Origin of the sequence: Sinomonas susongensis (assembly GCF_005877005.1) — a bacterium.
In the GTDB taxonomy this organism is placed as follows: domain Bacteria; phylum Actinomycetota; class Actinomycetes; order Actinomycetales; family Micrococcaceae; genus Sinomonas; species Sinomonas susongensis.
Window position 1 is genome coordinate 110,825 of record NZ_SSNH01000007.1, and the last position, 115,343, is coordinate 226,167.

104 protein-coding genes (2 of these 104 running past the window's edge) are annotated in these 115,343 nt (G+C 69.2%); 77 read left to right on the forward strand and 27 right to left on the reverse strand.

All coding sequences use genetic code 11. From position 1 onward, the window contains the following. The 3 genes from E6A21_RS11025 to E6A21_RS11035 form a co-directional block, all read right to left on the reverse strand. Window positions 1–575: the 5' portion of a hypothetical protein gene (locus tag E6A21_RS11025; protein ID WP_138444200.1), read on the reverse strand. Its footprint begins 133 nt before the window's first position; only the first 575 of its 708 coding nucleotides appear in the window; the start codon lies at window positions 573–575; the stop codon falls past the left edge of the window. An 87-nt stretch (window positions 576–662) separates the two neighbouring features. Further along, a complete protein-coding gene (locus tag E6A21_RS11030; RefSeq protein WP_246036395.1) occupies window positions 663–1,730 on the reverse strand; it encodes a LacI family DNA-binding transcriptional regulator in 1,068 nt (355 codons plus the stop codon). 233 nt (window positions 1,731–1,963) lie between these two features. Further along, the gene (locus tag E6A21_RS11035; RefSeq protein WP_138444202.1) at window positions 1,964–3,067 is read right to left on the reverse strand and encodes a YihY/virulence factor BrkB family protein; all 1,104 of its coding nucleotides are present in this window, start codon (window positions 3,065–3,067) and stop codon (window positions 1,964–1,966) included. A gap of 178 nt (window positions 3,068–3,245) precedes the next feature. Between E6A21_RS11035 and E6A21_RS11040 the strand changes: the two genes are divergently transcribed. The 3 genes from E6A21_RS11040 to E6A21_RS11050 are packed head-to-tail and all read left to right on the forward strand — an operon-like array spanning window position 3,246 to window position 5,289. After that, complete coding sequence (locus tag E6A21_RS11040) at window positions 3,246–4,232, forward strand: hypothetical protein (RefSeq protein ID WP_138444203.1); 987 nt, start codon at window positions 3,246–3,248, stop codon at window positions 4,230–4,232. Continuing rightward, window positions 4,229–4,717: a phage holin family protein gene (locus E6A21_RS11045; RefSeq protein WP_138444204.1), complete on the forward strand. Its 489-nt coding sequence runs from the start codon at window positions 4,229–4,231 to the stop codon at window positions 4,715–4,717. Before E6A21_RS11040 ends, E6A21_RS11045 begins: the two co-directional genes overlap by 4 nt. After that, a complete protein-coding gene (locus E6A21_RS11050; protein WP_138444205.1) occupies window positions 4,714–5,289 on the forward strand; it encodes a DUF3618 domain-containing protein in 576 nt (191 codons plus the stop codon). The genes E6A21_RS11045 and E6A21_RS11050 overlap by 4 nt, the downstream gene beginning before the upstream one ends. Before the next feature lie 96 nt (window positions 5,290–5,385). Here E6A21_RS11050 and E6A21_RS11055 read toward each other — a convergent pair whose 3' ends face one another. Then, window positions 5,386–6,669, reverse strand: a complete 1,284-nt coding sequence (locus E6A21_RS11055; RefSeq protein WP_246036397.1) for an APC family permease — start codon at window positions 6,667–6,669, stop codon at window positions 5,386–5,388. A gap of 109 nt (window positions 6,670–6,778) precedes the next feature. Between E6A21_RS11055 and E6A21_RS11060 the strand changes: the two genes are divergently transcribed. Then, window positions 6,779–7,696 (forward strand): cation diffusion facilitator family transporter, encoded by a 918-nt coding sequence (locus E6A21_RS11060; protein ID WP_425471543.1) that lies wholly within the window; start codon window positions 6,779–6,781, stop codon window positions 7,694–7,696. 8 nt (window positions 7,697–7,704) lie between these two features. Here the strand turns inward: E6A21_RS11060 and E6A21_RS11065 are convergent, their stop codons facing one another. Continuing rightward, window positions 7,705–8,496 carry an IclR family transcriptional regulator gene (locus E6A21_RS11065; RefSeq protein WP_138444206.1) on the reverse strand — a complete coding sequence of 264 codons (792 nt, stop codon included), beginning with the start codon at window positions 8,494–8,496 and terminating at the stop codon, window positions 7,705–7,707. A gap of 72 nt (window positions 8,497–8,568) precedes the next feature. On the opposite strand from E6A21_RS11065, the gene E6A21_RS11070 reads away from it, so the two are divergent. From E6A21_RS11070 to E6A21_RS11095, 6 genes are all read left to right on the forward strand, one after another. Continuing rightward, window positions 8,569–9,582 (forward strand): 2-dehydro-3-deoxygalactonokinase, encoded by a 1,014-nt coding sequence (locus E6A21_RS11070; RefSeq protein WP_212745922.1) that lies wholly within the window; start codon window positions 8,569–8,571, stop codon window positions 9,580–9,582. Continuing rightward, window positions 9,579–10,184, forward strand: coding sequence for a 2-dehydro-3-deoxy-6-phosphogalactonate aldolase (locus tag E6A21_RS11075; protein WP_138444208.1), 606 nt, complete (start codon window positions 9,579–9,581; stop codon window positions 10,182–10,184). The genes E6A21_RS11070 and E6A21_RS11075 overlap by 4 nt, the downstream gene beginning before the upstream one ends. A 26-nt stretch (window positions 10,185–10,210) precedes the next feature. After that, window positions 10,211–11,359: a galactonate dehydratase gene (gene dgoD, locus E6A21_RS11080; RefSeq protein ID WP_138444209.1), complete on the forward strand. Its 1,149-nt coding sequence runs from the start codon at window positions 10,211–10,213 to the stop codon at window positions 11,357–11,359. A gap of 8 nt (window positions 11,360–11,367) precedes the next feature. Beyond that, window positions 11,368–12,093: an SDR family oxidoreductase gene (locus tag E6A21_RS11085; protein ID WP_246036398.1), complete on the forward strand. Its 726-nt coding sequence runs from the start codon at window positions 11,368–11,370 to the stop codon at window positions 12,091–12,093. Between the two features lie 145 nt (window positions 12,094–12,238). Continuing rightward, entirely contained in the window at window positions 12,239–12,433 is a 195-nt protein-coding gene (locus tag E6A21_RS11090; RefSeq protein WP_138444210.1) for a hypothetical protein, read from the forward strand. A 47-nt stretch (window positions 12,434–12,480) separates the two neighbouring features. Continuing rightward, the gene (locus E6A21_RS11095; RefSeq protein WP_138444211.1) at window positions 12,481–13,437 is read left to right on the forward strand and encodes a hypothetical protein; all 957 of its coding nucleotides are present in this window, start codon (window positions 12,481–12,483) and stop codon (window positions 13,435–13,437) included. A gap of 43 nt (window positions 13,438–13,480) precedes the next feature. Here E6A21_RS11095 and E6A21_RS11100 read toward each other — a convergent pair whose 3' ends face one another. Beyond that, entirely contained in the window at window positions 13,481–14,515 is a 1,035-nt protein-coding gene (locus E6A21_RS11100) for an NAD-dependent epimerase/dehydratase family protein (protein ID WP_138444212.1), read from the reverse strand. Window positions 14,516–14,646: 131 nt separating this feature from the next. On the opposite strand from E6A21_RS11100, the gene E6A21_RS11105 reads away from it, so the two are divergent. Genes E6A21_RS11105 through E6A21_RS11115 form a run of 3 tightly spaced genes read left to right on the forward strand, consistent with a single transcriptional unit; the run spans window position 14,647 to window position 16,747 of the window. Next, window positions 14,647–15,189 (forward strand): DedA family protein, encoded by a 543-nt coding sequence (locus E6A21_RS11105; protein ID WP_246036401.1) that lies wholly within the window; start codon window positions 14,647–14,649, stop codon window positions 15,187–15,189. Beyond that, a complete protein-coding gene (locus tag E6A21_RS11110) occupies window positions 15,186–16,004 on the forward strand; it encodes a thioesterase family protein (RefSeq protein ID WP_138444213.1) in 819 nt (272 codons plus the stop codon). Before E6A21_RS11105 ends, E6A21_RS11110 begins: the two co-directional genes overlap by 4 nt. 2 nt (window positions 16,005–16,006) lie before the next feature. Then, window positions 16,007–16,747: a lipoate--protein ligase family protein gene (locus tag E6A21_RS11115; protein ID WP_138444214.1), complete on the forward strand. Its 741-nt coding sequence runs from the start codon at window positions 16,007–16,009 to the stop codon at window positions 16,745–16,747. A 52-nt stretch (window positions 16,748–16,799) separates the two neighbouring features. On the opposite strand, the gene E6A21_RS11120 is transcribed toward E6A21_RS11115, so the two are convergent. From E6A21_RS11120 to E6A21_RS11135, 4 genes are all read right to left on the reverse strand, one after another. Further along, window positions 16,800–17,429, reverse strand: a complete 630-nt coding sequence (locus tag E6A21_RS11120; RefSeq protein WP_138444215.1) for an MBL fold metallo-hydrolase — start codon at window positions 17,427–17,429, stop codon at window positions 16,800–16,802. Further along, window positions 17,429–18,523, reverse strand: a complete 1,095-nt coding sequence (locus E6A21_RS11125) for an S-(hydroxymethyl)mycothiol dehydrogenase (protein ID WP_138444216.1) — start codon at window positions 18,521–18,523, stop codon at window positions 17,429–17,431. Before E6A21_RS11125 ends, E6A21_RS11120 begins: the two co-directional genes overlap by 1 nt. Window positions 18,524–18,623: 100 nt before the next feature. Beyond that, window positions 18,624–18,884, reverse strand: coding sequence for a mycoredoxin (locus E6A21_RS11130; RefSeq protein WP_138444217.1), 261 nt, complete (start codon window positions 18,882–18,884; stop codon window positions 18,624–18,626). Window positions 18,885–18,973: 89 nt separating this feature from the next. Continuing rightward, window positions 18,974–20,074 carry a saccharopine dehydrogenase NADP-binding domain-containing protein gene (locus E6A21_RS11135; RefSeq protein ID WP_138444218.1) on the reverse strand — a complete coding sequence of 367 codons (1,101 nt, stop codon included), beginning with the start codon at window positions 20,072–20,074 and terminating at the stop codon, window positions 18,974–18,976. Between the two features lie 81 nt (window positions 20,075–20,155). Here E6A21_RS11135 and E6A21_RS11140 point away from each other — a divergent pair, with 81 nt between their 5' ends. Together E6A21_RS11140 and E6A21_RS11145 are read left to right on the forward strand one after the other, a co-directional pair. Next, entirely contained in the window at window positions 20,156–20,785 is a 630-nt protein-coding gene (locus E6A21_RS11140) for a TetR/AcrR family transcriptional regulator (protein WP_246036403.1), read from the forward strand. 98 nt (window positions 20,786–20,883) lie between these two features. After that, window positions 20,884–21,993 (forward strand): iron-containing alcohol dehydrogenase, encoded by a 1,110-nt coding sequence (locus E6A21_RS11145; protein WP_138444219.1) that lies wholly within the window; start codon window positions 20,884–20,886, stop codon window positions 21,991–21,993. Between the two features lie 28 nt (window positions 21,994–22,021). On the opposite strand, the gene E6A21_RS11150 is transcribed toward E6A21_RS11145, so the two are convergent. Beyond that, entirely contained in the window at window positions 22,022–22,528 is a 507-nt protein-coding gene (locus E6A21_RS11150; protein ID WP_138444220.1) for a MarR family winged helix-turn-helix transcriptional regulator, read from the reverse strand. Window positions 22,529–22,665: 137 nt separating this feature from the next. On the opposite strand from E6A21_RS11150, the gene E6A21_RS11155 reads away from it, so the two are divergent. The 11 genes from E6A21_RS11155 (at window position 22,666) to E6A21_RS11205 (ending at window position 31,937) form a co-directional block, all read left to right on the forward strand. Next, window positions 22,666–23,682, forward strand: a complete 1,017-nt coding sequence (locus E6A21_RS11155) for a zinc-binding dehydrogenase (protein WP_138444221.1) — start codon at window positions 22,666–22,668, stop codon at window positions 23,680–23,682. Window positions 23,683–23,776: 94 nt separating this feature from the next. Next, window positions 23,777–25,300, forward strand: a complete 1,524-nt coding sequence (locus tag E6A21_RS11160; protein ID WP_138444222.1) for a class I adenylate-forming enzyme family protein — start codon at window positions 23,777–23,779, stop codon at window positions 25,298–25,300. Then, window positions 25,297–26,070 (forward strand): enoyl-CoA hydratase/isomerase family protein, encoded by a 774-nt coding sequence (locus E6A21_RS11165; protein ID WP_138444223.1) that lies wholly within the window; start codon window positions 25,297–25,299, stop codon window positions 26,068–26,070. Before E6A21_RS11160 ends, E6A21_RS11165 begins: the two co-directional genes overlap by 4 nt. After that, the gene (locus E6A21_RS11170) at window positions 26,067–26,837 is read left to right on the forward strand and encodes an SDR family NAD(P)-dependent oxidoreductase (protein WP_138444224.1); all 771 of its coding nucleotides are present in this window, start codon (window positions 26,067–26,069) and stop codon (window positions 26,835–26,837) included. The genes E6A21_RS11165 and E6A21_RS11170 overlap by 4 nt, the downstream gene beginning before the upstream one ends. A gap of 38 nt (window positions 26,838–26,875) precedes the next feature. Then, window positions 26,876–28,063, forward strand: a complete 1,188-nt coding sequence (locus E6A21_RS11175; RefSeq protein ID WP_212745923.1) for an acyl-CoA dehydrogenase family protein — start codon at window positions 26,876–26,878, stop codon at window positions 28,061–28,063. A 36-nt stretch (window positions 28,064–28,099) separates the two neighbouring features. After that, entirely contained in the window at window positions 28,100–28,888 is a 789-nt protein-coding gene (locus tag E6A21_RS11180) for an SDR family NAD(P)-dependent oxidoreductase (RefSeq protein WP_138444226.1), read from the forward strand. Then, window positions 28,885–29,223, forward strand: coding sequence for a Zn-ribbon domain-containing OB-fold protein (locus E6A21_RS11185; protein WP_171041369.1), 339 nt, complete (start codon window positions 28,885–28,887; stop codon window positions 29,221–29,223). The genes E6A21_RS11180 and E6A21_RS11185 overlap by 4 nt, the downstream gene beginning before the upstream one ends. Then, window positions 29,220–30,326 carry a thiolase family protein gene (locus E6A21_RS11190; RefSeq protein WP_138444228.1) on the forward strand — a complete coding sequence of 369 codons (1,107 nt, stop codon included), beginning with the start codon at window positions 29,220–29,222 and terminating at the stop codon, window positions 30,324–30,326. The genes E6A21_RS11185 and E6A21_RS11190 overlap by 4 nt, the downstream gene beginning before the upstream one ends. 149 nt (window positions 30,327–30,475) lie before the next feature. Next, on the forward strand, window positions 30,476–30,826 hold the full coding sequence (locus E6A21_RS11195; protein WP_138444325.1) for an ArsR/SmtB family transcription factor: 351 nt from the start codon (window positions 30,476–30,478) through the stop codon (window positions 30,824–30,826). Continuing rightward, complete coding sequence (locus tag E6A21_RS11200) at window positions 30,823–31,533, forward strand: aquaporin (RefSeq protein WP_138444229.1); 711 nt, start codon at window positions 30,823–30,825, stop codon at window positions 31,531–31,533. The genes E6A21_RS11195 and E6A21_RS11200 overlap by 4 nt, the downstream gene beginning before the upstream one ends. Continuing rightward, window positions 31,530–31,937 (forward strand): arsenate reductase ArsC, encoded by a 408-nt coding sequence (locus tag E6A21_RS11205; RefSeq protein WP_138444230.1) that lies wholly within the window; start codon window positions 31,530–31,532, stop codon window positions 31,935–31,937. The genes E6A21_RS11200 and E6A21_RS11205 overlap by 4 nt, the downstream gene beginning before the upstream one ends. Window positions 31,938–32,158: 221 nt before the next feature. Here the strand turns inward: E6A21_RS11205 and E6A21_RS11210 are convergent, their stop codons facing one another. Continuing rightward, a complete protein-coding gene (locus tag E6A21_RS11210; RefSeq protein ID WP_138444231.1) occupies window positions 32,159–32,626 on the reverse strand; it encodes a hypothetical protein in 468 nt (155 codons plus the stop codon). A 181-nt stretch (window positions 32,627–32,807) separates the two neighbouring features. After that, window positions 32,808–33,524, reverse strand: a complete 717-nt coding sequence (locus E6A21_RS11215) for an SOS response-associated peptidase (RefSeq protein ID WP_138444232.1) — start codon at window positions 33,522–33,524, stop codon at window positions 32,808–32,810. 89 nt (window positions 33,525–33,613) lie between these two features. Between E6A21_RS11215 and E6A21_RS11220 the strand changes: the two genes are divergently transcribed. The 5 genes from E6A21_RS11220 (at window position 33,614) to pdxS (ending at window position 41,525) form a co-directional block, all read left to right on the forward strand. Further along, complete coding sequence (locus tag E6A21_RS11220; protein ID WP_246036404.1) at window positions 33,614–37,042, forward strand: DNA polymerase III subunit alpha; 3,429 nt, start codon at window positions 33,614–33,616, stop codon at window positions 37,040–37,042. 118 nt (window positions 37,043–37,160) lie between these two features. Then, window positions 37,161–39,182, forward strand: a complete 2,022-nt coding sequence (gene thrS / locus E6A21_RS11225; protein ID WP_138444233.1) for a threonine--tRNA ligase — start codon at window positions 37,161–37,163, stop codon at window positions 39,180–39,182. 1 nt (window position 39,183) lies between these two features. Further along, window positions 39,184–39,837 (forward strand): HIT family protein, encoded by a 654-nt coding sequence (locus tag E6A21_RS11230; protein ID WP_138444234.1) that lies wholly within the window; start codon window positions 39,184–39,186, stop codon window positions 39,835–39,837. Continuing rightward, a complete protein-coding gene (gene pgsA / locus E6A21_RS11235; protein ID WP_138444235.1) occupies window positions 39,827–40,447 on the forward strand; it encodes a phosphatidylinositol phosphate synthase in 621 nt (206 codons plus the stop codon). The genes E6A21_RS11230 and pgsA overlap by 11 nt, the downstream gene beginning before the upstream one ends. Window positions 40,448–40,616: 169 nt before the next feature. Next, on the forward strand, window positions 40,617–41,525 hold the full coding sequence (pdxS, locus tag E6A21_RS11240; protein WP_138444236.1) for a pyridoxal 5'-phosphate synthase lyase subunit PdxS: 909 nt from the start codon (window positions 40,617–40,619) through the stop codon (window positions 41,523–41,525). Window positions 41,526–41,651: 126 nt separating this feature from the next. On the opposite strand, the gene E6A21_RS11245 is transcribed toward pdxS, so the two are convergent. Both E6A21_RS11245 and asnB read right to left on the reverse strand, forming a co-directional pair. Beyond that, entirely contained in the window at window positions 41,652–43,664 is a 2,013-nt protein-coding gene (locus E6A21_RS11245; protein ID WP_138444237.1) for a M3 family metallopeptidase, read from the reverse strand. Between the two features lie 65 nt (window positions 43,665–43,729). Further along, a complete protein-coding gene (gene asnB / locus E6A21_RS11250) occupies window positions 43,730–46,420 on the reverse strand; it encodes an asparagine synthase (glutamine-hydrolyzing) (RefSeq protein ID WP_138444238.1) in 2,691 nt (896 codons plus the stop codon). Between the two features lie 227 nt (window positions 46,421–46,647). Here asnB and pdxT point away from each other — a divergent pair, with 227 nt between their 5' ends. From pdxT to E6A21_RS11300, 9 genes are all read left to right on the forward strand, one after another. Next, entirely contained in the window at window positions 46,648–47,289 is a 642-nt protein-coding gene (pdxT, locus tag E6A21_RS11255; protein ID WP_246036415.1) for a pyridoxal 5'-phosphate synthase glutaminase subunit PdxT, read from the forward strand. A 2-nt stretch (window positions 47,290–47,291) separates the two neighbouring features. Next, window positions 47,292–48,047 (forward strand): YebC/PmpR family DNA-binding transcriptional regulator, encoded by a 756-nt coding sequence (locus tag E6A21_RS11260; RefSeq protein WP_138444239.1) that lies wholly within the window; start codon window positions 47,292–47,294, stop codon window positions 48,045–48,047. Window positions 48,048–48,091: 44 nt separating this feature from the next. Further along, a complete protein-coding gene (gene ruvC, locus E6A21_RS11265; RefSeq protein WP_138444328.1) occupies window positions 48,092–48,676 on the forward strand; it encodes a crossover junction endodeoxyribonuclease RuvC in 585 nt (194 codons plus the stop codon). A 128-nt stretch (window positions 48,677–48,804) separates the two neighbouring features. Beyond that, a complete protein-coding gene (ruvA, locus tag E6A21_RS11270; RefSeq protein ID WP_138444240.1) occupies window positions 48,805–49,452 on the forward strand; it encodes a Holliday junction branch migration protein RuvA in 648 nt (215 codons plus the stop codon). Next, window positions 49,445–50,548, forward strand: a complete 1,104-nt coding sequence (ruvB, locus tag E6A21_RS11275) for a Holliday junction branch migration DNA helicase RuvB (protein ID WP_138444241.1) — start codon at window positions 49,445–49,447, stop codon at window positions 50,546–50,548. Before ruvA ends, ruvB begins: the two co-directional genes overlap by 8 nt. 160 nt (window positions 50,549–50,708) lie before the next feature. Further along, window positions 50,709–51,143, forward strand: a complete 435-nt coding sequence (yajC, locus tag E6A21_RS11280; RefSeq protein ID WP_138444329.1) for a preprotein translocase subunit YajC — start codon at window positions 50,709–50,711, stop codon at window positions 51,141–51,143. Window positions 51,144–51,212: 69 nt separating this feature from the next. Then, the gene (gene secD / locus E6A21_RS11285) at window positions 51,213–53,006 is read left to right on the forward strand and encodes a protein translocase subunit SecD (RefSeq protein WP_138444242.1); all 1,794 of its coding nucleotides are present in this window, start codon (window positions 51,213–51,215) and stop codon (window positions 53,004–53,006) included. Beyond that, on the forward strand, window positions 53,006–54,010 hold the full coding sequence (gene secF, locus E6A21_RS11290; protein WP_138444243.1) for a protein translocase subunit SecF: 1,005 nt from the start codon (window positions 53,006–53,008) through the stop codon (window positions 54,008–54,010). Before secD ends, secF begins: the two co-directional genes overlap by 1 nt. A gap of 226 nt (window positions 54,011–54,236) precedes the next feature. Further along, entirely contained in the window at window positions 54,237–56,921 is a 2,685-nt protein-coding gene (locus E6A21_RS11300; RefSeq protein ID WP_425471544.1) for a RelA/SpoT family protein, read from the forward strand. Window positions 56,922–56,941: 20 nt separating this feature from the next. Here E6A21_RS11300 and E6A21_RS11305 read toward each other — a convergent pair whose 3' ends face one another. The 3 genes from E6A21_RS11305 to E6A21_RS11315 form a co-directional block, all read right to left on the reverse strand. Next, entirely contained in the window at window positions 56,942–57,586 is a 645-nt protein-coding gene (locus E6A21_RS11305; protein ID WP_138444245.1) for a type IV toxin-antitoxin system AbiEi family antitoxin, read from the reverse strand. 112 nt (window positions 57,587–57,698) lie between these two features. Next, window positions 57,699–59,111, reverse strand: coding sequence for a DUF349 domain-containing protein (locus tag E6A21_RS11310; protein ID WP_138444246.1), 1,413 nt, complete (start codon window positions 59,109–59,111; stop codon window positions 57,699–57,701). A gap of 53 nt (window positions 59,112–59,164) precedes the next feature. Further along, the gene (locus E6A21_RS11315; protein ID WP_138444331.1) at window positions 59,165–59,935 is read right to left on the reverse strand and encodes a peptidylprolyl isomerase; all 771 of its coding nucleotides are present in this window, start codon (window positions 59,933–59,935) and stop codon (window positions 59,165–59,167) included. A 129-nt stretch (window positions 59,936–60,064) separates the two neighbouring features. On the opposite strand from E6A21_RS11315, the gene hisS reads away from it, so the two are divergent. The 16 genes from hisS to nusB all read left to right on the forward strand — a co-directional run bounded on the left by hisS (window position 60,065) and on the right by nusB (window position 77,246). Further along, complete coding sequence (gene hisS, locus E6A21_RS11320) at window positions 60,065–61,411, forward strand: histidine--tRNA ligase (RefSeq protein WP_138444247.1); 1,347 nt, start codon at window positions 60,065–60,067, stop codon at window positions 61,409–61,411. A 121-nt stretch (window positions 61,412–61,532) separates the two neighbouring features. Continuing rightward, complete coding sequence (gene aspS, locus E6A21_RS11325; RefSeq protein ID WP_138444248.1) at window positions 61,533–63,365, forward strand: aspartate--tRNA ligase; 1,833 nt, start codon at window positions 61,533–61,535, stop codon at window positions 63,363–63,365. A 171-nt stretch (window positions 63,366–63,536) separates the two neighbouring features. Continuing rightward, window positions 63,537–64,877, forward strand: coding sequence for a replication-associated recombination protein A (locus E6A21_RS11330; protein WP_425471546.1), 1,341 nt, complete (start codon window positions 63,537–63,539; stop codon window positions 64,875–64,877). Window positions 64,878–65,066: 189 nt separating this feature from the next. Further along, window positions 65,067–65,690 carry a 30S ribosomal protein S4 gene (rpsD, locus tag E6A21_RS11335; protein WP_138444250.1) on the forward strand — a complete coding sequence of 208 codons (624 nt, stop codon included), beginning with the start codon at window positions 65,067–65,069 and terminating at the stop codon, window positions 65,688–65,690. A 169-nt stretch (window positions 65,691–65,859) separates the two neighbouring features. Next, window positions 65,860–66,240, forward strand: coding sequence for a DUF948 domain-containing protein (locus tag E6A21_RS11340; RefSeq protein ID WP_138444251.1), 381 nt, complete (start codon window positions 65,860–65,862; stop codon window positions 66,238–66,240). Window positions 66,241–66,284: 44 nt separating this feature from the next. Continuing rightward, window positions 66,285–66,497, forward strand: coding sequence for a hypothetical protein (locus tag E6A21_RS11345; RefSeq protein ID WP_138444252.1), 213 nt, complete (start codon window positions 66,285–66,287; stop codon window positions 66,495–66,497). 126 nt (window positions 66,498–66,623) lie between these two features. Further along, window positions 66,624–69,302 (forward strand): alanine--tRNA ligase, encoded by a 2,679-nt coding sequence (gene alaS / locus E6A21_RS11350; protein ID WP_138444253.1) that lies wholly within the window; start codon window positions 66,624–66,626, stop codon window positions 69,300–69,302. Between the two features lie 10 nt (window positions 69,303–69,312). Beyond that, on the forward strand, window positions 69,313–69,873 hold the full coding sequence (gene ruvX, locus E6A21_RS11355) for a Holliday junction resolvase RuvX (protein ID WP_138444254.1): 561 nt from the start codon (window positions 69,313–69,315) through the stop codon (window positions 69,871–69,873). Between the two features lie 86 nt (window positions 69,874–69,959). Beyond that, window positions 69,960–71,864: an endolytic transglycosylase MltG gene (mltG, locus tag E6A21_RS11360; protein ID WP_246036406.1), complete on the forward strand. Its 1,905-nt coding sequence runs from the start codon at window positions 69,960–69,962 to the stop codon at window positions 71,862–71,864. Continuing rightward, window positions 71,861–72,736, forward strand: coding sequence for a shikimate dehydrogenase (locus tag E6A21_RS11365; RefSeq protein ID WP_138444255.1), 876 nt, complete (start codon window positions 71,861–71,863; stop codon window positions 72,734–72,736). Before mltG ends, E6A21_RS11365 begins: the two co-directional genes overlap by 4 nt. Window positions 72,737–72,762: 26 nt before the next feature. Beyond that, entirely contained in the window at window positions 72,763–73,962 is a 1,200-nt protein-coding gene (aroC, locus tag E6A21_RS11370; RefSeq protein WP_138444256.1) for a chorismate synthase, read from the forward strand. Further along, entirely contained in the window at window positions 73,959–74,528 is a 570-nt protein-coding gene (locus E6A21_RS11375; protein WP_138444257.1) for a shikimate kinase, read from the forward strand. The genes aroC and E6A21_RS11375 overlap by 4 nt, the downstream gene beginning before the upstream one ends. Window position 74,529: 1 nt before the next feature. Next, entirely contained in the window at window positions 74,530–75,633 is a 1,104-nt protein-coding gene (gene aroB / locus E6A21_RS11380; RefSeq protein WP_138444333.1) for a 3-dehydroquinate synthase, read from the forward strand. Next, window positions 75,630–76,142: a tetratricopeptide repeat protein gene (locus E6A21_RS11385; RefSeq protein ID WP_138444258.1), complete on the forward strand. Its 513-nt coding sequence runs from the start codon at window positions 75,630–75,632 to the stop codon at window positions 76,140–76,142. The genes aroB and E6A21_RS11385 overlap by 4 nt, the downstream gene beginning before the upstream one ends. A 130-nt stretch (window positions 76,143–76,272) precedes the next feature. Next, window positions 76,273–76,836: an elongation factor P gene (gene efp, locus E6A21_RS11390; RefSeq protein ID WP_138444259.1), complete on the forward strand. Its 564-nt coding sequence runs from the start codon at window positions 76,273–76,275 to the stop codon at window positions 76,834–76,836. Further along, entirely contained in the window at window positions 76,836–77,246 is a 411-nt protein-coding gene (gene nusB, locus E6A21_RS11395) for a transcription antitermination factor NusB (protein WP_138444260.1), read from the forward strand. Before efp ends, nusB begins: the two co-directional genes overlap by 1 nt. Window positions 77,247–77,291: 45 nt before the next feature. Here the strand turns inward: nusB and E6A21_RS11400 are convergent, their stop codons facing one another. Continuing rightward, window positions 77,292–78,476, reverse strand: a complete 1,185-nt coding sequence (locus E6A21_RS11400; RefSeq protein WP_138444261.1) for a PrsW family intramembrane metalloprotease — start codon at window positions 78,474–78,476, stop codon at window positions 77,292–77,294. 122 nt (window positions 78,477–78,598) lie between these two features. Between E6A21_RS11400 and pyrR the strand changes: the two genes are divergently transcribed. The 13 genes from pyrR (at window position 78,599) to E6A21_RS11465 (ending at window position 93,691) form a co-directional block, all read left to right on the forward strand. Continuing rightward, on the forward strand, window positions 78,599–79,252 hold the full coding sequence (gene pyrR, locus E6A21_RS11405; RefSeq protein ID WP_138444262.1) for a bifunctional pyr operon transcriptional regulator/uracil phosphoribosyltransferase PyrR: 654 nt from the start codon (window positions 78,599–78,601) through the stop codon (window positions 79,250–79,252). Next, window positions 79,249–80,220, forward strand: coding sequence for an aspartate carbamoyltransferase catalytic subunit (locus E6A21_RS11410; RefSeq protein ID WP_138444263.1), 972 nt, complete (start codon window positions 79,249–79,251; stop codon window positions 80,218–80,220). Before pyrR ends, E6A21_RS11410 begins: the two co-directional genes overlap by 4 nt. After that, window positions 80,217–81,593: a dihydroorotase gene (locus tag E6A21_RS11415; protein WP_138444264.1), complete on the forward strand. Its 1,377-nt coding sequence runs from the start codon at window positions 80,217–80,219 to the stop codon at window positions 81,591–81,593. Before E6A21_RS11410 ends, E6A21_RS11415 begins: the two co-directional genes overlap by 4 nt. Further along, window positions 81,590–82,123: a PH-like domain-containing protein gene (locus tag E6A21_RS11420; protein ID WP_138444265.1), complete on the forward strand. Its 534-nt coding sequence runs from the start codon at window positions 81,590–81,592 to the stop codon at window positions 82,121–82,123. The genes E6A21_RS11415 and E6A21_RS11420 overlap by 4 nt, the downstream gene beginning before the upstream one ends. 3 nt (window positions 82,124–82,126) lie before the next feature. Continuing rightward, on the forward strand, window positions 82,127–83,350 hold the full coding sequence (carA, locus tag E6A21_RS11425) for a glutamine-hydrolyzing carbamoyl-phosphate synthase small subunit (RefSeq protein ID WP_138444266.1): 1,224 nt from the start codon (window positions 82,127–82,129) through the stop codon (window positions 83,348–83,350). Continuing rightward, a complete protein-coding gene (gene carB / locus E6A21_RS11430; protein WP_138444267.1) occupies window positions 83,350–86,697 on the forward strand; it encodes a carbamoyl-phosphate synthase large subunit in 3,348 nt (1,115 codons plus the stop codon). Before carA ends, carB begins: the two co-directional genes overlap by 1 nt. Before the next feature lie 13 nt (window positions 86,698–86,710). Further along, a complete protein-coding gene (gene pyrF, locus E6A21_RS11435; protein WP_138444334.1) occupies window positions 86,711–87,508 on the forward strand; it encodes an orotidine-5'-phosphate decarboxylase in 798 nt (265 codons plus the stop codon). Window positions 87,509–87,613: 105 nt separating this feature from the next. Continuing rightward, window positions 87,614–87,931, forward strand: a complete 318-nt coding sequence (gene mihF / locus E6A21_RS11440; protein ID WP_138444268.1) for an integration host factor, actinobacterial type — start codon at window positions 87,614–87,616, stop codon at window positions 87,929–87,931. Window positions 87,932–88,117: 186 nt separating this feature from the next. Beyond that, entirely contained in the window at window positions 88,118–88,678 is a 561-nt protein-coding gene (gene gmk / locus E6A21_RS11445; protein ID WP_246036417.1) for a guanylate kinase, read from the forward strand. Window positions 88,679–88,720: 42 nt separating this feature from the next. Beyond that, window positions 88,721–88,993, forward strand: coding sequence for a DNA-directed RNA polymerase subunit omega (gene rpoZ / locus E6A21_RS11450; RefSeq protein ID WP_138444270.1), 273 nt, complete (start codon window positions 88,721–88,723; stop codon window positions 88,991–88,993). Window positions 88,994–89,003: 10 nt separating this feature from the next. Beyond that, a complete protein-coding gene (gene coaBC / locus E6A21_RS11455; protein ID WP_138444271.1) occupies window positions 89,004–90,254 on the forward strand; it encodes a bifunctional phosphopantothenoylcysteine decarboxylase/phosphopantothenate--cysteine ligase CoaBC in 1,251 nt (416 codons plus the stop codon). Window positions 90,255–90,329: 75 nt separating this feature from the next. Further along, window positions 90,330–91,562 (forward strand): methionine adenosyltransferase, encoded by a 1,233-nt coding sequence (metK, locus tag E6A21_RS11460; RefSeq protein WP_138444272.1) that lies wholly within the window; start codon window positions 90,330–90,332, stop codon window positions 91,560–91,562. Beyond that, window positions 91,562–93,691 carry a primosomal protein N' gene (locus tag E6A21_RS11465; protein WP_138444273.1) on the forward strand — a complete coding sequence of 710 codons (2,130 nt, stop codon included), beginning with the start codon at window positions 91,562–91,564 and terminating at the stop codon, window positions 93,689–93,691. The genes metK and E6A21_RS11465 overlap by 1 nt, the downstream gene beginning before the upstream one ends. Here the strand turns inward: E6A21_RS11465 and E6A21_RS11470 are convergent. Genes E6A21_RS11470 through E6A21_RS11485 form a run of 4 tightly spaced genes read right to left on the reverse strand, consistent with a single transcriptional unit; the run spans window position 93,684 to window position 97,613 of the window. Further along, window positions 93,684–94,787 (reverse strand): glycosyltransferase family 4 protein, encoded by a 1,104-nt coding sequence (locus E6A21_RS11470; RefSeq protein ID WP_138444274.1) that lies wholly within the window; start codon window positions 94,785–94,787, stop codon window positions 93,684–93,686. The genes E6A21_RS11465 and E6A21_RS11470 overlap by 8 nt on opposite strands. Next, window positions 94,784–95,731: an alpha/beta fold hydrolase gene (locus E6A21_RS11475; protein WP_138444275.1), complete on the reverse strand. Its 948-nt coding sequence runs from the start codon at window positions 95,729–95,731 to the stop codon at window positions 94,784–94,786. The genes E6A21_RS11470 and E6A21_RS11475 overlap by 4 nt, the downstream gene beginning before the upstream one ends. Further along, complete coding sequence (locus tag E6A21_RS11480) at window positions 95,731–96,564, reverse strand: aldo/keto reductase (RefSeq protein ID WP_138444276.1); 834 nt, start codon at window positions 96,562–96,564, stop codon at window positions 95,731–95,733. Before E6A21_RS11480 ends, E6A21_RS11475 begins: the two co-directional genes overlap by 1 nt. Window positions 96,565–96,599: 35 nt before the next feature. Next, entirely contained in the window at window positions 96,600–97,613 is a 1,014-nt protein-coding gene (locus E6A21_RS11485; protein ID WP_138444277.1) for a sugar-binding transcriptional regulator, read from the reverse strand. 107 nt (window positions 97,614–97,720) lie between these two features. Here E6A21_RS11485 and E6A21_RS11490 point away from each other — a divergent pair, with 107 nt between their 5' ends. The 8 genes from E6A21_RS11490 to E6A21_RS11525 all read left to right on the forward strand — a co-directional run bounded on the left by E6A21_RS11490 (window position 97,721) and on the right by E6A21_RS11525 (window position 110,829). Beyond that, complete coding sequence (locus E6A21_RS11490) at window positions 97,721–99,526, forward strand: glycerol-3-phosphate dehydrogenase/oxidase (protein WP_138444335.1); 1,806 nt, start codon at window positions 97,721–97,723, stop codon at window positions 99,524–99,526. After that, on the forward strand, window positions 99,519–101,093 hold the full coding sequence (gene glpK / locus E6A21_RS11495; protein ID WP_138444278.1) for a glycerol kinase GlpK: 1,575 nt from the start codon (window positions 99,519–99,521) through the stop codon (window positions 101,091–101,093). The genes E6A21_RS11490 and glpK overlap by 8 nt, the downstream gene beginning before the upstream one ends. 169 nt (window positions 101,094–101,262) lie before the next feature. After that, window positions 101,263–103,818 (forward strand): leucine--tRNA ligase, encoded by a 2,556-nt coding sequence (gene leuS, locus E6A21_RS11500; protein ID WP_425471545.1) that lies wholly within the window; start codon window positions 101,263–101,265, stop codon window positions 103,816–103,818. Between the two features lie 34 nt (window positions 103,819–103,852). Beyond that, entirely contained in the window at window positions 103,853–104,860 is a 1,008-nt protein-coding gene (locus tag E6A21_RS11505; RefSeq protein ID WP_138444279.1) for a DegV family protein, read from the forward strand. Window positions 104,861–104,950: 90 nt separating this feature from the next. Then, on the forward strand, window positions 104,951–105,808 hold the full coding sequence (locus tag E6A21_RS11510; protein ID WP_138444280.1) for a ComEA family DNA-binding protein: 858 nt from the start codon (window positions 104,951–104,953) through the stop codon (window positions 105,806–105,808). Between the two features lie 494 nt (window positions 105,809–106,302). Further along, window positions 106,303–107,628 carry a ComEC/Rec2 family competence protein gene (locus E6A21_RS11515; RefSeq protein WP_171041370.1) on the forward strand — a complete coding sequence of 442 codons (1,326 nt, stop codon included), beginning with the start codon at window positions 106,303–106,305 and terminating at the stop codon, window positions 107,626–107,628. A 221-nt stretch (window positions 107,629–107,849) separates the two neighbouring features. Then, window positions 107,850–109,526 carry an amidohydrolase gene (locus tag E6A21_RS11520; protein ID WP_138444282.1) on the forward strand — a complete coding sequence of 559 codons (1,677 nt, stop codon included), beginning with the start codon at window positions 107,850–107,852 and terminating at the stop codon, window positions 109,524–109,526. Window positions 109,527–109,596: 70 nt separating this feature from the next. After that, window positions 109,597–110,829, forward strand: coding sequence for an MFS transporter (locus tag E6A21_RS11525; RefSeq protein ID WP_138444283.1), 1,233 nt, complete (start codon window positions 109,597–109,599; stop codon window positions 110,827–110,829). Window positions 110,830–111,126: 297 nt separating this feature from the next. Here E6A21_RS11525 and E6A21_RS11530 read toward each other — a convergent pair whose 3' ends face one another. The 4 genes in view from E6A21_RS11530 to E6A21_RS11545 are tightly spaced (each overlapping or abutting the next) and all read right to left on the reverse strand, a layout consistent with a single transcriptional unit that may run on beyond the window. After that, on the reverse strand, window positions 111,127–112,269 hold the full coding sequence (locus E6A21_RS11530; RefSeq protein WP_138444284.1) for a CapA family protein: 1,143 nt from the start codon (window positions 112,267–112,269) through the stop codon (window positions 111,127–111,129). Then, window positions 112,266–113,696, reverse strand: coding sequence for an alpha/beta hydrolase domain-containing protein (locus tag E6A21_RS11535; protein ID WP_138444285.1), 1,431 nt, complete (start codon window positions 113,694–113,696; stop codon window positions 112,266–112,268). The genes E6A21_RS11530 and E6A21_RS11535 overlap by 4 nt, the downstream gene beginning before the upstream one ends. Further along, entirely contained in the window at window positions 113,693–114,640 is a 948-nt protein-coding gene (locus tag E6A21_RS11540) for an ATP-binding cassette domain-containing protein (RefSeq protein WP_138444286.1), read from the reverse strand. Before E6A21_RS11540 ends, E6A21_RS11535 begins: the two co-directional genes overlap by 4 nt. Beyond that, window positions 114,637–115,343, reverse strand: the 3' end of a protein-coding gene (locus E6A21_RS11545) for a dipeptide/oligopeptide/nickel ABC transporter permease/ATP-binding protein (protein ID WP_138444287.1). It continues 1,312 nt past the right edge of the window; only the last 707 of its 2,019 coding nucleotides appear in the window; the start codon falls outside the window, past its right edge — the gene reads right to left on this strand; the stop codon is at window positions 114,637–114,639. The genes E6A21_RS11540 and E6A21_RS11545 overlap by 4 nt, the downstream gene beginning before the upstream one ends.

Sequence of the window (115,343 nt, forward strand, 5' to 3'; positions counted from 1 at the left end):
GCCTGGTCGAGGCAGAGCGCCTTTCCCGCGGCCACCGTGGAGAAGGGCGCCGGGAGCGGCGCTTCGACATCCGCCGCCACGCTGCCGAAGAGGACTCCGTATCCAGCCCGGCTGTAGAGGTCGGCGGCGGAGTGCAGCAGGGCAGCTCCCGTTCGGGACGATACGGGCACGGTCATGGCCAGGACTTCGGCAGCGAAGATCAGGCTGAGGCGTTCGAGCTGGCTGTGGCCGTCGAACGTGGAGGGCTGTCGGAATGCCCGTACTGCCGGCGTGACGACGAGGCTCGCTAGGGCTTCGCCGTCGTGCGTGACGGCGACGAGTGCGGTGGAGACCGACGACAGCGCGGTGTTGTAGCCTCTCGCGTGCGCGGCGGCGAGCGCTTCGTGGAACTTCTGCCGCCCCTCGGCGGCCGCCCCCAGAGAGGTTGCGAGGCCGCCTTCCTTGAGAGCCCACGAGAGCTGCGGGGGCAGCCGTCCGAGGAGCTCGGGGTGGCGATCCGCGTCCTGAGGGACGGCGGGGCGGACGCGGACAGGGCATAGGGCGTGGACGGGGGCGGCGGCGGGCGCGGAAGCCATGGGGGTCCTTCGGAGGAGTGGCGGGGGAGAGGCGAGGCCGGAGAGGGGGACTGGGGCGGCGCTGACAGGGAGCGGTTGTGAGGGGGTCTAGGCCGTGGTTCCGCGTACGGGCCGGGAACTCGCCCGCACGACGAGCTGGGGGGTGAGGAGGCTGGGCTCGCCCGGGACGCCGGGGGCGCCGTCGAGCTGGGCGAAGACACTGCCCAGGGCCCAGCCCACCGCCTCGTCGAGCGGCTGGCGCACCGAGCTGAGGCCGAGGGCGGCCGCGGTGGGAGTGTCGTCGAAACCGACGACGGCGCCCTGACCGCCTGCCGCCTGAACGGCGCTGTAAGCGCCGATCGCGAGTGAGTCCGAGGCACAGACGAAGGCCGTCGCTCCGGCGTCGAGGAGCCGACGGGCGGCATTGCTGCCACTCAGGATCCCATCCGGCTGCCAGGAGTCGAGGGACTGGCGCCGGGGGGCATCCGTTCCGGCTCGGGCGAGTGTCTCCGCCCAGCCGCGCCGTCGTTCGTCGCCCGTCTCCGAGCCGTGCGGCCACCCGACGAAGGCTATCTCGCGGTGGCCGAGTTCGAGGAGGTGCCTCGTCGCCTGGGCGGTCCCGGCCGCACCATCGACGTCGATCCAGGCGTGGTTCAGTGAGTGCTGATGGTTCGTGCCGTCGCTCGACCAAGGGCGCCCGAACACGGAGAACGGGATGCCATGTTCGCTGAGCCACCCGTAGCGGACGTCGTCGCGGTGGGTTTCGATGAGGATGAAGGCGTCGACCGTCCGAGCCCGGGTGAGCCTCGAAAACTGCCTGAGCTCCGCCTCGTCCGAATCCGCCGTGTAGAGCATGACCCGGTAGTCCCGACGTTCGGCCTCAGCCGACAGGGCATGGAGGAACGTGTCGAGCACCGCGCCGCCGATTCCGTCTCTGACGCGATCGAGCCTGTAGGCAATCACCCCAGAACGCGCGGTGCGCATCTGCCGTGCCGCGGCGCTGCGGACGTATCCGGTCTCCTCTATGGTGTCGAGGACCTTCTTGAGGGTGGCAGGCTGGAGCCGTTCCGGGTTGTTGAGGGCGTTGGACACCGTCTGCCGCGACACGCCCGCCAGGAGGGCGACGCTGGAGACGGTCGGCCGGGGAACCGCTCCCAAAGGAACTTCTCCGCTCACGGCTGCTCCCGTCCGCCATTGGGCTCCTCTGATCTTGGTCGATCAGAGCGCTCAGCCAATTTGATTGATCAAATGGCCGATGTCTCAATGGTCCGCGGAAGAGAATAATGTGTCAAGAATCACACAGCATCGGAGTTGAGACCGCTGCAGAGCAACCCGCCCTGGCCTCGTATTCCCGGCGCAGTACGCGCCCGGGGGTCGCTGTGGGGGACAGCTCCTCGCCGGACGCGCAATTAATTGTATGGCTGTTCTGCGCGTTCTGTCGCCTCCGGAGCGTCCTTTCCGTGATGGCGGCGCAGCTCGCGACCGTGATGGATATCCTTCTCGGCCTGCTCCTCGCGCTTCTCGGTCTTCTCCGTGGACTTGGGCGGGAGCTGGATCGACTTCTCCGCTGGGATCCCGGCCTGGAGCTCGCGACCGCGCTCGACCTCGGCGTCGAACTCTGCCCCGAAGAGGAGGGACAGATTGAGCAGCCATACCCACAGGAGCATGATGATGACGCCGCCGAGCGTGCCGTACGTCTTGTTGTAGTGGCCGAAGTTGCCCACGTAGAACCCGAACGCGAGTGTGGCGAGGGCGAAGATGACCAGCGCAATGAACGACCCCATGCTCATCCAGCGGAACTTCGGCTGGCGGACGTTCGGCGTGAAGTAGTAGAGCACGGCGATGAGGCCGATCACGAGTGCGACGGCGACAGGCCACTTGACGATGTCCCACACGAGCACCGTCGCCCCGCCGAGACCCACGGCATTCCCCACGGACTCCGCGACCGGCCCGCTGAGCACGAGGATCGCGGCGATCACCGCGGCGATGACGACTGAGAGGAGGGTGACTGCGAGCGTTGTCCCGCGGAGCCTGACGAAGGAACGCCCCTCGCCGATCTCGTAGATCCGGTTCATCGCCCGTCCGAAGGCGCGCACGTACCCGGAGGCCGACCAGACGGCTCCGAGGAGGCCGATGACGAGGGTCAGGCCCGCGGCGGGGTTGTGCACGAGGTCCTCGATGGGCTGGCGGATCGCGTCGGTGGTCGTACCCGGGGCGACGCTCTGGACGATGTTCATCATCCCCGAGACGGTGTTCTCCGCCTGGCCGAAGAGCCCGAGCACCGAGACGATCGCGAGGAGCGCCGGGAACAGGGAGAGCATCCCGTAGTACGTCAGGCCTGCGGCGAGGTCTGTGCACTGGTCGTTCATGAACTCACGGAGGGTCTTGCGGGCGATGTACCTCCAGGACGGCTTCGTCACGTCCTGCGGCCGAGATGGTTTGCGGCTGTCGTCCGGCGAGGGCGCAGCTTCCGCCTTGCCCGCCGTGCTCTCGCGAGTGTCATGTCGGCTCACAGTGGAGTTCCTTCCCCAGGGTGCAATCGGACTGTCCCGAAGGGGACACGCTGACCGTCTTCTGCCCCCAAAAGGGCCGGTCAAACCCTGAAGCGGCAGATGAAGGGAAATGTGTGCGGTCCTCCACGACGGGTATCAGCCGGACACCACCAGCACCGAGTCGAGAGAGGAACCCACGATGGTCGATTTCCCATCGAACGGTCCCGGCGCACCGACGAGCGCCCCGGGAAGCAACACGCCCGCATCGCAGAGCTCCACCACCGAGACCGCGAAGAACGAGGCTCGCGGCGTTGCCCAAGAAGCGGGTGCCTCGGCGAGTGCGGTCGGCCAGACGGCCAAGGACGAAGCAACCAACGTTGCCCGCGAGGCGCAGTTCCAGGCCAAGGACCTCATCCACCAGAGCCGCCAGGAGCTGATGCACCAGGCCTCGGCTCAGCAGGAGCGCGCGGCGCAGGGCCTGAAGTCACTCCACGAGGAGCTCAGCTCGCTCGCGGAGAAGAGCGAGAACCCGGGCGTCGGGACGGACCTGGTCCGTCAGGCTGCCCAACGGGCTGGCGCCTTCGCCGAGTACCTCGGCCAGCGCGACCCCGGCTCGCTCCTCAATGAGGTCAAGTCGTACGCGCGACGGAAGCCCGGCACCTTCCTCGCCATTGCAGCGGGAGCGGGTCTCCTTGCGGGGCGCCTGACCCGCTCTCTCGCGGCTGGCGCATCGAACAACGGAGCCGGCCAGCAAGCGGCCGGCGGTACCTCTCCCGAGGCCTACCCTGCGGGGCACGGCTATGCTGCGGGCGGCACGGGTGCCTACCCGGAGGACGCCGGGCTCCCGGCGACTGGCGGGGTCCCCGCCTACCCGGATGCTGAGCCCTCGATCACGCCCTTGCCGGGCGGCATCGAGCCGGCGGTTCCGGGCTATGAGCCCCGGCCCGACGGATACGGCCAGTCGCCCACGGTGGAGCATTCGTCCTGGGACGAGGGCGCAGTGCAGGAAGGCGCCATCGCCGGCAGCCCCGCGTATGGAGCGCCTCCAGGGGCCCGGCACGCCACCGCGCCCGGGGCTGACCTCGAAGGGAGCGAAGAGCGCAGCCGGCTTCTCGGTGAGGATGCCGACCCCGTGACCGACGAGATCCCGCCGATGCCGCGCGAGGACCGGGGTGGCCTGCGATGAGCCACCCGTACGAAGCCCCTCCGGGCGGCACGCCCGGCTATCCGCCGCCGTCGTCCGCAGCGTCCGGGGCGGTGCCCACCCCACCCGCTGAGGAGAAGGCGGCGAACACGTCCATCGGCGAGCTCCTGAGCGACGTGACCAAGGACCTCTCGACGCTCATGCGCCAAGAGCTCGAGCTCGCCAAGGCCGAGGCGACCCAGTCCGCAAAGCGGGCCGGGCGCGGCGCAGGACTCTACGGGGGTGCCGGCATCGCCGGCCACTTCGTCCTCCTGTTCCTCTCCATCGCCCTGTGGTGGTCGCTCGGGGCCTACGTGATCGGCCTGGGCTGGTCGGCCGTCGTCGTCGCCATCATCTGGGCGATCATCGCGGGTGTCCTCGCGGCACGTGCCAGGAAGGACCTCCAGTCGGTCAAGGGCCTGCCCCGGACCGCCGATTCCATGAAGAAGATTCCCGAAACCCTCAAGCCGAGCGAGGAGCCACGATGAGTGAGAACCCCGACGCAATCCGAGCCGACATCGAGCAGACCCGGCAGCGGTTGGGCTACAACGTCGATGCCGTCGCCGACAAAGTGACCCCGTCCCACATCGCGCACCGTCAGACCGAACGGATCAAGGGCGCCGTGGGCGGCGTGAAGGACCGCATCATGGGCAGCGCCGACGACGCGGCGCAGAGCACGCGCGGCGCGCTCTCCGACGCTGGCGACTCGGTCGACCAGGCCAAGCGCACTGTCGTCCGGAAGGCGCAGGGCAACCCGCTCGCGGCCGGGCTCATTGCGTTCGGCGCCGGTCTCCTGGTCTCCTCGCTCATCCCGCCGAGCCAGAAGGAGCAGGAGCTCGCCCAGACCGTGAAGGAAAAGGCGCAGCCCATGACCGAGCAGCTTTCGAACGTCGCGTCGGAGGCCGCCTCCAACCTGAAGGAGCCTGCCCAGGACGCGCTCCAGTCGGTCAAGGACACGGCCGCCGAAAGCGCCCAGAACGTCAAGCAGGAGGCTCAGGATCAGGGCTCTTCGGTGCAGGACCGCGCCCAGCAGGCGCAGGAGAACCTGCGCCAGAGCTGACGGTCCCGCTCGTGCCGCCGGGCGGTTCCCCCACACGGGGAGCCGCCCGGCGGCGCGTTCGCGAAACCCCTGCCGACCACCCGAAACCCCTGGCAACTACCGGGGGTTTCGGGTGGCGCCCGAGGTTTCGCGGCGCATGTGTTGCCTGATGATCCGGTAGCCGATGCCAACGGCGAGGACGCCGAGGCCCGCAACGATCGAGGGCAGCGGGAGGCACGCGGCAAGGGCGATGCACCCGATCGCCCCGAGGACCTGGAGCGCCTTCGGGTAGCGGCGGTGCCCGGAATCCTGGGTGAAGGCGGAGGCGTTGGCGACGAAGTAGTACAGGAGCACGCCGAACGAGGAGAAGCCGAGGGCGCCCCGCAGATCCGTGGTCACCACGAGGATGCAGACGACGACGGCGAGGACGACTTCCGCCCGGTGCGGCACGTGATAGCGCTCGTGGACGGCGGCGAGCCAGGCGGGCAGGTCCTCGTGCCGGGCCATCGCCAGCGTGGTCCGGCCGATCCCGGCCGTGATCGAGAGGAGCGACCCGAGGGTCGCCGCCGCAGCCCCGATCCGTACGATCGGGGAGGCCCAGAAGGACCCTCCCGCGGTCGCGACGTCGGAGAGCGGTGCGACCGAGGAGGCGAGCCTCTCCGGGCCGATGGTGAGCAGGGTCGTGAGGGCCACCGCCGCATAGACCACGAGGACGATCGCCAGGGCGATCAGGACAGCCCGGGGAATGGTGCGCTGCGGCTCCCTGACCTCCTCGCCCATCGTCGCGATCCGGGCGTACCCGGCGAACGCGAAGAAGAGCAGTGCCGCGGCCTGCAGGATGCCGTACCAGCCGTGGTCGAAAAGGCCCGTGGAGAGGGCCGAGGGCTGCGGGTGCCCCTGGGCAAGGCCGAGGACCACGACGAAGGCAAGCACCACGAGGACGACGCCGGCGAGGACCTTCGTGGCGCCTGCAGTGCGGGTGACGCCCACGTAGTTGACCGCGCCTACGGCGAGCACGGCGAGGACGCCGACAGGCTTCTCCCAGCCGACGGGGGCCGCGTACGCCGCGAACGTGATGGCCATCGCGGCCGCGCTGGCGGTCTTGCCGACCACGAAGCTCCACCCGGCGAAGAACCCGGGCCACTCGCCGAGGCGCTCACGGCCGTAGACATACGTGCCGCCGGATGTCGGGTACTGGGCCGCGAGCTGCGCGGAGGCGGTGGCATTGCAGTAGGCGACGATTGCCGCGAGGGCCAGCCCGACCAGCAGTCCCGCGCCGGCCGCGACGGCAGCTGGGGCGAAGGCCGCGAAGATGCCCGCCCCCATCATGGACCCCAGTCCCACGGCGACGGCGTCGAACGTGCCGAGACGCCGCGCGAGCGCCCCCTGATGGCTTGTCACCGATGCTCCTTACGGTATTGATCCGGTCCTGTACTTTCTAGCAGTCATCGCATGAGCAGTTCCCCTCGGGTACCTTCGAAGACATGAAGGTCCTCGAGGTGTACGCACCGTGAACGATCACTCGCACGCTCACGACGTCGATCCCGTGAAGGACAGGGCACGGCTCCTCACGGTGTTCGCCGTGACGGTCGCCATCATGGTGGCAGAGGTCGTCGGTACCGTGCTCTCGGGTTCCCTCGCGCTGCTCGCGGACGCGGGCCACATGTTCACCGACGCATCCGGCCTGCTGATCGCGCTCATCGCGGCGTCCCTCGCACTCAAGCCGCGCACCCCGGAGCGGACGTGGGGCTACCGGCGGGCCGAGGTTCTGGCCGCGGCACTCCAGGCCGGTCTCCTCCTCATCGTGGGGGCGTTCGTGCTCGTCGAGTCTGTCCGCCGCCTCGTCGAGCCGCCGCAGGTCGGCTCCTCCGCGATGCTCTGGTTCGGCGTCATCGGTCTTGCCGGGAACGCCGTCTCCCTGGCCGTCCTCGCCTCGAGCCGGCACCGCAGCTTCAACCTCAGGGCCGCGTTCCTCGAAGTCCTGAGCGACGCGTTCGGCTCCGTCGCCGTCATTGTCGCTGCCGGTGCCATCGCCCTCACCGGCTGGACCCGCGCGGACGCCGTCGTGTCCCTGCTGATCGGCGCGCTCATCATCCCGCGGACGCTCCGTCTGCTCAAGGACACGACCGACGTGCTCCTCGAATCCACCCCCAAGGGCCTCGACCTCCGAGCAGTGCGGGAGCATATCCTCGCGCTCCCACATGTGCTGGACGTCCACGATCTGCACGCTAGCCTCGTCGGCTCGGGCACCCCGGTCATCACCGGGCACGTCACGCTCGAGGACCGCTGCCTGACCGACGGCCACGCCCAGGACATCCTTGCGGACCTGCAGCGGTGTGTGGCCGAGCACTTCGATCTGGCCGTCGAGCACTCGACCTTCCAGCTCGAGACCGCCGCGCACCGGGAGCGCGAGCACATCCACCACTGACCGACGCATCACCCGCCGTAGCCGAGCGACCGTGAGACCGATCGGGCGGCCTTCTGGACCACCGGGACCAGTCCGCGCATCCGCTGAGCGGGCATGAACGGCTTCGTGGCGGACACGCTGACTGCGGCGACGATGCCGCCGCCGGCATCACGGATCGGCGCGGCCACGCAGCGGATTCCCGGCTCGTTCTCCTCGAGGTCCATCGACGCGCCGTGCCGGGCATACTCCTGCATCCGGCGGACGAAGTCCTCGACGGATCCCGGATCCGCCGGATGCCCGGCCTCACCGAGGTGCTCAGCCTCGTAGAGGCGCTGCCAGTCCGCATCGCGGTCGAGGATGAGCGCCTTGCCGATGCCGGTCCGGGTGAGCGGCATGCGGTGCCCGATCCTCGATCGCATCTCGGCCCCCCGCGTGCCCTCGATCTTGTCCAGGTAGAGGACCTCGCCCCCGTCCACAATGGCCAGGTGGACGGTGTCGTGGACCTTCTCGGCCAGTTCCTCGAGGACAGGGCGGGCGACGACGGGCAGCGGGTTCTGGTGGAGCGCCTGGAACCCGAATTCGATGAGTGTCGGCCCGAGGGCGTAGTCCCGTCCGGCGGCGACCCGGAGATAGCCGTAGCGCTCGAGCAGCTGGACGAGCCGGTGCGCCGTGCTCCGGCCGATGCCGGTGGCTTCCGAGACGCTGCGGAGGTCGGTGGCTCCCCGGGCCACGGCGCGGACGACGTCGAGACCCCGCGCGAGGGTCTGCGTCCCGGGGGGAACCGCCGGTTCGGCTTCTCGGGGGAGCTTCTCCTGAGACATGACAAAGAGCCTACATCCCCATATATGGGACGCAGTTCGACATGCTGGGATGAGACCGGAAGACTTCCAACCGTGAACGACAACCCCCCGCGCCTCATCGGCCTCGACTGGGGCACCACCTCGTGCAGGGCCTACCTCCTCGGCGAGGGAGGAGCCGTGCTCGACCGGCGGCTCGACGGCCGAGGCGTCCTGCCCCTCTCCCGATCCTCGGAAGGCCGCTCCGCCGCCTTCGAGGGCGAGCTCGCCGCACTCTGCGGCGACTGGCTGCGCGCCGCCCCGGGCCTGCCGCTGGTGGCCTGTGGCATGGTCGGCAGCAACCAAGGATGGGCAGAGGCATCGTACCGCCATCTCCCCGTCGATCTGAGTGAGCGCCCTGACTCGCTCACCGAGGTGGCGACGGCGATGGGGACGCTGTTCATCATCCCCGGCCTCTTCAAGGACGGCAGGACCGGCAGCCCGGGCGATCACCCAGACGTGATCCGTGGCGAGGAAACCCAGCTGCTCGGCGCGCTGCCATCCGAGGCCGACCGCGGGGATTCGCCCGCCGTCGTCGTTCTCCCCGGGACCCACACGAAGTGGCTCCGCCTGGACGCCACGCTCGTCTCCGACTTCGTGACGACGATGACAGGAGAGCTCTTCGGCCTGGTCATGGAGCACAGCATCATCGCGCGTCTCGCCGAAGAGCCGTCGGCACCGGACCTTGCCGCATTCGACCGCGGGCTCGACGTCGTCTTCACAGCCGACCACGATTCCGCCCCAGCGGCCCCGGCAGACATCGCGACCTCGCTCTTCTCGGCGCGGACCCTCGTCATGGCGGGGGAGCTGGAGCCCAGCGCCGTCAAGGACTACGTCTCAGGCCTCATGATCGGAGCAGAGGTCGAACAGTTCGCGCGCCGCTGGATAGGGGAGCAGGACACCGTGGGCACGCCGATCACGATCTGCGCGAGCGCCCAGCTGGGCTCGCGGTACGCGCGCGCCCTCGAGCGAGCCGGCATCGCGTCGGCGCTCGCCCCCGAGGACGCCGTCGTCACAGGCCTGTGGCGCACCGCCGTCGCCCTCGGACTCATCGACAAGGAGGCTTCATGACCACCGGACTCATAGCAATCCTCCGGGGGATCACCCCGCCGGAAGCCGAAGAGATCGGCAGGGTCCTCTATGCCGCGGGCTTCCGATACGTAGAGGTTCCCCTCAACTCGCCCGACCCCCTCGAATCCATCAGGCTCATCCGGGCTGCACTGCCCGAAGACTGCCTCGTCGGCGCGGGAACGGTCCTGACCGCGGGGCAGGTCGAGCTCGTGAAGGCGGCCGGGTCCGACATCGTCGTCTCTCCGAACATGGACCCGGACGTCATCCGCGCCACGGTCTCGGCCGGCATGAAGAGCTACCCGGGGGTCGCGACACCGAGCGAAGCCTTCGCGGCCCTGGCCGCAGGCGCGACGGCGCTCAAGCTGTTTCCCGCCGAATCGGTCGGCATCGGGGGAATGCAGGCTTGGCGCCCCGTCCTTCCCCCGGGAACCGAACTCCTGCCCGTCGGCGGCGTCGCGGCCTCCAACGTGGGCGACTGGGTCGCGGCAGGGGCTGCCGGTGCAGGCATCGGCTCGACCCTGTACAAGCCCGGCCGGAGCGCCGAGGACGTCGCTGCACGGGCCGCGGAGCTCATGGCCGCCTGGCGCACGGCGACCCGGTAGCCGCAACCAATCTCACGAGGAGAATCATGAAAGTCACGTCGCTCACGACGTACACCGTTCCCCCGCGCTGGCTGTTCCTCAAGATCGAGACCGACGAGGGCGTGACCGGATGGGGCGAGCCCGTGGTCGAGGGGCGGGCGGCAACGGTCGCGGCCGCCGTCGAGGAACTCGCCGACTACGTCGTGGGCCAGGACCCCCGCAACATCGAAGACCTCTGGACCGTCATGTACAGGGCAGGCTTCTACCGCGGCGGCCCCGTCATGATGAGCGCGATCGCCGGCATCGACCAGGCCCTGTGGGACATCAAGGGCAAGGCACTCGGCGTCCCGGTGCACGAACTGCTCGGCGGGAAGGTCCGCGAGTCCATCCGCACCTACTCCTGGATCGGCGGCGACCGTCCCGCCGACAGCGCCGCCGCGGCGCGGGCCGCCGTCGACCGTGGTTTCACTGCCGTCAAGATGAACGGCACCGAAGAGCTGCAGTACGTGGACACGTGGGACAAGGTCGAGCGCGCCATCGCCAACGTCCAGGCCGTCCGGGAAGCGGTGGGCGACAACATAGGCATCGGGGTGGACTTCCACGGCCGGGTGCACAAGCCGATGGCCAAGGTGCTCATCAAGGAGCTCGAGCCGTTCAAGCTCATGTTCATCGAGGAACCCGTCCTCTCAGAGCACGCGAGCTCGCTCCTCGACGTCATGCGGAACACGCCCACGCCCATCGCGCTGGGGGAGCGGCTCTACTCGCGCTGGGACTTCAAGGAGATCCTGGCCACCGGTGCCGTCGACATCGTCCAGCCTGACCCGTCGCACTGCGGCGGCATCACCGAGGCCCGGAAGATCGCCCACATGGCCGAGGCCTACGACGTCGCGCTCGCACTGCACTGCCCGCTGGGCCCCATCGCCCTCGCGACGTGCCTGCAGATCGACGCGGGCTGCTACAACGCCTTCATCCAGGAGCAGAGCCTGGGGATCCACTACAACACGTCCAACGACCTCCTCGACTACGTCATGGACCCCTCGGTGTTCGCCTACGAGGCCGGCATGGTGAAGATCCCGGACGGGCCGGGCCTCGGCATCGAAGTCAACGAGGAGTACGTCCTCGAGCGCGCGGCCGAAGGGCACCGTTGGCGGAATCCGCTCTGGCGCCACTCCGACGGCTCTGTGGCCGAGTGGTAGGAGACGCGGTGAAGGACAGTCGCGTTCTGTGGGTCACCGGCGGCGGCAGCGGAATGGGCCGCGCTGCGGCCCTCTCGGCGGCCGGTTCGGGCTGGAAGGTCGCCATCAGCGGGCGGCGGCACGACGCCGTCGCTGCGACGGCCGACGACGTGCGGCGGCGGGGCGGGGAAGCGCTCGAGGTGCCCGTCGACGTCCGCGACGCAAGGGCGCTCAGGGACGCCCATGAGCGGATCGCAGCTGCATGGGGCCCCGTGACGGGCCTGGTCGTCTCGGCCGGGCTGAACGCCCCCCGACGCTCCTGGTCCGACCAGTCGATCGACGAGTTCGCCGACATCGTCGATACCAACCTCACCGGCGTCGCCCGCGTCGTCGACCTCGTACTGCCCGGCATGAGGTCCGCCGGCGGGGGAGACATCGTGGTGATCTCGTCGCGTTCCGCATGGCGCTTCTCGCCCGGCGCGGGCGCGGCCTACATGTCCAGCAAGGCCGCGCTCGGCATGCTCGTCGCGTCGTTGAACGACGACGAGGGCCCCAACGGGATCAAGGCCTGCCACCTGTGCCCGGGTGACGTGGACAGCGACTTCCTCGCCCTCCGGCCCAACGTGCCGGGCCCCGAGCAGCGCGTGATGATGCTGAGCCCCTCCGACGTGGCCCGCTCCGTCCAATTCGTGCTCGACAGCCCGCGGCACGTCCGCATCGACGAGCTCGTCATCACGCCCGTCGGGCAGCGGTGAGGCAGCCTGCGAGCCGGGAGCAAGTAGTCCAGCCAGACCGGCAGCAGGCACCCTCTTCACACTCGACGGCATCGCTCATATAGTCCGAAAGGTACGGTTGCCGTGCCCGAACAGGCGGGCTCGGCGAGCAAGAAGGGAGACCATCATGGCCCGGATCACCATCGACGGAATCCTCTACGACATCGAGGCGAAAGACGGCGCCGCCCTGGCCAAGGAGATCGCGGACACGCTCGCTGCCGGAAGCACGTGCACCTATGAGGCGAGCCGATTCGGCGGCCCTCGACCGGTCGAAGGGCATCTGGTCATTTCCCCCGGCCAGTCCTTCTTCATCACCGGGTAGCCCCTGCCTCATCCACCGACGCCTGGTCGTCCGCCTATGCTGGCCCCATGGATCTGGTCGCCGCAGCTGCAGAGCTCTATGCCCTGCTCCCCGGGGAGTTCACGGCGACCCGGAACGAGCGGGCGAAGGCCGCGAGGGCCGACGGGAATGCCCTCCTCGCCAAGCAGATCGGGCGCCTTCCCAAACCCTCGACGGCCGCATGGGCGATCAACATGCTCGCGAGGCGCGGCTCCGAGCAGATCGCGAGCGTGCTCGACCTCGGCGAGGAGCTGAGGCGTGCACAGGAGGAACTCGATCCAGCGGGCATGCGGGAGCTGGGCCAGCAGCGGCACCGTCTCCTGGCCGCCGTTGTCCGCGAGGGGCGTTCGGTGGCCGAGGAGCTGGGCGTTGGCGTCAGCGACGCTGCGGCGTCCGAGATGGAGCAGACGCTGCGGGCGGCGATGGCCGATCCTGATGCGGCCGCCGCCGTCCGCAGCGGCCAGCTCGTCCGCACGCTGGCCAGCAACGGGCTGGAGCCGGTTGACCTGTCCGGTGCCGTGGCCGTCCCGGGGGCGCTCCAACAGGGGGACGCCGAACGCCGTGCTGCGCCTGAACGATCGGGCGCGGAGCCGTCCAAGGGCAGCGCCAAGGCCGCGCGGAAGGACGATCGCGGGGCCGAGCGGCGTGCCGAGGAAGCCGAGCGACAGCGCGCCGAGGAGGCACGGCAGCGTGAGCGCGAAGAGGCCCGGGAGGAGCTCGACGAAGCCCAGCGCGGGGCCGAGCAGGCCGCGGCGGAACTCAGCGAGGCGGAGCGGAGCGTCACCGAGACGGCTGCCCGGCGCGAGGGAATCTCGAGGGAACTGGACGAGCTGCGCGAGCGGGTTACCGAGTTGGAGGAGCAGCTCGAAGCCGTCGGCCGGGAAGCCGGCTACGCGGAGCGGACGCGGAGGCTGGCCGCCCGTCTCGCCGAGCAGGAGCGCCGAGCAGCGGATCGGGCGCGCGAGCGGCTCGAGCGGCTCTCGTAACTCCGGTTTCGAAGGTGGTCCCAGGGTCCGATTAGAGTCCCGTTCAGTTTGTCGCAGACTGCTCCCCGGGCCTCAAGGACGGGGAGGCGTCGACCCCTGACGCCTCCTGCATCCCACCGAGGACGGCCGTGATCGCCTCCTGGGACGTCCGTCGCGGCTCCCAGCCGAGCTCCTCGCGCGCACGCCTCGTGTCCATGACGGGGACTTGAAGCGCCATGTCGATCCACCCGGGGTCCGAACGCTGGAGCCTCAACTGCCACGACGCCCAGACGAGGCTCCGCAGTGCCCCCGTCGGGACCGGGATCGACCAGCGCGCCCCCACGACAGGCGGCAGCGTCTTCCTGTCGAGGGCTGGCTCGGCGGCGATGTTGAAGGCGCCCCGCGCGCCCGAGACGAGCGCGAGGCGGTAGGCCTCGGCGACGTCGTCCGCGTGCACCGCCTGGAAGACCATGCCCGGCGGCACGGGCAGGACAGGGGAGCGAAGACGAGCCACCTGGACGGGGATGAACGGCCCCAGGAAGAACCGCCCGACCTCAGAGGCCTGCCCGGACTGGAAGATGAGCCCGGGCCGCAGCCGCGCGACGGCGATCTCCGGGTGGGTCGCCTCAACGTCGTCGAGGAGCCGCTCCACGGCGGCCTTGTGACGGCTGTAGTGCGAGGTGTGGATCCCGCCGGTCGGCCACCTCTCGTCAATGCGGCGGTCCTTGGGCGCCGGGCTGTACGCCCCGACCGACGATGCGTACACGATCTGGCGGACGCCCGCCGCCACGGCGGCGTCGAACACCTTCGAGCTGCCGGTCACGTTGGTCGCGAACAGCACGGACTCCCGGTGGTTCGGCTGGATCAGCCAGGCGAGGTGGACGACGGCGTCACACCCCGCGAACGCCTCCTCCAGCTGTGCCACAGCACCCGGCGCACTGATGTCCACCGACCTCCACGTGGCGTGGCGGTAAGGCTCCGCCCCGGCGTCCGGCAGCCGGCGCTCGATGCCGACGACGTCGTGGCCTCCCTCGGCGCCGAGACGCCGGAGCAGCGCAGTGCCGGCGTTTCCCGTGGCTCCCACGATCGCGATGCGCATGTGCGTGCTCCTTCTCGAATTCGGGCCTCCCCCTACTCCTGCCCACTGGGCGGAGAGGCAAGCAGGGAAGCCCGTGGCGCACCTCGACTAGACTGAAAAGCCGGTGCTGCCGCCACGAGGAGGGAGAGAGGGTGTCGCTCGACCAGCTGCTCGAGCTGCCCTTCGAGACCGCCGTGGCCGCATTGTTCGCCATCGTCCTCTGCCGGACGAACGGCACCTACTGGCTCGGCCGGGGCGTTGCCGCGGGCTACGGCAAGACCAGATGGGCTCGACGCTCGCGCCCCGGGAAGCTGCGGCGTGCCCGTCGGCTCATCGACCGATGGGGTCCGTTCGCGATCGTCCTCACGTTCCTGACTGTCGGGCTCCAGACCACGGTCAACTTCGCCGCGGGCGTGACGCGGATGCGGCTCCGCTACTACATCCCCGCGACGGTCGTAGGCTCTGCCGCCTGGGCGCTCATCTATGCGACGGTTGGCCTGGCCGCCGTCGAGCTTGTCCTCCAGCACGCCGCAGCGTCGCCGTGGGCCTGGGGCATCGCCGCCGCGGTGCTGGGCGCCGTCGTCGTCCGCTTCGCGCGGGCCGTGCTCCGCCGCGGGAAGTCAGGGGACGCGAGTGCCGTTAGGGTAGACGAGGCGCGCGAGCACACCGCGCCGGAAGAAAGGAACATCGCGTGACGGAGACGCAGCAGGCGAGCGAGCAGATCGAGCTCGCGGAGGGCGACTTCTACTATGAGGACCTCGGCGGCGGCCGCTACCGGTCGACCATCCATGCCCAAGGCGCGTGGAACGCGCACGAGCAGCATATGGCGCCGCCGTCCGGACTCCTCGCCCACGCCCTCGAGCGGCACGAACCCCGCGAGGGACTCCGTATTGCCCGCATCAGCTACGAGATCCTCGGCCTGATCCATGCGGGGGAATGCGAGGTCACCACGAAGACCGTCCGCCCCGGCCGCACCATCGAGCTCATCCAGGCCGAACTCTCGGCCAAGGGCCGTCCCGTCATCCGCGCCACGGCCTGGCGCCTCGCCCAGAGCGACACGTCGGCGGTCGCCGCCGTCGAAGACCCCCGGATCCCGCGGCGCGAGGACTGCGACCGCTGGGACGGCACCACGGAGTGGCCGGGCGGGTACATCCGCTCCCTCGAGATGTACCAGGCCCCGCATCACCGCTCAGGGAACGGGACCGTGTGGATCCGCACCGCGTACCCGCTCATCGCGGGCGTCGAGAGCCCGGACTGGGTGCGCCTCATGGGCCTCGTGGACACCGCCAACGGAATCGCCACCCGGGTCCCGCCGGGCCCCGGGAGTTGGGCCTTCCCGAACGTCGACCTGCAGATCCACCTCTACCGGCAGCCGTCGGGAGAGTGGCTGGGCATCGACAACGCTGTCTCGTTCGGTTCCGACGGGATCGGCCTCACGTCCTCGATCCTGCATGACGACGACGGCCCGTTCGGCCGGGCGGAGCAGATCCTCACGATCCGCCGGACCTGAGCATGGCTGCGTGGAACGACGGCGCATCAGCGCCCCTCGCTGTCATCGAGGACCGTGACACGAGCGACGCCGCCGCCCAGCTGGCTCGCGCGGCCGAGCTCCTCGACGAGGTCAAGCGGGGCATGCGGGGGCCGACGCTGCGGCTCTACCGGCCCCGGCCGACGATGGCGTTCGGCCAGAGGGATACCCGGCTGCCCGGCTTCGAGGCTGCCCGCGCTGCTTCCCTGGCGCATGGCTTCGAGCCGGTGGTGCGGAAGGCCGGCGGACGCGCTGCCGCCTACCACGAGGGGACGCTGATCGTGGACCACATCGAGCCCGCGTCCGAGGCGATGGTGGGGCACAGGCACCGCTTCGAGGTGTTCGGCGAGCTCTATGCGGACGTGCTCCGCGGCCTGGGCGTCGACGCGCGGGTCGGCGAGATTCCGGGCGAGTACTGCCCGGGGGAGTACAGCGTCCACGGCGTGCCGGGGCTCGGCTCGACGGCGGCCGGTCCAGTCAAGCTCGTCGGCACGGCCCAGCGCGTCGTCGCCGGGGCGTGGCTCTTCTCGTCAGTGTTCGTGGTGAGCGACGCGGCTCCCGTACGCGCTGTGCTCACCGACGTCTATCGCGCGCTCGAACTGCCCTTCGACCCCCGCACGGCTGGCGCCGCAGACGACGTCGTCCCCGGCCTCACCGTCGACGCCGTCGAGCGCTCGCTCCTCGAGATGTACGCAGAGCAGGGCGCTCTGGCCGTTCCGCTCTAGCCTGTCGAGGCGCCACTGGCTGTCAAGGCGCCTCTGGGCGCCGTGTGGGCGGTCAGTGCCCGCGATCGATCCACTCCTGCAGATGCGGGGCCTCGGCGCCTATGGACGTGGCATCTCCATGGCCGGGATTGACGAGCGTGTCCGCGGGGAGCGTGAGGAGGCGCTCCCGGATCGAGGTGATGATCGTCGGGAAGTCGCTGTAGGAACGCCCTGTCGCGCCGGGGCCGCCCTGGAAGAGCGTGTCGCCGGTGAAGACGGTGCCGAGTGCGGGCAGGTGGAAGCTCACCGAGCCCGGCGAATGGCCCGGGGTGTGCAGCGCGACGAGCTCGGCGCCCGCGGCCTGGAAGCGCTGGCCGTCGGCGATCTCGGAGTCCGGGCGGCTGCCCGGGTAGACCGCCTCCCAGAGCACCTGGTCCCCAGGGTGCAGATGGATGGGGGCAGAGACTCGCTCCGCGAAGTCCCGGGCCTGCCGGATATGGTCGTCATGGCCGTGCGTGAGCAGCACGGCCGTGACCGTTCGGCCCCCGACCGCCTCCGCGACCTGGCCGGCGTCGTGCGCGGGATCGATCACGACGACGCTCTCGTCGTCGCCCACGAGCCAGACGTTGTTGTCCACGTCCCACGTGCCCCCGTCGAGCGAGAACGTGCCCGAAGTGACGATGCGCTCGATCCGCACCGCCATCAGACCTCCACCACCGAGCGGAGGACCTCGCCGCGGTGCATCTTCTCGAATGCGGCCTCGACGTCGCCGAGCCCGATCCGCTCGCTGACGAACGCGTCGAGCGGGAGGCGGCCGAGCCGGTACTGGTCCACGAGCATGGGGAAGTCGCGGCTCGGCAGGCAGTCGCCGTACCACGAGGACTTGAGCGAGCCGCCGCGCCCGAACACGTCGAGGAGCGGCAGTTCGAGCGTCATGTCCGGGGTCGGGACCCCGACTAGCACGACGCGGCCTGCGAGGTCGCGCGCGTAGAACGCCTGCTTGTAGGTCTCGGGCCGGCCGACGGCGTCGATCACGACGTCGGCCCCGAAGCCGTTCGTGAGCGCGCGGATCGCCTCGACCGGGTCCTGCTCCCGGGAGACCACGCCGTGGGTCGCGCCGAGCCTCTTGGCGACCTCGACCTTGGCGGGGTCAAGGTCGACGGCGATGATCGTCGTCGCGCCCGCGAGCCGGGCTCCCGCGATGGCCGCGCAGCCGACGCCGCCGCAGCCGATGACGGCGACCGACTCGCCGCGCTGGACGGCACCCGTGTTGATCGCCGCGCCGATGCCGGCCATGATGCCGCAGCCGAGCAGGCCAACCGCGGCCGGGTCGACGTCGTCGTCGATCTTGGTGCACTGCCCGGCCGCAACGAGAGTCTTCTCGGCGAAGGAGCCGATGCCAAGGGCCGGTGAGAGCGGCGTGCCGTCCTGAAGGGTCATCTTCTGGGTCGCGTTGTGGGTGGCGAAGCAGTACTGGGGCTGGCCCTTCCTGCAGGCGCGGCACTCGCCGCAGACTGCGCGCCAGTTCAGGATGACGCGGTCACCCGGCTCGAGGTCCGTCACGTCCGGGCCGACGGCGCTCACGACGGCGGTCGACTCGTGGCCGAGGAGATAGGGGTAGTCGTCGCCGATGCCGCCGAGCTGGTAGTGCAGGTCAGTGTGGCAGACTCCGCACGTCAGGACGCCGACGAGCGCCTCGCCCGGGCCAGGGTCGGGCACCAGAATCGTCTCTACGGTCGCTGGCGCGCCCTTCTCGCGGACGACGACGGCCTTCACTTCGTGAACGGTCTGGGCCAATGAAAAAACCTCCGGTGGGTCCCCGACGGATGAGATGCCTTGACGGCTCTGCCATCCTACGGGGAGCCACCGGAGGCGACGCCAATCGCTCCTCAGGCGGTCAGACTCCGAGCTTCTCCTTCACCTGCGCGGCCGAGGGGTTGGTCGCCGCCGTGCCGTCGGGGAAGATCACGGTGGGTACGGTCTGGTTGCCGTCGTTGAGCTGTTCAACGAGCTCGGCCGTTCCCTCGACCTCCTCGATGTTGACCTCGGTGTAGCCGATGCCCTGGGCATCCAGCTGCTTCTTGAGGCGCTTGCAGTAGCCGCACCACGTGGTCGAGAACATCGTGATCGTGCCGTCGGCGGGGGTGAAGTCGTTCATGGGTGCACTCCTCGAGCGGTGGGAATCTTCCGAACCCGAAAACGATGTCTGACGCTCAAGTATTCCGGACCTACGCCGCGGACCGCAGGTCATGCACCTGCGCCGCTGCCCGAGAGGTACGTTCCCCCGCATGCCTCTGCGAGCCCTGTGCCGAACAGTGCCGCGGGCGTGAAGGCGCCCGGCCGTCCGCCTCCGGCGAGCAGTCTGGCGACGGCTTCGGCGGGCACGGCACCCGTGAACTGCTGGGCATCGCCGAGGCGCAGCCAGCCTTCGCGACGGGTTCCGTCGGCCCAGCTCATCGTCGCGTGTGCCCAGGAGTGCTCCCGCGGTCGCGCGTGTGCGCCGACCTCGGCGGCGGCGATCCGACGCCGGAGGAATTCGCGGAACGGCCGGATCGCCAGCAGCGGCGCGCCGACGGGCAGCGCGGGCCTCGCGATCCGCGACGTGGGAGCCTCGCTCGACGCCGCGACGACGTTGGGCGCTCCGGTTGCCCGCTGCGCCGCGACCAGTTCGCCCAACGGCATGCCCCCTGTCGTCACCGCGCTGCCGTCCGGCAGCAGGAGCGGCTGCGGCGAACCCGCAAGCCGATCGGCCACGAGTCGGCCGTCCCGGTAGCGGCGGCCCTGGAACCTGCCGCCGCCTTCGACGCCCGGCAAGCCCTCGACGAGCGTGGCGGCCAGCGCTTCACCGAGCCGCCCCTGTTCCACCGCCATCGACGGCACCATGTCGACGCGGACCCGCTCCGGTGCCGGCATCCCCTCGCTCAGGCGAAGCGCCACGCTCTCGGTTGCGGTGACGCCGAATCCGGCGCCTGTGACGAAGGTCGAACGTGCGGCCACCGCGTCGTCGTGCCGCCGCAGCGTCGCCAGCACTGATGCCACGTCATTGGCGAGGTCGAGGTAGTGCGCGCCGACGGACAAGCACGCCTCGCCCACCGTCACTGCAGCGTCGAAGAACGGACCGACGGTGTTGACGACCACGACCGGCCGGCGACGGCGGATCTCGTCGCACATCGCATCCGTCGTCATGGCAGCGACGGTCTGGAGTCCGCCAAGCGCCCCCGCAGCGTCCGCCAGACGAGCGGCGTCGCGCCCGACGAGTGTCGGTTCGATGCCCCGGTGCAGCAGCTCAGCCGCGATGGCCCGCGCCGAGCGGCCCGTGCCGCCGAGTATCCATGCCTTGTTGCCCATGTCGATTCTCCGTCTTCTGTGCAGCGTCTTGCACTGTGCATCGTTCGCCCAGGCGTCGTTCCTGGAGACGCGGAGGAGGTGATGGCATTCCGTGTCATCGAAGTCTACGTCGTCAGGGCACGTCGTGTCATCAGTTATCGTGGTCCGGTGAGCAGATGGCGGCCGGGTGCGCGTGAACGGCTCCGTGCCGCGGCCCTCGAACTCTTTACCGAGCAGGGCTTCTCGGCAACGACGGTGCCGCAGATCACGGAGCGTGCCGGCCTCACGACCCGCACCTTCTTCAGGCATTTCGCCGACAAGCGCGAGGTCTTGTTCGCCGACGAGCAGGCGGCCCAGACGGCGGCGGCAATGATGGCGAACGCCCCGCGCCACGTACCTCCGCTCGAATTGATCCTCGAGGGCCTTCGCACCATCGCTACCACCGCCTTCGACGGGCGCAAGGCGGAGATGGGCAAGCTCAGGCGCCTGGTTCGCGAGAACGAGGAGCTTCGCGAGCGAGATCTGCGCAAGCGGGCCAGCCTGAGCGAGGCGATTCGCGACGGCTTCGCCGCGCGCGGGCTCCCGTCCCTCGATGCCGCCGTGTACGCCCAGGTTGCCGTAGTCCTGCTCTACACCGCGATCGACCAGTGGCTCGACGACGCAGACGGGCGCCCTCTCGAGGAGTTCGTGCCCGAGGTGCTCGCAGCATTGCGCAGCTCGGTGCTGATGTAACGAGAGATGACGTCATGTAGGCTCAAACTTGTTTCGTCCGACGCCTCCCCGGGGCATTCCCGAAGGGGGGCCGGCCGCCTCCTACGTCAGGAGTGAGCATGCAGGGCAGTTTCGAGGTCGTCGCCCAAGTCACGCCCCGGATCGTGGCCGGGGACGGTGCTCTCGGTCGCCTGGGTGTGCTCCTTCGAGAGCTGGGTGCGAGGCGGGTTGTTCTGGCGACGAGCCCATCCATGGCCAGCTCACAGGTGTTCGAAGCCTCGGTGCGAGGACTGGGTGATGGCCTCGTGGGCCGCTTCTGCGGCATGCGATCCCACGCGCCGATGGAGGATGTGCTTGCCCTCGCTGACCTGTGCCGCACCGCCGAGGCCGAGGCCGTGGTCAGTCTCGGAGGGGCGAGCGTCATCGATGGAGCCAAGGCTCTCGCGACGCTGGCTGAGGGCTCGCGCCTTGTGCACGTGGCTGTTCCGGCTCTTTTCGGTGGGGCCGAGGTGACGCCGTTTGCAGGAGTGACGGAACGCGGTCGGAAGCTGCGACTGTCCGGGAGCTCGGTTCGGCCCGATGCAGTCGTGCTCGATCCCGTGGTTCCCAATGCGCTGCCGGACGGCCTGCTCGCTGCCTCGTTCCTCAACGCAGTTTCACACTGCTATGAGGGCTTCTTCTCCGTTGACGCGAGTCCTCTCAGTGACGCCTACTACCTCCGTGCAGCGACCTTGATGGCACGGGCGATCGCCGGATTCAGAACCTCGTCCAGACTGGAATCGCTTGCGGCCGCCCAGGCTGCTTCGGTCCGGGCCGCATTGCCTGCCGTCCGCATGGGGATGGGCCATGCGCTGGTCCATGCGGTCAGCCCCATCCTGGGCACGAGCCACGCCCTGACGCACGCGATCGTTGTCCGGGTCGTTGCCGGTCATCACGCCAAAACTGACGACCAATTCCGGCGTGAGGAATTGGCACGGGCATTGTGCATGGATCTTCAGGGTCCAGGCTCTCGCGGAAGGGCCGACCCCTTGGTCGTTCGGCTAACCGGGCTGCTGGAAGAGGCCGGAGTTCCTCTGGGGCTCGCGCATCTTGGCATCACCTGGCCCGCGATCCAGTCCGCACTTCCGGACATCGAGCAGGCCATGGCGGATTTCAGCACAGGCTTGTCCGGGCGGAGCGAAATTGAATTGCTGATGGCGGACGTGTGGTCGGGAGACCTGAACGGGTAGTACGCCTGAGATGGCGGGGGTCTGCCGTCTACAGGAGCGCAGGAGCGCCGGACGCCATGAGCCGGTGGAGCAGATTGTTCATGGTGCGGCGCTCGTCGTCGCTCAGGGCGTCGGTCCACTTGCCGAGCAGCGGTTGGTGCTCCTCCAAGGTCTCCAGTACCAACTGCAGACCGCTCTCCGTGAGCTGAGTGGTGACCACGCGGCGGTCGATGGATTCGCGTCGACGTTCGACGAAGCCGTCGCGCTCCAAGGTGTTCAGGACGCTCGACGTACTCGAACGCGTGACACTTGCGAGCGTCGCGAGCCTCTTCGGTTCGGCTGGTCCGACCACCCATAGTGCGAACAGGATCCGGAAGCCCGCGTAGCTCACGCCCCGATGGCGGTAGATCTCCTGCTCGAGCTGGCCCACGAGGAAGTTCGCGGCCCGGACGAGATTGAGTGCGAGAGCGAAAGTCCCGACGTTCAGCGAGATCCCCGCAGCCGTGGCCCTCTCGGCGACTTGATCCTCGTAATGCCGCGATTCCTGATGATCCATTCTCTGATGATCTCACGGCCGGGCTTTTGGCGGCAGCAGGGGGATAGTGTGATGTCGGACGATCAGCTATCAAATGGTGTGGGGCGTCTGCGTGGTGTTTGCCCCGAGCGCCATCGACCCACCTGAAGGAGCCCACTATGCCTGACGAGTTTTCCCGAGGCCGAGCAGACCAGAGCTGTCCCCAGCTCATGATGGCCGCGCGCCTTCATAGCCTCGGCGGCCCGGAATCGGTGGTGATCGAGGAGATTCCGCTCCCTGCGGTCCTTGGAGGCCAAGCCCTGGTCCGTGTTGTCGCAGCTGGTCTCTCGCATTCTGACCTCCTCCGAGCCCAAGGACGCTACCAGGAAGCCGTTGACCTTCCCTTCGTCGTGGGCGGGGAGCTGGCCGGTCGGATTGTCACCGCCCCACCCTGGTCGGGACTGCGCCCGGGCGATCCTGTCGCTGCCGTCGTGGGCACCGGAGCCGTGGCCGAGTACGCAGCTGTGCCGGTGGGCCAGGTCCTGCCGCTGCCGCAGGACCTGCCTCTCAGCTCAGGTGCGGCGGCCCCGCTCAACTTCCTCACTGCACGCTTCGCCCTCATGGACCGCGGCGGTCTGCGTCCGGGGGAGGACGTTGTCGTGCTGGGCGGGGGAGGGGGGATCGGGACGGCTGCAATCCAGCTTGCGCGGCTGGCCGGTGCGGGCAGTGTTGCAGCCGTCGCATCCTCACCGGAGCGGCGGGCGACGGCGGCTGCAACGGGTGCGGACCCAGTCCTGGCGCCGGAGGAGCTGGCGGGCCGGCGCGCCACGGCCGACGTCCTTCTGGACCCGGTCGGCGGAGCGTTTGCGATTGAGGCGCTGGGCGTGCTTCGAGACTTTGGGCGGCACGTCGTCGTGGGCTTTGCCGGTGGCCAGGTGACGGCCCCGAAGCTCAATCGCGCGGTCTTCCGCAACCTCAGCCACGTGGGAGCCGGGTGGGGAGCGTTCGCCGAGCACTACCCGGACCGAGTGAGAGCGAGTTGGCTCGAGTTGGCGGAGCATCTGGCGGCTGGACGGCTGCGCGCGGTCATCGGCGCCGAGGGCCACATCCGCGAGGTTCCGGACCTCCTCAGGCGGCTTGCAGACCGGCGGGTTCCGGCAAAGACGGTCGTCGCCGTCCAAGCTGATACGACATGAGATGATGTGAGCCTTGACAATCTCCATGGGGGGTCCATAGCCTGAAGGTGCCGTTGAGGGCACGCGGTCACACAGTCGTGACGAGGAGGACGCAATGAGGACGATCGGTGACATCGTTCGGCTGGGGGCCAAGCGCCGGCCTACCCACGAAGCCGTGGTCATGGGTGAACGGCGGCTGACCTACGCAGACCTGGAGGAAAGCTCCGGACTGATCGCTCGGGCCCTCGTGGCGGCCGGGGTCGCTTCCGGCGAACGCGTGGCCGTTATGGCGGAGAACTGCGTGGAGTTCATGGAGGTGGCGTTCGGCGTCCTGAGGACCGGTGCCGTGCTGGCGCCGCTCAACTTCCGGTACGGGCCCAACGAACTCGACTACGTGCTGCGCGACGTGTCGCCCTCGGTTGTGTTCGCCGGCCCCGGCTATGTGGATGCAGTGACGGAGGCCATCTCACGATGTGCCCTTCCGATCGACGTCGTGGCTCTCGAGGGAACCGGGCCGCGCTCCCTGGCTGGCCTGCGCAGCAGCGCCACCGGGGAAGTCGCCCTTCCCGCAGTCGATCCGTCCTCGGTCGCCACAATCCTCTACACGAGCGGAACCACGGGTCATCCCAAGGGCGTCCTCGCCACCCACGATGCCACGATGAGGCTGCTGCCCATGTACGGCGTCGAAGGCGGTCTTCAACGCGACGATGTGATGCTCGTCTGCATGCCCCTCTTCCATGGGGGAGGGCTCGTGATCCAGGCCCTGGCCGCGCTGTTCTTCGGCGCCACGGTGGTGCTCGATGGCAGGGGTTTCGATCCGGAGAAGGTGCTGGCGCTGGTGCGAGCCGAGAAGGTCAGCATCACCCTCTGGGCGCCCACCATGCTCGCCATTCTTGCCGCGTCCGGCCAAACGCCCTCGGAAGGCATCCGCACCATCTGGTACGGCTCCTCCAGCATCACGCCAGCCGTCCTCTCCGAAAGTAGGAGGATGTTCCCCGCGGCCGGCTTCTTCCAGTGGTACGGCACCACAGAGGCCACCTCGATCGCCGTGCTCCGGCCTGAGGACCACGACGCCCACCCGGGCGCGACTGGGCGGGAGATCCTGACGGCGGACGTCAGGATCATCGACTTTGACAGCAACGACGTACCCGTCGGTGGCACCGGGGAGGTCGTGTTGGCGGCCACGGGCACCGTGATGGTTGGCTACTTCAACAATCCGGCCGCCACGGAAGCGACCATCCGTGACGGCTGGATGTACACCGGCGACATCGCCGAGGTACACGAGGACGGCTACTTCACGATCATCGGCCGGGGGAGCGACATGATCGTCACGGGCGGCGAGAACGTCTATCCAGCCGAGATCGAGGGCGTTCTCGCCGACCACCCGCTGGTCCGGGACGCTGCCGTGTTCGGCGTACCGGACGAGGTCTACGGCCAGCGCGTGGCCGCCGCCGTCGTCGTCACCGAGCACATCGACGCCCAGGAGCTGCAGAAGTACATCCGCGCCCGCATTGCACGCTACAAGGTGCCCCGTGAGCTGCACGTCCTCGATGCACTGCCCCGCAACGCCTCGGGCAAGGTCCTGCGGCGGCGCCTGGTCGAGCGTTTCACAGAAGCCCCCACGGAGGGCAGGCCATGAGTGCGGTGGAGATCCACGCCAAGGGCCGGGAGCTGCGGGTGACGCTGAACCGGCCCGAGCGGAGGAACGCCATCAATGCGGACGTCCTCGAGGGCCTCGCCGCTGCCGCGGCTCGGGCGGCCGAACCAGACATCCGGGTGGTGGTTCTCGAGGGCAGCGGCTCGGCCTTCTGCGCTGGAGCGGACCTGGGCGCTGCTGGCCACGACGGGCTTCCGGGCCCGAGCGAAGCCATGCTTCAGGAGAGCGACCGCACCTTCTCCGCCTGGGAGGCCATCCCGGTCCCAGTGGTGGCGGCCGTCCACGGCGCCGCGATCGCTGGAGGCCTCGAGCTGCTGCTGTGCTGCGACATCGTGGTGGCCTCGGAAGCCGCGCGTTTCGCCGACGCCCATGCCCGTTTCGGGCTCCTCCCCGGGGCGGGAGGTTCGTATCGCCTTCCCCGGCGCGTGGGCCAGTCCTCCGCACGGCTGCTGCTCTACACCGGCGAGGAGATCGATGCGGCGGAGGCGTACCGGATCGGCTTGGTCGACATGCTGGTCCATGCCGACGAGCTTGTCGAGCGGGTGGGACGGTTGGCGGGGACCATTGCTTCGCGCAGCCCGCTTGTGCTCCGGGAGATGAAGAGACTCTCCGGCGAGGCCGTCGCGCTCCCGGTTGAGGCCGGCCTGCAGTCGGCGCACGAGGCCATCCTGAGGCACCGCTCCTCGGAGGACTACGCGGAAGGGCTGCAGTCCTTCATCGAGCGAAGAGAGCCGAGGTTCACAGGCCGATGACGACACCTCCGAACACCACGGATCCGTGGGGCGTGGCGGGACGCGTCGCCGTCGTAACGGGCGCTTCCAGCGGTCTCGGACGGCACTTCGCCGCTGTCCTCGCCCATGCCGGGGCGCGGGTCGTAGCAGTTGCGCGGCGCCGCGAGAGGCTCGAGGGCCTCGTTGCCGAGCTCGGCTCCCACTCGGTCGCGGCGGTGGCATTGGACATCCGTGACCGAGAGGCGATCCTCGCCGGATACGCCTCCATCGAGGCCTGCTTCGGCCCGGTCGGCATCCTCGTCAACAACGCGGGAGTTGGAGTCGTGAAGCCAGCTTTCGACCATACGGACGAAGACTGGGACGCAACCTTCGAGACCAACTTGCGCGCGCCCTTCGTGCTCGCGCGGCTCGTCGCCGAGCGGAAGCGTGCCGACGCGAGTGTCTCCATCATCAACATCGCTTCCCCGGCGGCCTCCGCGCCCAGCCGAGGCGTGAGTGCCTACGCGGCCTCAAAAGCCGCCCTCGTGCAGATGAGCCGGGTCCTGGCGCTCGAATGGGCACGCGACGGCGTCCGGGTGAACTGCATTGCGCCCGGGCACGTTCTGACCGAGCTGAATCCCGAGTTGGCCGATGAACAGGTCCAACGCGCCATCGCGCGGCACGTCCCGGCCGGCCGGCTCGGACAGCCTCACGACTTTGACCAAGCACTGCTCTTGCTGGCCGGAACCGGCTCCGCGTACATCACAGGCGCCGTACTGCCGGTCGACGGCGGCATCGGCCTGCGCTGATGCGCCCGAGCCAGCGACAACAAGGAATCGAGGAAAACGTGAACGAGGACTACGAGAAGCTGCGATCAAGGATCGCCGAACGTATGTGGGAGGTGTTCCCTCCCATGGAGGAGGAGATCGAGCACACCGACGTCATCCCCAAGGACGTCATGGTGCCCGCGCTTCAAGAGGTGGGCGCTCTCGGTCTCCTCGTGCCGAAGGAATACGGGGGAGCCGGACTGACCGTCACCCAGTACCTGCCGATCCTCGCGGACCTGTCCCGCATCCACGGAGGACTGCGTGGCTTCGTCCATGCCCACAACTCGTCCACCCACGTGTTCAGCATGCTGGCCAGCGAAGAACAGAAGGCGCGACTCCTGCCACTTGCGGCGCGAGGCGAGGTCAGCTTCGGCATGGGTATCACCGAACCCGATCACGGCACGGGGGCCGACATCGGCACGACCGCCACCCGGGACGGCGAGCACTACGTCCTGACCGGGCAGAAGTGGCTGACGACCAACTCAGACTGGGTCCGCTACTTCATCGTCTTCTGCAAGACCGACCCGGCAGCCGGGGCCGCAGGAGTCAGCGCCATCCTGATGGAGCGGGATGCGGAAGGCCTGCGGATTGACCCGCTGCCCCCGACCCTGGGAACCCGCGGGCTCCAGCACGGCCACGTCCAGATGGAGCGAGTACGCGTCCCCATCGGCAACCGGCTGGGCCGCGAGGGCGAGGGCCTTGGCCTGATCGAAGAGGGCATGGAGTTGAGTCGGGTGTTCGTCGCAGCCTCCTCGCTCGGCACAGCCGAGGAGGCACTGCAGATGTCGCTCGCACGGGCGCGCTCCCGGGAGACTTTCGGACAGCCGATCGGCACGCGTCAGGCGGTGCAACGCTACCTTGCGGAGATGGCCACAGACGTCCTCGCCCTGCGCTCCATGCTGGAGAACACTGCCGCGCGGATCGACGCCGGCCACCGGGTGCCGGCAGAGGCCTCCGCCTGCAAGCTCTTCGGGCTCGAAGCGGTCTGCCGCGTTACCGACCGCGCGCTCCTCGTGTTCGGCGGCATCGGCTTCACCCGCAAGTTCCCCATCGAGCGCATGCTCCGGGATGCGCGCGCGAACGTCGTCGAGGAGGGGCCGCCGGCGATCCAGCACCTCGTCATCGCCCGCACGATGCTGATGGGCTACTACTTCGAGGGCTCCATCTTCGACACGCCGTACACACGTGCTGTCACTGCAACCGTCTGACCATGCCGTAGGGCATCCAGACCCAGAGAGGAAATGATGGGACGCACCATTATCGACATGTCCGACCGCGTCGTACTGGTCACCGGGGCCGGGCAGGGCGTCGGGCGTCAGATAGCGCTCGACGCAGCAAGCAATGGAGCCAGGGCGGTCGTCGTCAACGATTTCGTTCCCGAGCGTGCCGAGGCCGTCGCGGAGGAGGTCCGCAAGGAAGGCGCCGCCGCACTGGCGCTGCCCTTCGACGTGACGTCCCCGGACGCGGTAGAGGCCGCTTTCGCTCGCGTCCGCGAAGAGTTCGGCGAACTGCACGCCCTCGTCAACAACGCCGGCAACGCCGGCGCGGGCGGGAAGGCCCGTTTCGAGGACTTCTGGTCTGAGCCCGTGGACGGCTGGAATGCCTGGCTGGGCACGAACCTCTTCGGCGTCATGAACTGCGTACGTGCCGGCGTACCACTCATGCGAGGGCACGGCCAGGGGCGCATCGTCACGGTCATCTCCGATGCTGGAAGGGTCGGCGAGGCTGGCCTGGAGGTCTACTCCGCAGCGAAGGCGGGCGCGGCCGGATTCATGCGCGCCGTGGCGCGAAGCGCCGGGCGTTTCGGCATCACCGCCAACAGCGTTTCAATCTCGGCCACGCGTACACCCTTCGTGGAAGCGATGCTCGACGACGAGGCGGCCGCGAAGGAGCAGCTGAAGCGCTACATCATCCGGCGCTTCGGCACGCCGGAAGACATCGCCGGCATGGTGGTCTTCCTCTCCAGCACCGCCGGTGCATGGGTCACGGGCCAGACCATCTCGGTCAACGGTGGATACGCGGTGATCCCGTGACCGCGACCGCCCCTGCGATCGAGATGTTCGCCTGCGCCTCGTGCTCCGCCGTGCACCTGGAAGTCCTCAACGGGCGCTGCCCGAGCTGTGGATCGGCAGACCTCGCTCCCGTTGCAGTCGAAGGCTCGGGCCGGGTGGCTTCGGCCACCACTGTGCGGCTCGCACCTCCAGGCGTGGACGTGCCGTACGTCATCGCGTACGCCGACTTCGAACCCGGTGCCCGCCTGCTTGGCCGCTCCGAGTCACCGCTGGACATCGGCGACGCCGTGAGACTTGTGCGGGTCGACGATCCAGTAGAGCGCTTCCGATTCATTCCCGATGAGGTCAGGCCATGACCCGCGCGTACGTGTCCGGCGTCGGCATGACGTCGTTCGGCAAGCATCCAGACGACTCCGTCGAGGATCTCGGCGCCGCGGCGGTCAGTGAAGCACTGGAGGACGCCGGGATCGCCGCGCCCGAGGTCGATGCGGTGGTGTCCTCCAACGTTCTCGGCGGAGGCGCCGTGGGGCAGCGCGTGCTCGAGCGTGTCGGACTGCTGGGACGGCCGGTCGTGAACGTGGAGAACGCCTGTGCCAGTGGTTCCACCGCCGTCCATCTCGCCCGGGGCATGATCGAGGCGGGGCAGCACGACACCGTCCTCGTGATCGGCGCAGAGCGGATGACGGGGTTGTTCCAGGGCGGCATCACACTTGATCGCACCGATCGCCCGACTCGAATCGGCCTGACGATCCCTGCTGTCTACGCCCTCTGGGCACAGGCGTATACGCAGCGCCATGGGGTGCCCCCCGAACTGCTCGCCAAGGTGAGTGTCAAGAACCGGGCCTACGGGGCGAACAATCCCTTGGCCATGTTCAAGGCGCCTGTCACCGCCGAAGAGGTCCTCGCGTCCAAGCCGGTAGCGGATCCGTTGACGCTTCTCCAGTCCTGCGCCAACAGCGACGGGGCCGCGGCGCTCGTTCTCACGAGCGGCACCCGTGGCGAAGGCCCTCGCGGCCAAGTGCGGATTCTCGGCTCCGGTCTCGCATCCGGGCGGCCGATCGACCGCAGCACAGATCTGGCGCGCCTGGGAGTCAGCAGGGCATCGGCGGAGGCCGCCTACCGGTCCGCCGGGTTGACGCCGCGGGACCTCGACCTGGCCGAGATCCACGACGCATTCACCATCGGCGAAGTGCTCGCCACCGAGGCGCTGGGCATTGCGGAGGAAGGTCGCGCGCTGCTCGACGACCTCATCCCGATCAACGTGAGCGGGGGCCTGCTCTCCAAGGGGCACCCGGTGGGAGCCACTGGGGTGGCCCAGATCGTCGAGCTCACAAGGCAGCTCCGCGGCGAAGCGGGCGACCGCCAGGTGGTAGGAGCCAGGACGGCGATCGCCCACACAGTCGGAGGAGGCGTCGGAACGCTGGAGGCCATCGCCAGCGGAACCATCATCATCGGCTGAAGCGGCTGAAGCGGCTGAAGCGGCTGAAGCGGCTGAAGCGGCTGAAGCGGCTGAAGCGGCTGAAGCGGCGGTCGGCAGAGTGCGTGAGGAATCACCTGCGCGGCAGTGTTGCCTTAGACATAGACACGTGTAAATATTGATGCGTGTCTATGTCTCTGGAACTGACGCCGGTGCAGGCGGTTGCCTGCTGTTCGCCCCTGACCCGTGAACCCGTGTCCGAGGAGGTGGCTGAGCAAGTCTCCGTCATGCTGAAGGCGCTCGGGGACCCGGTGCGGCTGCGGCTGATGTCGCTGGTCGCCTCGCATCAGGGCGGGGAGGCGTGCGTCTGCGACCTGAATGACGCCTTCGAGCTCTCGCAGCCCACGATCAGCCATCACCTGAAGGTGCTTCACGAGGCTGGCCTGCTCGAACGCGAGAAGCGCGGGGTCTGGGCGTACTACCGTGCCCGGACCGAGGTGCTAGCGAACCTCGCAGCCGTGATCGGGGGGAGTGAGCGATGAGCCTGCTCGCCCGCCGCGCCGCCGCAGAGCTGGCGGGCACGGCATTCCTGGTGATCGCCGTCGTCGGCTCCGGGATCATGGCGTCCAGGCTTTCCCCCAACGACGTCGGGCTGGCCCTGCTCGAGAACAGCGTCGCGACGGGAGCTGCGCTCGTGGCGCTCATCGTGGCCCTGCAGCCCGTCTCGGCGTCGTTCAACCCGGTGGTGACGCTCGTGGAGAAGGCCCTTGGCCTGCTGGACTGGCGCACCGCCGGGGCGCTGATCGTCGCGCAGTTCCTCGGCGGAGTGCTCGGCACCGTGGTGGCGAACCTGATGTTCGGCCTCGACGCCGTCGCCCTCTCCGCCCACGCCCGAAGCGGGGGCGGTCTGTGGCTCGGCGAGGTCGTGGCCACTGTCGGACTCCTGCTCGTCGTCTTCGGCACCGTCCGCTCCGGCCGGGCCGACCGAGTTGCCTTCGCCGTCGGCGCCTACATCGCCGCGGCCTACTGGTTCACGAGCTCGACGAGCTTCGCCAATCCTGCCGTCACGGTCGCACGCACGCTGACGGACACCTTCGCCGGGATCGCCCCAGCCTCGGCCCCCGGGTTCGTCTTGGCCCAGCTGGTTGGCGGAGTCCTCGGGTTCCTGCTCGTCCGGTTCCTCTACACGTCCCTCCCTGTGCCTGCCGCAAGCGAGTCCGCTGCGGCCGATCGAAAGGTCGCCTCATGAGCGCCAAGCCCTCCGTCCTGTTCGTCTGTGTCCACAACGCGGGCCGGTCCCAGATGGCCGCCGCCTATCTGAACCGCCTCTCCGGCGGCCGTGTCGAGGTGCGCTCCGCAGGTTCCGAGCCCGCCGACAAGGTCAATCCCGCGGCGGTCGAGGCCATGCTCGAGGACGGCATCGACATCCGCAACGAGATCCCCAAGATCCTCACCACGGAAGCCGTGAAGGACTCCGATGTCGTGATCACGATGGGCTGCGGCGACACCTGCCCCATCTTCCCGGGCAAGCGCTACGAAGACTGGGATCTCGAAGACCCGGCAGGGAAGGGAGTCGACGCGGTGCGCCCGATCCGCGACGAGATCAGGGGCCGGATCGAGGGCCTCATCGCCGAACTGCTGCCTACAGCCTGAGGATTCATCCCTGGCGAAAGAGGAGAGGAGGTGCGCTCCCATGACGACAGGCTGCTGCGAGAACGGCTGCTGCGACGACGACCAGGACTGCTGCTGACCAGCGGCAGTGCCGGAAAGGGGCGAGGACTCGAGGCAACCGAATCCTCGCCCCTGCGCATGGCGGTTGGCGGTGCCAGCTTCGGCACCGATGTCGCTCGGTAAGGCCGCATTCCCCGGGGAGCCTACGGCACAGGCACGTCGTCGAGGAAGGGGACCTTGGCGATGGCTTGCCGGTAGGCCTGGACTATGTCGTCAAGGGGCACATTCCCGAGCGAGAGCGAGAGTTGGAGTCCCTCCAACTCTCCAAGGCATGCCTCGGCGGCGCTGACCTGGGCGGCGACGTTCGATGAATTGGCCAGGTTGGTCGCTATGGCGGCCGTGATTGAGAGCAGGACCGCGGCCAGGCAGAGGACACGCCAGACGACCGAGTCGTCGGCAAGCGCAAACAGATTCTTGAGCGCTTCGGTGAACTTGGTTCCGCCGGCCGCGGGACCGACCGTGAATGCTGCGGCCAGGGAACTGCCGAGAAGGCTGATGTTGGTCAGGCGACTCCTTCGCGGACGTGCGCGGCGGAGGAAATCCCGGATCGTTCCGCGCCGCTCCTCAATCAGGGCAGACAGTTCCTTGCGGGCGCCGGCGTCCTCGTCCATGTCCAACCTCCATGGTGAGCGGGTGTCGAAGATCGCACCAGTGTGTCAGCGGCGAAGTTCGATGTATACGGGACATCGACCCTCTTACCCGGCCAGCGTCGAAGACCGCAATTTGATCCGCCCGGGCCGTGGAGAGCCGGGAGGCGTTCCAGACAGTGAGGCGTCGAGCGTGTCCGGCCGATCAGGCCGGCTCGATGAGTTCCGGTCCGTTGTTGCGGACGCTGTTGACGAGGTCCCCGACCACGCGGGGCACGAGATGCGGCTCCGGCATGGCGTCGATGAGGCTCCGGACGTCGCCCTCCGACGTGATCTCGGGATTGAGCCAGTCCGCCCACAGGTCTCGCGGAACCATGAGCGGAGTGCGGTCATGGATGTGCCCGAGCGCGTCCGAGGCGGGGGCTGTGATGATGGTGCACGTGCGGAGCCAGCGGTGCGGGTCGTCGGGCGGGAGCGAGGGGTCGGGCCAGTTCTCGAAGAGGGCCGCGAATGCGAGGACATCCTCCGAGGGGGCATGGAGGTACGTCGGAATCTTGGCTGTCTTCCCGCCTGTCTCCTCCTTCTGCCACTCGTAGTACCCGTCGGCCGGCACGAGCGCGCGCCGCTGCGCAGCTGCCTTGCGGAACGACGGCTTCTCCGTCACCGTCTCGCGCCTGGCATTGATGAGCCTCGCCGCCCCCTTCGCGTCCTTCGCCCACGAGGGCACGAGGCCCCAGCGGGCCGTCACGAGTTTGCGCGAGAGGTTCTTCGTCTCCCGGTCCCGCCTGTCGAGGACGATCGGCACCGGGTCCGTCGGGGCGACGTTGTAGGAGGGCTCGAGGGACTCGACCAGGGTTTCGTCGACGTCGAACTCGGCCACAAGGTCGCCGACCGCTCTTGCCATGACGTATCTGCCGCACATGCGGCCCATTATTCACCGTTCATCGGGCCTGCGCGGAGGGGCTTACACTTGGCGTGTTCGAAGATATGTTCGATGCAGGAGCCGATCCCGTGGCGGAAGAATTCACCCATCTCCACGTCGCGAGTGCGTTCAGTGCCCACTACGGCGTGTCCTGGCCTGAGGACCTCGCCGCAGCGGCGGCGGCCGACGGCGCGAGCGCCCTTGCGTGCACGGACCGCGACGGCCTCTATGGTGCAGTCAAGCACCTTGCCGCGTGCAGGAGAGAGGGCATCGACCCGATCGTGGGCGTCGACCTCGCCGTCCTGGCCGAGCCGGAAGCGGACGACGGCGGGGCGCACCATGCTGTGCGAAAGCAGCGGCGGGGCGCGGCGGGCCTGGCGGGCCGCGTCGTCGTCCTCGCCCACGGCCACGACGGCGGGGCCGGATGGAAGGCACTGTGCCGCCTCGTCTCGGACGCCCACGCCCACACGAGCGGGAAGGCGAACAGCCCGGTCCCGGTCGGCATCCTCCGCTCTGAGCTGGCTGCGCGGTGTGTCGATCCGGACACCGGGCGGCCAGTCCTCACGGTGCTCATCGGGCCGGACTCGGACGTCGGCCGGGCCATGTCCGGCCGCCGCTTCCTGCGCCCTCGGACGCTCTTCAGGGAGTGGCTGGACGCCATGCCCGCGGGGGTCCTCGCCGTCGAGCTCGTCACGCACCTGAGCGCCCCCGGCCAGCCGCTCAGCACAAGCCACGCTGTCCGCATGCTGCGCCTCGCGAGCGAGCACGCGATCCCGGCGGTGCTCACCAACGCAGTTCGCTACGTCGAGGAGGACGGCGCCGCGACGGCCGACGTCCTCGACGCCGCCCGCACCCTCACGCCCCTCGAGCGGCTTGGCATTCCCGGCGATCCCCTGACCCTGCCGGGCGAATCCGCACTCCAGCCGACTGGCCAGGGCTGGCTCAAGCCTGCCGAACACATGCGCCAGCTCGGCCGCGAGATCATCCGCGCGGCGGGACTGGGGGGCCAAGACCTCGCGAACCTCCTCGGCAACACCGAACGGATCGCCGACCGCTGCCGCCTCGAGCCCACGGCGGACGCCGGATGGGGTAGGCCGGTGGTCCCGGAGGCCTCCGTCATCGGTATCGTCGGCGCACCCCAGCAGGAACTCGCCGAGCGGTGCCGAGCAGGAATCGCCGCACGCTTCCCCGGCCTCTCGGGGGAGGGAGAGGAGCGAGTCCGGCGGCGGCTCGACCACGAACTGCAGATCGTGCGGGACCTCGGCTTCGCCTCCTACTTCCTCACTGTCGCCGAGGTCGCCGAGATGATCCGCGAGATGGGCGTCCGGTCGGCTGCGCGGGGATCGGGAGCGTCGAGCCTCGTCAACTATCTGCTCGGGATCAGCCACGTCGACCCCCTGCGCCACGATCTCATCTTCGAGCGCTTCCTCTCCCGCGACCGCTCGACGCTTCCCGACATCGACATCGACGTCGAAAGCGCCGAACGGCACAACGTCTACCGCCGTATCTTCCAGCGCTTCGGCGCACAGCGCGTGACGCTCATGAGCATGCAGAACGGCTACCGCGCCCGTGGGGCCGTCCGCGATGCAGGCCTCGCGCTCGGCCTCGACGAGGATGAAGTCGGGGACATCGCGAAGCAGCTGTGGCGGTTCTCGGCGAGCCACTTCCGGGAGGCGCTCGGAGAGAAGCCCGAGCTGCGCGAATTCTCCGCACAGGTCGGGAAGGACCAACAGCTCGAGCTCCTCGTGGACCTGACGGAGCGGCTCGACCGGCTTCCGCGCCATATCTCCATGCATCCCTGCGGAGTAATCCTCGGCGATGCGCGCCTGCTGGACCGTACGCCGGTCCAGCCGAGCGGGATGGGGCTTCCGATGAGCCAGTTCGACAAGCACGACATGGACCCGATGGGCATGCTCAAGCTCGACGTGCTCGGCGTGCGCATGCAGAGCTCGATGGCGTTCGCCGTGAAGGAGGTCGCGCGGGTCGAGGGGACGGCGATCGATCTCGACGCGGTCCCGTTCGACGACGAGCCGACGTACGAGCTCATCCGCTCGACCCACACGCTGGGCTGCTTCCAAATCGAATCGCCTGGGCAACGGGAGCTCGTCGGAAAGATGGCTCCGCGGGAATTCAACGACCTCATCATCGACATCTCGCTCTTCCGCCCGGGACCCATGAAGTCGGACATGGTGCGGCCGTTCCTCGAGTACCGCCATGGTTTTGCGCCAGCGCACTATCCGCACCCGGACATGAAGCCGTTCCTCGCCGAGACCCACGGGGTCACGGTGTTCCACGAGCAGGTGCTCCGGACATTCGACCTGTTCACGGGCTGCGGACTCGCCCGCGCCGACGAGCTCCGCCGGAAACTCGGGCAGCCGGCGCTCGAGCCGGAAGTCGAGGCCTTCTTCCGCACCGGTGCGAAGGCGAAGGGCTACACCCCGGACACCGTCGACGCTGTGTGGGGAACGATCAAGGCCTTCGGCAGCTTCGGATTCTGCAAGGCCCACGGCGCGGCCTTCGCGGTGCCGACGTACCAGTCGGCGTGGCTCAAAGCCCATCATCCGGAGGCATTCCTCGCGGGGATCTTCGAGCACGACCCGGGGATGTACCCGAAACGGCTGCTCGTCGCGGAGGCACGCCGAATGGGGATCCCGATCCTGCCGGTGGACATCAACGCGAGCAGCGACGAGTACAGGGTCGAGCGCATCGAGTCGGGCCCGGACGCGGGGAAGCTCGGTGTCCGGCTCACGCTCAAGGGGATCTACGGCCTGTCGGAGGCCGAGCTCCGCCGGATCGTCGCGGGCCAGCCCTACGCGTCGATCGCAGACGTCCGCGACCGGGCTCGGCCCACCCGGGCGAACGTCCGCCGGCTCGCAGAGCTCGGCGCCTTCGACTCGCTCCACAGGGCGGCGCAGTCGCAGGGGAGCCGGGCCGACCTCGTGGCGCACCTCGCACAGCTCGCGCCCCGGGCGTCTGCGCGGCGCGATGCCCCGATCGACGGCCAGCTCGCCCTCGACATCGCCGACGTCGAGCTCGCCAACCTGCGCGCCGAACTCCCCGAACCGGGACTCGACGAGAAGGTCCGGGCCGAGCTCGACCTCATGGCCGTCGACGCGAGCGCCCACCTCATGGACAGCCATCGACCGCTGCTCGAGAGGCTGGGGGTGACGACGGCGGACAGGCTCCTCGGGCTGCGGAACGGCACGGAGGTCCTCGTTGCCGGCGTGCGCGTCGCGACCCAGACGCCGCCGATGCGCGGCGGCAAGCGGGTCGTCTTCATCAGCATCGACGACGGGACAGGCTGCGTCGACTCGGTCTTCTTCACAGAGGCGCAGGAGAAGGCCGGGCCGCTCCTGTTCGGCACGCGGCTCCTGCTCATCCGGGGCCGGACCCGGCGCACCGGGCCCCGAGGGATCAGCCTCGGCGCGGACATGGCCTGGGATCTCGCCGAACTCGAACGCGTGCTCGACCCCGAGCATCCTGCACTGCCTGAGCCGGGGTCGACGCCCGCGGCGTAGCCGAGCGCGACGGTGCGGCGAACGGGCGGCTGCGCCGTTTCCGATAGGCTTGACGATGGCTGGCTGTGGTCTCCGTATACCACAAGCTATGAAGCCGAGAGATCAAGAGGAGACGCCTGTGTCAGATGCCCAGCAGATAACGATCAACGTGGACGGCGAGGAGCGGACCGTCACGCAGGGCACCACGGGAGCGGACCTCTTCGACGGGCGCCGCGATATCGTCGTCGTCCGCGTTGACGGCGTCCTGAAGGACCTCGACCAGCCCCTCCCGGACGGCGCATCGGTCGAGGGCGTCGACATCGCGTCGGAAGACGGCCTCAACGTCCTGCGGCACTCGACTGCGCACGTCATGGCGCAGGCCGTCCAGCAGCTGCGCCCCGACGCGAAGCTCGGCATCGGCCCGTACATCAAGGACGGTTTCTACTTCGACTTCGATGTTGACGAGCCCTTCACCCCCGAGGACCTCCGGACCCTCGAGAAGATGATGCTCAAGATCGTCAACCAGAACCAGCTCTTCCGCCGCAGGGTCGTGACTGAGGTCGAGGCCGGGGCCGCCATGGCCAACGAGCCCTACAAGCTCATCATCCTCGGGGCCAAGGACCACCAGTCCGAAGGGGCGGCGAAGGAAGGCGCGAACGTCGAGGTCGGCGCGGGCGAGATCACGATCTACGACAACGTGGACCGCAAGAGCGGCGACGTCGTGTGGTGCGACCTCTGCCGCGGACCCCACCTGCCCAACACGAAGCTCATCTCGAACGCGTTCGCCCTCACCCGGTCCGCGGCCGCCTACTGGCTCGGAAGCGAGAAGAACAAGCAGCTCCAGCGCATCTACGGCACCGCGTGGCCCACCAAGGAAGCGCTCAAGGAGTACCAGGACCGCATCGCCGAAGCCGAGCGGCGCGACCACCGGAAGCTCGGCGCAGAGCTCGACCTGTTCTCCTTCCCTGACGAGCTCGGGTCGGGCCTGCCGGTCTTCCATCCCAAGGGCGGCATCATCAAGCGCGAGATGGAGGACTACGTCCGCCGTCGGCACATCGAAGAGGGCTTCCAGTACGTCGGGACACCGCACATCTCCAAGGACGGCCTGTTCCACACGTCGGGCCACCTCCCGTACTACGCGGACACGATGTTCCCGCCGCTCCACGTCGACGAGGAACGCGACGAGGAAGGCAACATCGTCAAGCCCGGGCAGGACTACCGCCTCAAGGCGATGAACTGCCCCATGCACAACCTCATCTACCGCTCGCGTGGCCGTTCGTACCGGGAGCTCCCGATGCGGCTCTTCGAGTTCGGGCACGTCTACCGCTACGAGAAGTCGGGCGTCGTCCACGGTCTGACCCGTGTCCGTGGCTTCGCTCAGGACGATTCGCACTCGTACGTCACGAAGGAGCAGGCCCCGGACGAGGTCAAGCACCTGCTGAACTTCATCCTTTCGCTCCTGCGGGACTTCGGGCTCAACGACTTCTACCTCGAGCTCTCGACGCGTGATCCCGAGTCGGACAAGTTCATCGGCACGGACGAGCAGTGGGAAGAGGCCACGGCCGTCCTCGAGCGGGTGGCGCGTGAGACCGGCCTCGAGCTCGTCCCGGATCCCGGGGGAGCGGCGTACTACGGCCCCAAGATCTCCGTCCAGGCGAGGGACGCCATCGGACGCACGTGGCAGATGTCCACCGTGCAGTACGACTTCAACCAGCCTGCTCGGTTCGGGCTCGAGTACCAGGCCGCCGACGGCACACGCCAGGAGCCGGTCATGATCCACGCCGCGAAGTTCGGCTCGATCGAGCGCTTCCTGGGCGTCCTGACCGAGCACTACGCGGGCGCCTTCCCGGCCTGGCTCGCGCCGGTCCAAGTGGTCGCCATCCCGGTTGCCGAGGCCTTCAACGACTACCTGTACGACGTCGTCGCCCGGCTCAAGAAGGAGGGGATCCGTGCCGAGGTGGACGCCTCGAGCGACAGGTTCCCGAAGAAGATCCGTACGGCGAGCAAGGACAAGGTTCCGTTCGTTCTGATTGCGGGCGGCGAGGACGCCGAGGCGGGCGCCGTCTCCTTCCGCTTCCGTGACGGAAGCCAGGACAACGGGGTGCCGGTCGACGAGGCCGTCAAGCGGATCGTCGAGGCCGTGCGTACGAGGGCGCTCTGATATGACGGAGTCCACGGGAGCCCAGGACCAGCGCGCTGTACCTGAGACGGACAGCGACGTGACTGATCCGTTCGAACTGCCCGGAACGCCGGACGCCTTCGGGCGCCTGTGGACTCCGCACCGCATGGCGTACATCAAGGGCGGCCAAGGCCAGTACAAGGACAAGGAGTGCCCGTTCTGCGCGGCCCCGGGCCGGAGCGACGAGGAGTCGCTCATCGTCCACCGCGGCCGTGCCTGCTTCGCGATCCTCAACCTGTACCCGTACAACCCTGGGCACCTCCTCATCTGCCCGTACCGCCACGTCGCGGACTACACGGACATCTCCCGTGAGGAGACCGAGGAGATGGCCGCGATGACGCAGACGGCCATGCGCGTCGTCCGGAAGGTCGCGCATCCCCACGGCTTCAATCTGGGCATCAACCAGGGCGACGCGGGCGGCGCCGGGATTGCCGCTCACCTCCATCAGCACATCGTGCCGAGGTGGGGAGGCGACGGAAACTTCCTGCCGATCATCGCACAGACGAAGCAGATCACCCAGACCCTCGACGAGACGCGGGGCCTCCTCGCCGAAGCCTGGCCGGAGGACCCCGGGACGGGCGACGGCGCGGCCGTGGACGGCGCGGGCGCGGACGGGAAGGACGCGGGTGCTCAATAGACACGCCCGGGCACTGTTCACGCGGCTCTTCACCCCGCTCGCCCGCGCCCTGCTGCGAGCCGGCGTCTCCCCGGACGTCGTGACGTTCGTCGGCACCGCAGGCGTGAGCGCGTCGGCGCTCATCCTCTTTCCGCTCGGCCAGCTGTTCTGGGGCGTCGTCGCCATCACGCTGTTCGTGTTCTCGGACGTCCTCGACGGGGTCATGGCCCGCCTCACCGACCGGAAGGGGCGCTGGGGCGGCTTCCTCGACTCGACGCTGGACCGGATCCAGGACGACGCGATCTTCCTCGGCCTCGTGCTGTGGTTCTACGGCGGCGGCCACGATGCCGGCACGGGAGCACTCGCCGTCGTCTGCATCCTGCTCGGCAACCTCGTGTCCTACGCGCGAGCCAAGGCGGAGTCGCTCGGCTACGAGGCGAATGTGGGCATCGCCGAGCGAGCCGAGCGGCTCGTCTCGGTGCTCGTCGTCGCGGGACTGTGCGGTTTGGGCCTGCCCACCCCGTTCCTGTTCTGGACGCTCGCAGCCCTGGCGGTCGCGAGCGCCGTGACGGTCGTGCAGCGGGTCTTCGCGGTGCGCACGCAGGCGCGCGCCGAGTCCGGGTCCGCGTGACAGACGGGGACTGTGCATTCGCCCATCAGCGCAAACGGCAGACTGTGGCCTCGCATCGATAACAAGCGACTGCTCCCGGCGATAGACTGGGAGCCACCCCAAGGATTTCCTGTCACGACGGCCGGACTCCTCCGACCGTCCGCCAGTCAGCCAATAGAAAGACGAGCACGTGTCTACTGAAGCAAACTCCTCGACTCCGACCACCGGCAGTGATCGCGTCAAGCGCGGGATGGCGGAGATGCTCAAGGGCGGCGTCATCATGGACGTCGTCAACGTCGAGCAGGCGAAGATCGCCGAGGACGCCGGCGCCGTGGCCGTGATGGCCCTTGAGCGCGTCCCTGCCGACATCCGCGCCCAGGGCGGGGTCTCCCGCATGTCGGACCCGGACATGATCGACTCGATCATCAGCGCAGTCTCGATCCCGGTGATGGCCAAGGCCCGCATCGGCCACTTCGTGGAGGCCCAGGTCCTGCAGTCCCTCGGGGTCGACTACATCGACGAGTCCGAGGTCCTGACACCGGCGGACTACGAGAACCACATCGACAAGTGGCAGTTCACCGTGCCGTTCGTGTGCGGTGCGACGAACCTGGGCGAGGCCCTGCGCCGGATCAACGAGGGCGCCGCGATGATCCGCTCCAAGGGCGAGGCGGGCACCGGCGATGTCTCCAACGCCACGACCCACATGCGCAGGATCCGCGCGGAGATCAAGCGCCTGACGACGATGGCCGAGGACGAGCTCTACGTCGCGGCCAAGGAGCTCCAGGCCCCGTACGCGCTCGTGCGCGAGATCGCCGAGACCGGCAAGCTCCCTGTCGTGCTGTTCACCGCCGGCGGGATCGCGACCCCGGCGGACGCGGCCATGATGATGCAGCTCGGCGCCGACGGCGTGTTCGTCGGGTCCGGCATCTTCAAGTCCGGCAACCCCGCCCAGCGCGCTGCCGCCGTGGTGAAGGCGACGACCTTCTTCGACGACCCGGACATGATCGCGAAGGTCTCCCGCGGACTGGGTGAGGCAATGGTCGGCATCAACGTCGACGAGATCCCCCAGCCGCACCGCCTCGCCGAGCGCGGCTGGTGACTGGACTCAGAACCAGATAGCCGCTCTCGGACGCAACGACGACGGCCCGCACCTGAGCGCTCAGGTGCGGGCCGTCGTCGTCCGCTGAAGGCCTCCCTCTGGGAAGCTCGGGAGAGCACGTGCCTCTCAGGCGAGGCCCCGGCGCGCGAGGAGCGGGGCGATGTCGGCGTCGCGGCCGCGGAAGGCCCGGAAGGATGCGAGCGGATCCCGCGAGAATCCCCGGGAGAGGAGCTCCGCGCGGAACGTGTCGCCATTGGCACGGGTCATGCCGCCATTTTCCTTGAACCACTCCACCGTGTCCGCGTCCAGGACTTCGCTCCAGATGTAGGACCAGTAGCCGGCCGCGTACCAGCCACCCGAGAAGATGTGCTGGAAGTAGCCCGTCCGGTACCTCGGCGGAACGAGGGGTACCGCGACCCCCGCTCCGTCGAGGGCTCGGGCCTCGAAGTCCAGGACATCGCCGGGGTCCTCGCCCGGGGCGAGGCCGTGCCATGCGAGATCCAGGAGGGCGGCGCCGAGGTACTCCGTCGTCGCATAGCCCTCGCCCCAGAGCTGCGCGGCCTCGAGTGCTTCGATCTGGGCGCCGGGAAGCGGCTCACCGGTCTCGTGATGACGCGCGTAGTTCGAGAGCACCTCCGGCCAGAGCAGCCACATCTCGTTGACCTGCGAGGGGTACTCGACGAAGTCGCGTGGCACGTTCGTGCCCGAGAACTTGGGGTACTCGACGTCGGAGAGCAGGCCGTGGAGCGCGTGCCCGAACTCGTGGAACGCGGTGCGCGCTTCGTCGAGGGTCAGGAGCGCGGGCTCGCCGGGCGCTGGCTTCCTGATGTTGAGGTTGTTGATCACGACCGGCCGTTCGCCCGTGAGGCGCGCCTGCTCGACGAGCGCGTTCATCCACGCGCCGCCACGCTTCGTGGGCCGGGCGAAGTAGTCCCCGAGGAACAGCCCCAGGCCTGACCCGTCGGCGTCGAAGACCTCCCAGACGCGGACGTCCTCGTGGTACCCCTCAAGATCGGGGCGTTCCTCGAACCGGAGACCGTAGAGCTCGCCGGCCGCGAAGAAGACCCCGTCCCGCAGGAGCCTGTCGAGCTCGAAGTAGGGCCGCAGCGCCTGCTGGTCGACGGCGTACCGTTCGTGCCGGACCCTCGCGGAGTAGAAGGCCCAGTCCCAGGGCTCGAGGTCGTGCCCCGCGGCCTCGGCGAGGATCTGGGCCTCGGAGGCCGCGTTGCGGACCGCGGGAAGCGTGAGGCGGCCCAGCATCGCCTGGACGGCGTCGGTCGAGGGAGCTGTCTGTCCGTCCACGGCAAGGTCGGCGAACGTCGGGTGGCCGAGGAGCTGGGCTTTCTCCGCGCGGAGGCGCACCATGTCGCGGACGAGGCCGAGGACGTCCGTGTCACCGCCCGAACTTCCCCGGGCGATGGAGGCCTCGAAGATGCGACGGCGGAGCTCCCGGTTCTCGAGGACTGCGAGGACGGGCTGGCCGGTGGGCTGGACAAGCGTGATGAGCCACCCGCTGTCGTGCCCGGCCGCGCGGGCTGCCTGTTCGGCGCTCGCCCGGTCGTCGGCGGGCATTCCGGCAAGCTCGCCCTCTTCGGTCACGAGGACGGCGGCCTGGTTGATGGCCCGAGCGACCCGCTGGCCGTACTCGGTGCCGAGGCGCGTGAGCTCTTCGTTGAGCCCGCGGAGCCGCGCTTGGCCGGCGTCGTCGAGGTCCGCCCCGGCGCGCCGGAAGTCGTTGAGCCACTCCGCCACGAGCCGGGCAGATTCCGGGTCGAGATCGGACGTGTCAATGGCCGCGAGGCGGTCGCGGAGCGGCCGGTTGAGGTGGATCGCATCCTCGTGGGCGCTGAGCTTCGGCATGATCTCGGTCTCGAGTGCGCGGATCGCGTCCGTGCCGTGGGACGAGACCATCGTGGTGAAGGAGGCGACGGCTCGTACGAGGGTCCTGCCCGAGCGTTCGAGGGCCATCGCTGTGTTCTCGAACGTCGGTGCCTCGGACGCGCTGGTGATCGTCTCGATCTCGGCGAGCTGCTCCGCGATCCCCGCGTCGACCGCCTCTGCGTAGTGGGCGTCGCTGATCTGCGCAAACGCCGGGAGGCCGTACGGGAGGGGGCTGGGAACGAGGAGCGGATTGACCATGAAAGGAGCCTTTCACGCACTGTGGCCCCGGGCAAGGACCCGGGGCCACAGCGGTGCGCTCGGGGTCAGTCCTGGGCGAACACGAGGGACATCGGGGTCGCCTGGGACCCCTGGCCCTGCGGGTTGTCCTTGAACATCCCGGCAATCGTCTCCTTCGGCAGCTCCGTGTCGTGCCCCATGACGACGACGCCGAGGTCGTTCGCGTCCATGACGGCCGTGCCGCCGAAGGAGGCAACGGCGTCGGCCGGCAGGGCCGCCCGGATCGCCGCGCTGAGGGAACGGGCGACGCCGTCGGGATCCTTGGGCGCGAGCTTCACCGAGTTGCTCGCCGCACCCAGGCTGTAGGGCGTGGCGCCGTCGATCGCATTGATGTTGTGGCCGACAACGTCGTAGAACACGCCGCTCTTGCCCTGGACCTTGCCGACGACGGAGGCCGCGGCAGCCTTGGCGATCCGCGGCAGGCCGACCTCGTTGATCGCGATCTGCATCGACCAAGGGCTCCCGAGCCCGATCCCCGCAGGGGTGCGGGTGACGAAACGGCTCAGCACGCGGGCCGCGGGGGAGACCTCGATCTCCCAGACCGGGAAGGAGCGGCCCTGGGTGATGGCGACGATCTTCTCGCTCACGAGAAGGTACCAGGGGTGCCCCTCGACTGCCTTGCGGGCGTCCTCGGGGGCCTCCGGAAGGCCCGAGAAGAACCGCTCGACGTAGCCGGTCACGGCCGGTGCGAGCTCGGTGGAACGGGCGAACACCTCGGTCTGGAGCGGGTAGCGTCGGAACGTCCGGCCGGCCGAGACGATGTCGAGCTCCTTCCCGGGGTTGGCCTCGTAGTCGCTCTTGCCGGCCTTGACGTCAGCCGGCGCCTCGTCCTTGTCGATGAACTCCCGGAACCAGAGCTCGACGTTGAGGAGCCGCCAGAAGATCATCGTGTCCGCGTCGTTCTTGCCGTTGAGGTACTCCTCGAACGCGGTGAGGACCTGCTCGCGGTCCCAGTAGGGGCGGTTGTAGAAGGAGTTCGACATGAACACCTTGTAGATCCGCTCCTTCATGAGCTTGAACCACTCCGCCTCGGGTGTGGTGAACCCGATCTTGTTGCGACGGTTGCTGATCTTCTCCGGCAGCAGCCCCCGGGTGGCGTCCCGGAGGACGCGCTTGTTCCAGCCCTCCTTGATGATCGCCTCGTCGGAGAGGCTGAAGAGGTACTTCACGACCTCCTTGTCGAGGAACGGCACGCGCCCCTCGAGCGAGAAGCGCATCGTGTTCTTGTCCTCGTAGCGGAGGAGCGACGGCAGCGACTTCTCGAAGAGATCGTCGATGAGGCGCAGCTTGAGGTTCGCCGGGATGTTCCCGAAGGTCTCGCCGGTGAACTTCTGGGCCCAGTCGCGCTTGAGGAGCGTGCCCATCGACACGGCCTTCTTCCCGCTCGCCATGCCCTTGAGGCGGAAGCGGCCCAGGCGGTAGAAGATGTCGAGGCTCGACGACGATTCCTTCGCGAGGGTCGCGAAGTCGCCGTCGTCCTTGAGCTGCCGCAGGTAGGCGAAGTAGTAGGGGATGTAGCCGGCCATCATCTCGTCGGCGCCCTGGCCGTCGAGGAGGACCGTGACGTGCTTGCTGGCCTCCTTCATGACGCAGTACTGCGCATACGGGCCGGAGGAGATGATGGGCTCCTCCATGGTTCGGACGAAGTCGACGAGGTCCGCGTCGAAGCCCTCAGGCGTCGGCTTGATCTTGTGGGCCTCGATGCCGCCACGGCAGACGGCGATTGCGGCGTCCGCGTAGGCCTCCTCGTCGTTGATGGCGTTCGGGAACACGGCGCTGAAGGTGTTCTGCTTCGGCCCGACCGCTTCGAGGCCCGCGGCGTTCTCCTGCATGAGCCGGTTGATGGTCACGACGACGGCCGACGAGTCGAGCCCCCCGGAGAGCGCGCTGCCCACAGGAACCTCGGAGTTGAGCCGGATCCGGATGGCTTCGGTGAAGCGCTGCCGGTACTCCTCGACGACGTCAGGGGTGTAGGGGGTCTTGACGTGCGCGAGCTCCTCGAGCTCCTCGCGGAGTCGCGTGTAGCTCGAGATGCGGAAGCGGCCCGTCGCGAGCTCGACCGTCATCATCTCGCCCGGGAGCAGCTTGTGCACGCCGTCGAAGAAGGTCTCGGCGGTGTCGTCATGGATCCGGAAGCGCAGGTAACGGTAGAGGATCCGCTCGTTGGGCCTGGCCTCGATCTTGCCTGTCGCGAGGATGGGCTTGATCTCGGAGGCGAAGAGCAGCTGCGGCTCACGCTCCGTTCCGGCGTTGGCCCAGTAGAGCGGCTTGATGCCGAAGTGGTCGCGCGCGAGGACGAGCCGGCCGAGGCGACGGTCGAGGATGGCAAGGCCGAACATGCCATTGAAGCGGTCGAAGGCCTCGGTGCCCCACTCCTCGTAGGCCTGGAGGACCACTTCCGTGTCGGAGACCGTGACGAAAGTCCGGCCGAGGTCCTCGAGCTCGGTGCGTAGCTCGCGGTAGTTGTAGACCTCGCCGTTGTACACGAGCACCGTCTCGCCGTCGGCGCTGATCATCGGCTCCTGGCCGTGTGCGCGGTCCACGATCGCAAGGCGGCGGTGCGCGAGGCCCACGCCACCCTTGCCCGCGGACTCGGCGAGAGGATCGTCCATGAAGTAGCCCTCGCCGTCAGGGCCTCGGTGCTGGATGCAGCTGTTCATTGCGTCGAGCAGGGCCTGATCCTGACCGAACCCGTAGTAACCGGCGATACCGCACATCGTGCAATCCTCAAATCTGTTGTCGTCACACGGTCCGCCGTCCATGCTACCGGGGCAGCCCTGCCCGGCCGGGGCAGTCGGCGTCGGAGCGCGGCCCGCGGCCCCGGGGCGACTAGACTAGGCGGGTGAATTCCCTGTCCGCTCCGACCCCTCCCGCCCAGGATGCTGCCGCCCCGGATGACGCTGCCCAGGCAAGCCCCGCGCATGCCGGCGCCTCCTCGGCGGATGTGAGCGTCGGCGTCCTCGCCCTCCAGGGTGATGTGCGCGAGCATGTTGCCGCCCTCGAGGCCCTCGGCGCGCGGGCCGTCAAGGTACGCCGGCCCGAGGAGCTGGATGCTGTCGACGGGCTTGTCGTCCCGGGCGGGGAGTCGACGACGATCGACAAGCTCGCGCGAGCCTTCGGGATCGCAGAGCCGCTGCGGGAGAAGATCCGGGACGGCTTCCCTGTCTTCGGTTCGTGCGCGGGCATGATCCTGCTTGCGGACGAGATCGCCGACCCGGCCGAGGACCTCACGGGTGCGCCGCAGCAGACGTTCGGCGGCCTCGACATCACGGTCCGGCGCAATGCCTTCGGCCGTCAGCGGGAGTCCTTCGAGACAGACCTCGACTTCAAGGACATCGATCAGGCGGGGGGCCCCGTGCACGCGGTGTTCATCCGCGGTCCCTGGGTCGAGCGCGTGGGCTCCTCGGTCGAGGTGCTCGCCGAGGTCGATCCCCAGCACGCGTCCCACACGGCTGCGCTGGGCGGCCGGTCTAGAATTGTCGCAGTCCGTTCAGGGCGCCTGCTCGCGACATCGTTCCATCCCGAGGTGACGGGCGAGCGGCGGGTCCATGAACTTTTCATCCGCATGATCAAGGGAGAAGCGTAGGCATGTCCGGCCACTCCAAATGGGCGACCACGAAGCACAAGAAGGCCGTCGTCGACGCCAAGCGTGCAAAGGCGTTCGCCAAGTACATCAAGACCATCGAGGTTGCGGCGCGCCTCGGCGGTGCTGACCTGTCCGGAAACCCGGCCCTCGACCTGGCTGTCTCCAAGGCGAAGAAGAACTCGGTCCCGAACGACAACATCGACCGGGCCATCAAGCGCGGGGCGGGCCTCACGGGCGAGGCGATCGAGTACACCGAGATCATGTACGAGGCCCGAGGCCCCCAGGGCTCGGCGCTGCTCATCGAGTGCCTCACCGAGAACCGGAACCGCGCCGCGGCAGAGGTCCGCCTGGCGGTCACCCGCAACGGCGGGACCATGGCCGACCAGGGCTCGGTGAGCTACCTGTTCAACCGCAAGGGTGTTGTGAGCCTTCCGAAGAACGGGCTCTCGGAGGACGATGTGCTCCTGGCCGTCCTCGACGCCGGGGCAGAGGAAGTCAAGGACGCAGGGGACAACTGGGTCGTCTACTCGGAGCCCAACGACCTGCAGGCGCTCCGGGATGCGCTGAACTCCGCCGGGATCGAGTACGACACCGATGAAGCCGAGTTCGTGCCGTCCATGGAGGTGCAGCTCGATGCCGACGGCGCGCGCAAGTTCGTCCGCCTCGTCGATGCGCTCGAGGATCTCGACGATGTCCAGAACGTGTACACCAATGCGGACATGAGCGAGGAGGTCATGGCGGCCCTCGAGGCCGAGTGACCCCCGCCGTGGCATCGACCTCCGCCGGGACCGAGTCCCCTCAGCTGCGCGTCCTCGGCGTGGACCCAGGCCTGACCCGGTGCGGGCTGGGCGTCGTCGACGTCGCGCGGGACCGCCGGGCGACCCTCGTCGGGGTCGGCGTCGTCGGCACCAGCGCGCAGGAGCCGCTCGATGCCCGGCTTCTCGTCATCGCCCGCTCCATCGACGACTGGCTCGACCGCTACGAGCCCGAGGTGGTCGCGGTGGAGCGGGTCTTCTCGCAGCTCAACGTGAGCACGGTCATGGGCGTGGCCCAGGCGTCGGGAATCGTCATTGCCGCTGCCGCCCGCCGCGGGATCCCCGTTGCCCTGCACACGCCGTCCGAGGTGAAGGCGGCGGTCACGGGCAGCGGCCGCGCCGACAAGGCGGCTGTCACCCGCATGGTCACCAAGATCCTCCGGCTCGAGGCTTCGCCCCGACCCGCGGACGCCGCAGATGCCCTCGCCCTTGCGCTTGCCCATGCATGGCGCGGCGCTGCCCCCGGCTCGCCTTCCGCGGTCGGACGGACGACGGCGATGACGGCAAGCGCGCTGACGCCGGCACAGAGGGCATGGGTAGAAGCAGAGTCGAAGGCACGCCGGAAGCCTTGATGACCCGGATCAGGGGAGAAATGGCCAGCGGCAGAGTCGAAGGCACGCCGGAAGCCTTGAGGCCTTCCGTCTCCCACCACCGGTAAGTTGTTCGTAGATATGTTCGGACGGCAGAAGGAGTCCTCCCGGTGATCAGCTTCCTCCGCGGGACGGTGGCGCATGTCGGACTCTCCTCGGCGGTGATCGATGTCGGCGGGGTGGGCATGGCGTTCGCCGCGACGCCCCAGACCATGGCGGGCCTACGGGTGGGGGAGACGGGGACGGTCCACACGCTCTTGGTCGTGCGCGAAGACTCGCTCACGCTGTACGGCTTCGCGTCACCGGAAGAACGCGAGGTGTTCGAGGTCCTTCTCGGGGTCGCTGGGGTCGGGCCTCGCCTCGCACTTGCCGTCCTGGCCGTGCACAGCCCGGAGGCGGTGCGCGTCGCGGCCCACTCGGAAGACGCGAAGGCGTTCACGAAGGTTCCGGGGATCGGTCCCAAGGTCGGGGCCCGGCTCGTCCTCGAACTCAAGGGCAAGCTCGTACCCCTCGGCACCCCAGGCGGGGAGGCGCCGTCGTCCGCCCCCACGGGGGGCTCTGCGTGGAAGCCTCGCGTGGTCGAGGCGATGACGTCGCTCGGCTGGTCCGAGAAGGACGCCTCGACCAGCATCGAGCGGGCGCTCGAGGACCAGCCGGAGCTCGCCGAGGCGGGAAGCGTCCCGGAGATCCTGCGGGCCACGCTGCGCTGGCTGGGCCAGGGCGCGAGGACGCCGGTGAAGTCGGTTTCCCGTGGCTGAGCCGTCCCTCCTCTCGAGCGGCGAGGAGCCGGAGGAGCGCGTGATCGAGTCTGCGCTGCGGCCGAAGCATCTCGACGACTTCGTGGGGCAGCAGCGGGTGCGGCGGCAGCTCTCACTCGTGCTGGAGGCTTCGCGGCTGCGGGGGCGGAGCGCCGACCACGTGCTGCTCTCGGGGCCTCCGGGGCTCGGGAAGACGACCCTCGCCATGATCATCGCGGCCGAGATGAACGCGCCGTTGCGCATCTCGTCCGGCCCGGCCATCCAGCACGCGGGCGATCTCGCGGCGATCCTGTCCTCCCTGTCCGAAGGCGAAGTCCTCTTCCTTGACGAGATCCACCGCATGTCCCGGCCTGCCGAGGAGATGCTGTACATGGCGATGGAGGACTTCCGGGTCGACATCGTGGTCGGCAAGGGTGCCGGGGCCACAGCCATCCCCTTGGACCTTCCGCCGTTCACCCTGGTCGGCGCCACGACGCGCGCAGGCCTCCTGCCGGGTCCGCTCCGGGACCGATTCGGCTTCACGGGCCATCTCGAGTTCTACTCCGTCGACGAGCTCGAGCTCGTGCTGCGCCGCTCGGCCGGGCTCCTCGATCTGCGCGTGACGTCCGCAGGCTTCACCGAGGTGGCGAGCCGCTCACGGGGAACTCCCCGCATCGCCAACCGCCTATTGCGCCGGGTCCGGGACTGGGCGCTAGTCCACCGCATCGAGCAGATCGATGCGCGGGCTGCCGCCGCGGCGCTCGACATGTACGAAGTGGACGCGAAGGGCCTCGACCGGCTCGACCGGGGCGTGCTGTCTGCGCTCGTGACCAAGTTCGGGGGAGGGCCTGTGGGCCTCTCGACGCTCGCGATCGCCGTCGGAGAGGAGCCCGAGACCGTCGAGACCGTGGCGGAGCCCTATCTGGTCCGCGAGGGTCTCATGGGGCGAACGCCTCGAGGACGAATCGCCACCCCTGCCGCCTACGAGCACCTCGGGCTTCCGCTCCCTCCCGATGCTGCGTTCGCCTACAGCGCAACGCTGTTCGGTGCAGGTTCCGGGGGCGCGAGCGACGACGACGGGGCCGACGACGACGGAGCCCGCGCCGACTGGGGCTGACGCTCGCGCGCCTGCGGGAACTCTTGGGGGCTGTTGCCCGTAGACTGGGTTAAGACATCCTGCACGGCGGGACGTCATGCCGTGCCCGGAAACAGCCGGGTCCGACGCGCACCCCCAGGCAGCGCGTCCCAGCAACAGATTGGACTCAGCCATGGACTTGATGACCATCCTCCTGCTTGTCATCTTCGCGTTCTTCATCTTCACGATGTTCCGACGCAACAAGAAGGCACAGACACAGCAGGCCGAGATGCGCACGAAGTTCGTCCCCGGCGTCGAGGTCATGACGAACTTCGGCCTCTTCGGCCGGATCCTCTCGGTCGACGAAGCCGAGAACAAGGTCGTCCTCGAGCTCTCGCCCGGCGCGACTGCGACGGTCCACCGTCAGGCCGTCTCGAAGGTCGTCGAGCCGCCGGTCCCCGCAGAAGGGGACGTGACGGCACCCGAGCACGGCGTTCTGGGCGCGGAGGGTTCTGCCGCTGAGCCTCGCTTCGGCCAGCGGCCCGAGGCGCAGCAGCCCGAGGGCCAGCGGCCCGAGGCGCAGCTCCACGAGACGCCCGAGCAGACCCTCCGGCGCCTCGAGGGCGAAGGCAAGTAAGGCACAGTCTGCCTCCCCGCGCGCGGGACGACCGCGCGCGGGTCCGTTCTCAGCAGGAGTTAGGAACCCATGGCTCGTTCCCGCAGCAGGCGGCCGGGAGTCAGGACGCTCGTCTGGCTTGTCGTCCTGTTCGTCGCCCTCGTTTCCGTGCTCGGCGGCGGTGCCATCGCCGGCCAGACCTCGTGGGCACCGAAGCTCGCGCTCGACCTCGAGGGCGGCACGCAGATGATCCTGTCCCCGAAGGTCACCGGCGGCGGCGCCGTGAACCAGGACCAGCTCAACCAGGCTGTCGAGATCATCCGCCAGCGCGTCGACGGCTCCGGCGTCTCCGAGGCTGAGATCAGCACGGAGTCCGGGCGCAACGTCATCGTGAACCTCCCCGGCATCCCGTCTGCCCAGACGCGCCAGCTCATCCAGGCCTCCGCCGACATGAACTTCCGGCCTGTCCTGACCGACGGCAACCCCGGCGCCGTTCCGCAGAACCAGCTCGTCCCGGACAACCAGCTGCCGAACCCGACCGCCGCTCCGACGAACGCGAGCGACACGAACTGGATCACCGCGGACCTCTACAAGCAGTACGAGGCCCTTGACTGCACCAAGCCGCAGTCGGAGACGACGCAGCGCTCTGATCCCTCGAAGCCGCTCGTCACGTGCCAGCCTGCAGCCAACGGCAACCCGGCGGTCAAGTACATCCTCGGGCCCGTCGAGATTCCGGGAAGTGACATCTCCGGATCGACCTACGGTCTGGTGCAGGGCCAGCAGGGCGCCGTGACCAACCAGTGGGCCGTGAACATCCAGTTCAACTCGGACGGAACGAAGAAGTTCAAGGACGTCACCCAGCGGCTCAATGGCTTCTACAACGCGGCCAGCAGCTCAGGCACGCCGGATCCCCGCGCACAGTTCGCCATCGTGCTCGACGACAAGGTCCTCTCTGCACCGCAGGCCCTCGCCGTCATCACGGACGGCCACCCGCAGATCACGGGCAACTTCACCCAGCAGACTGCCCAGACGCTCTCCGATCAGCTGCGGTTCGGCGCCCTTCCGATCAGCTTCGACATCCAGAGCGAGCAGCAGATTTCCGCCACGCTCGGTACGCAGCAGCTCGAGATGGGGCTCCTGGCCGGCATCATCGGCCTGCTCCTCGTGGTGGTCTACTCCCTGTTCCAGTACCGGGCGCTGGGCTTCGTGACCATCGCGTCGCTCGTTGTCGCAGGCCTGCTCACGTATCTCGCGATCACGCTCCTGGGGTGGGCCCAGAACTACCGGCTCTCCCTCGCGGGCGTCGCGGGCCTCATCGTCGCGATCGGCCAGACCGCGGACTCGTTCATCGTCTACTTCGAACGCATCCGTGACGAACTGCGCGAGGGGCGCGGTCTCGTCTCGGCCGTCGAGAACGGCTGGCGTCGCGCGAAGCGCACCGTCCTCGCGTCCAAGGCCGTCAATCTGCTCGCCGCCGTCGTGCTCTATTTCGTGGCCGTCGGGAACGTGCGCGGCTTCGCCTTCACGCTCGGCCTGACGGCAATCGCCGACCTCCTCGTCGTGTTCATGTTCACGCACCCGACACTCCAGGTCCTCGCGCGGACCAGGTTCTTCGGCGAGGGCCATCGCTTCTCGGGGCTCGACCCGGTGCAGCTCGGCGCCGTTCCGCTCTATCGGGGTGCCGGCCGACTCCGGGAAGCCTCAGAGGCCGCCAAGTCCTCGCTCAAGCCGAAGAACGCGGCGGCGGCTCGCGAGGCCGCTCGTCGCATGACGATCGCCGAGCGCCGCGCGGCCGAAGCCCAGGCGAAGGGCGAGGGGCCGGCAGATCTCGCGGCCGCCGCCAAGAGCACACAGCGCCCTGAGCGCTCCCAGGAGGAGAACTGATGTCGACGACTGTCCTCGCCCGCTTCGGCAACGACCTCTACTCGGGCAAGCGCTCGTACGACTTCGTCGGCAAGAAGAGGCTCTGGTTCATCATCGCGGGCATCGCGGTGCTCATCGCCATCGTCGTGCCAGTCCTCCGGGGTGGCTTCAATCTCGGCATCGACTTCCGTGGCGGGTCGCAGTTCACGATCTCGGCGGCCAAGACGAGCGACACGCTGCCCGGCGAGAACGCTGTCCACGCCGTGGTGCCGACCAGCGCACCCCAGGTCACGAAGGTCGCCGGGAACACGGTCCAGGTCCAGACCGACAAGCTCACCGAGGCGCAGACGCTGCAGGTCAGGGACAAGCTCGCGTCGGCCTACGGCGTGAGCCAGAACAACGTGACCTCGACGTTCATCGGCCCCACTTGGGGTGCTGACGTGACGAATCAGGCCGTCATGGGCTTTGTGGTCTTCGTGCTGCTCGCAGCCGTCCTCATGGCGCTGTACTTCCGGACCTGGAAGATGTCGCTTTCCGCACTGAGCGGCATGCTCGTGACGATCTTCATCACCGAGGGCGTCTATGCGATCAGCAACTTCGAGATCACGCCGTCGGCCATCATCGGCTTCCTGACGATCCTGAGCTACTCCCTGTACGACACCGTGGTGGTCTTCGACAAGATCCGTGAGAACACGGCGGACATCAAGACCTCCTCGCGCCGGACGTTCGCGGAAGAGGTCAACCTTGCCGTCAACCAGACGCTCGTGCGCTCGATCAACACGATGATGGTCGCCGTCCTCCCCGTCGCCGCAATCCTCTTCATCGGCGCCGGCCTCCTCGGTGCGGGCACGCTTCGCGATCTCTCGCTCGCCCTCTTCGTGGGCATCCTCGTCGGAACGGCCGCGACGCTCTTCATTGCGGCACCCATGTACGCGGGGCTGCGGGAACGCGAGCCCGACCTCGTGAAGCAGGCCGAGAAGGTCGCCGCCCGACGGGAAGCGGCCGCTGCGGCCCCCGCCGTCTAGGGGCACACAGGAGAGTACTTCCGCGGCCCGAGCCTGCCCACGATCTCCATGGGGAACCGGCTCGGGCGGAAGCCGCCGACCAGGGTGCTGTGGGCGCGCCAGCGCACGACGCCCTCGGCGAACAGGCGCGGTGAGGGGAATGCGCTCGATTCTGCCCGATGTTCCGACAGGCATAGACTGAACTAATCCTCTTACCGTTCAGGAGGCTTGCGTGGAGGAGCGCCCGATGCCCGTTCCGGCTCGGTCCGGTGCCCCGCACTCGGCGGGTTCGGCTGGCACTGCCCAGCCCGAGCTCGATCGCGCCCCCGGCGAGACTGCAGCCCCCACCGGGGCTTCGTCGTCGCCCGCGCCGGAACCGTCGTCGTCCGCGGGCACGCCCACGTCCAGCGCGGTGCCCTCCAGCCCAGTGCCCCCCAGCCCAGCGCCTTCCAGCTCAGTGCCCTCTAGCTCAGTGCCCTCCGCCAGCTCGGCCACGTCCCGTCCGACGCCAGCCAGCGCTGCACCTGCCAGCTCGGCTTCGACCGGTTCAGACCCGGCTCCATCGGGTTCCGCGCCTGCCAACCCTGCCGGATCGGGTGCGCAGCGGACCGCCGCTGCCCCGCCGCGGCCAGCCGCCGACGCTCCCGTCGGGGGGAACAGCCTGCTCGAACGCCCGCTGCTCGGCCGCCGGGACCGCACCTTCTCCCGGCTGGCCCGGCTGACGGGGCGCGGCGTCGCGGCCCACTCGCCGATCCTCGAGCCCCTCCTGCGCACCGTCCGCGCCAACAATCCGCGTGAGGACTTCGATCTCATCACGCGTGCCTACGAGGTCGCGGAGCGCAGCCACCAGGGTCAGAAGCGCAAGAGCGGCGATCCGTACATCACGCACCCTGTGGCCGTCGCGACCATCCTCGCGGAACTGGGGATGACGGGCACGACCCTCGCCGCCGCGCTCCTGCACGACACCGTGGAGGACACGTCCTACACGCTCGAGCAGCTGCGCAAGGACTTCGGACCCGAGGTCGCGATGCTCGTCGACGGCGTGACCAAGCTCGACAAGGTGCAGTTCGGCGACGCCGCGCAGGCTGAGACGGTCCGCAAGATGGTCGTCGCGATGGCGAAGGACATCAGGGTCCTCGTCATCAAGCTCGCGGACCGCCTCCACAACGCACGGACCTGGCGCTTCGTCTCGCCCGAGTCCTCGGCACGCAAGGCGCGGGAGACGCTCGAGATCTTCGCGCCGCTGGCCCATCGCCTGGGCATGAACACGATCAAGTGGGAGCTCGAGGACCTCTCGTTCGCGGCGCTCTACCCCAAGGTGTACGAAGAGATCGTGCGCATGGTGGGGGCTCGGACCCCGGAGCGCGAGAAGCAGCTCGCCGTGATCCGCGACCAGATCATGGAAGACCTCCGGGGCGCCAAGATCCGCGCGGAGATCACCGGCAGGCCGAAGCACTACTACTCGATCTACCAGAAGATGATCGTCCGCCAGAAGGAATTCGACGACATCAACGACCTCATGGGCGTGCGGATCCTCGTCGATTCCGTGCGGGACTGCTACGCGGTGCTCGGCGCGATGCACGCGCGCTGGAACCCCCTCCCGGGGCGGTTCAAGGACTACATCGCGATGCCCAAGTTCAACATGTACCAGTCGCTGCACACGACCGTCATCGGCCCGAACGGCCGCCCGGTCGAGATCCAGATCCGGACGCACGAGATGCATCGTCGCGCCGAGTACGGTGTCGCTGCGCACTGGAAGTACAAGGATCAGCCGAACCGCAACTCGCACACCCCGAGCGGGAAGGCTGCGGAGATGGGCTGGCTCCGCTCGCTCGTGGACTGGCAGCAGGAGACCTCGGATCCGGGGGAGTTCCTCGATTCGCTGCGCTTTGAGATCAATGCAAAGGAAGTCTTCGTCTTCACGCCGAAGGGCGAGGTCATGGCCTTGCCCGCCGGCTCGACTCCGGTGGACTTCGCGTACGCCATCCACACGGAGGTGGGCCACCGGACTATCGGGGCGCGCGTCAACGGCAAGCTCGTCCCTCTGAACAGCGAGCTCAACCACGGCGACGTCGTGGAGATCTTCACCTCGAAGGCGGAGGGTGCCGGGCCGAGCCAGGACTGGCAGAACTTCGTCAAGAGCGCCCGGGCCCGCAACAAGATCCGCCAGTGGTTCAGCAAGGAGCGCCGCGAGGAGGCCATCGACAAGGGCAAGGAACTGCTCACGCGCGCTATGCGCAAGCAGAACCTCCCTCTCCAGCGGCTCCTGAGCCACGACACCCTTCTCGCGGTAGCCCAGGAGTTCCGCTACCAGGACATCGCGGGGCTCTACGCCGGCATCGGCGACGGGCATGCTTCGGCCCAGTCCGTCGTCGAGAAGCTCGTCGACAGCCTCGGGGGTGCGGCCGGAACGGCCGAGGACATCGCCGAGACGATTGCGCCCACGACGTCTGCGCCGCCGAAGTACTCGGATTCCGGCGTCATCGTCAAGGGTGTTGACGAGGTCTGGGTGAAGCTCGCGCGGTGCTGCACCCCGGTGCCTCCCGATCCGATCCTTGGGTTCGTGACGCGTGGCTCGGGTGTGTCGGTTCACCGGACGGACTGTACGAACGCCGCGGGGCTGCGAGCTCAGTCCGACCGGATCGTCGAAGTGGCGTGGGCTCCGACCCAGTCGAGCGTCTTCCTCGTCGAGATCCAAGTCGAGGCGCTCGATCGTAAGAGCCTCCTCTCGGACGTCACGAGGGTCCTCGCCGAAAACCACGTCAACATCCTCGCCGCGCACGTGCACACGTCGACCGACCGGCTGGCGCTCTCGCGCTTCGCGTTCGAAATGGGCGATCCCAAGTACCTCAACCACGTGCTGAGCGCGGTGCGGCGCATCGACGGTGTCTTCGATGTCTACCGCACGACCGGCAACCGCCGCCGGAACTGACTCCTTCAGACGGCGCTCCGTCACCCGGCGCTCGGGTTCGTCGCAGCGAGCCGAGCGAGCAGGTCACGGGCACGGCGCTTGTGGGGCTGGCGGGGGAGAGTCTCGATGGCTCTCCCGATGAGCGACGGGGCGAGCCCGAGCCCCTTCTGGCCGATGAGCCGCCGGAGGGTCTGCACCGCGAGTGCGCCCTCAGAGTGGACGGCGATGTCGACGGCCGTGCGGAGTGGGCTCGTGACGCGGATAGCCCCGAACTCCAGGACGTCGTAGTCGCCGAGGACCACCTCGTGCAGGAGCGCGCCGTGCCCTCGGCCGGTCGACGAGAGCCGGCGAGGCGCTGGGACGAGCAGAACCGGCGCGGGCGGCGCCGGCGCGCACCCGTAGATCCACGCCGCTGACATCCGTCCTACGACCGTCCGCCGCTTGAGGCGGGGGTTGAGGATTGCCGCCATGCTCGCCGCCCGCAGCCCAGGCGTCGGAGCGCTCGAGGCAGGAGCGTAGGTGCCGTCGACGAGCCGCTGGAGCATGCCGTCGTTCACCATCGCCTGGAGCTCGGTGTCCGTGAACGGGCAGCCGGGAACGAGGACCTCGGGCAGCCTCCGCGGGTGGACGGTCCGGGGAGCCTTGTGCGGAAGCAGGGCAGGAGCATGGTGCATGGAAGCCATCATGCCTGCAGGCGGACCGCCACGGGTCCCTTGCTGTCCCCCATGTGGATAACGTGCGAAAGCCCCGGGTCCTCACCGCTTCCGCGGCGGGACCCGGGGCCTTCGGGAAGGGAGATCAGCCGAGTTCGCTCGCGGAACGTCGGAGGGTCTCGAGCCACGACTCGCGGGCCTCGAGGGCCTCGCGGGCCTTGGCGGCCTCCCGCGCGTCGCCGGAGTTCTCGGCGCGGACCAGCTCCTCGCGGAGGCTGGCGATGGAGGCCTCGAGCTGCGAGAGCGCCGAGTCGGTTCGGGCCTGGATCTCGGGGTCGGTCCGGCGCCAGTTCTCATTCTCAGCGTGCTGGACGGCCTCCTCGACCTTTCGCAGGCCGGCCTCCATGCGGCCCATGTCCGCACGGGGGACCTTGCCGGCCTCTTCCCAGCGGTCGCGGATCGACTGGAGGCTACGCTTGGCGGTGCTCACGTCGGTGATCGGGAGCAGCTGCTGGGCCTCGGCGAGGAGGGCTTCCTTGACCTTCAGATTCGCCGCAAACTCGCGGTCAATGGCCTCGTTCGCCGCGTTCCGCGCTTCGAAGAAGACGTTCTGGGCCGCCCGGAAGCGCGTCCAGAGGGCGTCGTCCTCCTTGCGGTTGGCCCGCGGGGCGGCCTTCCACTCGTCCATGAGGCGACGGTATTCGCCTGCGGCGAAACCCCAGTCAGTGGAAGTCTGGAGTGCCTCAGCCTCGGCGATGAGCCGTTCCTTGACGCTCTTGGCCTCCGCGTTGGCGCTGTCCAGCTGCGAGAAGTAGGCGCGGCGGTGCCGATCGAACTGGGTGCGTGCGGCGCGGAACCGCTTCCAGAGCGCGTCCTCCGCGGCGCGACCGAGCCGCAGCCCTGACTTCTGCGAGGTCTTCCACGCGTCGAACAGCTCGTTCATGCGGGCGCCGCTCGTCTTCCACTGCGTCCGCTGGGGATCCTGCGCGGAGATGGCCTCGGCTTCGGAGACGATGGCCTCGCGGTTCGCGAGCTCCTCCGCCCGGGCCTTCTCATGGGCGGCCTTCTGCTCGGCCTCGGCCTCGGCGACGGCGGCGTCGAGGGCGTCGAGGCGCGCTTCCGCGGCGCGGATGTCGCCGACCATCGCTCGCTCGGTGAGCTGGGCGCGGAGGTGCCCTGAGGCCTTGCGGATGTCGCCCGCGGCCGCATGCGAGGAGACACGCTGTTCGAGGAGGACGATCTGGGCGATCACGTCTTCGTACTTGCGCGCGAAGTACGCGAGCGCCTCGTCCTCTGAGACTCCTGGGTACTGGCCGACCGAGTGCTCCTCGCCGTCGACCGTCAGGAACACGTGACCGTCTCCCTCGACCCGCCCCCATTTCCGGGCTTCGGCGAGATTGACCGCGGCTGGTGCCGCGGTTGCGACGGGCGCCGGGGCCGGCGCCGGTGCAGGCACGGGACCGGGCTTCGCCTTCGCGAAGGCCGCCGGGGAGGGGACGGAGGGAACGGGAGCAGCCTGGGGAGCTGCGGCGTCGTCGGGTTGCTGACTTTCGGTCACCGCTAGAAGTCTTTCGCTTGTGGTGGACTGGAGTTACGGGCTCGGCCCGCGGCTTAGTTCAGTGTGAACGAGTCTATCGTGACTGCGGTCACCGGAGCCCCGTCGTCGGCCGAAGCGCCGCCGGGAGCGACGCCCGCGGCGGCGATCTTGGTGATGACGTCGAGGCCGGATGTCACATGGCCGACGATGGTGTAGCCGCCCGCCGAATCGTTCGGGAACGTCGAGTCCTTGTAGGCGATGAAGAACTGCTGGCCGTTGCCGTACGCGTTGTCAGAGGTCCGCGCGACGGCGATCGTCCCAGCGGGGTACTTCTGGTCTGCCGGCGTGTTCTCGAGCGGGCCCCAAGTGTACGTGGGATCAGACTTCCCGGTGGCGTCCTCGGCACCGCACTGGAGGATCGACGCCGTAGCACCGGTCGTGAGCCGTTGGCACACGCGCCCCTTGAGCGTGCCCTTGTCGGCGAGCGACTTGAAGACTGCCGCCGCCTGCGGTGCCTTCGTGCCGTCGATCTGGACGCCGACCGTCCCGGTGTTGAGCACGAGGCTGCCGTTGAAGGTCTTCCCGGCGGCAGTGCTCGCCGCGGGGATGCCGGGTGCGTTGGTGGCAGCTGCCGAGGCCGAGGGCGACGCGCTGGCCGAGGCCGACGGCGACGCGAGGCCTGCCTGGGCGGCCGCGTACTGCTCAGCGGTGGGATTGGAGGCGAAGACCGTTCCCTGCAGGACGCCGGCGAGCGCGAGTGCGACGACGATGGCGGTCGCCGCGATGATGTTGTCGCGGCGGCGACGAGCCTGCTGGCCGCGGCGGAGGGCCTGCTTGGCCTCCATGAGCTGCACGCGGCGGCGCGCCTCCTGGGCGCTGCGTTTTGGCACGCGGACCGACCTCCCTGGCTACCGCATAAACTTGGGCATCAGTCAGTCTACGCACGCCGTTCGCACTCAAGGAGCATTGACCTCATGGCACGTACCGCCTCGCTGTCCGGATTCCCCGAGTGGCTTCCGCAAGAGCGACTGGTGGAGCTCCACGTGCTCGACACGCTCCGGAAGACGTTCGAGCTGCACGGCTTCTCGTCCATCGAGACCCGTGCCGTGGAAACGGTGGGCCAGCTCCTGCGCAAGGGGGAGATCGACAAGGAGGTCTACGGACTCAGCCGCCTCCAGGACGACGACGACGCCGCCAGCAAGTCCGACGCGAACGCGCTTGCCCTCCACTTCGACCTGACCGTCCCGTTCGCACGCTACGTCGTCGAGAACGCGGGCTACCTCGCCTTCCCCTTCCGCCGCTACCAGATCCAGAAGGTCTGGCGGGGCGAACGCCCGCAGGAGGGACGCGCCCGCGAGTTCACCCAGGCCGACATCGACGTCGTCGGCGACGGCTCGCTCCCGTTCCGCTATGACGTCGAATTGGCCCTCGTCATCGTCGAGGCGCTCTCGGCGCTGCCGATCCCGCCCTTCCGCCTCAGGGTCAACAACCGGAAGCTCGCGGAGGGCTTCTACCGCGGCATCGGGCTGACCGACACGGCCGGAGTGCTGCGGAGCATCGACAAGCTCGAGAAGGTCGGGCCCGAGCGCGTGGCCGAACTCCTCCACGAGGAGATCGGTGCAACCCCGGAGCAGGCGAAGGCGGCTCTCGAGCTCGCGTCGATCCGGACGGAGGATACCTCGTTCGTAGCCCGCGTGCGCGACCTCGGGGTGGAGGACGAACTGCTCGAGGAGGGGCTCAGCGAGCTCGAGCAGGTGATCGGCGCGGCCTCGGCGGCTGCCCCGGGAACCGTCGTCGCCGACCTCAGCATCGCCCGTGGCCTCGACTACTACACGGGGACGGTCTACGAGACTGTCCTCGTCGGCCACGAGCAGCTGGGCTCCATCTGCTCGGGCGGACGCTACGACGCACTCGCGACGAAGGGCAGCCGCAAGTTCCCCGGCGTCGGCCTCTCCATCGGCGTGACCAGGCTCGTGAGCCGCATCATCGGTGCCGAGCTCGCGACGGCCACCCGGTCGGTGCCGACTGCCGTCCTCGTGGCCCTGGCCGACGACGACTCCTGGCCGGACGCGCAGCAGGTCGCGTCCCAGCTGCGCGCCCGGGGAATTGCGACGGAGGTGGCCGCGACGGCCGAGAAGTTCGGCAAGCAGATCAAATACGCCGACCGCCGCGGGATCCCGTTCGTCTGGTTCGCCCACCACGACGGCACGCACGAAGTGAAGGACATCCGGTCGGGCGAGCAGGTCCCCGCGGATCCGTCGTCGTGGATCCCCGCGGCCGAGGACCTTGTGCCGCAGGTCCGCGCGAACCCGGGCAGGTAGACTTTCAGGGATATCGACAGGTCCAGCATGCCCGCCGCCGGTGCACCCCGTAGGCCAGCGGCAGGGACTCAGACAGCGGCCCTGATCGGATCGAAGACCCGAACTTCTGAAGAGGAGCGCCGTGCTGCGCACACATGACCTCGGTTCACTCCGTGCCGAGCACATTGGACAGACCGTAACGCTTGCCGGTTGGGTGGCCCGCCGCCGGGACCACGGCGGCGTGGCGTTCGTCGACCTGCGGGACGCCTCCGGCGTCGCGCAGATCGTCGTGCGCGAGGAGGAGGTCTTCCACGGGCTGCGCAACGAGTTCGTCCTCCAGGTCGTCGGCACGGTCGAGAAGCGTCCCGAGGGCAACGAGAACCCGCAGCTCGCGACCGGCGAGATCGAGGTCATCGCCGAGAGCGTGACCGTCCTGAACACCGCCGAGCCGCTGCCGTTCCAGGTCGACGAGCACGTCGAGGTCGGCGAGGAGGCCCGCCTGCGGCACCGCTACCTCGACCTCCGCCGGCCCGGGCCCGCGCGTGCGATGCGTCTGCGCTCGGACGCGAACCGCGTGGCCCGCGAGCTCCTGCACGACGAGGGCTTCGTCGAGGTCGAGACGCCGACCCTCACGCGATCGACTCCCGAGGGTGCCCGGGACTTCCTGGTGCCGGCCCGTCTCGCGCCGGGCTCGTGGTACGCGCTCCCGCAGTCGCCCCAGCTCTTCAAGCAGCTGCTCCAGGTCGGCGGCATCGAGAAGTACTACCAGATCGCACGGTGCTACCGGGACGAGGACTTCCGTGCCGACCGCCAGCCCGAGTTCACGCAGCTCGACATCGAGGCGAGCTTCGTGGAGCAGGACGACATCATCGCCCTGGGCGAACGGATCGTCGCCGCGATCTGGAAGCTCATCGGCGTGGAGGTCCAGACGCCCATCCGCCGCATGACCTATGCCGAGGCGATGGCCAAGTACGGCTCGGACAAGCCGGACCTGCGCTTCGGGCTCGAGCTCACGGACCTGACCGAGTACTTCAAGGACACGGAGTTCGGCGTCTTCAAGGCCGGCTACGCCGCGGGCTATATCGGCGCCGTCGTCATGCCGGGCGGAGCTTCCCAGCCGCGACGGACGCTCGACGCCTGGCAGGAGTGGGCGAAGCAGCGCGGGGCGAAGGGCCTCGCGTACGTCCTCTTCAAGGAGGACGGCGAGCTCGCGGGGCCGGTCGCCAAGAACCTCACCGAGAGCGAGCGGGAGGGCCTCGCAGAGGCGGTCGGGGCAGAGCCCGGCGACTGCATCTTCTTCGCCGCCGGCGAGCAGTCGGCGTCGCGCGCGCTGCTTGGCGCGGCCCGCGTCGAGATCGGCCACCGCACCGGCCTCATCAACCCCGAGGACTGGGCGTTCGTCTGGGTCGTCGACGCGCCGCTCTTCGAGCCCTCCGAGGCTGCGGTCGCGTCGGGCGACGTCGCGCTCGGCTACTCCGCCTGGACCGCGGTGCACCACGCGTTCACCTCCCCGAAGCCCGAGTTCCTGGAGACGTTCGACCAGGATCCCGGCTCCGCTCTCGCCTACGCCTACGACATCGTGTGCAACGGCAACGAGATCGGCGGAGGCTCGATCCGTATCCACCGCCGGGACATCCAGGAGCGCGTGTTCAAGGTCATGGGCATCGACCCTGAGGCAGCGCAGGAGAAGTTCGGCTTCCTGCTCGAGGGCTTCAAGTACGGCGCCCCTCCGCACGGCGGGATCGCGTTCGGCTGGGACCGGGTGGTCGCTCTCCTCGCCGGGGTCGACTCCATCCGCGAGGTCATCGCGTTCCCGAAGACGGGCAACGGCTACGACCCGCTCACGGCCGCGCCCGCCCCGATCACTCCCGAGCAGCGCAAGGAGGCGGGCGTTGATGCGAAGCCAGACTCGGCCAAGGCTCCCGCCGGGAACCCGCCGCAGAAGCCCGTGGTGGGGGAGAAGGCGCGCGCCTGACTGTCGCACCGGCGGCGTAGCGTAGTGGTGATGGAAGATCTGTTCGGGCTCGAGCCGATGGACGACGGCGGAGCCGACCGCGTCCGTGAGGGCGATGCCGGGCCGGGGGAGCGGGCGGAGCGGGCTGAACGTGCCCGGCGTGAAGCGCAGCGCAGCCCGCTTGCGGTCCGCATGCGCCCGCGCACCCTCGACGAGGTCGTGGGCCAGCAGCACCTGCTCGGCCCGGGCTCGCCGCTGCGGCAGCTCGCCGCCGGCGCCGAGGCGTCGGGTGGGCCCACCGGCCCGAGTTCGCTCATCCTCTGGGGGCCGCCCGGCACCGGGAAGACGACGCTCGCCCACGTCATTGCGCGCGGCCCGGGCCGCAAGTTCGTCGAGCTCTCGGCCATCACCGCTGGCGTCAAGGACGTCCGGCGCGTCATGGACGAGGCGCTCACGGCCAGGGACCTCCACCGCGTCACGACCGTCCTGTTCCTCGATGAGATCCACCGCTTCACGAAGGCCCAGCAGGACGCGCTCCTCCCGGGGGTCGAGAACCGATGGGTAGTCCTCGTGGCGGCGACGACGGAGAACCCCTCGTTCTCCGTCGTCTCCCCGCTCCTCTCGCGGTCGCTGCTCCTGACCCTGCAGCCGCTCACCGAGGATGACATCCGAGGCCTGCTCGAGCGCGCGGCGAAGGATCCACGCGGTCTGGGAGGCGCCGTCGTCCTCTCGGACGAAGCATCCGAGCACCTCGTGCGGCTGGCCGGGGGAGACGCCCGGCGTGCGCTCACAGCGCTCGAAGCCGCGGCCGCCGTCGCGTTGGACGAGGCGGCACGGGGAGGCGCCGAGGGCGGCGGGGAAGCCGCGGACGACGACGGAGCGGACCCGGGCGCGGGCGTCACCCTCGAGGTGCGCCACACCGAGAAGGCCCTCGACGTCCACGCGGTCCGCTACGACCGCCAGGGCGACATGCACTACGACGTCATCAGCGCCTTCATTAAGTCCATCAGGGGCTCCGATGTGGACGCTGCCCTGCACTATCTGGCGAAGATGATCGAGGCGGGGGAGGACCCGCGCTTCATCGCCCGGCGCATCATCATCTCGGCGGCCGAGGACATCGGCATGGCGGACCCGACGGCGCTCCAGACCGCGGTGGCAGCGGCACAGGCGGTGCAGCTCATCGGCATGCCGGAAGGCCGGATCGTGCTGGCCGAGGCCGTGGTCCATCTCGCGACGGCGCCGAAGTCGAACGCCTCGTACATGGGCATCAACGCCGCGATCGCCGACGTGCGGGCCGGGCGCGGGACAGGCGTTCCCGCCCACCTGCGTGACGCGCACTATGCCGGAGCGCAGCGCCTCGGCCACGGAGCCGGCTACGCCTACGCGCACGACGCCCCGCACTCCGTGGCGACGCAGCAGTATCCGCCCGACGACCTCGTCGGCAAGGACTACTACGTGCCCACCGGCAACGGAGCAGAGCGGGAGATCGCCGCACGGCTCGAACGGCTGAGGTCGATCGTCCGCGGGACGTGATAGGCTGGTTGACCGTCTGGCACGTCGCGTGTCTGTCTCTTCTCATGTGCCACATTCCCTGTGCAGGTCTCCTGTGTGGGGCTGTGTCCTGAAGGCAGCGCGGATGGCAGCTGATGGCAGCAACGGGCCGAAGCTCTCCCACCTGGAGGCCAGGAATCACACAAGCCGTTGCGCAACGAAAGGAACCACGTGTCGAGCACTCGTGCCCGCCGTCAGACGCGTCTCTCGCGCTCTCTCGGCCTCGCCCTCACCCCCAAGGCCGCCAAGTACATGGAGCGCCGCCCGTACGGCCCCGGTGAGCACGGCCGCGCCCGCAAGAAGCAGGACTCGGACTACGCAGTCCGCCTCCGCGAGAAGCAGCGCCTCCGCGCGCAGTACGGCATCCGCGAGGCGCAGATGGCGCGCGCGTTCGAGGAGGCCAAGCGCACCAAGGGCCTGACCGGTGAGAACCTCATCGAGCTCCTCGAGATGCGTCTCGACGCGCTCGTGCTCCGCGCAGGCTTCGCCCGTACGATCGCCCAGGCCCGCCAGCTCGTTGTGCACCGCCACATCACTGTCGACGGCCAGCGGGTCGACCGCCCGTCGTTCCGCGTCGCCGAGGGCCAGCTCATCAGCGTCCACGAGCGCTCCGAGACCATGGCGCCCTTCCAGGTCGCCGCAGCCGGTGCCCACCGCGACGTCCTCCCGGCCGTTCCGGGCTACCTCGACGTCAAGCTCGAGGCCCTCCAGGCGCGTCTCGTGCGCCGCCCGAAGCGCTCCGAGATCCCCGTGACCTGCGAGGAGCAGCTCGTCGTCGAGTACTACGCGCGCTGATCCTCCCCCGACCTCAGTTCGACCCGGCAGGATCGAACGCCAAGGTCGGCAGCAAGGAGCCCGCGGCCGAGTGCCGCGGGCTCCTTTGTGCGTGAGCGGGAGCTGAAGACAACCACTGTAATAAGGTAGCCAAGGGATGCCGTCGGGCAGTCCTGTGAGGAGGAACCCTGTGTCCGGAGCCGACATCGCCGGCCTCATCGCTGCCGGCGTGTTCGCCGTGCTGGTTGCGTTGCTCGCAGTGCCGATCATCAAACTCGGCCGCGTGTTCGACGAGCTGCGGGCCTCGATCCGGACACTCGCCGATGGCGCCACCCCGCTCATGGACGAAGTGACATCCACGGTGTCGACGACTCACGAGCAGCTCCGGAAGGTCGACGGAATCGCGGCCAACGTCTCCGACGCGACCGCGAACGTCTCAGCCCTGTCCTCGCTCGTCGCCGCTACCATCGGTTCGCCCCTCGTCAAGGTCGCCTCGTTCACCTACGGGGTCAGGACGGCGTGGGCCCAGCGGGGGAGCACAGCGAGGCCCTCGGGGCGCCGAAGCCGTTGACAGGGCCTACGACAGAAGCCACGGGACAAGGAACGGGGAATGGCATGAGGAGTCTGATCTGGCTCTCCGTCGGGGTGGCCGTCGGCGTGGTCGCCTACCGCGCCGCACAGCAGCTCCGCGACGAGCCATCGAAGGGCGGCCTCAACCGGGCCGTGAACCGGTTCGCCGACGGTGCCGCACACTTCGCGGAGGACGTCCGGCGGGCGATGGCAACGAGGGAAGGCGAACTCCGCAGCGCCCTGGGCATCGAGGCCTGAGCACGCCCGTTCGCGGCCGAGAGGCCGTTCGGGGCACAATGGACCGTTGCGGTGGCACACCCACCGCGCCGACACCACGCGCCAGAGCCGCGCGGTGGACAATTTGGAAGGGTTGAACAACTGGCCATGAAGTCGCACGAGATCACTCGACGCTGGGTCGACTACTTCGTCAGCAAGGGGCACACGGCGGTGCCCTCGGCGTCGCTCGTCTCCAGCGATCCCTCGCTGCTCTTCACGGTTGCGGGCATGGTCCCGTTCATCCCGTACCTGACCGCCCGGGAAGAGGCGCCCTTCCGGCGTGCCACGAGCGTCCAGAAGTGCATCCGCACGGGCGACATCGAGGAGGTCGGCAAGACCGCCCGGCACGGCACGTTCTTCCAGATGTGCGGAAACTTCTCGTTCGGCGACTACTTCAAGGAAGACGCGATCAAGTTCGCGTACGAGTTGCTCACCAAGAGCGTGGACGACGGCGGCTACGGCCTCCCAGCCGAGCGGCTGTGGGTCACGGTCTACGAGGAGGACGACGAGGCCGAGCGGCTGTGGCTCGCCAACACTGCCATCCCTTCCGAGCGCATCCAGCGCATGGGCAAGAGCGACAACTACTGGTCCACGGGCCAGCCCGGCCCTGCCGGCCCCTGCTCGGAGATCTACTACGACCGCGGGCCTGCCTACGGGATCGAAGGCGGCCCCGCGGCCGACGACAACCGATACGTCGAGATCTGGAACCTCGTGTTCATGCAGTACCAGATCGAGAACGTGCGGTCGAAGGTCGAATTCGACATCGTCGGGGAACTGCCGAAGAAGAACATCGACACGGGCCTCGGCATGGAGCGCCTCGCCATGATCCTCCAGGGCGTCGAGAACATGTACGAGACCGACCAGGTGCGCCCGGTCATCGACAAGGCGTCCGAGCTCTCCGGCAAGGAGTACACGTCCGCGGAGACCGACAAGGACCCGCACCACACCGACGACGTCCGGATGCGCGTCGTCGCCGACCACGTCCGCTCGGCCCTCATGCTCATCGCCGACGGCGTGAGCCCCTCGAATGAGGGACGCGGCTACGTCCTGCGCCGCCTGATCCGCCGGGCCGTCCGCGCCATGCGCCTGCTAGGCGTCGAGAAGCCGGTGCTCCCCGAGCTGCTGCCCGCCTCGCGGGACGCGATGAAGGGCGTCTACCCGCAGGTGGAGAAGGATTTCGACCGGATCAGCCGGATCGCGTATGCCGAGGAGAAGGCCTTCCTCAGGACGATCGCCGCCGGTACGGCCCGACTCGACGAAGCGGTGCGGCTGTCGAAGGCGTCGGGAAGCGCCCTCTCGGGCGAGGAGGCCTTCACCCTGCACGACACCTACGGGTTCCCCATCGACCTGACCCTCGAGATGGCCGAAGAGGCCGGCGTCAGGGTGGACGAGTCGGGGTTCCGTGCCCTCATGGAGGACCAGCGGAGGCGCGCGCGGGCGGACGCCAAGGAGAAGAAGAGCGGGCACGCCGATCTCGGCGTGTTCCAGGAGCTGCTCGCCGAAGGACCCACGGTCTTCACCGGCTACACCGAGCTCGAGGGTGAGTCCCGCGTCCGCGGCCTCCTCACGCGCGGCAGCCAGATCAGCAGCGCCCCGACGGGGTCCGAGGTCGAGATCGTCCTCGAGGAGACGCCGTTCTACGCCGAGGCGGGTGGGCAGGCCGCCGACACCGGGCTCATCACGGGCGACGGATTCGTCGTCGAGGTCCTCGACGTCCAGCGCCCGGTCAAGGGGCTCAGCGTGCACAAGGGAATCGTCCGCGAAGGCGAACTTCCCTCCGCCGCCCTCGTGCGCACCGCCGTCGACCGCGAACGCCGGCATGCCGCCGAGCAGGCTCACACCGCGACGCACCTCGTCCACGCCGCGCTACGCCAGATCCTCGGGCCGGAGGCCGTCCAGCGCGGCTCGTTCAACAAGGCCGGGTACCTCCGGTTCGACTTCGCATGGGGCGAGCAGCTCAGCGGTGCCTCCCGCAGCGAGATCGAGGAGGTCGCGAACCTCGCGATCCGCGACAACTTCGCAGTGAACACGTCCGAGATGCCGCTCGCCGAGGCCAAGGCCGCGGGCGCGATGGCGCTCTTCGGCGAGAACTACGGCTCCCGAGTCCGAGTCGTCGAGATCAACGGCCCGTGGTCGATGGAGCTCTGCGGCGGCACGCACGTCGACTCGACCGCGCTCATCGGCTCGCTCACCCTGCTCGGCGAGCAGTCGGTCGGCTCGGGCAACCGCCGCGTCGAAGCGTTCGTGGGCCTGGATGCATTCCGCCACCAGGCCGCGGAGCGCGCCCTCGTGTCCGAGCTCACCGAGATGTTCAAGGTTCCCTCGGGCCAGCTCGCCGAGCGCATCGGCTCCACCCTCGCGAAGCTCAAGAACGCCGAGAAGGAGCTCGAGCGACTCCGCAAGGAGAAGCTCGCTGCCTCCGCCGCGGCACTCGTCGGCACGGCGAAGGACGCAGCCGGGGTTCGCCTCATCACCCACGACGCCGGGGAGATCAGCTCGGCCGACGAGCTTCGGGGCCTCGCCCTCGACCTCCGTGCACGCCTGGGCAGTGGCGCGTCCGCCGTCGCGGTCGCCGGTGTCGCGAACGGGCGGCCGGTCGTGCTCGTGGCAACGAACGAGGCAGCCCGGGAAGCCGGCGTCAAGGCCGGCGCCCTGGTGCGCACCGCAGCAGCGGTCCTCGAGGGCGGAGGCGGAGGCAAGGACGACATCGCCCAGGGCGGCGGCACGGACGCCTCCAAGGTCGTCGAGGCCCTGAGCGCCGTTTCGACGGCCGTGGCAGCCCGCTGAAGGACGCAGAATGTCCCTCGGAGCTCCTGACCAGCAGCCCCCGGCGTTCCGCCGCGGGGTGCGGCTGGGCGTCGACGTCGGGACTGTCCGCGTCGGGCTCGCCGCCTGCGACCCGGATGGGATCCTTGCAAGCCCTGTCCGGACCCTCGACAGGGACCCCAAGAAGAACCAGGACGTCCGCGCGGTCGCCCGGGAAGCAGCCGAGCGGGGCGCGGTCCAAGTGTTCGTCGGACTGCCCCGGGGGCTGAGCGGGACCGAATCGGCATCGGCTGCGATGGCGCGGAGCTTCGCACGGCTCCTCGCCGACCGCTTGGCCGCGGACGGTTCGGAATGCGAGGTCCGCTTGGTCGATGAGAGATTCACCACGGTCGAAGCACACCGGAACCTTCGCTCGGCTGGCCTGTCCACCCGAGATCACCGTAGAGTGGTGGATCAGGTGGCCGCCGTCGGCATCCTCGAGCATGCCCTGAACCTGCTCAAGAACAGTCGCGGCGAAACCGGAGAACTTGTGCCGCCAGCGGCGGAGCACGGTGGGGGGATCCGCCGAGACGACCCGAACAGGAGTGCGTAGCCAGGATGGACCCTCAGGACCATGAGACCCGGCCCACGTCTGACCGGCCTCTGACGCGCCGCGAGCTGAGGGCTCGGGAGCGTGAAGTGACCGAGACGCAGCAGCGGAAGCAGTCCGCGTCGAATCCGACGCCCGCGCCCACCGCCGGGCCGACGGCGTCGCCGCACCGCCCGCCGTCGACCGTGCCGACAGCCCAGACTCCCACCGTTGTGCCCTCTGACGAGGGCGAACGGGTCGGGAGCCGGACAGAGGCCACCCCGACGACGCCGGGCAGCGCTGCCGCAGCTGCGCGCACGCGCCCGCGCACCGGCCGCACCCTCGCCGACTGGCCCGCTCCCGTGCCCGCCTCGGCCAGCTACCTCGCCGTCAGGGGAGAGCCCGTGTACGAGGCCGAAGAACGCGTGGCGCGTGGACTTCGGCGCCCCACCAACCCGGCCTCAGGCAAGGACGCCCAGACGACCCGGTTCCTGCCGGCCGTCGATCCGGCCTCCTCCAGCGCGCGCGCTGAGGCGCCTGAATCGGCCGTGCCAGGTGCCGGGATGCGCCAGGGCCGCGATGCCGAGGGGAGGAGCCTCGCGGCAACCGGTGCGTCGGAGGCAGGCGACGCCGGAGGCTCCGTCCTCAAGCGCGCCAAGGCGGTGCGGGCCGCCGCTGCACCACTGGATGCGTCCGCTGCTCCGCGAGCCGCGGGCGACACCGCCGCCTGGGACGCCCAGCCCGACGAGGGCCTAGACGGCCGCCATCGGAACGCAGCCCTCCGCCATCAGGCCGGCTCCAGTGTCGACGTCGCCGATCCGGGCAGCGCGGTCGCCGGTGAGCCCGACGTCGTAGCTGCCGCTGACACCCTCCTTGCGGAGCCGGTGCCCCCGGTCGGCCCGGACGATTCCACGGTGCACGAGGCGGTCTTCGCCTCGGCCGAAGTGGTGAAGGCGCCCCGTCGCCGCTCGCGGCAGTTCAAGGCGATCATCTCCATGACGATCGCGCTGGCCCTCATCGTGGGCGCGTGCTTCCTCGGTGCGGCCGTGCTCCGCCCGCTCCTCGGCATGGACAAGGTGACGGACTACCCTGGTCCGGGCACGGGCCAGGTCAGCATCACGGTGCAGCCGGGGTCGGGGCCGCGGGCCGTGGCGGACGAGCTGCAGAAGGACGGCGTGATCGCGGATGCGGACACGTTCCTCAACGCGTTCGCAAGCACGGGGGCCAGCCTCCACCCGGGCGACTACACGTTCAAGAAGCAGATGAAGTCCTCCGACGCGGCAGCAGTCCTCGGAGGCGACACTGCCAAGGTCATCTACTTCGCCCTGAGCGCGGGGCTCCGTGTCAGCGACTCGCTCGCCACGATCGCCCAGTCGGCAGGTGTGAACCTGGGCGACCTCAACACCCTCAACAGCCAGCCCCAGCAGTTCGGGCTGCCCGCGAAGGCGAAGAACCTCGAGGGCTACCTGGCCCCGGGCGAGTACAGGTTCCCCGTGGGGACGTCCGCGAAGGACATCATCACCAAGCTCGTCTCGACGACCACGGACGAGCTCAAGCAGGACGGCATCACGGACCCGAACCAGCAGTACCAGGTCCTCACCGTCGCGAGCATCGTCCAGGCCGAGGGCGGCCAGGCCGACTACGGCAACGTGGCCGGCGCCATCTACAACCGCCTCAAGCCGAACGACCAGACCAACGGCCTCATCCAGTCCGACGCCACGGTCACGTACGGGCTGGGCACCAAGACCGTCCAGCTCACCGATGCCCAGAAGGCGGACGCGAGCAACCCGTACAACACCTACGTGCACGCCGGTCTCCCGCCCGGACCGATTGGCTCGCCGGGCTCCAAGGCCGTAGCGGCCGCGGCCCATCCGACGTCGAACGACTACCTCTTCTGGGTCACGGTCAACCTCGCCACAGGTGAGACCAAGTTCGCGAAGACGTACGCCGAGCACCAAGCGAACGTTGCCCAGTACCAGCAGTGGTGCACCGCGAACCCCGGGAAGTGCCAGTGACCTCAGGCAGGCGTCGGGCGGCCGTCCTCGGCCATCCGATCGGCCATTCGCGGTCGCCTGCGCTCCATCGCGCCGCGTACGAGGCCCTGGGCGTGGACATCGAGTACGTGTCCTTCGACCTCGTCCCGGACCAGCTCGGCGACTTTGTCCGAAAGGTCCGGGGCGAGGACGGCTGGTGCGGGCTTTCCGTGACGATGCCGCTCAAGGCCGCGCTCGTCGGGTCGATGGATCGGCTGGAAGGCAACGCCACGGTGCTCGGTGTCCTGAACACCGTCACGTTCGAACGGAGCTCGGGGAGGCTCGCGCTCGTCGGCCACAACACCGACGTCGCGGGCATCGTCGAGGCCCTTCGGCATGCCGGAGTCGTGCGGGCTGCCGCACCCGTCATCGTCGGGGCCGGCAACACTGCCCTCGCCGCCGTCGCAGCGATCTCCGAGCTGGGGGCGGCGGCGGTGCGCTTCCTCGTCCGCGACCCCAGCCGAGCGGCCGAGGCGGCAGCCCTCGCAGAGCGGCTCGGCCTCGCCGTCGCCCTTGAGCCCATCGAAGGCGGTGCTGCCGCCCTGGCTGCCGCCGACGTCGTCGTTAGCACTCTGCCTCCACGCGCTGCCGATGCCCTGGCGGGGGAGCTGGCAGCGCAGGCGGCCGACGACGGCGTCACCGGCGTCCTGCTCGACGTCGCCTACGACCCATGGCCGAGCCGCCTCGGAGAGGCGTGGGAAGCACGCGGCGGGCGCACCCTGCATGGGCTCGAGATGCTCGTGTACCAGGCGGTCGAGCAGATCGTCCTCTTCACAGGACGAGAAGATGCGCGCCGCCTCGACGTCATAGATGTGATGTGTAACTCAGTTGGCCTTGCGCAGCGAGCTCGCTAGCGGGGCCCCGTGGCAGGATGGATGGCATGTTGCGTTGGTTGACCGCCGGGGAATCGCATGGTCCGGCACTCGTGGGGATCATCGAGGGGCTCCCGGCAGGCGTCGAGCTGACGAGTGAGGACGTCCGCCAGGCTCTCGCACGGCGCCGTCTCGGCTACGGTCGCGGTGCCCGGATGAAGTTCGAGCAGGACGAGGTGACCCTCGTGGGCGGGGTCCGGCACGGCCTCACTCAGGGCGGACCCGTCGCGATCCAGGTGGGCAACACCGAATGGCCCAAGTGGGAGCAGGTCATGGCGGCCGATCCCATCGACCCGGAGGCACTCGAAGGGGTAGCTCGGAACGCTCCCCTGACCCGGCCGCGGCCGGGCCACGCAGACTTCACGGGGATGCAGAAGTACGGCTTCGACGAGGCCCGTCCGGTCCTCGAGCGCGCCTCGGCCCGCGAGACCGCGGCCCGAGTCGCCCTCGGCACCGTCGCCGCGAACTTCCTCCGCCAGCTCGGGGTCGAGCTTGTGAGCCACACGACGCAGATCGCGGCCGTCGCCGCTCCCGAGAACGCGCCGCTGCCGCTCCCGTCGGACGTCGACGCCCTGGACGCCGATCCGCTGCGCTGCTTCCATGCCGAAACCTCGACGGCTATGGTCGCCGAGGTGGACGCCGCGCACAAGGAGGGCGAGACGCTCGGCGGCGTCGTCGAGGTGCTCGCGTATGGGCTGCCGCCCGGACTCGGGAGCTACGTCCATTGGGACCGCCGTCTCGACGCCAGGCTCGCCGCCGCGCTCATGGGCATTCAGGCCATCAAGGGCGTCGAGGTCGGCGACGGGTTCCGGACCGCGGCCCGGCGGGGTTCGCAGGCTCACGACGAGATCGTGCGCGACGCCTCCGGCAAGATCGTGCGCTCGACGAACCGTGCGGGCGGCATCGAGGGAGGGATGAGCATCGGGGACGTGCTCCGCGTCCGCGCTGCGATGAAGCCCATCGCGACCGTCCCACGCGCGCTCGGCACGATCGACATCGCCACGGGCGAGGCCGCCAAGGCCCACCACCAGCGCTCGGACGTGTGCGCGGTGCCCGCAGCGGGCGTCGTCGCCGAGGCCATGGTCGCCCTCGTGCTGGCCCAGGCCGTGCTCGAGAAGTTCGGCGGGGACTCGGTCGGGGAGACCAGGCGCAACCTCGAATCCTTCCTCGCGAACATCCCTGCCGAGATGGACTCGATCACGCGATGACGTCTGCCGCAGCACACCCGGTTGTCGGGCGCACGGTTCTCCTCATGGGGCCGATGGCGTCCGGCAAGTCGTCGGTAGGCTCCGCACTCGCCCGGATCCTGGGCGCCGACTTCGCCGACACCGACGTCCGGGTCGTCGAGCAGCATGGGCCGATCCCGGAGATCTTCGCCGCCCGGGGCGAGGAGGTGTTCCGTGACCTCGAGGCCCAAGCCATCGCGGACGTGCTCGGAGAGGAGCACCCGAACGGGATCGTCGTTGCGCTCGGGGGCGGAGCGATACTGCGCCCCGAGACGCGCGAGCGCGTGGCCGGGCACGACGTCGTATACCTCGAGGTCGCGTGGGAAGACGTCGCGCCGCGCCTCGTGGGCAGCGAGGACCGTCCGCTCCTCCACGGACAGGCGGAGGCGAGCTGGCGCGAGCTCATGGAGCGGCGCCGCCCGCTGTACGAAGCAGTAGCGACCCTCAAGGTCCACGCCGCCGGCGGAACGGCGGACGAAGTGGCGCAGGCGGTCGCGGACCAGTTGATTCCCCTCCAGAAGGAGCTGACGCGTGAGCGCCGACACTGACATCAGCAGCGACCCCACGGTCATCAGGGTCACCGGCTCCCAGCCTCAGGAGAACTACGACGTCGTCGTCGGACACGGGCTCCTCGATCGCCTTGCGCCGATCCTGGGCGAGCGGGTCAAGCGCGTGCTCGTCATCCACCCGCGGGCCCTCCGCGCGACGGGCGACGCCGTCCGCGAGTCCCTCGAGTCCGACGGCTTCATGGCCCTCACCGCGGAGATCCCTGACGCCGAGGAGGGCAAGCACATCCAGGTTGCCGCGTTCTGCTGGCAGGTGCTGGGCCAGAACGACTTCACCCGCTCGGACGCGATCGTCTCGGTCGGCGGCGGTGCGGTGACCGACCTCGGCGGGTTCGTGGCCGCGACGTGGCTGCGCGGCGTCCGCGTTGTCCATCTCCCCACGAGCCTGCTCGGCATGGTCGACGCAGCTGTCGGCGGCAAGACCGGCATCAACACGGCGGAAGGCAAGAACCTCGTCGGCGCGTTCCACCCGCCGGCCGCGGTGCTGGCCGACCTCGATGCGCTTGCGACCCTGCCCCGCAACGAACTCGTCTCCGGGCTCGCAGAGGTCGTGAAGTGCGGCTTCATCGCGGATCCGGCAATCCTCGACCTCATCGAGGGCGATCCCGAGGGCTGCACCGACCCCGGCTCCGCGACGCTCCGGGAGCTTGTCGAGCGCGCCATCGCGGTGAAGGCCGACGTTGTCTCGTCGGACCTCAAGGAGAGCGGCCGGCGGGAGATCCTCAACTACGGCCACACCCTGGGGCACGCGATCGAGCTCGCGGAGCGCTACCAGTGGCGGCATGGCGCGGCGGTGAGTGTGGGCATGATGTTCGCGGCCGAACTCGCGCGGAGCGTCGGCCGGCTCGATGACAGCGTGGCAGACCGGCACCGCAGCATCCTCGAAGGCCTGGGGCTCCCGACGTCGTACCGTGGCGACCGCTGGCAGGCGCTGCTGGACGGCATGCGCCGGGACAAGAAGGCCCGAGGCGACCTCCTGCGCTTCGTCGTGCTCGACGACGTCGCGAAGCCTGGGATCCTCGACGTTCCGGACACGTCGCTCCTGTTCGCTGCCTATCAGGAAATCGCCGAAGGAATCACCACATGATGATCGACCGACGCGAGTGGCCCGACGCCGGCTTCCCCGGGATCGCCGTCGACCCGGACACTCTCAACGCGGTCGTCGTGGACGAGGAACGGTGCGAGGCGGCCCTCGAGGCGAGCGGCTCGCTCGAGGACCGCGCCGTCGTCGAACTCGCCCGCGGCCATGTCAGCAAGGCCGCCGAGCTCATCGTCGAGGCGCGCTACCACGAGCCGGAATCGTTCCAGCTGAAGGTGCTCGAGCTCGACGTCCTGCGCCTCGGAAACCGCAACGACCGGGCGCTCGAGCGGGCGCGGCAGATCCTGGCCGAGGTCAAGGGGACTCCGCGCGAAGCCACGGTGCAGCAGTACCTCGGGAAGATCCAGTTCACGCGAGGGCAGTTCGCGGCGGCAGAGGACGCCTTCGCGAAGGCCCTCGAGCTGCGCGTCGCTGCGGCGGCCGACGCGAGCCTCATCTACACGAGCACCGTCGCGCTCGGCAGGGCACGCGAAGAGCGGTACGGCTCGACCGCCTGACGCCGGACCTGAGCGGGCGAGAGGCCCTCGGGGGAGTGCGGCTCTGCCACGGGTAGAATGGATCCCGGATTTCCGCGCGTGCGGCTGGCCCTGTCTCGGTGACGCCAGCACGCAGACATGAGAGGGATACGTGGCAACGACCAACGACATCAAGAACGGCACCGTCCTGAAGATCGACGGCCAGCTCTGGAACGTCATCGAGTTCCAGCACGTGAAGCCGGGCAAGGGCGGCGCGTTCGTGCGCACGAAGATGCGCAACATCACTTCGGGCAAGGTGGTCGACCGCACGTTCAACGCCGGCGCGAAGATTGACACCGCCACCGTCGACCGCCGCGACTACCAGTACCTCTACAAGGACGGCAGCGACTTCGTGTTCATGGACACGGAGGACTACCACCAGATCACCATTCCGGGCGAGGCCGTCGGCAACGCCGCCAACTTCATGCTCGAGAACCAGACCGTGCTCATTGCGCTCAACGAGGGCTCGCCGCTCTACATCGAGCTCCCGCCGAGCGTGACCCTCGAGATCACGTACACGGAGCCGGGCCTGCAGGGCGACCGGTCCTCCGCGGGCACCAAGCCCGCCACCCTCGAGACGGGCTACGAGATCCAGGTTCCGCTCTTCCTCGAGACGGGCACCAAGGTGAAGGTCGACACGCGCGACGGCAGCTACCTGGGACGTGTCAACGACTAGTGAGCGCCCGCGGCAAGGCCCGAAGCCGGGCCCTCGACATCCTCTTCGAAGCCGAGCAGCGCTCGGTCGCGCCCTCGGAGGTCATCCAGCGGCGCCTTGAGCGCACGGACCAGCAGATCAATCCGTACACCGAGGAGATCGTCTCGGGCGTGGTCTCGAAGCAGGGCCAGATCGACGAGATCCTGCGCACCTACGCGCAAGGCTGGACGCTCGAGCGGATGCCCGCCGTCGACCGCGTGATCCTGCGCATCGGCACTTGGGAGCTGCTGTTCAACGACGAGGTCCCGGACACCGTCGCAGTGAGCGAGGCGGTTGCGCTCGCCCGCACGATGTCGACCGACGACTCGCCTGCGTTCGTGAACGGCCTGCTCGGACGGCTCCAGTCGCTCAAGCCCACGCTCCTCGCCTGAGGAACCGACGGCACGAGGGGCGGACAGCGCACGGCTAGGGCCGGTTCAGGGAGCGACGATCAGCGCCCTGAGCCGGCCCGCCTCGTCGAGATAGCCCTTCTCGGCGATGGCGTAGCCGGTGAGGTCCCGGCCGCTCAGGGCGCGCTGCCGCGTGTAGGCAAGCTCCGTCGCAACGCGGATGAACCGCCTCATGGCTGATGCCCGGCCTCGCGCAGCGGCCCAGCGGAGCCCTGCCCGACGGCCCCGCGGCGTCGCCAGCATGTCGACCTCGAGCGGCGTGAACCAGCCCGCAACGGCGTATTCGGTGAGCCGCCGATGCGTCAGGCGGGCGTCGGCCCGGCGGAGGAGGTAGATCCCCGCGACCGCGACACAGAAGAGCGGAACCTGGACCGCGACGTAGAGGAAGAAGAAGCTCTCGCCCGAACTGTTCCACAGATGGTGGAGCAGCATGGCCGGGACGAGCCCGACGACGAACGCCACGATCCCCAGCCCGGCGTTCCACCGCCTCGCCGCGAAGCCCAGGACTGCGCCGAGGGTCCCCGTGAACATCGCATGCGTGAAGGGCGAGAGGATCCCGCGCAGCATGAAGATGACCACGAGGCCCGTCGCCGAACCCGAGCTCTCCCCGCTGGCGAACGCGCGTCCGAAGTACAGGATGTTCTCCGTGAACGCGAACCCCGCCGCGATCGTCATGCCGTAGACGACCCCGTCCACGGGCCCGTCGAAGTACTTCCGTGCCGCGAGGAACAGGACGAGGAGGCCGATTCCCTTGGAGAGCTCCTCGACGAAGGGCGCCTCGACCGTCGCGAGGAAGGACAGCGTCGCGTCCCGGTCGGAGTGGATCGGCCCGAAGGCGGCCATGAAGACCGGCTGGGCGAGCGTCGTCGTCGCGACGGCGACGACGGACCCCCACGCGAGCGCGAAGGCAAGCAGCAGCTTGGGCTCGGGCTCCCAACGGTCCACGAACGCGACCGTCCCGAGAACGATGGCGAGCGGCACGAGGGAGAGCACGAAGCCGATCGCGAGGCCGCCCGTTCCGGTCGAGGAGAGCAGGAACGGCACCACGAGCGCGAGCCCCGCGAGGACGAGCACCCCGCCCGCCAACAGGAGGGCGGTGAGGCCAGGGGCTCGCGCGGGCCGGGGCTGCGGCGGCTGGGGCACATCCCAGAGGACCTGCTGGGGAAGTCCCGGGCGCCCGGCTCTCGGCGGCCACGGCGCGTTGCTCGTCATGCCCCAAGGCTAGCTTGGGACCGTCGTCAGGCGAGTGAGGGTCGAAACGTGATAGCTTGGAACTCGGTTCAGCCTTCACATCCTTTTAATTCCGTCCTGTGAGGCGGGGAAAGGGGTCTGCCTTGGCACCTGCCGCAGCAGACAACCGAGCGCCTCGGACCGCCGCCCCCGGGCACTACCCGGCCTCGGGCCGCGTCGTCCTGAGCGCAGCGGACATCGACCGCGCACTCACGCGTATAGCGCACGAGATCCTCGAGGCCAACAAGGGCCCGCAGGACCTCGTCCTCCTCGGCATTCCGCGCCGCGGCTACCCGCTTGCCGTTCGGCTCGCGCGCAAGCTCGCCGCCGCCGATCCGACCATCGCTGCAGAGCAGATCGTCGGCCAGCTCGACATCACGATGTTCCGCGACGACCTCTCGCGTCAGCCGACCAGACCGCCGTCGCCCACGAAGCTCCCGCTCCAGGGGATCGACGACAAAGTCGTGGTGCTGGTCGACGACGTGCTGTACTCGGGCCGCACGATCCGCGCCGCGCTCGACGCCCTCGTGGACCTCGGGCGGCCGAGGATCGTGCGCCTCGCCGTCCTCGTGGACCGCGGGCATCGGGAGCTGCCGATCCGAGCCGACCACGTCGGCAAGAACCTGCCGACGTCGGCCGCAGAGAAGGTCCGCGTCCGCCTCACGGAAACGGACGGGCCCGCGGATTCGGGGTTCCTCGAGGACCATGTCGCCATCGAGTCTCCGCTGGGGACGGAAGAGGAGGTGGCTGCGCGATGAAGCACCTCCTCTCGACCCGCGACCTCACGCCCGGGGATGCCATCGAGATCCTCGACACCGCCGAGGAGATGGCCGCCGTCAACGACCGTGAAGTGCGCAAGCTCCCAGCGCTGCGCGGCCGGACCGTCGTCAACCTCTTCTTCGAGGACTCGACCCGGACACGGATCTCGTTCGAGGCTGCCGCCAAGCGCCTCTCGGCCGACGTCATCAACTTCGCAGCGAAGGGCTCCTCGGTTTCGAAGGGGGAGTCGCTCAAGGACACGGCCCAGACGCTCGAGGCAATCGGCGCCGACGCCGTCGTCATCCGGCACTCGGCCGCGGGAGCGCCGCATCGGCTCGCCATGACGGACTGGATCCAGGCCGCGGTCGTCAACGCGGGCGACGGCACCCATGAGCACCCGACCCAGGCCCTCCTCGACGCGTTCACGCTCAGGCGCCACCTCGCGCGCGTCTCCGGGATCGCCTCGGCCGGCACCGACCTCGCGGGAGCACGGGTCGTGATCGTGGGGGACATCCTGCACTCCCGTGTCGCGCGGTCGAACGTCTGGCTGCTCACAACCCTCGGCGCCCACGTCACCCTCGTCGCGCCGCCCACCCTCCTGCCGATCGGCGTCGAGCACTGGCCGTGCGAGGTGAGCTACGACCTCGACGCGGCGCTCGGCGAGGCACCAGATGCGGTCATGATGCTGCGCGTCCAGGCCGAGCGCATGAATGCCTCGTACTTCCCTTCGACCGCCGAGTACTCGCGGCTGTGGGGCCTCGGCGACGAGAGGTTCGAGCGCTTCGGCACGCCAGCATTCAAGGACACGGTGATCCTCCACCCCGGCCCCATGGTGCGCGGCCTCGAGATCTCGTCGACGGCGGCCGACTCCGACCGATCGCAGGTGCTCCGCCAGGTCGCGAACGGCGTGTCCGTGCGAATGGCCGTCCTCTACCTGCTCATGTCTGCGAAGGAGTCCACCCGATGACCACTCCAAGCCCGGCCTCGAAGGCGTCCGCGTCGGGCGCCCCGGCCTCGGGGCGCGACGCCTACCTCGTCCGCGGGGCCTCGCTCTGCGGCGGCGAGCGGGCCGACCTCCTCATCGAGGACGGAAGGATCGCCGAAGTCGGTGCGATCGCCGCCCCGGCAGGAGCGGCAGTTGTCGATGCGGACGGGCTCATCGCGCTCCCCGGCCTCGTCGACGTTCACACGCACCTGCGGGAGCCCGGGCGTGAGGACGCCGAGACCGTCGAGACCGGTTCGCGCGCCGCCGCACTCGGCGGGTACACCGCTGTCCACGCGATGGCCAACAGCATGCCGGTGGCAGACACGGCTGGAGTCGTCGAACAGGTCCACCGGCTCGGCCGCCGAGCGGGGTGGGTCGACGTCCGACCCGTCGGGGCGGTCACCGTGGGGCTCGCGGGCGAGCGGCTGGCCGAAATCGGCGCGATGGCCGGTTCGGCCGCCCAGGTGCGCATGTTCTCCGACGACGGCATCTGCGTCCACGATCCCGTGCTCATGCGCCGCGCGCTCGAGTACGTCAAGGCGTTCGACGGCGTCGTGGCCCAGCACGCGCAGGAGCCGCGCCTCACCGCAGGCGCGCAGATGAACGAGGGCGTCGTCTCGGCGATGCTGGGCCTTCCCGGGTGGCCGGCGGTCGCCGAGGAGAGCATCATCGCGCGCGACGTCCTGCTCGCCCAGCACGTGGGCTCGCGCCTCCATGTGTGCCACGTGTCCACCGCGGGCTCGGTCGAGATCATCCGGTGGGCGAAGTCCCGGGGGATCGCGGTCACGGCCGAGGTCACGCCACACCACCTGTGGCTCACTGATGAACTCGTCCGCGGCTACGACCCGGTGTTCAAGGTGAATCCGCCGCTTCGCACCCAGGAGGACGTCGACGCCCTCCGCACCGCTCTTGCGGACGGCACGATCGACGTCGTCGGCACCGATCATGCCCCGCATCCGAGCGAGCACAAGGAATGCGAGTGGGCGCAGGCCGCGATGGGCATGACGGGCCTCGAGACGGCGCTCTCGGTCGTGCAGCACACGATGGTGGAGAGCGGTCTGATGGACTGGCGACGGGTTGCCGAGGCGATGTCCGTCCGTCCTGCGGGGATCGGACGACTCGAGGACCAGGGCCGTCCCCTCGCTGCGGGCGAGCCGGCAAACCTCGTCTTCGTGGACCCGGCGGCCCGCTGGACCGTCGACCCGGCCAAGCAGGCGACCAAGGGCCGGAACTCGCCGTTCGCGGGCCGGGAACTTCCAGGCCGCGTCGTCGCGACGTTCTTCCGAGGGCACCCGACTGTCCTCGACGGGGCCCTCAACGCCCCGCACCCGAGTGCGGCCGTGATGGCGCAATGAGCGATCACCTCCTGACGTTTCTCACGTCGGTCGTCTTCGCCGGGCTCCTCGTGCTGCTCGCCGCCGTGGGCTGGCGGGCGCGCAGGCGACGACAGGGCGGTGTTCCCGCGCCGAGCGCGTTCCCGTCCGACCCCGGGAACGAGCGCTTCCGTGCCGAGGGGCAATACGTCACGACGACGTCGGCGGGCGACTGGCTCGACCGGATCGCCGTGCATGGGCTCGGGCTCCGGACCCGAGCCGACGCCGTGGTGTGCGACGGCGGAGTCCTCTTCGACCGGGCAGGCTCCGGCCCCCTCTGGGTCCCTGCCCGGGACCTCGTGGAGGTGCGGCTCGGAAGCGGCATGGCAGGCAAGTTCGTCGAGCGAGACGGCCTCGTGGTGCTCGAGTGGCACCTCGGGGACAAGGCCGTGGACACCGGGTTCCGAACCCGACGACCAGAAGACAAGGCTGCCCTCGTGGCAGCGATCGAAGACCTCATGGGTGCAGGGCGCCGGGATGGCAGCTCGCCAGCAGAGCAGGAAGAAGAGTGAACAGTGACTGACAGGACGAATGAAGCCACGAACCACAGCACGCCCGCTGTACTGGTGCTTGAGGACGGGCGCGTGTTCCGCGGCCGCAGCTATGGCGCGGTAGGCACGACGCTCGGCGAAGCAGTCTTCGCGACCGGCATGACCGGATACCAGGAGACGCTCACTGATCCCTCGTACGACCGGCAGATCGTCGTCCAGACGGCGCCCCACATCGGAAACACGGGGGTCAACCCCGAAGACCCCGAATCCCGCCGCATCTGGGTGGCCGGATACGTGGTCCGCGACCCCGCGCGCCGTCCGTCGAACTGGCGCTCCGTGGGAAGCCTCGACGACGAGCTCGCCCGGCAGGGCGTCGTCGGAATCCAAGGAGTCGACACGCGCGCCATCACCCGGCATCTCCGCGAGCACCGGACCATGCGCGCCGGCATCTTCTCGGGCGAGGCGGCCCAGCGCAGCGACAGGGAGCTCGTCGACGAGGTGCTTGCGAGCGCACCCATGGAAGGCTCGCGTCTCGCCGAAGAGGTGAGCGTGGACGAGTCGTACACGGTCGAACCCAGCGACCACGGGTGGGAGGGCGAGCCGCGCTTCACGATCGCCGCCGTCGACCTCGGCATCAAGTCGATGACCCCGCACCGCTTCGCCGAGCGCGGCGTGCGCGTCCACGTCCTCCCGGCCAGCTCGACCCTCGAGGACGTCAAGGCGCTCAACCCGGACGGCTTCTTCATGTCCAACGGCCCCGGCGATCCGGCGACGGCGGACGGGCAGGTCACGCTCCTCCGCTCGGTGCTCGACGAGCAGATCCCCTACTTCGGCATCTGCTTCGGCAACCAGATCCTCGGGCGGGCCCTCGGCTTCGGCACGTACAAGCTCCGGTACGGACACCGAGGGATCAACCAGCCCGTCCTGGACCGGCGCACGGGCAAGGTCGAGATCACGTCCCAGAACCATGGCTTCGCGGTCGACGCGCCGCTCGACGGCCCGACGCCGGCGCCCGAGGGGCGCTACGGACGCGTCGAGGTGAGCCACGTGAGCCTCAACGACCAGGTGGTCGAAGGCCTCGCGTGCCTCGACATCCCCGCCTTCTCAGTCCAGTACCACCCTGAAGCGGCGGCCGGTCCCCACGACGCCGCCTACCTCTTCGACCGGTTCATCGAGCTGATGGAAGACCAGCGCCGAACCGAAGACCAGCCCGGAACCGAAGCCGCCCAGAGCGAGGAAGCGAAGTAATGCCGAAGCGTACAGACCTCAAGAGCGTCCTCGTCATCGGTTCCGGTCCGATCGTCATCGGCCAGGCCGCCGAGTTCGACTACTCGGGAACGCAGGCGCTGCGCGTGCTGAAGGACGAGGGCCTCCGCGTCATCCTCGTCAACTCGAACCCCGCGACGATCATGACGGACCCGGAGTTCGCCGACGCGACGTACGTCGAGCCGATCACCCCCGAGGTCGTCGAGAAGATCATCGAGAAGGAACGCCCGGACGCGATCCTCCCCACCCTGGGCGGCCAGACGGCCCTCAACACGGCGATCGCGCTGGACAAGAACGGCGTGCTCACGAAGTACGGCGTCGAGCTCATCGGCGCCAACATCGCCGCGATCGAGCTGGGCGAGGACCGCGAGAAGTTCAAGGGCGTCGTCGCGCGCTGCGGCGCAGAATCCGCGCGGAGCCAGATCATCCACACCATCGACGAGGCCATCGAAGCGGCGGAGTGGCTCGGCTACCCGCTCGTCGTGCGGCCGTCCTTCACGATGGGCGGCCTGGGCTCGGGGTTCGCCTATACGGAGGAGGACCTCCGCCGGATCGTCGGCCAGGGCCTGCTGTACAGCCCGACCACCGAGGTGCTCCTCGAGGAGAGCATCCTCGGCTGGAAGGAGTACGAGCTCGAGATGATGCGCGACAAGAACGACAATGTCGTGGTCGTGTGCTCGATCGAGAACTTCGACCCGGTCGGCGTCCACACCGGTGACTCCATCACGGTCGCGCCCGCGCTCACGCTGACCGACCGCGAGTACCAGAAGCTCCGGGATGTCGCGATTGCGGTCATCCGGGAGGTCGGCGTCGACACGGGCGGCTGCAACATCCAGTTCGCCGTCGACCCGAAGACCGGCCGCGTGATCGTCATCGAGATGAACCCCCGAGTCTCGCGCTCCTCCGCACTCGCCTCGAAGGCGACGGGCTTCGCGATCGCGAAGATCGCGACGAAGCTCTCCCTCGGCTACACCCTCGACGAGATCCCGAACGACATCACGCAGAAGACGCCGGCGAGCTTCGAGCCGACCCTCGACTACGTCGTCGTCAAGGTGCCGCGGTTCGCGTTCGAGAAGTTCCCCGCCGCGGACCCGACCCTCACGACCACCATGAAGAGCGTGGGAGAGGCGATGGCACTCGGGCGGAACTTCACCGAGGCTCTGCAGAAAGCCCTCCGCTCGCTCGAGCAGCGGGGTGCACCGCTCGACTTCACACCCGTGCCCGAGTACGAGGTGCCGCAGCTCGTCGAGCAGGCGAAGCGGCCGACGACGGACCGGCTCAAGCAGGTCCAGCGTGCGCTCCTCGGTGGGGCGACCGTCGAGGAACTCTACGACGCGACCTCAATCGACCCGTGGTTCCTCGACCAGCTCCAGCTCCTCAACGAAGTCGCGGCCGAGATCAAGGCTGCCCCGGCGCTCACGGAGGACGTCCTGCGCCTCGCGAAGCGGCACGGCTTCTCGGACGAGCAGATCGGCGCCCTCACCCACCACTCGGAGGCCGTCGTCCGCGGCGTCCGCCAGGCCCTCGGTGTACGCCCGGTCTACAAGACCGTCGACACCTGCGCCGCCGAGTTCGCGGCCTACACCCCGTACCACTACTCGTCGTACGACGAGGAGGACGAGGTCGGCCTCCACTCGAAGCCGTCGATCGTGATCCTCGGCTCCGGGCCGAACCGCATCGGGCAGGGCATCGAGTTCGACTACTCGTGCGTCCACGCCTCGATGGCGCTGCGCAAGGCCGGCTACGAGACCGTCATGGTGAACTGCAACCCCGAGACGGTCTCCACCGACTACGACATCTCCACGCGCCTGTACTTCGAGCCGCTCACGCTCGAGGACGTCCTGGAGGTCATCGCGGCCGAGGAGCGCACGGGCGGCGTCATGGGCGTCTTCGTGCAGCTCGGCGGCCAGACTCCGCTCAAGCTCGCGCAGCAGCTCGCCGACGCGGGAGTGCCGATCCTCGGTACGTCGCCCGAGGCGATCGACCTCGCTGAGCACCGCGGCGCCTTCGCGAAGGTGCTCGACGACGCAGGCCTCGTCTCGCCCAAGAACGGCACCGCCGTCTCGTTCGACGAGGCCAAGCGGATCGCGGACGAGATCGGCTACCCCGTCCTCGTGCGGCCCTCGTACGTGCTCGGGGGACGCGGCATGGAGATCGTGTACGACGAGGCGAACCTGCGCCGCTACATCGAGAACGCGACCGAGATCACCCCGGATCACCCTGTGCTGATCGACCGCTTCCTCGAGGACGCCATCGAGATCGACGTCGACGCGCTCTACGACGGCCGCGACCTGTACCTCGGCGGGATCATGGAGCACATCGAGGAAGCCGGCATCCACTCCGGCGACTCGGCGTGCGTCCTTCCGCCGGTCACGCTCGGCGAGGACGTCATCGAGCGCGTGCGTGAGGCAACGGCCGCCATCGCCGAGGGTGTGGGGGTGCGCGGCCTCATCAACATCCAGTTCGCCCTCGCGGCCGACGTGCTCTACGTGCTCGAGGCCAACCCGCGGGCTTCCCGGACCGTTCCGTTCGTCTCGAAGGCGACGGGCGTGCAGCTCGCGAAGGCCGCGGCGCTCATCGGCACGGGCGTGTCCATCCACCAGCTCCGGTCCGCCTACCAGATGCTCCCGGAGGCGGGCGACGGCGCGTCGATCAACCCGAACGCGGCGGTCGCCGTCAAGGAGGCCGTCCTCCCGTTCAGCCGCTTCCGCACGCCGGAGGGCACTGTCGTGGACAGCCTCCTCGGCCCCGAGATGCGGTCCACCGGCGAGGTCATGGGCATCGACAGGCACTTCGACACCGCGTTCGCGAAGAGCCAGGCAGGGGCGAACAACGCCCTGCCGACTTCCGGCCGCGCGTTCGTCTCGGTCGCGAACCGGGACAAGCGCTCCGTGATCCTCGGTGTCAAGAAGCTCGCCGACCTCGGCTTCGAGATCTACTCGACGGGCGGGACGGCCGCGGTGCTCCGGCGCAGCGGGATCCAGGCCACGGTCGTCCGGAAGGTGGGCGATGGTCCCGGGCCCGCTGGCCTGGACGGCGGCCAGGGCACGATCGTCGACCTCATCAACGACGGCCAGATCGACATGGTCTTCAACACGCCGTCCGGCGGGGACGCGCGCGGCGACGGCTACGAGATCCGCGCCGCTGCGACGTCGAACGGGAAGCCGTGCATCACGACAGTGGCCGAGTTCAACTTCGCGGTCCTCGCGATCGAGGCCATGCGCCAGTTCGAGTGGACCGTGACGAGCCTCCAGGAGCACGCTGCGCAGCTCCGGGACGCTCCGACGGTCGGCTCTGAGGCGACGGCCACGGAGCCCGCGGGTGTCTGAGCTGCCCGCCGCGATGGGGGAGCGGGGCCCCCTGTGCGTGGGCATCGACCCGCACCCGGCGCTCCTCGGGGACTGGGGACTCGCGGACGACGCCGAGGGGCTGCGCCGCTTCTCCCTCGCCGCCGTCGACGCGGTCGCCGACCTTGCGGCCGCCCTCAAGCCGCAGGTGGCCCTGTACGAGCGGCATGGCTCTGCCGGGATCGCGGTGCTCGAGGAGGTCCTGGCTGCCGCTGCCGCAGCCGGTGTGCTAACGATCGCCGATGCCAAGCGCGGCGACATCGGCTCGACCATGGCGGCGTATGCCCACGCGTGGCTGGGGGAGGGCTCTCCGCTGGCAGCCGACGCCGTGACGCTGAGCCCCTATCTCGGCTTCGGGTCCCTGCGGCCTGCCCTCGAGACGGCGGCTGCGACGGGACGCGGAGTGTTCGTCCTCGCCCTCACCTCCAATCCCGAGGGCGCGTCCGTCCAGCACACGGGCGGCGACCATTCGGTCGCGAGGACGGTGTGCGAGGCGGCCGCCGCGGAGAACGCACGCTATGCGGGCGAACCCTTCGGAAGCGTGGGGCTCGTCGTCGGAGCGACCGTGGGGGACGCCGTCGAGCGCCTCGGGCTGGACTTGGCCGCGATGGGCGGCCCGATCCTCGCGCCGGGAATCGGCGCTCAGGGAGCCGACGGAGACGCCCTCCGCTCGACGTTCGGCCCAGCGGCATCCCGCGTTCTCGGCACGTCGAGCAGGGATATCCTCGCAGGCGGTCCTTCGCGCTCTGGCCTTCGGGAAAGAGCCGAACGCACCCTGGCAGACCTGGCCTGAGCCCGGGTGGTGTTGCAGTACGGCATTGCCACGTTGAAGCTCGCGGACTAGGTTCGGAATCATCCGTGCGGGGGTGCGCGCGACAATCACAGTGGGAGACGAGCATTGGGACTCAACCCCTTGACCGCTGAAGAACGCAATCGGGCTGTGTCCAAGGCGACGGCCGCACGCGCACGCCGGGCCGAGGCGAAATCCGCCATCAGGGCGGGGACGCTGAGCCTCGACGAGCTCTTCCGGCTGGCCGACGAGGACGAGGCTCTCGCGCGCCTCAAGGTCACCGAGCTCCTCGAATCATTCCACGGGATCGGGCCCGTGCGCTCACTGGCCATCCTCGAGCAGCTCGGCATCGCGCCGAGCCGCCGACTGCGGGGGCTCGGCGTGCACCAGCGCCGAGCGCTGATAGATTTCCTAGGGGCCGACTGACGCTTGGGGTGGAATGACCCGCGGCGACCGGCTCCTGGGCAGACGGGTGCCCCCAAGGCGGGGCACCATCAATACAGCGCCGCAACAGGCGGCGGAGGGAGCTAGGGAACAGGCGTGGACACCACAACGGGCGCACCCACCGACGGAGGCCCTTCGGCGCGCTCCGAGAAGCACACGGGACTCACGGTGCTCGCGGGGCCGACTGCAGTCGGCAAGGGGACCGTCTCGACGTACATCCGCGACAACTACCCTGAGGTGTGGCTCTCGGTGTCGGCGACGACCCGGCCTCCCCGCCCCGGCGAGCAGGAGGGTGTGCACTACTTCTTCAAGTCTCCCGAAGAATTCGATCGGCTCGTCGAGGAGGGTGCATTCCTCGAATGGGCCGTAGTCCACGGGAAGAACCGCTACGGCACGCTGCGCGCCTCCGTCGAGGACGCGATAGCGAACGGCAAGGCCGTGCTCCTCGAGATCGACCTGCAGGGCGCGCGGCAGGTCAAGGCCGCCATGCCCGAGGCACGATTCGTGTTCCTCGCACCGCCGAGCTGGGAAGAGATGGTGCGCCGGCTCGTGGGCCGCGGCACCGAATCGCCCGAGGAACAGCAGGCGCGACTGGAAACGGCTAAAATAGAACTCGCTGCCGAGCCGGAGTTCGATTTCACTGTCGTCAATGACGACGTGCGCCGCGCGGCAGACGAGCTTGTTTCACTCATGGGCCTGACCCCGCACGCGCGCCAGTCGGCGCGCTAGAGGGCTGTTCAGGCCAACCGCACAGCGCATTGGAGATAGTCCGTGACTTCGAATCCCGAAGGAATCATCAACCCGCCGATCGACGATCTGCTGACGAAGTCCGACTCGAAGTACGGGCTCGTGATCTTCGGGGCCAAGCGGGCCCGCCAGATCAACGCCTACTACGCCCAGCTCCACGAGGGCCTCTTCGAGTACGTCGGCCCGCTCGTCGACACGAAGCTCAACGAGAAGCCCCTCTCGATCGCACTCCGCGAGATCAACGACGGCCTGCTCGTGGCCAAGCGCGCCGAGGGCGACGCCGAGTCCCAGGACTGAGGCCCGCCGAGTGCGCGTCGTCCTGGGCGTCGGGGGCGGGATCGCCGCCTACAAGGCGGCTTCGCTCCTGCGGCTCTTCACGGAGGCCGGGCACGACGTGACGGCTGTGCCCACGGAAGCGGCCCTTCGCTTCGTCGGCAAGGCCACGTGGGAGGCCCTCTCGGGCAAGCCCGTCCGGGTGGGTGTCTTCGAGGCCGTCGAGACGGTCAACCACGTGCGTCTCGGGCACGAGGCCGATTTGGTCGTCGTCGCCCCGGCCACCGCCGACCTGCTCGCGCGGGCCGCGGGCGGCCACGCTGACGACCTGCTCACCAACACGCTCCTCATGGCGCGATGCCCGGTCGTCATGGCTCCCGCGATGCACACGGAGATGTGGCGCCATCCCGCCACCCAGGCGAACGTCGCCGTCCTACGGGACCGCGGCGTCCACGTTCTGGATCCGGCGGAAGGACGGCTTACCGGCAAGGACAGCGGCCCGGGCCGCCTGCCCGACCCCGAGGAGATCTTCGCGGCAGCCCTCGGCCTCGCCAGCGGCGCGGGCCGTGCCGCGGCGCACGACGCCGACCACGCACCGGGGGAGGGCCTGCTCGCCGGCCGTCGGGTCGTCGTCTCCGCCGGCGGGACCCGCGAGGCCATCGATCCCGTCCGGTTCCTCGGCAACCGCTCGTCCGGAAAGCAGGGCGTCGCAGTGGCCCGCGCAGCCCTCGCGGCCGGGGCCTCCGTGACCCTCGTCGCGGCGCACCTCGAGGTCGCTCCGCCAGAGGGCGCCGAGCTCGTGAACGTCGAGTCGGCGCTCGAACTCCGCGACGCGATGGTCGAGCGGGCCGCTGCAGCGGACGCGATCGTCATGGCGGCCGCCGTAGCGGACTTCCGGCCGGCTCGGCACAGCAACGCGAAGATCAAGAAGCGCGACGACGCACCCGACCAGCCGATCGAACTCGTCCGCAACCCCGATGTGCTCGTCGAGCTCGTCCGCCAGCGGGAAGCCGCAGGCACGAAGCAGGTAGTCGTCGGCTTCGCGGCGGAAACGGGGGACGAGGCGGGAGATGTGCTCGCCTACGGCCGCGCCAAGCTCGAACGAAAGGGCTGCGAGCTGCTCGTCGTCAACGAGGTCGGCACGGACCGGGTCTTCGGACTCGACGAGAACAGTGTGACGATCCTCTCGAAGGACGGAACAGCACCCGAGCATGTGGCGGGCAGCAAGGACGAGGTGGCGCGCGCCGTCGTCGTCCGCCTCGCCCGTGCGCTCGACGCCCGCTGACGGGCGGGCCTGAGGCCGCTTCGCGGCCCGACATACGCCCCCGGTTCGTCGCGGGGCAGGAAGTAGAGTAGAGCAGTGAATCACGCTCCCCATGGTGCCGGGCTCCCGGCCGACACGACCGCCCTCCGGCTCTTCACGTCCGAGTCCGTCACCGAGGGGCATCCCGACAAGATCTGCGACCAGATCAGCGATGCGATCCTCGACGCCCTCTTGGCCGCCGATCCCGAGTCGAAGGTCGCCGTGGAGACGATGGCCACGACCGGCCTGGTCCACGTCGCGGGAGAGGTCACGACCGATGCCTACGTCGAGATACCGCAGATCGTCCGCAACACCATCCTCGGCATCGGCTACGACTCGTCTGCGAACGGCTTCGACGGCGCGCGGTGCGGCGTCTCCGTCTCGATCGGGCAGCAGTCGTCGGACATCTTCGACGGCGTGTTCAATTCGCTCGAATCCCGCGAAGGCGTGCTCGAGGACGAGTACGACCGGCAGGGGGCCGGCGACCAGGGCATCATGTTCGGCTACGCGAGCGACGAGACTCCCTCCTTCATGCCGACCCCGATCTGGCTCGCGCACCGCCTGTCCGAGCGGCTCACGGAGGTGCGCAAGAGCGGCGAGCTCGCCTATCTGAGGCCGGACGGCAAGACCCAGGTGACGGTCGGCTACGACGGCGACGAGCCCGTGACGGTGGAGACGGTCGTGATCTCGAGCCAGCACGCCGAGGGAACCCAGCTCTCCCAGCTCCGGGCCGACCTGGCCGACCACGTCATCGCCCCCGTGCTGGCCGCGAGCCAGCTCGAGAGCACGCACGTCCGCAGCATCCTCAACCCCGCAGGCCCGTTCATCATCGGGGGACCCGTGGGCGATGCGGGCCTCACGGGCCGCAAGATCATCGTCGACACCTATGGCGGCTTCGCGCGCCACGGCGGCGGAGCCTTCTCGGGCAAGGATCCCTCGAAGGTGGACCGCTCCGGCGCCTACGCGATGCGGTGGGTCGCGAAGAACGTGGTCGCGGCCGGCCTCGCGCGCCGCGCGGAGATCCAGATCGCCTACGCGATCGGCCAGGCCCGTCCGGTGGGGATCTACGTCGAGACGTTCGGGACCGAGAGCGTCGACCCGCTGCGGATCAGCGCCGCGATCAACGAGATCTTCGACCTGCGCCCGAAGGCTGTCATCGACGCTCTCGACCTCAAGCGCCCGATCTACGCGAAGACGGCGGCCCACGGGCACTTCGGCCGGGACGAGCCGGACTTCACGTGGGAGCGCCTCGACCGCGTCCAGGCCCTCAAGGACTACTTCAACGACTGATGGCGGCGTCGGCGCCCAGTAGCGGGGGAAGCTCGGGGTCAGGAGCACAGCGCGTCGCGCAGCCGTCGCTCCTGCTCGGGTTTCCCGAGCCCTCGCTCGCCCCGGCGACGCCCCCCGCCGCCCGCGAGCTCCCCGTGGCCCGCGTGTGCATCGAGTCGCCGCTCCCGCAGCTGGACCGCACGTTCGACTACCTCGTGAGCGAGGAGCTGTCGGCGACGGCCAAGCCGGGGGTCCGGGTGCGGGTCCGCGTCGCGGGCCAGGAGCACAGCGGCTTCATCCTCGAGCGTGCCGAGACCTCGGACGCGGGCGTGGCCCTTCAGCCGCTCGCCAAGGTCGTCTCTCCCGCCGTCGTCCTCACCCCCGAGGTGCTGCGGGTCGCCACCGCGGTCGCGGAGCGCTGGGCTGGTGCCCTCGGCGACGTACTGCGGTTCGCGGTGCCGCCTCGGGCCGCGCGAGTCGAGGCCGAGTACCTTCCCGAGCTGGCGGCCTCGGATCAGGGGCGGTCGGACGGGGCTCCCGTCGGAAGCGACCTGCCGTCGGCTTCGCTGTGGACAGAGCTTCAACGGGGGCCTGCCTTCCTCCGCCATCTCGCGGCCGGCGGGAGCCCGCGGGCCTCGCTCCAGGCCCTTGAGGGCTACGGGTCCCGCGGGTGGCCCCAGCTCGTCGCCGAGGCGGTGCGGACGGCGCGCGTCTCCGGGCGAGGCGCCCTCGTCGTCGTTCCCGACCGCCGTGATCTCGAGCGGATGCAGGCCGCGCTCGAGGAGGCCCTCCCCGATGAGCCCATCGTCCGCCTCGCCGCGGAGGATGGCCCGAGCCAGCGGTACCGGGGGTTCCTCGACCTCCTGAGCGGGCGTGCGCGCGTCGCCGTGGGAACGCGGGGGGCCGTCCTCGCTCCGGTCCGGGACCTCGGTCTCGTGGTCTGCTGGGACGACGGCGACGACCTCCACGCGGAGCCCCGCGCGCCGTACTTCCACGATCGCGAGGTCTGCCTGCTGCGCTCCGAGATCGAAGGGTGCGCGCTCCTGCTCGCGGGCCACAGGGTCTCCGCCGAGACGCAGCGGCTCGTCGAGTCGGGCTGGCTCCAGAGCGTCGCCCCCTCGCGGTCCCTCATCCGTCGCCGGCTTCCGCGCGTGATCAGTACCGCCGACAGCTTCGAGAGCGCGCGGGACCCGTATGCGCGGACAGCACGCCTTCCCCACGCGGCGTGGCAGCTCGCCCGCGAAGCCCTTGCCGTGGGGCCGGTCCTGGTCCAGGTGGCCCGGGCCGGATACGCGCCGTCGCTCGCCTGCGAGCGGTGCCGTGAGCCCGCCCGGTGCGCCCACTGTTCGGGCCCCCTCGCGGAATCCGTGACCGGCGGGAGCCGGACGGTCGCGTGCCGCTGGTGCGGGACGCCCGCCGGAGCCTGGGCGTGCCCGCACTGCGGCGGGCGCTCGTTCCGGCGGTCCGCGGTGGGCGCGTTGCGCACTGCGGAGGAGCTGGGCCGCGCCTTCCCGGGCGCCGTCGTCGTCACCTCGTCCGGCGATCAGGTGAAATCCGAGCTGCCAGACGGCCCGGTGCTGGTCGTCGCAACCGTGGGCGCCGAACCCGTCGCGCCATCCGGGTACGCCGCCGCGCTCCTCCTCGACGGCGACTCGCTCCTCGCTCGGGAGACCCTGCGGGCGGGCGAGGAGGCCCTGCGGCGTTGGCTCAACGCTGCAGCCCTCGTCCGCTCGGCGGACGACGGCGGTCGGGTCGTCGTGACGGCGAGCGAACACGAGGCTGTCGGGGCCCTTGTCCGGTGGGACCCGGGCGGCTTCGCCGAGCGCGAGCTCGCCCTGCGGAGGAGCTTGGGCCTGCCGCCGGCCGTCCGCATCGCGGCCGTGACCGGGACGCGGACCGCTGTCGACGCGTTCGCGGCCGCTGCGGCCAGCGTCCTGACCCGTCCCGGGGTGCGGACCGCCGGCCCGGTACCCGTCTCTCAGGTCTCGAAGCCGGCGGCCGACGACGCGTCGTGGCGGCTGCTCGCGTTCTTCCCCATCGCGGAGGGACCTGAGATGTCACGGGGGCTGAGGGCCGCGCGGATCGCTCAAGCAACCCGGCGCGGCTCCGAACCGGTGCAGCTGAGGCTCGACGGCGCGGACCTCATCTAGCAGGAGCCGAGCCGTCGCGCCGGAGGCGGAACTGCTCGATGGCCTCCTCGGCGGCCTCGAGCAGTGCCTGCGCCGAATGGTCCCAGCTGAACTTCTCCGCTTGTCTCGCTGAGGCACGAGACGCATCGCTCCACGTGTGCGGGACCTCGAGCTCGCGAACGGCTGCCGCGAATGCCTCCGGGGAGTCGGGGTCGACGAATCGCGCCGCCTTGCCGCCGACTTCGCGGAAGATGGGGATCTCGCTCGCGATGACCGGCGTCCCCACCGCCATGGCCTCGACGAGAGGCAGCCCGTAGCCCTCCGACCGGGAAAGGCTCACGAGAGCGGTCGCGCGGCGCAGGAGCTCCTCGTACTCGGCTTCGCTCACGCCCCCGTGGAACTCGACCGAGGCGCCCGCAGGAACGCTCGCCTCGAGTTCCGCCCTGCGGGCCGGGCTGATGCGGCTGAGGAGGTGCAGGGTGTAGTCGGGCAGCCCAGCCATCCCGGCGATCACGGTCTCGACGTTCTTGTAGGGCATGAACGAACCCATGTAGAGCAGGCTGCGGTCCGGCTTCGCATCGGGGTCGCGGGGCGCCAGCCCTCCCTGGGGCGCATTGCCGATGATGCGCACGGGGCGGCTCGTGAGCTGCTTCTCCGCCATGAGCCACTTCGTCGTGCGGCTCACGGTGGCGACGACGTCGGCCCGGTTGAGGAGCATCCGCTGGGGCCAGTAGGCCTTGTGGTACAGGCGCCACAGCATCCGCACGGGGGCGGGCAGGAATCCGGGCGGCGTCGGGTGCTGGTAGTAGATCAGGTCGTGGAGCGTGAGGATCAGCGGGTAGCGGCGCCCCCACGAGCCCATCGTCTGCATGGGGCAGAACACCACATCCGGCTCGAGCCCGTTGACGCGCGCGGCGATGAAGAGCTCGGCAGGGGAGAGGGGACTCGAGACCTTCACGTGGGGCACGTCGGGAAGGAGAGCGAGCTGGCGCTCATCGCTGATGAGCATCGCCGTCTCGGTGCGGGACGCGACGGCCTCGATAAGGCTCGCGCCGTACCGGCTGATCCCGTCGTGGTGGTCGGTCCGCGTGAAGCGGGCGTCGATCAGGAGCCTCATTCGCCTGCCTTCTGCTCGAGCTCGCCCAAGAAGGCGCGGATCGCGTCCGCGGCCGGCCGAGGCGTTTCATAGTGGATGAGATGCCCGACGCCGGGAATCACGGTGAGGCGTGAATCGACGAGCCTCGAGTGGAAGTCCCGTACGGCAGGCAGCGGCGCCACCTCGTCCCGTTCTCCTGCGATGAGCAGCACGGGCAGCGAGAGTTCGTCGGCGGCCTCGGCCGCGGTGTGCGAGACCGAGGCACGGAAGGATTCGAGGAGCACCTCCCGGCTCGCGAAGCTCGAGAAATGCTGCGCGTGCTGGCCGTGGACGAACTTCCGGAGCTCCGGGTCGCGCGTCTTGGCCATCGCCTCGCTCATGACCCGGACGATCGCGGGATGCCTCAGGAGTGCCGATCCGATCGACTCCGGCAGACCGGCACCTGCCCGGTAGTAGCCGACTGCCAGGCGGCTCAAGATGCCCTGTGGTCCTTCGAGCGCCGGCGATGAGATGGGGTTCACCAGCACGAGGCCGGAGAACCGGCCCTGGTGCTCGGCACACACCCGCGCCGCGACGATCGATCCGAAGGAGTGCCCGAGCAGGACGGTGTCCGGGCCGAGACCGAGGTCCTCCGCGAGCGCTGCCACCCACGCGGCGTAGCCCTCGATGTCGTGCTCGCGGCCTGCGCCGAGCGGGGAGGACGCGCCGAAGCCGGGGAGGTCCGGCATCACGACGCGCACGTCCGGCAGCAGGTCGACGATGCGGAGGAGGCCGTGATGGGTCCCGCGGAACCCGTGGACCGCCAGGACGGTCGGGGCTGCAGCTCGAGCGGATCCGTCTGGACCCCCACCGGCGGGTTCGTAGGTGAAGACGTCGGTCTGCGAGCCGAGTACGTCGAGGGTCGCGTGCCGTTCCCGCGATCCGAGGCGGGAAGAGAGGAACTTGTTCTCCGTCGCGACCGCCATCAGTTCACCCTGTCCGGGTCTGAGCCGGTCCGCTCTCCGCGGTCGAGGCCTGCGATCCGGTCGAGGTCGTCGACTGTGAGCTCGAAGCCGAAGACGTCGGCATTCTCGCGGATGCGCTCGGGGCTGCTGGCCTTGGGGATCACAATGTGGCCGCACTGCAGATGCCATCGGATCACGGCCTGGGCGGGAGTGACGTGGTGGGCGTCGGCGATCTCGACGATCACGGGGTCCTCGAGGATGCGGCCGCGCCCGAGGGGAGACCACGCCTCGGTCCGGATCCCGAGATCCGCGTGGACCGCCTTCAGGAGGTCCTGCTGGAGCCACGGGTGGAGCTCCACCTGGTTCACGGCTGGCATTAAAGTGCACTCCGCCGCGAGGCGTCGAAGGTGGCCGGGCAGGAAGTTGCTCACGCCGATGGCACGGACGCGCCCCTCCTCGAGAAGGCGCTCGAGCGCTCGGTATGTCTCGACGAAGAGGCCCCGCGTGGGGCATGGCCAGTGGATGAGGTAGAGGTCGACGTACTCGAGCCCGAGCGCCGAAAGCGAGCGGTCGAAGGCGCGCAGCGCCGCGTCGTACCCATGGTCGCTGTTCCAGAGCTTCGTGGTGACGAAGATGTCCTCGCGCGGAAGGCCGCCGTCGGCCGCCTCTGCGACGGCACGTCCGACCCCGGCCTCGTTGCCGTACATCGCAGCCGTATCGAGGCTTCGGTAGCCCGCGGCGAGGGCGTCGCCGACGAGCTGTGCGGCGTCCTCAGGGGGCACCTTGTAGAGCCCGAAGCCGAGCTGGGGCATGTCGACGCCCGTGGCGAGAGTCACGCGGGGGGACTGGGTCATGTCCACGACTCTACCGGCCGGCCCCTGTCCGAACGTCAGGCATCGAGGGCCAGGAGGGCGCGCGCCGTCGCCTCGTCGACGACGAGCTGGGTGACGAGCCCGGCCTTGAGGGCGCCGCGCAGGCCGCGCGCCTTGGACGGGCCCGAGGCGACACAGAAGCGGTGCTCCACGGCCCGCACGAGCGCATGGTCGGGCCCGGTGGAGCGCTCGTTGAGCGCTATGCCGCCGGAACTCCCGTCCTCGCGGTGGAAGACGGTCGCGACGTCGCCCACGACCCCCTCCTCGACGAGGGACTGCAGATCCACGGCGTCGAGGTAGCTCCCCGTGTAGACGTGGCTCGGCACGTCCGCCTCTACGGAGCCGACCCCGAACACGGCGACGGACATGCGGGCCTGGAGGTCCAGAACGCGGCGGACGCTCCGTTCCTGCCACATGAGCCGCTTCGTCTCGGCGCGGTCGAAGAAGGCGGGCACCGGGAATTCCTCCACCGCGGCATCGTAGGCGGCACCGAAGCGACGCATGATCTCGCTCGCATAGCCGAGCCCCATGGTCTGAGTGTTGGCGGCTCCGTTGAGCTGCACGACCGTGCTGCCGTGCGTCGACTTCCGGTTCAGATACCGGCTCATGGCGGTGAGCGTCGAGCCCCACGCCACCCCGATCACGGAATTGGAGGTCACGAAAGGAGTGAGTGTCCGGGCGGCGTACATCGCCACACGATCGAGCGTCTCGGCCTCGTTGAGGTTGGACACGTGGGGGACGACGTGGGCGCGGACGCCGAAGCGCTGGGCGATGGCGGACTCGAGTTCGACGGACGACTCGAGGGGGTTCCAGATCTGGATCTGGACGAGGCCGGTCTCGCGGGCAAAGGCGAGGAGGCGCGAGACGGTGGAGCGCGAGGTCCTGAGCTCCCTCGCGATCGCGTCCATGGTGAGGTCCTGGAGGTAGTACAGCTGTGCGGCGAGAAGTGCTTCGCGCTGCCTTCGCGTGACGGGACTCTGTGCGGAAGCCGCGGCGGGAGAAGGTCCCGGAAGCGAGGCGGAGGGCACCATGGACGCCATTCTTGCACGTTTGTGCATGGCTCTTGAACTTTCTTCTCAGCCCCTCGAAGAATAGGTGCGGAACCGCCCTTCACGTTTCAATGCTGCTTCGCGTGCGAATGCTGCTCCGTGTTCAAGCCATTCACCGTCCAAGGAGGACTCCTGTGGCCCCGCATCCCGCCGCCGCCCCGACCGACCCGGCAACCACCCGCCCTTCAGTTGACGCCCTGAGGGCGAGGCCCCGCTCGAAGGTCCTCGTCATCGGCGGCGGCATCAACGGCGTCGGCACGTTCAGGGACCTCGCCCTGCAGGGGGTGGACGTGACGCTCGTCGAGCGCGGCGACTACTGCCAGGGTGCCTCCGGGGCGTCCTCCCACATGATCCACGGAGGCATCAGGTACCTCGAGAACGGGGAGTTCCGGCTCGTTCACGAATCGGTCGTAGAGAGGAACCGCCTGCTGCGCATCGCCCCGCACTACGTCAAGCCGCTGCGGACAGCGATCCCGGTCTTCGGCACACTGTCGGGCCTCCTCAACGCGCCCCTCCGGTTCCTCAGCCATCGCTCGGGCAAGCCGAGGGCCCGGGGTGCGGTGCTGATCAAGATGGGCCTCGCCCTCTATGACGCGTTCTCCCGAGAGGGCGGCCGTGTGCCGCGCCATCAGTTCGTTGGCCGCAAGCGCGCCCTGGCCGAGCTTCCGCGGCTCCGGCCTGAGGTGAAGTACCTGGCCAACTACTTCGATGCCTCCGTCCACAACCCCGAGCGGCTCACGCTCGACGTCCTCCGAGACGGGCTGGAGGCCACCCCTGCAGCCCGGGCGGTGAACTACGTGGGCGCGGTCGGGACCCACGACGGCGTGGTGCGGCTGCGCGACGAGCTCACCGGTGAGGAGTTCGACTTCGCGGCCGACGTCGTCGTCAACACCACCGGAGCGTGGACGGACCGTACCAATGCCGCCCTCGGAACGGCCACGCACTTCATGGGCGGGACCAAGGGTTCCCACATCGTCCTCGACGCCCCCGAACTGCTCGAAGCGACTGGCGGCCGCGAGATCTTCTTCGAGCACACGGACGGGCGCATCGTACTGATCTACCCGATAGGGGATCGGGTCCTGGTCGGCACGACCGACATCGACGCCGGCGAAGACCTCGTTCCGGTCTGCACCCAAGACGAGGTCTCGTACTTCTTCGACCTCATCCGCCATGTCTTCCCCGGTGTTCCGGTGGACCCGAGCCAGATCGTCTACACCTTCTCGGGAGTCCGCCCCCTCCCACGCCACGACGACACCGCTCCGGGCTTCGTTTCGCGGGACTATCGGATCGAACGCGAAGCGGTCAGCAGGGACGCGCCCCTCCGGCTGAGCCTCGTGGGCGGGAAGTGGACCACGTTCCGCGCGGTGTCGGAGAACCTGGCGGACGCCGTCCTCGGCGAGCTCGGCCTCGTGCGCCGCGAGAGCACCGCCGAGCGTCCGATCGGCGGCGGGGCCGGCTTCCCCGAGGGGCGCGCGGCGCAGCGGGACTGGATCGCCGCGCATCTTCCCGCGTCGCTGGATCCGCTCCGGGCAGAGGTGCTGCTCGAACGCTACGGGACCCGAGCCGAGGAAGTCGCGGCCTTCCTGGCCGGAGGGCCGGATCGCATGCTGGAGAGCACGCAGGAGCTCAGCGTCCGCGAGCTGGCCTACATGGCCCGGCACGAACAGGTGGGCCACGTTGTGGACGTCCTGATCCGGCGCACGTCGCTCGCGTTCCGAGGCCTCGTGACGCCCGAAGTCATCGGGGAAGTGGCCGAGACACTCGCGCCCCATCTAGGTTGGGAATCCGAACGTGTCCACAGCGAGGTCCGGCACGCCGAGCGCACGCTGGGCGACTTCCATCGGGTCGCCTTTGGGCCCCGCGCCACGCAGATCGAAGGAGCCATGAATGTCTGAGCCCACTTCAGGCGCGAGGGGCGGGGCCGCGCGCGCCGAAGCCGCGCCCGGCAAGGACCAGTTCGTCATGGCCATCGACCAGGGCACGACGAGCACGCGGGCCATCGTGTTCGACCGCGGCGGCTCGATCGTCTCGGTGGGCCAGCTCGAGCACGAGCAGATCTTCCCCCAGGCCGGCTGGGTCGAGCACGACCCGCGGGAGATCTGGGACAACACACGCGAGGTGATCGGACAGGCCCTCTCCAAGGCGAACCTTACCCGGCACGATATCGCCGCAGTCGGCATCACGAACCAGCGCGAGACGGCGGTCGTGTGGGACAGGACGACCGGCGAGCCGGTCTACAACGCGATCGTCTGGCAGGACACGCGCACGCAGCCGATCGCCGACGAGCTCGCGGCCGACGGCGGCGTCGACCGCTTCAAGGCCACGGTGGGCCTTCCGCTCGCCACCTACTTCTCGGGCACCAAGGTCAAGTGGATCCTCGACAACGTCGAAGGTGCCCGGGCCAAGGCCGAGGCTGGCGATCTCCTGTTCGGCAACACCGATGCTTGGGTCATCTGGAACCTCACAGGGGGAGTCGACGGCGGCATCCACGTGACCGACGTGACGAATGCATCCCGCACGCTCTTCATGGACCTCGAGACGCTCTCCTGGGACCAAGGGATCCTGGACGTCTTCGGTGTCCCGGCGACCATGCTCCCCGAGATCCGGTCCTCCTCCGAGGTGTACGGCACGGTCCACACCTCGCAGCTGCTCCGCGAAGTCCCCATCGCGGGGATCCTTGGCGACCAGCAGGCCGCGACCTTCGGCCAGGCTGCGTTCGCCAAGGGGGAAGCCAAGAATACGTACGGCACGGGCTGCTTCCTGATCTTCAACACCGGGGAGGAGATCGTTCAGTCGAAGAACGGCCTCCTCACGACGGTGGGCTACAAGCTGGGCGAAGCGAAGCCGCACTATGCCCTCGAAGGCTCCATCGCCGTCGCGGGCTCTCTCATCCAGTGGCTGCGCGACAACCTCGGACTCATCCGGACGGCGCCGGAAGTGGAGGAGCTCGCCCGCTCGGTCAAGGACAACGGAGGCGTCTACATCGTCCCGGCCTTCTCAGGGCTGTTCACGCCCTACTGGCGGGCCGACGCACGCGGCACGATCGTGGGCCTCACGCGCTACGCCAACAAGGGACACCTCGCGCGGGCCGCGCTCGAAGCGACCGCGTTCCAGACGCGCGAGGTCCTCGACGCCGTGAACGCCGATTCGGGCGTCCCGCTGAGCGAGCTCAAGGTCGACGGCGGGATGGTGGCCAATGATGCGCTCATGCAGTTCCAGGCCGACATCCTGGGAGTGGACGTCGTCAGGCCGAAGGTCATCGAGACGACGGCGCTCGGCGCAGCCTATGCGGCAGGACTGGCGGTCGGCTTCTGGGGCGACCTCGGCGAGCTTTCCGCGAACTGGGACGAAGACGCTCGCTGGAGCCCGCAGCTCGATCCCTCGGAGCGGGACCGGCTGATGCGCCAGTGGAAGAAGGCGGTCACGAAGTCGATGGGCTGGGTCGACGACGACGTCCGCTAGGCCCAGGCGGGAGGATGCCGGGGCTGCGCTAGGATAGCGGTATGCACGGCATCCTCCTTCTTCACTAGCCGCTCCCAGCGAGCGGCCGCCCCTCCCTGCGAGGGGCTTTTGTGTGTCAGGGGACGAATGCTGAGGGACGCCGAGGTGACGAACAGTGGAGAGAAGCAGGGTGAGCGAACAGCAGGGCACGGAGCCGAGGGCTGCAGGCGTGGCCGAGGTGGCCACGGTGGCGGATGCTGCGAACGCAGGGGCTGACGCCGTTTACAGCTTCGCTGCCATCGAGGCCAAGTGGCCTGCGGTATGGGAGAAGCTGGGCGTGTTCACGCCCAAGGACGACGGGAGCCGGGAGCGCCGCTACGTGCTCGACATGTTCCCCTACCCCTCCGGCGACCTCCATATGGGCCACGCGGAGGCATTCGCGATGGGTGACGTCGTCGCCCGCTACTGGCGCCTCCGCGGCTACGACGTGCTCCACCCGATCGGGTGGGACTCCTTCGGCCTGCCCGCTGAGAACGCGGCCATCAAGCGCAACGCGCACCCCGCTGAGTGGACCTACGCGAACATCGACACGCAGGCCGCCTCGTTCAAGCGCTACGGCCTGAGCCTGGACTGGTCCCGCCGGCTGCACACCTCCGACCCCGAGTACTACCGCTGGACGCAGTGGCTGTTCCTGCGCTTCTACGAGCGCGGGCTCGCGTACCGGAAGAACCACCCGGTCAACTGGTGCCCCAAGGACCAGACGGTGCTCGCCAACGAGCAGGTCGTCAACGGTGCTTGCGAACGCTGCGGCACTCTCGTGACCAAGAAGGCGCTCAACCAGTGGTACTTCAAGATCACCGACTACGCCGACCGCCTGCTCAACGACATGACCGCTCTCGAAGGCCACTGGCCGGAGCGAGTCCTCGCCATGCAGCGCAACTGGATCGGCCGCTCGGAGGGCGCGCACGTCGACTTCGCCGTCGAGCCGACCGGTGACGGGAGCAGGCCGGAGCGCAAGGTGACGGTCTTCACGACGAGGCCCGACACGCTCTACGGTGCTACCTTCTTCGTCGTCGCGGCCGACGCCGACCTCGCGACCGAGCTCGTGGCCCCCGAGGAGGCTGCGGCCCTCGCGGAATACCAGGATCGGGTCAAGGCCCTCTCCGAGATCGAGCGCCAGAACACCGACCGCGAGAAGACCGGCGTGTTCCTCGGCCGGTATGCCGTGAACCCCCTGAGCGGGGAGAAGCTGCCGGTGTGGGCCGCCGACTACGTGCTCGCGGACTACGGCACGGGGGCCATCATGGCCGTCCCGGCGCACGACCAGCGCGACCTCGACTTCGCCCGCGCCTTCGGCCTGCCGGTGCGCACGGTCCTCGAGACCGGCGAGGAGGATCCCGTCGTGAGCGGGGTCGCGACCGCCGGCGAGGGAACGATCGTCAACTCGGGCCCCCTCGACGGACTGTCCAAGTCCGAAGGAATCGCGAAGGCCATCGAGATCGTCGAAGCCGCGGGGACGGGGGAGGGTACCGTCAACTACCGGCTCCGCGATTGGCTGCTGTCCCGCCAGCGGTTCTGGGGAGCACCGATCCCCATCATCCACTGCGAGGCGTGCGGCGAGGTTCCCGTGCCGGACGACCAGCTTCCGGTGCGCCTTCCCGACGACCTCCGGGGCGAGCAGCTTGCCCCGAAGGGCACCTCCCCGCTCGCGGCCGCCGAGCACTGGGTCAACGTCACATGCCCAAGCTGCGGCGGCCCGGCGAAGCGCGACACGGACACGATGGACACGTTCGTGGACTCGTCCTGGTACTACCTGCGCTATCTGTCGCCGGACTACACCGAGGGGCCGTTCGATCCGGAGGCCGCGAAGCGCTGGATGCCCGTCGCGCAGTACGTGGGCGGCGTCGAGCATGCGATTCTGCACCTGCTCTACAGCCGGTTCTTCACGAAGGTCCTCAAGGACATGGGCCTCGTCGACTTCGACGAGCCGTTCGCAGCGCTCATGAACCAGGGTCAGGTGCTCAACGGGGGCAAGGCCATGAGCAAGTCGCTCGGCAACGGCGTCGACCTCGGCGAGCAGCTCGACCAGTTCGGCGTGGATGCTGTGCGCCTCACCATGGTGTTCGCCTCGCCCCCCGAGGACGACGTCGACTGGGCCGACGTCTCGCCGTCGGGTTCCGCGAAGTTCCTGGCGCGGGCATGGCGCCTCGGGCAGGACGTCACGAGCGAGCCCGGCGCGGACCCCGCGAAGGGCGACCGCGCGCTGCGCAGCGTCACCCACCGGACCCTCGCGGACGCCGTCGAACTCCTCGAGTCACGCAAGTTCAACGTCGTCGTCGCCAAGGCGATGGAACTCGTCAATGCGACCCGCAAAGCGATCGACAGCGGGCCCGGGGGAGCCGATCCCGCTGTGCGCGAGGCGGTCGAGGTCGTGGCGATCATCCTGAGCCTCGTCGCACCGTACACAGCCGAGGATCTCTGGGCGGCCCTCGGCCACGAACCGTCTGTGGCGAACGCGGAGTGGCCTGCGTATGATCCGTCGCTGCTCGTGGAGGAGACCGTGACCGCGGTGGTCCAGGTCCAGGGCAAGGTCCGCGACCGACTCGAGGTGTCTCCGGACATCTCCGAGGACGCTCTGCGCGAGCTCGCACTCGCAGCACCCAACGTGCAGCGCATCCTCGACGGCAGGGGCATCCGCACGGTCATCGTGCGCGCGCCCAAGCTGGTGAACATCGTTCCCGCGTGACACCAACGCGACTGGCCGCCGTCAGGGCGACGGGGTGACTGAGCGCGCCCCGTCACCCTGGTGGCTGAGCGACCGCTTCCTCCGGCAGCGCCTCGGCCGCCTCAGGCTGTCGGTCCTGCGGCCGGAGACCCTTCCCCGGGTGCGTACCGCCGTCGTCACCGACAGCGCGTGCGGACTGCCGCCCGAATGGCTTGCCGCCGCCGAAGCGGAGCCATGGTTCGAGGTGGTTCCGCTTTCGGTCATGGCGGGAGACGAGATCCACCTCGATGGCCCCGAAGCCGAAGCGGCACTCGGAATTGCCCTTGCGGCAGGGCGTCCGGTGAAGACGTCGCGGCCGGCCCCTGGGGTGTTCGAGCGAACCTACCGGCGGCTCGAAGCCGCGGGTTTCGAGGCGGTCGTCTCGGTCCATCTCTCCGGTGCCCTGTCGGGCACGGCGGACGCGGCTCGCCTCGCGGCGGAGCGCGTGGGCGTCCCCGTCGAGGTCCTGGACACCCGAACCGCCGGCATGGCCCAGGGGTTTGCCGTCCAAGCCGCGTTCCTCGCCGCCTCCACGGGACAGGACGCGGGGGCCGTGCTTGCGGCAGCACGCGAGACGCTCGACGGCGCGGAGGTCCGCTTCTTCCTTCCGAGCCTCGACCAGCTGCGGCGCGGGGGCCGGATCGGTGCGGCCGCATCCTGGGTGGGCACAGTGCTCTCAATCCGTCCGCTGCTCGCGGTCCAGGATGGCAGGATCGTTCCGCTCGAACGCATCCGGACGAGCGCCCGGGCCCTGCCTCGGCTGCGCGAGCTCTCGGCGGCCGATGCGCGGAAGCGCGTCGATCCTCGCCTCGCCGTCCACTACTTCGGCAACCGCGGTGAGGCCGAGGCCCTCGCGCGCGAACTCGTCGAGACGCTGGGTGCCGAACCGGAGGCGCTCGTGAAGGGCACCGACGTCGTCGTCACCCCTCTTCCGGCCGTCCTCGCGGCTCACACGGGGCTCGGCGTCCTCGCAATCGTCGTCACGGGCCGGACGCGTGACGCCGCCACCGCGCCCGCCGATTGACTGTTCCTCCACCTCGGCCGTCCCGCGTGTCCGCCCACATAGCCGCTCCCGACTCACCAGGGCAGCCTGCAGGCCTGTCAGGCTGACTGCATGGGACGAGGGAGACGCGCGGAGGGGGCGCGAGCGCGGCACCGTTGGGACCGGATCGTCCCACCGCGCGGCCCCGACGAGACCCTCGGTTCTGGCCTTCTCGTGCAGGCCCGGCCGAACGATGGGGACGACTCGGACGAAGCTGCAGCAGACGACGACCCGACAGCCTCGGGACAAGGACCACGTTGGGTTCTTTCCGCCCGGCTTGCGGCTGTCGTCGTGTGCATTCTGGGTGTCGTCGCAGGGCTCTGGTGGTGGTCCGCGGTCTCGTCTCCGCCTGATGTCCGATCGATCGGGCCTCGTGACGCCACTCCCTCCGGCGCCGGGCATCGTCCGGCCACGGCCGAAACTGCAACGCTCGCGCCTCGCGAATCGGAAGGCGCAGCGGTCATCGTCGTGCACGTTGCCGGAGCCGTCGGCAGGCCGGGCGTCTATCAGCTTCCCCAGGGGAGTCGTATCCATGACGCGATCAGTGCTGCTGGGGGAGCGCTGCCCAATGGCGAACCGGACCGCCTCAACCTCGCAGCAGAGATCGACGACGGCGCGCGGATCGCCGTTCCCCGTCAAGGCGAGCCGATGGAGGAAGGCGCGGGCGCCGGGCCGGTGGCCCAGGCCAGCCTTACGCAAGGCGGCCGCACGACAGGCAGCCGCTCGGCGAGCGGCGCGGCGAAGGTCAATCTCAACACGGCGAGCGCGCAGGAACTCGCGCAGTTGCCCCGTGTGGGCCCAGTCCTGGCCCAGAGGATCGTCGAGTACCGCGAGCAGCACGGGCGCTTCTCGTCGCCCGAAGACCTCGATGGGGTTCCCGGGATAGGCCCCAAGATGCTCGAATCCCTCCTGCCACTGGTGTCGGTTTGAGCTCGCGACAGACGGAACGCGCGTCCTCGACGGTGTGGGGCCGCTACGTACAATCGGCCACCGACCGCTTCCACAGGCATCGCCGAGCTCGAGAGCACCAAGGCCCGTCGGGCGGCGCCCGTGCGGCCCTCGTCGAAGCACTGAGGGAATGGCTGGCATCCCGATCGGCGCGGGGCGGGGCAGCGGGTGGGACCGATTCAGCCTCGGTGAGCCGAGGGTGGAGGGATCTTCGGCTTATCCCACCCGCGGCGGCAGTCTGGGCCGGAGCGGCGTGGCCAGTCGTGGGCGCTTCAGTTGGTCTCGCGGGGTGGGCGGTCTGGGCTTGGGGGCTGGGGAGCTGCGCCGTGATGCTCGTCGCGGCAGGCATTGCGGCGATGGCAGGGTCACGAAAGGCGTCACGAAGGCCCGAAGCGCGGGTCGATGGTGCCCGCACGGCAGCGGGGCGCCGCACGCGTCTCCTCTCTGCCCACGACAGGAAGAAGGTTGCCTCAGGAATGGGACGAAGGTTCGCGATCGTCGCCGTCGTGACCGCCGTCGCCGGGGGTGCAGGTTTCCTCGCCGGCGCGGCGCGTCTGACGACGGATACGGCAGGTCCAGCCGGTCGACTCCTTGCCGAGGGCGGTCCAGCCACCGCCAAGCTGGAGATCCTCTCGGAGCCACGGCGTCAGTCGGCTGCTGGCCGCTTCAGTACCGGGCCCAGGTACATCACGGATGCGCGGCTTGTTGCTGCAATCCGTGACGGCCAGCGTTTTGCCGCTTCGGCGCGGGTGATCTTGGCTGGTGGAGAATCCCTTCGGGGCCTGGCGCCCGGCACCCGGATCGAGCTACCTGTCCACGTCGCAGCCGGAGGGCCCGGGACGGCGTTCGTCACCGCACGAAGCTCTCCGCGGACCGTCGAGCCGCCCGGTCAGGGAGGCGTGTGGCGGGCCAGTGCACGGGAGACTCTCCGAGCACATGCGGCGTGGCTCCCAGCCGATGCCGCGGGCCTCGTCCCGGCCCTCGCAGTGGGGGATCGCAGCAGCCTCGACCCCCGCCTCGAGGAGTCCCTGCGGGTCGCGGGCCTCACCCACCTCACCGCGGTGAGCGGGGCGAACTTCGCCATCGTCGTGGGGACGGTTGTGCTTGCTCTCCGCTCGTTCAGGCTGCCGAGGATGGCTGTGCATGCCGTCTGCGTGGTGGTCCTGGTGTGTTTCCTCGGCATTGTCGGTCCGGAGCCAAGCGTCCTGCGGGCGGGCGCGATGGGACTGGTGTCGCTCGTGGCGCTGGCGTCGGGGCGCGCAGGTGCGGGCTCGGCGGCGCTTGCGACGGCGGTGATAGCGGTCGTCCTCGCGGACCCTGCACTCGCCCTCAGCTACGGTTTCGTCCTGTCCGTCCTCGCGACCCTGGGGATCACGCTCCTCGCCCGTCCGCTCGCGGCGCGTCTCTCCGCCCGGCTGCCCACGTGGCTTGCAGCCGCGGTGGCGGTGCCGCTCGCAGCGCAGCTACTGTGCGGGCCCGTCGTCGTGCTCCTCGAGCCGTCCTTCCAGACGTGGTCGCTCGCGGCCAACCTTGTTGTGGCTCCGCTGGTCCCGCCCATCACCGTCGCTGCCACCTTGGCCCTTGCGGTCGGGCCGCTGTGCCCACCCCTGGGGTGGGCCGCGACGGCGATGGCGGGGATTCCCGCAGAGGTTCTCGCGACCGCAGCCCAAGGATTCGCGGCCCTGCCGGGAGCCCGGCTCCCGTGGGCGGAGGGACCCGCCGGCGTAATCGCGATGGCACTCGTCTCCGTCGCCTCGGCGGCCCTCGTGTGGGGCCTGGGTCATCGGCACAGAGCAGCGTGAATCGGGCCGGTCCGTCGGTGAATCCCGATGCCACAGGGTGGCCCAGGCGGGCGACCCGAGAGCACCTTCTTGTCATCGGGGAGAGCCGAAACACTCAGAGCGAATGACGAGTCCCTTGCACGCAGAGTCAATATCCCTTCGCAGAAGGGCAAAGCCACGGGCCTCCGGCGCGCGTACCTTTCAAAGGAGAGATGTGACGCAGGCCACTCTAGGAGGTTGGGATGCTCGAGCCGGAGGCAGATCTCCTGCTGGTCAATGGCACGATCGACACGCTTGAGGATCGGGTCGGCCGCACCGACGCGCTGGCTGTTGTTGCGGGGAAGGTCGCGGCGGCCGGCGAGGAGGCCCTCGCACGCCGGGGCACCGGTACGCACGTGGTCGACCTTGAGGGCGCCTACGTCATGCCCGGTCTCCTCGACGTGCACAATCACTTCTTCCTCGCCGGGCAGATGGACCTCTTCGAGCTCGACGCCCCGCCCACGCTGAGTCTGTCCAAATTCCTCGAGGTCATCGCCGATTACGCCGCAACCCTGCCCGACGATGGTTGGGTTCTCGGGGGCAGTTGGGGCTCGGGGCTACTCAGCGAGATCAACACGTCGGAGGCTCTGGCCCGCCTGGACGCCGCAACTGGCGGACGGCCGGCTCTCCTTAAGGATGACTCGAAGCACAACCGCTGGGCGAGCTCCCGCGCCCTCGACCTTGCCGGGATCGGCCCGGACACGCCAAACCCGGCCGGGGGCCAGATCCTCCGCGGTACCTCAGGGCGCCCCACAGGCGCTCTCATCGAAGCAGGGGGCGTCCTCGTCGAGAGGGCCCTCGCACGGCTCCAGCCCATGCCCCCGGAATCATTGGCGCGCTCGGCAGCCCGGGGCGTCGAACTCCTGCATTCCTATGGCATTACGGCGTTCCAGGACGCTGCAGCGTCACTTCAGACGATGCGGGCCCTGAAGGAGCTCGACGACGCGGGACAGCTGGATGCCTGGGTGGTCACGTCGATGCAGGCGAATGACTTCATCTTCGGCACGGATCCCCTCGGCGAGGGGATCATCGGCCACCGCGAGGAAACGCGGTCTGAGCACCACCGGCCGGACTTTATCAAGATCTTCCTCGACGGGGTCCCGCCCGCTGGGACGGGGGCCTTCATGGAGCCCTATCTGGAGAGCGCGGGGTTCCCCCCGTGCCACTGCGGCTCGACGACGATGCGCCCGGACGAGCTGGAGAAGTGGCTTCTCAGCACCGCCGAGCGCGGGATCTCCGCCAAGATCCACTGCACGGGGGACGCCTCGGTCCGGCTCGTGTTGGACACCGTCCGGATAATCCGGGAGGCCGGCTTTTCCACGCCGCGCTACCACATCGCCCATGGCCAGTTCGTTCATCCGGACGACGTCGTCCGCTTCGCCGAGCTCGACGTCACCGCCGACATCTCGCCCTCCCTGTGGTTCCCGGGCGTGATCTCGGAGGCGATCGCCACCGTCCTTCCTGCCGAGCGGGCCTCGAAGATGCAGCCCAACCGTTCGCTTCTGGACGCGGGCGCCCGACTGGCCGGCGGCTCCGACTGGCCGGTGAGCGTTTCGCCCAACGCGTGGGAGGCCATCTACGGTCTGGTCACACGCCAGGACCCCAGCGGCCAGTTCCCGGGAACCCTCTGGCCCGAGCAGGCCATCACCCTTGAGGAGGCGATCCGCGCCTACACCACCGACTCGGCCGAGGCCATGGGCCTTGCCGACATCGCCGGCTCGCTCGGCCCCGGAAGGTCCGCCGACTTCATCGTGCTCTCCGCCAACCCCCACGAAGTCCCCATCGATGGTGTGCGTCGCATCCGGGCGAGGCAGACCTGGTTCGCGGGGAGGAAGGTCTACGACGAGACCCACATGGCCGCCCCCGCCGCACGCCTCTGACGAATAAAGCATCGGCATCACCCGCACCACCCAAAACAAGTCCCTTCACCACCCCCTGGAAGGCCCTCCCATGACCAATCGCATCCCTTCCGCGCGCCCAAAGGCGGGCACCGACCGCGGAATCTATACCTTCATCGCGGTGTTCAGCGCCGTGCTTTATACGGTCCTGCTGATCGCGCCCGTGGTCGGCGGCAAGCTCGTCCAGCAGTTCGGTCTGACTCCGACCGAGCTGGGCAGCCTCTTCTCCCTTGAGCTCGGCTCGTTCAGCCTGGCCACCGTGCCCGCCTACCTCTGGTTGCGGCGCGTGAACATCGTCAAGGCCACCTACGTGTTCACCGCGGTGGTCATCGCCGGGAACCTGGTCTCCGGCTTCATGACCAGCTTCCCCGTGCTCGTGGCGGTGCGGGTCGTCACCGCTCTGGCCGCGGGCTCCATCACCGTGGTGCTGCTGACCCTCAGCGGGAAGACCTCGAACCCCAGCCGCGCATTCGGGATCTTCGTCGTCTTCCAGCTGATCATGGGAGCGATCATCCTCTCCGTCTTTCCAATCGTCTTCGCCAATGCGCCGGTGAGCGCCATCTACTGGACCCTCGCCGGACTCGCTGTGTGCTGCCTTCCCTTCGTCCGCCTGATCGACGGGCAGGCACTCCGGAAGGCACCGGCCGCGGCAGTCCCGGCAGCGGGGGAGCGGTTGCGCACCCTGCACGCCGGCAAGTTCGTCACCGGCCTCGCCGCCGTGCTGCTGTTCTACATCGGGCTCAGCGGCGTCTGGTCCTTCATGGCGCAGATCGCAGGCGCCTCCGGGATCGGGCTGTCAGCGGCCAGTCTCGTCCTCGCCCTCGCCACCGTCCCGGGCATCATCTCCTCGCTCGTCGCGACCCTGCTCGGAGACAGCCCGTACCGGCGGACCTTCCTGCTCGCCGGATACCTGGGTCTCGGGGCAAGCATCGCGCTCCTGTTCGGCACACCCGGCCTCCTGCAGTTCGCCATCGCAGCCATGGTCTTCAAGTTCGCCTGGACCTTCATCCTCCCTTACCTGCTCTCTTCGCTTTCCGACCTCGGCGACGGTGGGCACGTAATGAACACGACCAACCTCATGATCGGTTCGGGGTTCGCGATCGGCCCGATCCTCAGCGGGGTCCTCATTCAGTCCTCGGGCGGATTCACCTCGATGCTCGCAGTAGCAGTGACCGCCGTCGTCCTCTCCCTCATCGGAGCGATGACGATCCAGACCAAGCGACAGAAGAGGGCGGCTCTCGCTCCTGCAACCCAGCCGACGAGAGCAGACGCCACGGGCATGTGAGCGACGGCGCCCACCCTTACAAAGGCGGATCCACTTCACTGCTCAACCCGCCAAGCCCAAGCCAGTAGGACCCTCCCTGAAATCTTGCACAGGGCAGGGTCCTACTGGCTCTCGTCAGTAGGAGGCAGGGGTCCTGGCTGTCGGTCAGCTGCTGATGATCTGGGGTTGGCCGAGGTGCTTGAGGCCGTTGCCAACCTAGGCAGTAAGTCTGCCGAAAATGGGCGGCCATCTGCAGGTATTGGCGGATAGTGGGTCGCGATCGTGCACACTCGCCCCAGCCCGTGACGCGACGAGGTCTCAGGCTCTCTCGAGCTCTCGATCGCCCGCCCATGTCAGGACGCGGTGACCACACCATTCGAAGACCGTATCGAACCCCACGGCGCGCGAGATCTTCTCGACGTACACGGCCACCCCGCGGCCGGTCTCGTCGTCGCCGTGCGGGTGGGGGATCCCTTCCGTGTCGATCCAGCAGGGCACGAAGCCCGCTGAGGCGAGGCGGCCGCCGTGGAAGGTCGTCGTGGCGATGATCGTGTTCCGGCTCTCCGGGTGGAAGGGGTAGGTGGGCATGTCTGGGTCTGGGGCGAAGCCAAACATCCGCACCCGCCTTGCCGCCCACTCCATTCGTTCGGCTGAGTCGCCGCCTACCGGAGTCAGGGCGCGGGTGACGGTGACGAAGTTGCCCAGCCCGTGGAAGATCGGCGCGCCCTTGTACCACTCGATGCCACGCATGATGTGCGCATGGTGGCCGATGACGACGTCGGCCCCGGCGTCGATCGCGGCGTGAGAGAGCGGACGCTCGTAGTCAGCGAGGATCGCGGGCGTGTGGCCGATGCCCTTGTGCAGGGCGACGACTACGACGTCCACTTCCTCGCGGAGCGTGCGGATGTCACGCTGCATGGCGAGCTGGCTCTCCGGCGCGACGAACGTGTAGATGGTCGGTGGGCCCCCAGGCGTCGCGGATTCGAGTTCGTAGTGGGTGAGCACCTTGACGTACGCGGCGCCCGCCTTCTGGGACGCGGCCCACGAGTCCTTCGGCCCGACGCAGTTGTAGCTGAGGACGCCGACCCTGGTCCCGGACCTCTCGATGATCGCAGGAGCCTTTGCGGCGGCGAGGCTCGCGCCGCCGCCGGCGGTGATGAGTCCGGCCTTGCGTGAGTACTCGATGGTGTCGAGGACCCCTTCGGTGCCGACGTCGAAGAAGTGGTTCCCGGCGAGAGTCACAACGTCGAACCCCGCCTCGGCGACTGCGGTGAGGGCTTCGGGGTCCGCGGGGGGAGCCGGCACGTCGGTGCTCGACTGGATCGTGGCGTACGAGTGGGGGACCTCGATGTGGCCGATCGCGACGTCCGCCTCCCGCAGGATCGGGGCGCTGGGGGCGAAGAACGAGGCCGGGTTGGGCTCGTCGAGGACGAGGTCGCCCACGGCTGCAATGGTGATCATGAGGCCACCTTCTCCCGGCGCGCTTCGAGGAGCTCGTCGGCTTCTTCACGGAGAAGGAAGCCCTCCTCGACGAGCCGCTCGGTGCTCGCGCTGTAGTTACTCACATAATCCTCCTCGGACGCGTAGAGCCCGGCCAGCGTCTCCGGCGTGAACGGGACCATGTGCGGGATCATTGCCGCGACCTTCTCCGGGCTCCCCATCGGCGCCCACTCGGGTGGGAGGCAGTACCCCGGAGCCGGGGTGCTGTGCGGGGCGTAGGCGGCCCTCGGCACCTCGACCCACGGGGTGCGGACACCCCCGAGGACGTTGCCGAACTCGTCGCGGGCGAGGGGCATCCTCGAGCTCACTGCTGATTCGTCGGCGAAGGCGAAGCGCTCCGCCCTGGGTGCGGCAGTGCCGCTCGTGATCCACTCATCGAGGCGCTGGTAGAGGGCCCGCACGATGAAGTCCATGCGGGCGTCGCTCGGTTCCTCGTTGATCCTGTTGGGGGAGGCCTCGCCGCCTGCCGCCAGCCACTGCTCCGTGTTGGTCAGCGCCGAGTCGTTGTCGATCGCAGCGTGCGACGTGCCGGCAATCTCGTAGAGGCGGTAAGGGTCCTCGGGGCTGTCGCTGTCGGGGCGGAGGCTGTCGCGGTGCGTCTCCGCCTCGAATTCGCTGAGCACCTCGAAGATCGGCACGCCGTGGCCGAAGATGGTGCGACGCGGATCGTCGGCGGGGAGGGGAAGGCTCTGGGCCGAGAGCGGGGGGTAGCCTGCGAGGCCGGCTGATCCGGAGGAGATCCCGACGACGTAGCCGTCCACGGCGGGACGGCCGTCCGCGAGCCTGTACAGCTCGTGGAAGCCATCCTGAGCGAAGACGCGGCAGAAGCTGCCCGTGGCCGACCAGCCGGACATGACCAGGCGGGTGACCTCGCCGAGGGCCAATCCGCCGATGCCCAGCGCCCCGCTCCGCAGCGCGACCGCGACCTGGCCGAGGATGTCGTAGCCGAGGCCGTCGGCTGGAATGCATACGGCCCCGTACCGCTCAGGCTCAATGCGCTCTCGCAGCTGCTTCGAGACCTGCTTCGCCTGGGTGACACCGACCCATGTGTGGCCGTTGCGCAGGATCCAGGGGTGGATGGTGCGCCACGTGACGCCGCGGTCGAGGTTGGGGTGCAGGGGCTCGAGCTGGACGGCGCCGCTCGCCCGGGCCGGGTCGGCCGGGCGCCGTGTCAGGACCCTCGTCGTGTAGGGGTGCGCGCTCTTCCGGAAGGGGACGAGGCCCAGATCGTCGTCGTAGGCCCATTCGTAGGCGGTGCCGGAGAGAAGGTATTCCTCCTCAACGTAACCCCATTGATCGAGAGCGATGCCGTGTCCGGAAGGAAGGAAGCTCGTCCCGAACGGCAGCGAGTCCGGGGTGATGGCGAGAGGTCTGACGTCGAATGTCACGAGTGGTTCGCAGCCTTTCCTAGGGTCATTCGTTCGGGAAGCCGGCCTTCGTCCCCGACCGCATTGGACTTGGTCCCTGCGGTGCGCAGGGCGCGCTCGGCGTGCCGGGCCTCCCGTCGCTGGCGCTGCCGGGCGGGGTCCGGGACTGGAGCGGCTGCGAGGAGCGCGCGCGTGTACGGATGCTGTGGCCGCTCGTACACCTCGCGCGACGTGCCCTCCTCGATGATCTGCCCCTTATTGAGCACGGCCACACGGTCGGAGACGTGCCGTACGACCGTGAGGTCGTGGGCGATGAACAGGTAGCTCAGCCCGAATTCCTTCTGGAGGTCCGTCATGAGGTTGAGCACCTGCGCTTGGATCGAGAGGTCGAGTGCGCTCACGGGCTCGTCGCAGATCACGAGGCGGGGCCGGAGCATGAGGGCGCGGGCGATCGCGATCCGCTGGCGCTGGCCGCCCGAGAAGGTCGCAGGGTACCGGGCGCCGTCTTCGGCGCGCAGGCCGACGCGCTCAAGCATCGCTGAGGCCTCGCGGCGGGCGTCGGCGCGGTCGGAGCCGTGCGAGAGCAGGGGCTCCGCGAGCGAGTACCCGATGGTCTTCGTGGGGTCGAGCGAGCTGTAGGGGTCTTGGAACACGACTTGGAGCGACGAGCTGAACTCGCGGCGCTCCTTGCGCCCGAGGTTCCCGAGCTCGTGCCCGTCGAAGCAGATGCTGCCCTCGGTCACCGGTGCGAGGCCGAGGACGGCACGGCCGATCGTCGTCTTCCCCGAGCCGGACTCGCCCACGAGGCCGAGGGTCTCGCCCTCGTGGATGGTCAGGCTCACGCCGTCGACGGCGCGGCGGGTCTGCTTTCTCCCCATCCGGTACTCAACGGCGAGGTCGCGGATCTCGAGCAAGGGGTGGGTGCCCGTAGCGCTGCCGGCTTCGGGCGAGGGAGAGCGGTTCATCGGACGGCCTCCGGCACGAGTCGGCCTTCCGGCATGAGCTGGTCGGTGTGGATGCAGCGCGAGGCGCGTTCTTCGCCCACCTTGAGGAGCGGGACAGGAGCCGCGAGACAGTCCTCGGTCGCGAAGCGGCAGCGGGCCGCGAAGTGGCATCCCGTGGGCCAGTCTTTGGGGCGCGGGACGCTTCCGGGGATCGCGGGCAGCGGCTCGCCCTCGACGGCGAGGTGCGGGCTTGCCTCGAGGAGCGCCTTCGTGTATGGGTGCAGGGGGAGCTGGAACACCCGGTTGATGTCCGCGGTCTCGACGATCTGCCCCGCGTACATGACCAGCGCGCGATCGCACAGGTCGGCGACGACGCCCCAGTCATGCGTGACGAGGAGCACGGCTATGCCGTTCTTCGCCTGGAGCGAGCGGAGCAAGTCGAGGATCTCGGCCTGGACGGTGACGTCGAGCGCCGTGGTGGGCTCGTCCGCGATGAGCAGCTTGGGGTCGCCCGCGATCGCGGCCGCGATCGCTACGCGCTGCGCCTGGCCTCCTGAGATCTGGTGCGGGTAGCGCTTGGCGACGACCTCCGGATCCGGGATGTTGACGGCCGTGATGAGTTCGACGGCGCGCTTCCGCGCAGCCGCGCGGCTCACCCTCTTGTTCTTCATGCGGGCATGCGAGCGCACCACCTCGGCGAGCTGGTCGCCGATCGTGAAGGAGG

Excerpts from the sequence above, each read along its gene's own strand:
- E6A21_RS11470 (WP_138444274.1), bottom strand. The coding sequence starts at position 94,787 with ATGAGGCTCCTGATCGACGCCCGCTTCACGCGGACCGACCACCACGAC.
- asnB (WP_138444238.1), bottom strand. The coding sequence starts at position 46,420 with ATGTGCGGTATCGCCGGTTACTACGGGTTCGGTCAGGATCAGGCCCTG.
- E6A21_RS11480 (WP_138444276.1), bottom strand. The coding sequence starts at position 96,564 with ATGACCCAGTCCCCCCGCGTGACTCTCGCCACGGGCGTCGACATGCCC.
- E6A21_RS11090 (WP_138444210.1), top strand. The coding sequence starts at position 12,239 with ATGGCCCGGATCACCATCGACGGAATCCTCTACGACATCGAGGCGAAA.
- E6A21_RS11345 (WP_138444252.1), top strand. The coding sequence starts at position 66,285 with ATGAGGAGTCTGATCTGGCTCTCCGTCGGGGTGGCCGTCGGCGTGGTC.
- E6A21_RS11510 (WP_138444280.1), top strand. The coding sequence starts at position 104,951 with ATGGGACGAGGGAGACGCGCGGAGGGGGCGCGAGCGCGGCACCGTTGG.
- E6A21_RS11170 (WP_138444224.1), top strand. The coding sequence starts at position 26,067 with ATGACGACACCTCCGAACACCACGGATCCGTGGGGCGTGGCGGGACGC.
- dgoD (WP_138444209.1), top strand. The coding sequence starts at position 10,211 with ATGAAAGTCACGTCGCTCACGACGTACACCGTTCCCCCGCGCTGGCTG.
- E6A21_RS11375 (WP_138444257.1), top strand. The coding sequence starts at position 73,959 with ATGACGTCTGCCGCAGCACACCCGGTTGTCGGGCGCACGGTTCTCCTC.
- E6A21_RS11230 (WP_138444234.1), top strand. The coding sequence starts at position 39,184 with ATGACGGAGTCCACGGGAGCCCAGGACCAGCGCGCTGTACCTGAGACG.
- E6A21_RS11485 (WP_138444277.1), bottom strand. The coding sequence starts at position 97,613 with ATGGTGCCCTCCGCCTCGCTTCCGGGACCTTCTCCCGCCGCGGCTTCC.
- E6A21_RS11115 (WP_138444214.1), top strand. The coding sequence starts at position 16,007 with ATGGCTGCGTGGAACGACGGCGCATCAGCGCCCCTCGCTGTCATCGAG.
- E6A21_RS11490 (WP_138444335.1), top strand. The coding sequence starts at position 97,721 with ATGCTGCTCCGTGTTCAAGCCATTCACCGTCCAAGGAGGACTCCTGTG.
- carB (WP_138444267.1), top strand. The coding sequence starts at position 83,350 with ATGCCGAAGCGTACAGACCTCAAGAGCGTCCTCGTCATCGGTTCCGGT.
- secF (WP_138444243.1), top strand. The coding sequence starts at position 53,006 with ATGTCGACGACTGTCCTCGCCCGCTTCGGCAACGACCTCTACTCGGGC.
- E6A21_RS11095 (WP_138444211.1), top strand. The coding sequence starts at position 12,481 with ATGGATCTGGTCGCCGCAGCTGCAGAGCTCTATGCCCTGCTCCCCGGG.
- E6A21_RS11155 (WP_138444221.1), top strand. The coding sequence starts at position 22,666 with ATGCCTGACGAGTTTTCCCGAGGCCGAGCAGACCAGAGCTGTCCCCAG.
- E6A21_RS11525 (WP_138444283.1), top strand. The coding sequence starts at position 109,597 with ATGACCAATCGCATCCCTTCCGCGCGCCCAAAGGCGGGCACCGACCGC.
- E6A21_RS11475 (WP_138444275.1), bottom strand. The coding sequence starts at position 95,731 with ATGGCGGTCGCGACGGAGAACAAGTTCCTCTCTTCCCGCCTCGGATCG.
- E6A21_RS11305 (WP_138444245.1), bottom strand. The coding sequence starts at position 57,586 with ATGATGGCTTCCATGCACCATGCTCCTGCCCTGCTTCCGCACAAGGCT.
- E6A21_RS11100 (WP_138444212.1), bottom strand. The coding sequence starts at position 14,515 with ATGCGCATCGCGATCGTGGGAGCCACGGGAAACGCCGGCACTGCGCTG.
- E6A21_RS11260 (WP_138444239.1), top strand. The coding sequence starts at position 47,292 with ATGTCCGGCCACTCCAAATGGGCGACCACGAAGCACAAGAAGGCCGTC.
- glpK (WP_138444278.1), top strand. The coding sequence starts at position 99,519 with ATGTCTGAGCCCACTTCAGGCGCGAGGGGCGGGGCCGCGCGCGCCGAA.
- alaS (WP_138444253.1), top strand. The coding sequence starts at position 66,624 with ATGAAGTCGCACGAGATCACTCGACGCTGGGTCGACTACTTCGTCAGC.
- hisS (WP_138444247.1), top strand. The coding sequence starts at position 60,065 with ATGGCACGTACCGCCTCGCTGTCCGGATTCCCCGAGTGGCTTCCGCAA.
- E6A21_RS11200 (WP_138444229.1), top strand. The coding sequence starts at position 30,823 with ATGAGCCTGCTCGCCCGCCGCGCCGCCGCAGAGCTGGCGGGCACGGCA.
- E6A21_RS11300 (WP_425471544.1), top strand. The coding sequence starts at position 54,237 with ATGCCCGTTCCGGCTCGGTCCGGTGCCCCGCACTCGGCGGGTTCGGCT.
- E6A21_RS11140 (WP_246036403.1), top strand. The coding sequence starts at position 20,156 with ATGGCATTCCGTGTCATCGAAGTCTACGTCGTCAGGGCACGTCGTGTC.
- E6A21_RS11540 (WP_138444286.1), bottom strand. The coding sequence starts at position 114,640 with ATGAACCGCTCTCCCTCGCCCGAAGCCGGCAGCGCTACGGGCACCCAC.
- E6A21_RS11165 (WP_138444223.1), top strand. The coding sequence starts at position 25,297 with ATGAGTGCGGTGGAGATCCACGCCAAGGGCCGGGAGCTGCGGGTGACG.
- E6A21_RS11160 (WP_138444222.1), top strand. The coding sequence starts at position 23,777 with ATGAGGACGATCGGTGACATCGTTCGGCTGGGGGCCAAGCGCCGGCCT.
- E6A21_RS11385 (WP_138444258.1), top strand. The coding sequence starts at position 75,630 with ATGATGATCGACCGACGCGAGTGGCCCGACGCCGGCTTCCCCGGGATC.
- E6A21_RS11205 (WP_138444230.1), top strand. The coding sequence starts at position 31,530 with ATGAGCGCCAAGCCCTCCGTCCTGTTCGTCTGTGTCCACAACGCGGGC.
- E6A21_RS11190 (WP_138444228.1), top strand. The coding sequence starts at position 29,220 with ATGACCCGCGCGTACGTGTCCGGCGTCGGCATGACGTCGTTCGGCAAG.
- E6A21_RS11040 (WP_138444203.1), top strand. The coding sequence starts at position 3,246 with ATGGTCGATTTCCCATCGAACGGTCCCGGCGCACCGACGAGCGCCCCG.
- E6A21_RS11195 (WP_138444325.1), top strand. The coding sequence starts at position 30,476 with ATGTCTCTGGAACTGACGCCGGTGCAGGCGGTTGCCTGCTGTTCGCCC.
- E6A21_RS11245 (WP_138444237.1), bottom strand. The coding sequence starts at position 43,664 with ATGGTCAATCCGCTCCTCGTTCCCAGCCCCCTCCCGTACGGCCTCCCG.
- E6A21_RS11400 (WP_138444261.1), bottom strand. The coding sequence starts at position 78,476 with ATGACGAGCAACGCGCCGTGGCCGCCGAGAGCCGGGCGCCCGGGACTT.
- E6A21_RS11120 (WP_138444215.1), bottom strand. The coding sequence starts at position 17,429 with ATGGCGGTGCGGATCGAGCGCATCGTCACTTCGGGCACGTTCTCGCTC.
- E6A21_RS11315 (WP_138444331.1), bottom strand. The coding sequence starts at position 59,935 with ATGGAGGCCAAGCAGGCCCTCCGCCGCGGCCAGCAGGCTCGTCGCCGC.
- pyrF (WP_138444334.1), top strand. The coding sequence starts at position 86,711 with ATGGGGGAGCGGGGCCCCCTGTGCGTGGGCATCGACCCGCACCCGGCG.
- E6A21_RS11210 (WP_138444231.1), bottom strand. The coding sequence starts at position 32,626 with ATGGACGAGGACGCCGGCGCCCGCAAGGAACTGTCTGCCCTGATTGAG.
- E6A21_RS11145 (WP_138444219.1), top strand. The coding sequence starts at position 20,884 with ATGCAGGGCAGTTTCGAGGTCGTCGCCCAAGTCACGCCCCGGATCGTG.
- secD (WP_138444242.1), top strand. The coding sequence starts at position 51,213 with ATGGCTCGTTCCCGCAGCAGGCGGCCGGGAGTCAGGACGCTCGTCTGG.
- E6A21_RS11215 (WP_138444232.1), bottom strand. The coding sequence starts at position 33,524 with ATGTGCGGCAGATACGTCATGGCAAGAGCGGTCGGCGACCTTGTGGCC.
- ruvX (WP_138444254.1), top strand. The coding sequence starts at position 69,313 with ATGTCCCTCGGAGCTCCTGACCAGCAGCCCCCGGCGTTCCGCCGCGGG.
- E6A21_RS11050 (WP_138444205.1), top strand. The coding sequence starts at position 4,714 with ATGAGTGAGAACCCCGACGCAATCCGAGCCGACATCGAGCAGACCCGG.
- yajC (WP_138444329.1), top strand. The coding sequence starts at position 50,709 with ATGACCATCCTCCTGCTTGTCATCTTCGCGTTCTTCATCTTCACGATG.
- aroC (WP_138444256.1), top strand. The coding sequence starts at position 72,763 with ATGTTGCGTTGGTTGACCGCCGGGGAATCGCATGGTCCGGCACTCGTG.
- E6A21_RS11075 (WP_138444208.1), top strand. The coding sequence starts at position 9,579 with ATGACCACCGGACTCATAGCAATCCTCCGGGGGATCACCCCGCCGGAA.
- E6A21_RS11515 (WP_171041370.1), top strand. The coding sequence starts at position 106,303 with ATGGGACGAAGGTTCGCGATCGTCGCCGTCGTGACCGCCGTCGCCGGG.
- E6A21_RS11065 (WP_138444206.1), bottom strand. The coding sequence starts at position 8,496 with ATGTCTCAGGAGAAGCTCCCCCGAGAAGCCGAACCGGCGGTTCCCCCC.
- E6A21_RS11150 (WP_138444220.1), bottom strand. The coding sequence starts at position 22,528 with ATGGATCATCAGGAATCGCGGCATTACGAGGATCAAGTCGCCGAGAGG.
- E6A21_RS11530 (WP_138444284.1), bottom strand. The coding sequence starts at position 112,269 with ATGATCACCATTGCAGCCGTGGGCGACCTCGTCCTCGACGAGCCCAAC.
- E6A21_RS11135 (WP_138444218.1), bottom strand. The coding sequence starts at position 20,074 with ATGGGCAACAAGGCATGGATACTCGGCGGCACGGGCCGCTCGGCGCGG.
- E6A21_RS11330 (WP_425471546.1), top strand. The coding sequence starts at position 63,537 with ATGCGCCCGCGCACCCTCGACGAGGTCGTGGGCCAGCAGCACCTGCTC.
- E6A21_RS11465 (WP_138444273.1), top strand. The coding sequence starts at position 91,562 with ATGGCGGCGTCGGCGCCCAGTAGCGGGGGAAGCTCGGGGTCAGGAGCA.
- E6A21_RS11520 (WP_138444282.1), top strand. The coding sequence starts at position 107,850 with ATGCTCGAGCCGGAGGCAGATCTCCTGCTGGTCAATGGCACGATCGAC.
- E6A21_RS11410 (WP_138444263.1), top strand. The coding sequence starts at position 79,249 with ATGAAGCACCTCCTCTCGACCCGCGACCTCACGCCCGGGGATGCCATC.
- E6A21_RS11130 (WP_138444217.1), bottom strand. The coding sequence starts at position 18,884 with ATGAACGACTTCACCCCCGCCGACGGCACGATCACGATGTTCTCGACC.
- E6A21_RS11045 (WP_138444204.1), top strand. The coding sequence starts at position 4,229 with ATGAGCCACCCGTACGAAGCCCCTCCGGGCGGCACGCCCGGCTATCCG.
- E6A21_RS11180 (WP_138444226.1), top strand. The coding sequence starts at position 28,100 with ATGGGACGCACCATTATCGACATGTCCGACCGCGTCGTACTGGTCACC.
- E6A21_RS11415 (WP_138444264.1), top strand. The coding sequence starts at position 80,217 with ATGACCACTCCAAGCCCGGCCTCGAAGGCGTCCGCGTCGGGCGCCCCG.
- E6A21_RS11420 (WP_138444265.1), top strand. The coding sequence starts at position 81,590 with ATGAGCGATCACCTCCTGACGTTTCTCACGTCGGTCGTCTTCGCCGGG.